We start from the raw sequence: 115,343 nt of genomic DNA on the forward strand, positions 1-115,343 counted from the left end.
CCATCTCCCGACCACACCGGCCGGTTGCCTGGAGGTCTCAGGCGCGGGGTCATCGCGGGGGCTCCGGTACGTGGGTCGAGCGGTCACACCGGGTGGACCGCCCCGGAATCTCGCCGACCCGCCACACCAGGCAGGCGGACCGCCCCGGAATCTCGCCGACCGGCCACACCAGTTGGGCCCTCTCGGAATCCCGCCGACCCGCCACACCAGACGGACCGTCCCGGAATCCTGCCGACCGGTCATACCGGGGCCGGACGTTCGGAGGGCCTGACCGAGCGGTCACACCGGGTGGGACGTCTGAAAGGCCAGGCGCTCCTCCGCTCCTTCTCCTACGGCCGTCAGCATGTCGTCGAGGGCCAGGAACTCCTCCCACGCCGTCCGGCCGCTCGCCTCGGCCAGCCTCCTGACCACCAGGTCCTCCAGTTCCGGCACCCGCTTGTTCTTCCAGATCTTGTCGGCGACGCTGACGAGCAGGTCTTCGAACCCGATGTCCGGGAGGGTCCAGGCCGCGTGCGTGGCGGCGAAGCGGGCGCGGTCGGGGGTGACGCCGTGGGCCAGGAGCAGTTCACGGCCGGACTCCTCGTGTGCGGAGCCGGGGCCGGAGAGTTCGCAGACGTGCGCGGACTTTCCCACGTCGTGCGTCGCGGCGCCGAACAGGACTGCTTCACGGTCCAGTTGGAGCCCGGGGTATCGCACCGCAAGCCACTCGACGAGCTCGTACGCCACATCGTGCACGAGTCTCAGGTGGGCTGCCAGGCGGGGTGGGGCGTCCAGCGTGCGCAGGAGCCTGGCGACCTCTTCGGGGAGGGAGCGGGGGCCGGGGGTGTGGAGGGCGCGATGCAGGGGGTCGGGGGTGGTCACTCGGTAAGGGTAGAGATGAGGGCGGGAGTTGGGGGTTCGCCGTCGGTCGTGCACCGTGCGCCGACCGACGCCGTGTCGGCAGGGGGCCGAACTGCCGCCTCCGACAACGAAATCCGCACCGCCGTGTGTTGCCCGAGCACGCGTACCTCGTTCCCGTGGGCCGGGTCCTCTTCGTCGCGCATGTGCGGGAGGCCGCAACCGCAGTCACCCCGGCCGTGATCCAGCCGTGGTACGTGAACACACCGCGATCCTGATGAGGCACCCGAGGCCTGGCCACGCAGGTCCCGGGTGCCTCACGAGGGCTCAGCGCTTGAGCGTGAAGGTGAAGTCGCCGGAGAGTCTGGCGTTCAGCCGGGCCACGGAGACCAGGTTCCCCTCCGTGATCAGCCTCTCGACCTCGGCCCGGGAGAGGCCGCACCCTTCGGCGATCAGCCGCACCGGACGGACGGGGATCCGCGCCGCGAAGCGGACCGAGACGTCGATCACCTCGCGGTCCAGGTGATCCGTTCCGCCGGTGTCGAGACGCCAGGCGTCGTTCCAGTCCAGGGCGACGCGGTTGCGGCGCCGCACGACCGGGTCCTGGAGCAACTCGGCTGCGAGGGACGGGTCGTTGTCGTGCAGCCGGTCCAGCAGTTCAGGTCGTACGGAACGCACATGCGTCCGCTCCAGGACCGTGAGCTTCGCCGTCTCCCCGCAAGCGGTGCAGAGCACGAGAAGCCAGATGTCCAGGAGCTTGTGGTTCGCGTTGACACGGAACTTGCCGTCGGCCCGGAAGCGATCCGACGCGCACGTGTGGCAACGGCGGAGGACGAGCGGAAGGCAGGTGGGCATGACCACCCAGTTGGTGAGCACGTGAGTACACCGGTTTCAGTGAGAAGTCCGCAGCAAAAAGCAGCGCGGCGCACAGCTGCGACGCGCGACCGATCAGCGCTTGGGGGGTCTCACAGGGTGTACAACGGCACGTCCTTGCCTCGGCGACTTGGTCCGGCAGCACGGTAACGACGACCGGCGGTGCTGATCCACTGGTTTTCGGCGAGGCGGGTGTGCGCCCCCACTCGAAGGACGCCCCCTGCCACGCACCCGGCCGCGTGCCCGTCGCCTTCAGGAAGAACAGGACTTCGCGGTGCGGCCGGTGACCTGTTGTGCCGCTCGTGACAGGGTCCAGGGGGAGTTACACCGATGCTCCGTTGCCGGACACCGCTCGCGCCTCCGCACCCCTCTCCACGGCCGCCGGAAGGTCGATCGTGAACTCGGTGCGCCCCGGGACGCTGTTCACCTGGATGTGGCCACCGTGTGCTGCCGAGATCGCCGCCGCGATGGCCAGACCCAGGCCCGATCCACCGGAGTTGGCGTCGGCGCGGGAGCGGGAGGTGTCTGCCCGGGTGAAGCGTTCGAAGATCGTGGGGAGGAGGGTCGGGGGGATGCCGGGGCCGTTGTCGCGGACGCGGATGACGCAGCGCCCGTCCGCGGACTCCACCGATGCCGTCACCCTCGTACCGGCCGGCGTGTGCATCCGCGCGTTGGACAGGAGCTTGGACACCACCTGGTGCAGCCGGGCCTCGTCGCCCGTCACCAACACCGGTATGTCCAGGCCCAGTTCGAGCTGCCAGTCGTGGCCGGTGCCCGCCGCCCGCGCGTCCCACAGCGCCTCCGCAACCAGGGCCGCGAGGTCCACCTCCGTGGCGTGCAGGGGGCAGCCCGCGTCGAGGCGGGCGAGCAGGAGCAGGTCCTCCACGAGGCCCGTCATCCGGGCCGACTCGGCCGAGACCCGGCGCCAGGCCAGCACCGGTTCGACGCGGTCGGTCCCGTGGTTCATCAGCTCGGCGTATCCGGCGATCGAGGCGAGCGGTGTACGCAGTTCGTGGCTGGCGTCGGCCAGGAAGCGCCGCATGCGTTCCTCGCTGCTACGCATCTGCTCCTCGCTGCTCCGCATCTGCTCCTCGCCGCGCTGCTGCTCGGCGAGGGAGGACTCCACATGGTCGAGGAGATGGCTGAGCGCGGCTCCGACCTGGCCGACCTCGCTGCCGGGGTCGGTGTCCCGTTCGGGCACCCGGGTCAAGGCGGTGACCTCGCCGTGTCCGAGCGGGGCGCGGGAGACCTCGGCGGCGGTGGCGGCGACCCGGCCGAGGGGGCGCAGTTGCCGTCGTATGACCACCGCGCAGACGCAGCCTGCCGCGGCGAGTCCGGCCACGGCGACGCCTGTCTCGATCAGCACCAGTCCGCTGATCATGTCCTGGACGGGGTCCATGGGCAGGCCGGCGAGGATTCGGACTTCTCCGCTCACGAGGACGGTGACCCGGTAGGTGCCGAGCCCGGGCACGGTGCGGGTGTGCATCGCACCGTCCGCCCGGATCCCGGCCAGGGCGGTGCGCTGGCCGGTGCCGAGATCGCGGGGCGGGGCGTCCTGGGCGACGACGGCCGCGGAAACGATGGCGCCGCCCTCGTCCAGCCGGGCGGAGAGCATTCCGGCGGGCTGCCCGGACTCCCTCAGGAAGGTCAGATCGCTCTCGCGATTCGGGTGCAACGAGGCTCCCGTCAGGGCCCGTTCGGCGGTGTCGAGTACGCGGTCGTCCAGCTTGCCCATCAGGTAGGCGTGCTGGAAGAGCGTCGTGGCCAGGCCCATCGCGACACAGACGACGACCAGCGTGGCGCTGACGAACACGAGCAGACGGGTACGGATGGACCGGATACGTATGGGCCGGATGCGGATGGGCCGGATACGGATAGAACGGGTGCGCATCCTCGCGCTCGGACGCAGGCTCATCTCCCGTCCTCCGCCTCGGTGACGGCGACGGGCAGCACTTCGTCGAGTGCGGGCTCGTCGTCGACGATGAGCGCTCGTACGCGGCCGGTTCGCGGCCCGGATGTGCCGGTCATGTACCGATCGTGTCCCCGCCCGCTGAGGGAACCCTGTGTTCCACCTGAGGGTGGGTGATGACCTGCGGTGACGGGGGTACGGCGAAGGGCCGCACCCCCGTCACGGGAGTGCGGCCCTCAGGCGCCCGAAGGGACTTGCGTACGGACGGACTTACTTGCGGATGAGGCTGCGCAGCACGTACTGCATGATGCCGCCGTTGCGGTAGTAGTCGGCCTCACCGGGGGTGTCGATGCGGACGACCGCGTCGAACTCGACGCCCGTGTCGGTGGTGACCTTGACCGTGCGCGGCGTGGTGCCGTTGTTCAGCTCCTCGACACCGGTGAAGGAGAAGGTCTCCTCGCCGGTCAGACCGAGGGTCGCGGCCGACTGGCCCTCCGGGAACTGGAGCGGCAGGACGCCCATGCCGATGAGGTTGGAGCGGTGGATGCGCTCGTACGACTCGGCGATGACGGCCTTGACGCCGAGGAGCGCGGTGCCCTTGGCGGCCCAGTCGCGGGACGAGCCGGAGCCGTACTCCTTGCCGGCCAGGATGGCCAGCGGGATGCCCTGCTCGATGTAGTTGCGGGAGGCGTCGTAGATGAACGACACCGGACCGCCGTCCTGGGTGAAGTCGCGGGTGTAGCCGCCCTCGGTGCCCGGCGCGATCTGGTTGCGCAGGCGGATGTTGGCGAACGTGCCGCGGATCATGACCTCGTGGTTACCACGGCGCGAGCCGTAGGAGTTGAAGTCGCGACGCTCCACACCGTGCTCGGTGAGGTACTTGCCGGCCGGGGTGTCGGCCTTGATGGCGCCGGCGGGCGAGATGTGGTCCGTCGTCACCGAGTCGCCCAGCTTGGCCAGGACCCGGGCGCCCGTGATGTCGGAGACCGGGGTGGTCTCCATCGTCATGCCCTCGAAGTACGGGGGCTTGCGGACGTACGTCGACTCGGCGTCCCACTCGAAGGTGTTGCCGGTCGGGATGGGCAGCGCCTGCCACTGGGCGTCGCCCGCGAAGACGTCCTGGTAGGACTTGTTGAACATGTCCTCGCCGATGGCGTTCGCGACGACGTCGTTGACCTCGGCCTCGGAGGGCCAGATGTCCTTCAGGTAGACCGGGTTGCCGTCCTGGTCGACACCGAGCGCGTCCTTGGTGATGTCCACCTTCATGGAGCCGGCGAGGGCGTACGCGACGACCAGCGGCGGGGACGCAAGGTAGTTCATCTTGACGTCGGGGTTGATACGGCCCTCGAAGTTCCGGTTACCGGAGAGGACCGAGGTGACCGCGAGGTCGTGGTCGTTGACGGCCTTGGAGACCTCCTCCGGCAGCGGGCCGGAGTTGCCGATGCAGGTGGTGCAGCCGTAGCCGACGAGGTTGAAGCCGACCTTGTCGAGGTACGGGGTCAGGCCCGCCTTGTCGAAGTAGTCGGTGACGACCTTCGAACCCGGGGCGAGGGTGGTCTTGACCCACGGCTTGCGGGTCAGGCCCTTCTCCACGGCCTTCTTCGCGACGAGCGCGGCGGCGACCATGACGTACGGGTTGGAGGTGTTGGTGCAGGAGGTGATGGCCGCGACCGTCACCGCGCCGTGGTCGATCTCGTACGTCGAACCGTCGGGGGCGGTCACGGTGACCGGGTTGGACGGGGCGCCGTTCGGGGCGACCGCCGGGGCGTCGGAGGCCGGGAAGGACTCCTTGCCGGACTCGTCGACGTCGTCGACGTAGTTGCGGACGTCCTGCTTGAACTGCTCGGCGGCGTTCGCGAGGACGATGCGGTCCTGCGGGCGCTTCGGGCCGGCGATGGAGGGGACGACCGTGGAGAGGTCGAGCTCCAGCTTCTCGGAGAAGTCCGGCTCGGCCTTCGGGTCCAGCCAGAGGCCCTGCTCCTTGGCGTACGCCTCGACGAGCGCGAGCTGCTGCTCGGAGCGGCCGGTGAGCTTGAGGTACTTGATGGTCTCGTCGTCGATCGGGAAGATCGCGGCGGTCGAGCCGAACTCCGGCGACATGTTGCCGATGGTGGCGCGGTTCGCGAGGGAGGTGGCGGCGACGCCTTCGCCGTAGAACTCGACGAACTTGCCGACCACGCCGTGCTTGCGGAGCATCTCGGTGATGGTCAGCACCAGGTCGGTGGCGGTGGTGCCGGGCTTGAGCTCACCGGTCAGCTTGAAGCCGACGACGCGCGGGATGAGCATGGAGACCGGCTGGCCGAGCATCGCGGCCTCGGCCTCGATGCCGCCGACGCCCCAGCCCAGCACACCGAGGCCGTTGACCATGGTGGTGTGGGAGTCGGTGCCGACCAGGGTGTCGGGGTACGCCTGGCCGTTGCGGACCATCACCGTGCGGGCCAGGTGCTCGATGTTCACCTGGTGGACGATGCCGGTGCCCGGCGGGACGACCTTGAAGTCGTCGAAGGCGGTCTGGCCCCAGCGCAGGAACTGGTAGCGCTCGCGGTTGCGGCCGTACTCCAGCTCGACGTTCTGCGCGAAGGCGTCGTTGGTGCCGAACTTGTCGGCGATGACGGAGTGGTCGATGACCAGCTCGGCCGGGGAGAGCGGGTTGACCTTCGCGGGGTCACCGCCGAGCTCCTTGACGGCCTCACGCATGGTGGCGAGGTCGACGACACAGGGCACGCCGGTGAAGTCCTGCATGATCACGCGGGCGGGCGTGAACTGGATCTCCTGCGACGGCTGGGCCTGGGAGTCCCAGCTGCCGAGGGCGCGGATGTGGTCGGCGGTGATGTTCGCGCCGTCCTCGGTACGGAGCAGGTTCTCCAGGAGAACCTTGAGGCTGTACGGCAGGCGGGCCGAGCCCTCCACCTTGTCCAGCCGGAAGATCTCGTACGACTCGTCGCCCACGCTCAGCGTGGCGCGGGCGTCGAAGCTGTTCGCCGACACGACAGTCTCCTTCATTTTTGTGCGCTTACCACCGCATCCTGCCGCCACGCCGTCTTGGCCGATCCGCTAAGGTAAGGCTAAGTTAGGTATGCCTTACTGTCAGACCCAGCGAAAGCGTGCGACTGCGGTACGCCTCGGCAGATATCTCGATGTCGAGATAACTCTAGTACATGAGGCCGGGATGGTCATGCCCGGCCTTGTCCCGATCTCCGGGTGCCCCGCGGATCCCGTGCGAGCCGGGGCGGCGGTTACATTCCGCGAGCGTCGCGGAGTGACCGACGCCCGCCGGTGACCTGGCACATTCCTGGGCGGACACGCGCATACCCCCGATCCTGACCGCACTGGGGGCGGCCGGCATCCCGTCCCGGACTTCGGGCTCCCGTCCCGAACGGCGACGGCGCGGCCCGGCTCGCGGCTGTGGGGGGCACCGGGCGCGGTCGGCGCGCCGGGCGCGGTCGACGCGCCATGCGCCGTCCGTCCGGTCGTCCGCTCACGGGGCCCTTGGGTCGCGATGGCCGCGGCCCGTTCCTGCCGGGACGCCGACCGTGATGGCTGATCGGTCTCTGCCAGGACGCCGGCTGCGATGCCCGCACCCGCCTCCACCAGGACACCGACCGCGATGCCCGGACCCGGTGTCACAGTCGGCCTGTCGATGGCGGTTGCGGGCCCGGGCCACCGTGAGCGCCGTCGCCCGCCGACCACGCCGCTCGCCGTCGGGTGACACTTCGATGCGGCGGTTCGCCTGGGCCCCAAGGAGGGCGGCGGCCGGATGCCGTCGCGTTGTCGGACCGGGCGTCGGCGGGTGGCGGGCACCCCAAAGGCCACGTCCCGCCCCAACTCGCCCCTCACAGCGGGGCGGTACGAACCTGGCACCCATCACTTCGCCGGGCCGGGGTATTCGAACGACGTCGAAAGCACGCGACCGACCTTCACAGGGAGGCCCCCATGGCGCTCACGTTCCGCAAGAGTTTCAGGATTCTTCCCGGGGTGCGGCTGAACATCAACCGGCACTCCTGGTCCATCACGACCGGTGGCGGAAGCCACGGACCGAAGCACACCCACAGCAGCACGGGACGTCGTACGACATCGGTTGATTTGCCCGGACCTTTCGGATGGCGCCGGACCCGTACCGCCAAGCGCCACTGAGACTCCCTCAGATCCGTCCGGGCCCCTCACCCGAACGGACCCCCTCGAAATGCGCCATCTCATATCTGAGATAGCCTCAACCCCATGGCAGACGACTACCTCGTACGTATCGGCAAGCTCATCCGTGACGCCCGACAGCACCGGGGCTGGACACAGTCGCAGCTTGCCGAGGCGCTCGGCACCAGTCAGAGCGCCGTCAATCGCATCGAGCGCGGCAACCAGAACATCAGCCTTGAGATGATCGCCCGTATCGGTGAAGCACTGGACAGCGAAATCGTCTCTCTGGGGTATGCGGGCCCGATGCATCTGCGCGTGGTCGGCGGTCGTCGGCTGTCCGGCGCGATCGACGTCAAGACGAGCAAGAACGCGTGTGTGGCCCTGCTGTGCGCCTCGCTCCTCAACAAGGGGCGCACGGTGCTGCGCAGGGTCGCCCGCATCGAGGAGGTCTACCGCCTTCTGGAGGTGCTGAGCTCCATCGGGGTGCGCACCCGCTGGATCAACGGCGGCGTCGACCTCGAACTCGTGCCGCCGGCCGAGCTGGACATGGGCGCCATCGACGCCGAGGCCGCCGTCCGCACCCGCTCGATCATCATGTTCCTCGGCCCGCTGCTGCACCGCATGGACAGCTTCCGGCTGCCCTACGCCGGCGGCTGCGACCTCGGCACCCGGACCATCGAGCCGCACATGATCGCGCTGCGCCGGTTCGGTCTGGACGTGGCGGCGACCGAGGGCCAGTACCACGCCCGGGTCGACCGGCAGGTCCGCCCCGACCGCCCGATCGTGCTGACCGAACGCGGCGACACCGTGACGGAGAACGCGCTGCTCGCGGCCGCCCGCCACGACGGTGTCACCGTCATCCGCAACGCCTCCTCCAACTACATGGTCCAGGACCTCTGCTTCTTCCTGGAGACCCTGGGAGTCAGGGTCGAGGGCATCGGCACCACCACCCTCACTGTGCACGGTGTGCCGCACATCGACGTGGACGTCGACTACTCCCCCTCCGAGGACCCGGTCGAGGCGATGAGCCTGCTGGCCGCGGCCGTGGTGACGGAGTCGGAGCTGACGGTGCGCCGGGTGCCGATCGAGTTCCTGGAGATCGAGCTCGCGGTCCTGGAGGAGATGGGGCTCGACCACGACCGTACGCCGGAGTACTTCGCCGACAACGGCCGCACCCGCCTGGTCGACCTCACGGTCCGCCCCTCCAAGCTGGAGGCGCCGATCGACAAGATCCACCCGATGCCGTTCCCCGGCCTGAACATCGACAACGTCCCCTTCTTCGCGGCCATCGCGGCGGTCGCGCAGGGCCAGACCCTCATCCACGACTGGGTCTACGACAACCGCGCGATCTACCTAACGGACCTCAACCGCCTGGGCGGACGCCTCCAACTCCTCGACCCGCACCGCGTGTTGGTGGAGGGCCCGACCCGCTGGCGCGCCGCCGAGATGATGTGCCCGCCGGCCCTGCGCCCCGCCGTGGTCGTCCTGCTGGCGATGATGGCGGCGGACGGCACGTCCGTGCTGCGCAACGTCTACGTCATCAACCGGGGTTACGAGGACCTGGCCGAGCGGCTCAACTCGGTGGGGGCGCAGATCGAGATCTTCCGGGACATCTGAAGGCCCTCAGAAAAGACGCCGTCACACCCCTTTGAACTGCCTGAACGCAAGGCAAGAGGGGGCGTGGCGGCGCTTTTGGGACAGTAGTAGTCGATGCCGACGCCGGCCAGTAGGGCGACCTCTTCGCGACGCAGGCCCGGGACACGCCGGTTGCCATCGGAGGCGGGCAGGCCCGCCTGCTGGGGGGGGTGATCTTCGCACGGCGGGTGGCGAGGAACTCGCGGATGTCGTGGGCGGCGTCCATGCCACCCGGCTGAGCACGCCTCGCCCGGCCTGGGGGGTCCTGTCAATGCCTGTACCGGCAGCACCTTCCGCACGCCTGCGCCCTGCGGTTTCCTCGATATCGACGTCGAGATCACCGACGACGTGCTCTTCGGCGACGTGTGGGAACGCCCCGGGCCCTCCCCCGCGATCGCAGCCTGGTCACGGTGAGCGTGCCGGCCGCGCTCTACCGGAGCGAGCAGCTCCCGTACCACCTGGGCAAGGCCCTGGAGAACGGGCTGAGCGTCGAGGAGCTCTCCGAGGCCATCACCCACCTGGCGTTCCACGCCGGATGACCCAACGCCATGACATCGACTCCTGGTTCGCCAGTCCGGCGGAAAGTCTCCGGGAAGTCCCCATTGGACCCCTCGATCATTGGCAGTGCGGAAACCGGAGCCGTCTTGGGGCCTGGCCTGCTTGGGGGCGGTGGAGGAAGGATCGGCTCTGGGCCGTAGGGCCTCTCGGAGGTTCGAGGTGGCGGGGTAGCTGTTCACGTACCTCGAACGAGCGGACCGGCACAGGTCGGAGCTTGATCGCTGCGGAATTCGCCAGCGGTAATCCTCCATGCGCCGAGGTCTGATTTCTCGTCACGTGAACCATAGCCGAGCTCAGAGCTAGAATTCGAGGAAACTCTGTGGGAATCCGCTCCCTCATGCCTGCGCTACCCAGGACACGGGCGCCCCGGGGCGAAGGCTCCGAAGCGCCCGCGAACAGCGCGGCCCGGCTGCTCGTGCCTCTGACACTGATCAACACATTCGGCAACGGTCTGTTCCGGGTGAACAGTGCGCTGTTCTTCACGCACGTCGGGGACATGACGGCGGCCCAGTTCGGCACGGGACTGGCTGCCGGCGGCGTTTGCGGCATCCTCGCGTCCGTGCCGTTCGGCCGGGCTTGCGACCGCTGGGGTGCTCGCCGTGTGCTGATGGTCCTCTGGTCCGCGGAGGCCGTGGGGATCTTGGGATATACGCAAGTTCATTCGTTCTGGCTGTTCCTCATACTGATCTGCCCGATCACCGCGGTGGATCGCGGGGCAGTGGTCGCGTACCGGGCACTGCTGGCGACAGCGCTGCCACGAGAAGGTGTGGTCAAGGCGCGGGCGAAGCTTCGAGCACTGGCGAATGTCGGGGTCGGGCTCGGCGCGGGCGTCGGCGGCCTTGCGCTCGCCGTGAACACGGCTGCCGTCTACTTTGCCGTCATCGTCGTTGACTGTCTGACCTTCGTCGTCGCAGCGGCCATGCTGGCCGCCCTTCCGATCGCCAGGGCGACCGCCGCCGCAGCCACCGGGCAAGATCCCCGACGCTCGGGCGTGCTACGAGATCGGCGTTACGTCCTCTTCACTGTGATATGCACGGTCCTGGCGCTTCAGTTCGGCATTTTCGAAGTCGGCCTGCCGCTGTGGGTGGTCCGCGAGACGAGCGCACCGCGGGCGATCGTGGCGGTGGCGCTCGTGATGAACACAGCCCTCGTCGCCTTGCTCCAGGTCCGCCTCAGCAGAGGCACCGAGGACAGTGCCGGCGCGATCCGGGTCGGGGAGCGCGCCGGATGGCTGTTGGCCCTGGGCTGCGCGGTCTTCGTCGTGTCACGATCCGGGTCGCCGACCACGGCGACGGTCTTGGTCCTGGGCGCGGCGCTGGTCATGACGATCGCCGAGGTGTACTTCGCGGCGTCGAGTACCACGCTGAGCTACGACCTCGCACCCGACAGCCAAGCCGGCGCCTACCAGGGCCTGTTCCAATCAGGGACATCCACAGCGACATCGCTTGCGCCGGTGGTGATGACAAGCGGCGTGCTGCAGTTCCCGGTATGGGGCTGGTTGACCCTCGGCGGGGTTTTCGCCATCGCCGGGACTTCGCTCCGCTGGATTCACCCGGGCAAGGCCGAGTAGGTGGCTGCGTGCAGCGCCGACGGTCGCGCGTACGCGGCCGACATCAGCCTGGCCGTCTCGGCGTCGCTGAACCAGAACGTCGGGACCCCGCCGGTAGCCACGCGGCAGCAGGCCTGCCGGCAGAAGCTCCCGCGGGCGTCGATGGCATGTGAGCAGCTTGCGAATCCGCGTGCGGCTCAGCCTCAGCCGATGCCGGTAGGGCCGCGCGCCCGGCGCGGTGACCCATCGCAGCGCATGCTCGACCGTGAGGGGCCCGGCGCCTTCCGCGTCCAGGCTGTCGGCAAACTGGATGCCGAGCTTGCCCGGCTCGTCCAGCTCGAACCCGAATGAGCGGCGCGGCGCCGGGTGGTCGCCGGCGGCCTGGCGCAACGAGGGCGCGGTAACTACGTTCCCGACAGGAGCCCGTGGGCCACGGCCGTGCCGCGCCGAGAACGCCGCCCGCAACCTCGGATCCACCCGGGCTCCCGCCTGCGAGCAGTTGACGCTTGGCCCCGCGCAATCAGCCGTCGACGACACCTCGGCGCATCGGACATGCCGCCGTTGTTCGCCCGCTCACACCGTTCTACTCACCTTCACCTCTGCCCCAGAGATAGCCCATCTGCATCCGGTTGTGCGCCTCGAGCTCTCGCTTCATGGTGGCGATGTGGCCCTGCAGCGACCGCTCACTGATGCCGAGCCGCCGGGCTATCTGCTTGTCCGGGTAGCCGTTGATCAGCAGGCGCTTGATCGAGTCACGCATTGCGGGCATGACTTCCTTTGCTGCCATCGCTGCATAATTCGGGACGAACGGGAAGGGCTTTGCTCGGTCCCACGACCTGTTGAACATGTCGCGGAGAAAGCCGACGACGGCCGGCTCGCTCACCGCGACCGCAGAGGTGCGGTCTGCGTTCGCCGCGATGAAGGCGACGTCATCGACGATGATCAGGCGGTCGAAGAACTCGTCGAGCGTCCGGACCGAAGCTCCGAGGCTTGTCGCCTTCTGGACATACTCTTTCGTCGCCTCATCGAAACGCGTCGTGTGTTGATAGAGAGTACGCATCACGACGCCGGCGGCTACGTGGCGCCGCACGCTTTCCAAGGCGTCGTCAAGCACTTCCCGCGGGCGAGGACCGTCCGGCTGCGCGGTAAGGATTTCCCGCCGTGAGCGGGACAGGGCGTCATCGATGGCCTGAGCGATGGTGGATAGGCCGTGAATTTCGCGGATATCCGAGTTCCTGTTGGCGGCTGCGTACGACACGTCGTGCAGCCGGCTGGCCTGCTCATCGACGAGTCGGCTTAAGTCCGTCAAGTGTTTGGCCATTCCCCGGACGAACTCTTCCGGCTTCGTCAGAGGGTTTGGCGGAACAGGGTGACGTAGGTGACTCTTGGCGTCTGCCTCGTTGCCCACAGTGTCTGAACTTGCCGTGAGCCTTTCCGATTTTTCCTTTTTGCCCATATTGTACCCCGTGAAGATCGGCAGTGCAGGAACCGGAGCCATCTTAGCGCCTGGCCTCCTCGGGGGTGATGCAGGAAGGATTGGGTGCAGGGCAGAGCTTGATTACTTCCGGGGTATTCGTGTACTGGATTGATGGAAACCAATGGAAAAGCCGGGCGAGGCGCGAATGTACTGTTCTGCCTCGACTGCGATCGCCAGCTTTACCGTAGGCCAGACGCGCAATTCACTCGAATAGGGTGCGTGAACAGCTACTGAGATAGCTGGGGCCAAGCCGACCTTCTACCTTGCGCCCAACGGGCTTCGGTGAATGGATAGATGTATCATGCATGTTCGTGCAATCTTTACTCGTATGACGCGCTCCGTACGCGTCGCATTCATCGGCGGCATCGCCGGTGTGGCAGTGGCGATAGCTATTGGGAGCGGCTCGTTGTCACCGTCCGTGACTGCGGCGCCTGCGGTCGACGAAATTGTGGTTCCAGCCGACGATGTCGGCTGGAACAGTGCAGTGCTCTCCGTATCCTGACCGCGCGGAGAGCGCGGCGGTTTCCGCTGCCCGATGCGCCGGAGCGAGAAGCCGCCGCTCCACCGAGCGGATTGTCGCCCATCGACTTCGTGGGACTTCTCGGAGTGCGCGTGCCGGTCTACTTTCAGTTCTCCGTCGGTGTTGGCCGTGAACGGCGGTAATCCTCAATGTGCTGAGGTCCGACTTCTCGTCACGTGAACCATAGCCGAGCTCACAGCTAGAACTCGAGGAAACCCTATGCCTTACCGCGTCCTGGTGGTGCAACCCGCGTTCTCCGCGAACGCTTATATCACTCATGCCCGTTCTCTCAATTGGGACGTCGTGGTGGCCTCCTATGAGGCCGAAGGCCGAAGGGTCGCCGAATCCGTGCGATCTGCCGCGACAGAGATGATTGTGGCGGATACCAACTCCGGGGATGCCCTGGAGGCTGCCGTCGTCCAAAGCCACCAGCGGAACGCCATTCATGCTGTTGTCGCCGGCGGCGAATACTACGTGCCGGCAGCCGCCCGGCTGTCCGCCCGGCTGGGGCTGCCCGGTCTGGCCGGCACGGCCGTGGACCAGGTCCGGCACAAGGCGAGGATGCTCGAGGCGGTGGCTGCGGCCGGCCTGTACGTACCGAGGTTCTCTGTGGTCCGTGAGCTGGGGGAACTCGATGCGGCATGCGCATATGTGGGCTTCCCCGCAGTCATCAAGCCGGTCGATTCCGGCGGGAGCGTTCACGTGTCGCGCGTCGACTCTCTCGAAGAAGCACGGCGGGCGATGTCCGCGATACACGCCGAGGAGGGGCTCGAGTTCGACCGGCCGCTGACCGCCGACGTGATGGTCGAACAGTACGTGGCTGGAACGGAGTACAGCGCCGACGGCCACGTCAGCAACGGTGAAGTCACCGTCGTGGCGGTGACGCGGAAGCTGCTCGGTCCCGAGCCGCGGTTCCTGGAGCTGGGGCATCTCACGCCCGCGCCGCTCGATGAGGCCGTCCGCCACGAACTCGCGTCGTACGCCGCGGATGTCGTCAAGGCGGTGGGGATCACGACGGGGCCATTCCACTGCGAACTGCGCCTCAGCGAGGGGCGCCCCGTACTCATCGAGGTGGCCGCGCGCCTGCCCGGCGGCAAGATCACCGAGCTCATGGAGATGGTCACCGGCCTCAGGCTGCCCGGAAAGGTCCTCGCGGACATCACCGGCGCGGATCCCCAAAGCGCGGCGGCACATGGCGAGCCGGTCGCCAAGGCGACGGGAATTCGTTTCCTGACCGCGGGCGGCGCAGGTTCGTACGCGCGGCTCGAAGGCTGGGACGAGCTGACGTCCGAGCCTTGGGTGGTGGGGGGCCACGTCCTCATCGAACCGGGCACCGGCATCAAGACCGATGAAACGGACTACAGCTGTCGGATCGCGGCCGTCGTCTTCACGGCGGACTCCCCGGAAGAGGCGCTCGAGCGCTGGTCCGAGATCGGTGACCGCGTACGCGTGGTCAGCACCTGACACGGAAGGGAAAAAACGAACATGAACCCCCTGCGCCTCCACTGGTGCTCGCCGCCCGACACGGGACAGGCGAAGCCCACGGATCCTTACAACATGGGCAAGCTCGACATGGGGGAAGTCATCGACTTCGTCCAGGAGGCCGATGCTCTCGGCGTCGACAGCCTGTTGTTCGGGATCTCCAAGCGACTTCCCGATCCGATCCCGGTGATCGGGGCGCTTTCGCAGGTCACTAATCGTGTCAGGTTCATGCTCGCCTATCGGCCGGGCCTGATGGCGCCGCCGCTCTTCGCGCAGGTCGTCAACACTCTCTCCTGGATGACGGACGGACGCATCGCCCTCAACATCGTGTCCGGCGCCTCTCCGGCGGAGCAGGCCGGATACGGCGACTTCCTCAGCCATGACGAGAGGTACGCGCGCTGCAACGAGTTCCTGGAGATCCTCCGGGGTCTCTGGGAGGGCGAGTCACCGCTGAGCTACGACGGGCAGCACTACACGCTCAAGGACGCGGAGCTCGGCCTCGGATACAGCGGCGGAGTGCGGCCGCAGATCTACCTCAGCGGGGCGTCGGCCGTGGCGCAGCAGACCGCGCTGGCCTGGGGGGACTGCTGGCTGCGCTACGGAGACACCCCTGAGGCGCTGGCACAGGCCAGCCGGCCGCTCGTCGAGGGCGGGTGCCGCGTGGGTACCCGCATGCACGTGCTGGCCCGTCCCACCCGCGAGGAGGCCGTGGCGGAGCTTGCCGAGCTCGTGCGCACCCCGAACGAGGACCACAAGGAGTGGGTCCGCCAGGCGCTCAGCACCACCGACTCCGAGGCGGTGACGTCCTCCTACAAGTTGGCGAGCTCCGCGGTCGACGAATGGCTCTCGCCCTATATCTGGACGGGTGCCGTGGCCTACCGCGGGGGTCCGGCCCTGTGCATCGTCGGGAGCTATGAAGAGGTGGCCCAGTACATCCACAGCTACAAGGCCGCGGGTATCAGTGAATTCATCTTCTCGGGGTGGCCGACCCGGGATGAGATGAGGAACTTCTTCACTCATGTCGCTCCGCTGATTCGCCGTCTTGAGGCAGAGGAGTCCTGAGCGAGCAGGGCGACCACCTGCGCGCGCTGCCCGGACCGTAGCCAGGCGGCCGTGCAATCTCGCGAAACGAAGCCCTGCGGTGCTCGCCGCGCATACGTGTGACGAACCGAAAGAAGCGAGCGAGTTCACCCCGCGGACGGTGCCGATCAAGTGGTGCCGCATTGACGGAGCAGCGTGGCTGTTCACGTACCTCACTCGACCGAACTGCGCGTGCGACCTGCGGCAAAGCCGGCGATCGCCTACGTGAACAGCTACGGAGGAGCAACCATGCACATTGTCGTCATCAACCGGTGGCCAAGGTTCCAGGAGGGCCCGCGCTGGGACTTCTCGATGGGCCGCTTCGAGGAGCTCATCGACCATGAGCGGCACCAGGTCAGTTACGTGGTCGACTCGGTCGGCGCAACCGGAGTCCTTGCCGATCCCGAGCAGATCGCCGACCTGGTCGAGGTCGAAGACCTCAAAGACTTCGAGGCAGTTCGCGGAGCGGTTCAGAAGATCACGGACCACGTCGGCCCGGTCGACCGGCTCATCGCCGTGTCGGAGGCCACGCTCGGTATCGCGGCCGAAGTTCGCGCGGCACTCGGCATCCCCGGTCCGCGGCCCGAGGACGTGGCGCTCTACCTGAACAAGCTGCGGATGAAGGAAGTCGTGGCGACGGCTGGTGTCCGCGTGCCTCGGTTCGCTTCCTGCGACAACGCCGAGTCCGCAGTGGACTTCGCGCGGGTGATCGGGTTCCCACTGATACTCAAGCCGCTGTCCGGCGCGGGGAGCAGGGGGGTGCACCGCATCGAGGACGAGACCACGCTCACGACGCTGCTGAGTCAGATCGACACCGGGGACTACGAACTCGAGGAGTTCATCGACGGGCCGATCTACCACGTGGACGGGTTTGTCGGCGAGGACTCGCAGGTCCCGTTCATGGCGGTGTCCCGCTACATCGGCGACTGCCTTGCCTTCGAGGCCGGCCGGCAGCCGCTCGGCTCGGTCGTCGTCCAGGACTCCCCGCTGCGCGACCGTGTGCACGAATTCGCCCGGCAGTGCGTGTCGGGTCTGGGCATGACCTCCATGCCGTTCCACCTCGAGCTCTTCGTCACGGCCGAGGGGGACCTGGTGTTCCTGGAGATCGCGGGCCGGATCGGCGGGGCCGAGGTGCCGTACCTCACGGACAAGCTCTTCGGGGTCAACCTCTTCGAGCTCTGGCTGGACGCCCTGTGTGAGGGCGGGGCGACGGTCCCGCCGCAGACGGGCGACCCGTCCGGCGGCTGGCTGATCATCCCGAAGCCCGCCGGACTGCCGGCCGAGGTCGTCTCGGTGACCTCCATGCGGGACCACTTCACCACGATCTGGCGGGAGTTGGTACCGACCCCCGGCGAGGTGATGCAGCCCGGCGGCAGCTACGACGCGGTGCACAGCGGGCGGTTCATCCTCATCGGCGACGAGTCGGCCGTGGCGGAGGACATCCGAAAGATCATCGCCGATTTCCGGATCGAAACCGCTCCGGTGCCGCAGTGAGGAATCCCGGACCGGGCCCCGCCCGCACAGCGGAAGCGACGATCGCCGCCCGGGAGGAGACGCTCGCGGGCGCGATCGCGGACCGACCGCTGCCGAGAAGCGGTGGGGGCCGCACCACACCATCACAGGCCGTCGGTTGCTTCGGCCTACCAGAAAACATTGACGAGCTGCTCCGCGGGGGAACTTGATGAACGTCGGTTCTGTACGCTTCAGCGAACTATTCGGCTCATTCCCGACTCCGATCGCCATCGTCACGGCAATGGACGGAGCGGGTGAGCCGTACGGCTTCACCAGCAACGCCGTCTGTTCGGTGTCGGCGGCGACCTCGACGCTGCTGGTCTCCGTCGGCAAGGGGTCCCGCACACTGCCGGCGATCGTATCGTCGCAGGCGTTCGCGGTGAACTTCCTCTCCTCGTCCGCGCGTGACGCCTCGCAGGTGTTCGCGAGCAAGGCCACGGACAAGTTCGCACATGTCGAATGGCGCCCCTCGGCCGTTGCCGGAGGCGCTCCGCTGCTCACTGAGATCGCACTCGGCGTTGCGGAATGCAGGGTTGATAATGCGATCGAGGTGAGTGACCATTGGCTTTTCGTAGGCCGGGTGGAAGGCGCTGAGACATTCCCCCGCGAGCCACTTCTCTACCGTCGGGGCGACTACGGTTCCTGGTCGCCGCTGAACGAGTTCTCCACTGCCTAGCGCGACGTTCGCACCCGAACTCCTGATTCGCCAGGCAGTCCCTTCCCAAAAACATATCGACATCTCGACTTCCTCCTGTCGACGATGGAAGCAGAAGGGTTTTACATGAATATCGGGGCCGTAGACCACGTCGAGTTCTACGTCGGAGATGCCCAGCAGTCCGCGTTCTACCTCTGCACCGCTTTCGGCTTCCGTATCTGTGGCCAAGCCGGCCCCGAGACCGGACAGGCCGACCACCGCTCGCTGCTGCTGCGCCAGGGCGGCATCGAGGTCGTCCTCACCTCCGCCCTCAACCCCACCCACCCGGCCGCGTCCTACGTGATGCAGCACGGTGACGGCGTCGCCAACATCGCGTTCGAGGTCGACGACGCCACCCGTGCCTTCGAGCTGGCAGTCGAGCGGGGCGCCGTCGCCGTCGAACAGCCCACCGTCCACAGCAAGGACGGCACCGAGGTGGTCACCGCCGCGGTCCTGGGCTTCGGCGACGTGGCCCACCGGTTCGTCCAGCGCAGCGGCGACCGCAAGCAATTCCTGCCCGGAGTAATGGACATCATCGTCGCGGACCCCGAGGCGGGCGAGGAGCTGCTCAGCACCGTGGACCACGCGGCGATCTGCCTGCCCGCGGGCCAACTGGGCCCAACGGTCGCGTTCTACGAGCATGTCTTCGGCTTTTCGCAGATCTTCGAGGAGTTCATCGAGGTCGGTTCCCAGGCTATGGACTCCAAGGTCGTCCAGAGCCCGTCCGGCAAGGTGACCTTCACCCTGATCGAGCCGGTCACCGACCGCCAGCCCGGTCAGATCGACACCTTCCTCGCCCGCCACGGCGGCGCCGGCGTCCAGCACTTGGCGCTGCTCTGCGACGACATCGTGGGCGCCGTGCAGACCCTGGAGCAGCGGGGCGTCACCTTCCTGCAGACGCCGGGCTCCTACTACGACCAGCTGAAGGAGCGCTTCGAGCGCTCCGAGCTCGCGATCGAGGACCTGCGCCGGACCAACGTCCTGATCGACGAGGACCACTGGGGCCAGGTGTTCCAGATCTTCACCCAGTCCCAGCACGTGCGGAAGACGTACTTCTGGGAGGTCATCGACCGGCACGGCGCCCGCACCTTCGGCAGCGGCAACATCAAGGCGCTCTACGAGGCGGTCGCCCGCGAGAAGGTCGTCTCCTGACCCGGCTCAGGGCGCCGTCCATCCACCGAACTACCGACCTGTAAGGAAGAACATGACCGCCGAGGCCATCCAGACCTTCGCCCTCACTGACGAGGAGCGCGCGCTGCTGCCGACCGACGAGGACGTCGCCTTCTACGCGGAGCACGGCTGGTACCTGTCAAAGAAGCTGTTCACCGACGAGGAGATCGAGCAGCTGGAGGCCGCCAGCGAGCGCTTCTACGCCGGCCACCGCGACCGCACCCTGCCGGCCCGCCCGCCCAAGCTGGCCTACTGGGAGCCGGAGAAGGGTGACGTCCAGCGGCACAACGACTACATCCACTACGAGGACAACACCATCGGCCGGATCCTGAGCAAGCCGCTGCTGGGCGCGGTCGCCGCGCGCCTCGCCCAGGCCGAGCAGATCCGGGTGTTCCAGTCGACGCTCATCTACAAGCCCCCGGCGGCGCAGGAGCAGTCGAACATCGTGCCCTGGCACTTCGACCGCCACTACTGGTCCACCTCGACCTCCGAGCGCATGCTGACTGCGTTCATCCCCTTCCACGACTGCGGCGAGGAGATGGGCACCATCACCATGGTCGACGGCAGCCACCTGTGGAAGGAGACCGCCGACAACGACGCCACCTCGCTGCACTTCGCCGAGCGGGACCGCTCCGAGCTGGACCAGATGCTGGAGGAGAACGCGGCGTTCAACGGCGTTGAGGTCATCAAGATCCCGGTCACGATCCCCAAGGGGCACGTCAACTTCCACCACTGCCGCACCTACCACGGCAGCGGTGCCAACGTCAGCGACCGTCCGCGCCGCGCGATCTCCTTCCACCTGCAGGACGGCGAGAACCGCTACCGCGAGTTCCTCCGCTCGGACGGCACCCGGGTCAGCTACAACCACGACATGCTGGTGCGCCGCACGGCCGAGGGCACTCCCGACTACAGCGACCCCGAGTACCTCCCGCTGCTGTGGAGCGACCACTGATGCGTAGTGCCGCGGTGGTCGGTACCGGATTGATCGGCACCTCGATCGCCCTGGCCCTGCGTGGCCGGGGCGTGACCACCTACCTGATCGACACCGACCCGGAGGCGGCGCGCACGGCCGCCGAACTCGGGGCCGGCATCGCGGGCAGTCCGCGTGAACCGGTCGACCTGGCGGTCATCGCGGTACCACCGCAGTACGTTGCGGCGGCCCTCGGAGAACACCAGCGACGGGCGCTTGCACATGACTTCACGGATGCGGCCAGCGTCAAGGAGCAGGTCCAGCAGGAGGCGGCCCGGACCGGCTGTGACCTGACCCGCTTCGTCGGAGGGCATCCCATGGGTGGCCGGGAGCAGTCGGGTCCGCTGGCCGCGCGCGCTGACCTCTTCCAAGGTCGTCCCTGGGTACTCACTCCGGCCCCGCAGACCCGGGCGCAGACGGTCGAACGCGCGCGGAACCTGGCTGAGCTGTGCGGGGCCAGGCCGGTCGTGATGACCCAAGCGGAGCACGACCAGGCGGTCGCGCTGGTCTCCCACACCCCGCATCTGGTGTCGAGCCTGCTCGCGGTGCGTCTGCTGCATGGAAGGCAGTCCCAGCTCGGGCTCGCGGGACAGGGACTCCGTGACGTGACCCGCCTCGCAGGAGGCTCCGTCGAACTGTGGACCGACATTCTGGGCACGAATGCCGCCGCCGTCGCCGACGTCCTTGCGGAGTTCTCCCACGACGTGGCGCTGATGGTCGAAACCTTGCGCACACTGGGCACCGCCCCGAAGCCGGAACAAGGCAGCGCCTCAAGGGATCGGCTCGCGTCGGTCCTGCTCCGCGGCGTGCAGGGAAGGGCTCGGATCCCCGTGTGCAGCACGGACGGAGTCAGCCCGAGCCGGACTTATGCGACCGTACCAGGAAGGGTGTGAGCGATGACTCAAGTGGGAGCACCACCAGATCAGGCCCTGTTGCTCGCCGACCTGCACGGCTCGCTCAGTGCCCCGGTCCTCGACGCGATGACCTTCCTCAATGAGGTCGTCGGCCGTTTCCCGGACGCGATTTCCTTCGCTCCAGGCCGGCCGACCGAGGGCGGCTTCGAACCCGAGGACCTCGCACGCCATCTACAGACCTACACCACGTACCTCGAGAAGGAACTCGGCTGGTCACGTGATCAGGTGCGGACCCAGTTGTTCCAGTACGGCCGTACCAGCGGCATCATCCGAGAACTGATTGCCAGGACGGTCGCCAACGACGAGGGAATCCAGGTCCCGCCGGAAGCGATCGTGGTGACGACGGGTTGTCAGGAGGCGTTGCTCCTCACCCTGAGAGCGCTCTTCGCCAGGCCCGAAGACACTCTGCTGGTCAGTTCACCTTGCTATGTGGGCGTTACCGGTGTGGCCGAGCTCTTGGGCATCCGAGTGCGCCCCGTGCCTGAAGGCCCCGCCGGACCCGATCCGGAAGCCTTGCTCGCGGCTGTCCACGCCAGCAGGCAGGCAGGCGAACGCCCCCGGGCCTTCTATGTGGTCCCGGATTTCGGTAACCCTTCGGGAGCGAGCATGAGTACGGCGGCGCGGAAGCGTCTGCTCGAGTTGGCCGCTGACGAAGACTTCCTTGTCCTGGAGGACGACCCGTACGGGTTCTTCGTCCGATCCGGATCAGCCCGCCCGACACTGAAGGCCCTCGACCACAGCCGCCGTGTGATTTTCCTGGGCTCCTTCGCCAAGACTGCGCTTCCTGGAGCCCGTGTGGGCTACATCATCGCCGACCAGGAGGTCATAGGCCCATCCGGCCGGCGCACGATGATCACGGACGAGCTGTCGAAGATCAAGAGCATGACCACGGTGAACACCTCGGCCGTCAGCCAGGCCGTCATCGGCGGGCTGCTGGTCGAAAGCGACTGTCGGCTCCGCACGGCGAACTCGCACGCTGTCGCCCACTACCGCACCAACATGGACACGCTGCTCGACGAATTGGAGCGGCACTTCCCCGCGGCGCGCCGGGCCGAGGTCGGAGTCCACTGGAATCGTCCCGACGGCGGCTTCTTCGTCGTCGTCGACGTCCCTTTCGTCGCCGACCACCGGGCTCTCGAGCTCTCCGCGCGGTGCTTCGGTGTGCTGTGGACCCCGATGTGCGACTTCCATCTGGACGGCGGCGGCACTCATCAGTTGCGTTTGTCGTGCAGCTCACAGAGCCCGCAAGAGATCACCGAGGGCGTCGCGAGGTTGGCCGACTTCATCACCGCGCAGACAACCGGCACAGCCGGCTAGTACTACAGCCGGACTTCGCCTCAACAGTGGCTGACGGCGTGCGCGACTCCGGCTGACGCATCGGCATCGAGCCAGGTGGACGGGGTGCGGGGGTTTCCAAAAACTGATGGAGCGTCAGCTATGCGGGTTTCTGGCGGCGTTATCCGACCTGCGGAACCACGGAAGTCCGGCTGTGGTACCAGGCCCAACGGCACATGCGCGCCAGCGACCCGCTCACCGGACGGAGAATGGAGAATACGAGGTGCCGAATCTGGACGCTTACGAGGCTGCGGCCAAGGAGCGGCTGCCGAAACCGGTCTGGGACTTCCTCGCAGGCGGCAGCGGCACCGAGTCGATGCTGACGGCGGGCCGGGAAGCCTTGGACCGGTTTCAGTTGCGGCCGCGCTGCCTCGTCGACGTCTCTCGCTGCGACTCCTCAACCGCCCTACTGGGTACCGAGTTGGCGGCTCCCTTGGGTATCGCCCCAATGGCCTACCATCGGCTCGCCCACCCTGAGGGCGAGGTGGCAACGGCGCGCGCCTCGGGCGCCGCGGGCGTGCTGTTCACGGTGAGTATGTTCGCCAGTCGGACTCTTGAGGACATCGCCGCCGCGGCCAGCGGCCCCTTGTGGCTCCAGCTCTACTGGCTCAAGGACCGCGGGGCGATGACGGATCTGATCCGCCGGGCCGAGTCCGCCGGCTATCGGGCGTTGGTGCTGACCGTCGACGCACCCAGAGTCGCGTTCCGCCCGCGCGATGCCCATAACGAGTTCGTGGTACCGCCTGATGTGCGAGCGGTCAACATCTCTCCGGAGGTCATGGCCGCTTCCCACCGGAGCCTGAACGGGCAATCGGCTGTCGCACGGCACTCGAGGGAGCAGTTCGACGCCTCGATCACCTGGGAGGACCTTGCCTGGCTGCGTGGAGTGACGTCTCTGCCGGTGGTGCTGAAGGGTGTGCTGACCGGCGAGGACGCCGAGTTGGCAGTCAAGAACGGCGTTTCGGGGCTGGTCGTCTCCAATCACGGCGGCCGACAGCTCGATTTCGCCAAGAGCGCTCCGGAGTGCCTCACCGAGGTGGTGGACGCTGCGGGAGGAGAATGCCAGGTCATCCTTGACGGGGGGATCCGGCACGGCGCAGACGTGGCCAAGGCCCTGTGCATGGGCGCGGACGCGGTCATGATCGGACGTCCGGTTCTGTGGGGGCTGTCGCATTCCGGTGCCGAGGGGGTCGCGGGCGTCCTACGACTGCTCATTGACGAGTTCGAGGAAGTCATGGCCTTGATGGGCGCGCCGTCCGTCGCCGATTTCGGACGGTCGGGAGTCTCCTACCGAGGCTGATGCACAGCCGACTGGCCGACCGACCAGAGGTGTTCGCCCAGGCTTGGCGGGAACACCGCCAGAGCTCGACAACAGCCTCTCCGATGTCTGGCACTGCAGGCGACCGCTGCGACCACACTCGGGTCATCGCTGTCGCGATCGACGAGGGACACGCATGACAGCTTCCGCGTCCGCGACCTTGAACTTCGTCGAGCGCGGCACCGGTGTTCCGGTGCTGTCGCTGCACGGCTGGATGCGCAGGGTCTATCCCAACCGGACAAGTAAGCGTTTTTTCCTCCCAGTTGGGGTGGAAGTCTTCCTTGTTGAAGCCCGGGAGTGCCCGTGACCGGCACCACACAGCCTGTCAAGACCACAGGTCACAAGACCCCGGTGGCGTAGTAACAGTAGTAACATCGGGGTCAACTTGCAGCAGTTGATCGTCGATGGCATGACTGAGGTGCCCTCCGACCGACCGCACAGCCGCCTCTTCGTCTGCCACAGCGTCCTGGGACTCGGCGGCAACTTGGCGTGGTTCACGGACCACGCGTCGGTCGGCCGATCAACACCTCGAGCCCTGACACGTCGTCGATGCCGCCATCAATGAGGAGGCCGTCCCATGGAACCCGTCACGTTGGTCACAGGTGGTTCGAGCGGAATCGGTGCGGCCGCTGCCCGCGCCTTGCTCAAGCAAGGTCACTTCGTGGCTATTACCGGCCGCAATGCCGATCGGCTGGCCGCATTCGCTGCCTCAGCCGGAGCGGGGGAGCGGCTATTGACCATTAGCGGCGATGCCAGTGACGAGAACCATGTCGCCTCCGCTGTGAGTCATGTCGCGGGCGTCTGGGGTCGGTTGGACACGGTGATCGCCAACGCCGGGTTCTCCCTGCCCGGCACCCTGGAGGACCACGACCCTCAGGCGATGCGTGCCATGGTTCTCACCAACGTCCTCGGCCCGGCTCTGCTCGTGCGTGAGGCACTGCCGCACCTCAGGGAGTCCAAGGGCCGGATCGTGATCGTCGGTTCGGTCGCGGGGACCAGGAACACGCCCGGCAACCTGTACTCCGTCACTAAGTGGGCCGCGCACGCCCTGGTCGAGAACGTCCGGCTCTTGGTGGCCAAAGACCGCGTCGGCGTCACCCTCATTGCCCCGGGGGTGGTGGACACGGCGTTCTGGGACGAACGTGGCGGCCGTCCCGAGGCAGCACCGGCACTGACCGCCGAACAGGTCGCCGAGACGATCCTCTTCGCCATCAATCAACCCGGAGGCGTGGACATCAACCAGCTCATCGTGCGTCCTGTCGGCCAGGTCAACTGATCTCGTCCGGCGGCACCGGCGAGATCTGGCGCCAGCTCGCCGCACCGTCATCCTCGCCGGGGGCGAGAAGGTCGGCTTCGACCACATGGTGGCCCCCGGCCCACTGGACCAGCTCGCCCCCATGACCGCCACCTGCCCGGCCTCCCTCCGGACGGCCGCCCGGAGCCTGCGCCACACCGCCGTGGCCATGGTCGGCCTGGGATACCGGACACCGGCCACCGGCAGCCGGTCCTGGCTGTACTTCCCGCAGCCCGACATCCCCTTCTACCGGGCCACGAACTTCAGCAAGTACGCGCCCGGCAACATCCCCGGCGCCGACACGGGGACCTACAGCACCTGGATGACCGAGACCTCCCTTTCCCTCGGCCAGGGCCGCGACCGCCATGCTCTGGTCCGCTCCTGCGACCAGGCGCTTCGCCGTCACGGCCTGGTGCCCGAGCAGGTGCTGCTCGCCAGCACTCATGTCGAGGTGATCCCGTACGCCCACCCGGTCCCCACCCTGGGGCGGGCTGTCGCGGCAAGTTGATGGTCGGCGAGGGCGCTGTGCGGGCTGTCTCGTACCCGTCCAGCAGGCCGGGGCCGAACCCGAGAGGATCGTCGGCGTTCAGAGTGCACCGGGCCGGCTCGCAGCAGAAGCGGGAGAGGATGGCGGGACAGGGAGTCCACGACGCCGAGAGCGACGTTGGATGTGGGGTGGAAGAAGACTCGGGCAAACGGCTCGGGGGATATTGGGCCTCGCCTCCGGCCGCACCGGAGGAGACCACTCCGCTACCTGCCCTCTCCTGCCGAGCGACAGCCATAATCTGCCACGCCGTCCGCGATAAGTACTTGCGATCACTATTTCGCCAAATCGTCTGGACGGGGTGACAGGAGGAGGGGTTGAGTACTGGAGTACCCGCTCGACCATGTCCGACTCGCTGTCCACGCACGTGACTGCATCACCCCCGGTGAGGCCCCTCATCGAACGATGCCCATGGCGGGCCCGCTCCTCGGTCGCACCCACGTGGAACACGTCATCGGCGTACGAAGAACCACAAGTTCCTCCGCAACTGCCGACAGCATGGCGATGGCCCGCATCACGCCGTCGAAGGGTGTCGCCCACAAGAGCCCAACGTGCGCTCGCGGCCAACCATGGCGAACTCCGAGCGCCGCGAAAGGAGTGAGAGGGATGATCGTCACGCCGACGCTTGCGGATGTGCCTGACGCCCCGCCCGCATACCTGTCGGTGTGCTTCTTCGGGCGGTTCACCACCTCGGTGGGCGGGGTACCGGTCGCGCGGTGGAGGGCCGGCAAGTCACGCAGTCTCTTCCAGTACCTGATGCTGCACCGGAACCGGGTGATGACCCGTGACCAGCTGCGGGATGCTCTCTGGCCGGAGGCCGAGTGGCGCGCCTCCTCCAGTTCGCTGAAGGTCGCGTGCTGTGGAGCGCGCAGCACGCTCGGCGCCGGCAAGCAACCGGAGGGCTCCGGATCGCCCATCCTGCTGCTGCACCGGGACGGCGGCTATCTGCTGGACGCCGCTGACACCTGGTGCGACATCGAGGAGTTCCGGGAATGTGTCCACGAGGGAATGCAGCACCGCTCCCACGGCCGCCCCGATCAGGCCACGCGGAGCCTGACACGGGCGTTAGCCCTCTACCAGGGTGACTTTCTCGCCGGTCAGGACGAGGACTGGATCGCCGAGACGCGGGAGTACTACCGGTCGCTGGCACTGGGCGCCCTCGATGTCCTGCGCGAGAACGCGATGAAGCGCGGCGACGCCGAGGCGGTCGTCGCGCTCGGTCAGCGCACGCTGCAGATAGACGCCCTCCACGAGCCCACCTACCAGGCCCTGATCGGCGTCGCGGGCCTGCTCGGCCAGCCGGAGCAGGCGCTGCGCTGGTATCAGTTGTGCGAGCGCCGGCTGCGTCGCCTCATCGGCGTCGAACCGTCCGTTCAGACCCGGCAGGCTCTCCAGCAGGCCCTGAACGGCCTCGGTCGGCCGTTCACGCAGGGCCCCCGTGATGCGTGGCCGGTGGAAGGAAGGGCCAGCGCATGACTGCGGCTTCTCCGACCACGACCCCGCCGGCCGTCGTCGCCCGTCTGCTCGGGCACCTGGACCGGCATGCCGCTGAGCGCCCCGGCGAGCCCGCAGTCCTGACGTCCGACGCCGCCCTCAGTTGGACCGAACTCGCCGCGTCCGTCGCCACGGCGACGCGAGTGCTGCGGGTGCACGGGATCGAGCGCGGCACCGCGGTGGCGCTCACCACCGGACGGGACCGGCACGCGGTCACCGCTCTCATGTCCGTATGGGCGCTCGGGGCGACCGCGGTGCTCCTCGACGAGCGCCATCCAGCGGCTCACATCAGCGAGATCGTCGTCAACTCCGGTGCCGAGTGGATCATCGCGGCCGAACTGACTTCCGCGGTACTCGGACATGGCATTCCCGTGCTGACGACCTCCGACCTGTTCGAGGAGCCCGGTGCGGCCGTCGACGCCCTCGCGGCGGATGCCGGGCCGGTCCGCCCCGATGATGTCGCCTACGTGATCCACACCTCCGGCAGCAGCGGTCGGCCGAAGGGAGTCGATGTCTCGTTCGCGAACCTGGAGGCGTTCCTCGACGCGATCGAGACCCTCGGGATGCCGCGTGGGGGCAACGGCATCAACGCGGTGTCGCCCGCGTTCGACGGCTGGCTGTGGTGCACCCTGCTGTACTTGGTGTTCGGCAACGCCCTCGGCATCGTGGACCTCGCGCGGTCGGCGGCCGACGGGCCCGCCGGCGCGATCGCCGCCCTCGCCCCCCGGGTGGTGTGCCTGACCCCGTCGTTGCTCGCCGCCTGCGAGGCCGGTGTGGACAGCGCCGAGGCGATCGTGGTGGCCGGCGAACCCTGCCCCCCGGACCTGACGAGGCGGCACGGGACCGGTCGCCGCATACTCAACGTCTACGGTCCGACCGAGGCCACCATCGCCGCCACCTGGGCGGACAGCGCCCGGGGCGACGACCTGGACACGATCGGCACGGCGATCCCCGGCTACACCGTCCATGTGCTCGGCCCCGAGGGCCGGCCGGTGCCCGACGGTACACAGGGCGAGCTGTACATCGGCGGCCCCGGGGTCGCCCTCGGCTACCGCAACGAACCCGAGCTGACGGCACGGCACTTCGTGACCGACCCCGAACTCGGGCGCGTCTACGGCACCGGGGACCTCGTCCGGCGCCGGAGCGACGGCCTGCTGGAGTTCTGCGGCCGGAACGACGCCCAGGTCAAGGTGCGCGGATTCCGCGTGGAACTCACCGAGATCGAGCGCCGGGCCATCGGCCCCGGCGTGGCACAGGCCGTCGCCTACCTGCTTCCGGGCGACCGGACCATCGGTCTCACGGTGGTGACCGCCGAGGGTTATCCGGGGGACGGCGCGCTGCGGGACCGGCTCGCCGCGGCACTCCCCGCGCACCAGGTGCCGAGCGGCATCCGGCGGCTGGAGAAACTGCCGCTGACCCCGAACGGCAAGACCGACCGGCCCGCGCTCGCCACGGCGCACGCGGCCGCGGACGGCGCCGGGCCGCACCCGCCGCAGATCACGGACACCCTGCTCGGCACCGTGATGAAGGTCTGGAACTCGGTCCTCGAGCAGTCGGTGACCGACGCGGACGCCAACTTCTTCGCCTCGGGCGGGCACTCCCTGCTGGCCGCCGAGATGATCACCACGCTGCGCCGGGAGACCGGCGTGTCCCTGTCGATGCGCGATCTGCTGGGCAACCCCACCATCCGGAGCTGCGCGGATCTCGTCCGCACCCGGCTGGAAGAATCCGCGGCGGCGTCATGACCTATCTGCGCACCTGGACGAATGACGTGCCGACGACCCGGCCCGTGGTGCTCTGCCTGCCGCAGGCCGGGGCCGGCGCCCTCCAGTTCCAGAACTGGCAGCTCCGGCTCGGCTCCCGAGCCACCGTGTGTGCCGTGCAGCTGCCCGGCCGGGAGGACCGGTGGGGCGATCCGGCGCCGTCCGACATCGCCGAGGTGGTCGAGACCGTGGTCGCGGAACTGACGGACATCGGACTCCTCGGCAGGCCGCTGGTCGTCTTCGGGGACAGTTTCGGCGGACTGCTCGCGTACGAGGTGGCCCGGGCCGTCAGCCCGGCCGCACTCGTGGTCTGCGTCTGCCGGGCGCCGGTCCACTGGACGCGGCAGGGCGGACTGGACGATGACGACGTCGAACAACTGGCGTCCGCGAGCGTCGAAGGCTCCTCCCTGCCGTCTGAGCTCCTCGCCGAGATGCGGGAGATCACCGCCGAGGTGCTGCGGCGCGACGCGGTGCTGTCGACGACCTTCCGGATCCCGCCGGACGCGGAGCCGCTGCGCTGTCCCGTGTACGCGTGGGGCGCCGTCCACGACGAGAAGGTCACCCCCGCGCAGCTCGATGACTGGCGCGAAGTGACCATCCGACCGCTGCGCCGCCACGACTTCGACGGCGGACACCGGATCAGCCGTGAGGACCCGCTCGCGCTGCTCGGACAGCTGTCCGAAGTCCTGACCGATCTCGCCGAGGAGGAGCCCTCGTGACCTCTCAGGCATCGCCGGTGATCGACCTGCTCGATCCCGGCCCCTTCGCGCGCGACGATTTCTGGGACACCCTGGCCTGGCTGCGCGCGCATGCACCGGTGTACCGGCACGAGGGCGGTGGCGCGCCGTTCTGGGTGCTCACGAAGCACCGTGACATCACCGACGTGTACGCGGACTCCACCCATTTCGGTTCCCGCTTCGGCATGCGGATAGGCAGCGACGTGGCCGCCGTGGCGGCGGTCGCCCAGCGCATGCTGATCGTCTCCGATCCGCCGCAGCACACCGCCGTCAAGCGGACGCTGATGGAGTGGTTCGGGCCTGCCCGGATGCCACGCGTCGAAAGGCTCGTACGGCAGGTGGTGGACGAACTGGTGACCGACGACATCCTCGACCGGCCACTGGACTTCATCGAGGTGGCCAAGCGGCTGCCGAATCACGTGGTGTGCGCCTTGATGGACCTGCCCCGGGCGGACTGGGACTGGGTCGGCGCGGTCACCACCGAGGCGTTCGACGACGCGTCGGGCAAGCAGGCCAACACTGAGATCTTCCTGTACTTCGCCGATCTCCTCGCGACGCGCAGGGCTCGGCCGGGCGACGACTTCGTGAGCTGGGTCGCGGCGCACGGCAGGGTGGAGAGCGACGGCGGCCGCCCGCTGACCGACGAGGAGATCATCTTCAACTGCAACGGGGTGCTCTCCGGCGCCAACGAGACCACCCGCTACGTCGCCGCCGGTGCACTCCTCGCCTTCGCGAAGTTCCCCGGGCAATGGGAGCGGCTGCGCGCTCTGGGCGCGTCCGGAGTCCCCGCGGCCGTCGAGGAGGCGCTGCGCTGGACCTCGCCGGGGGTGCACGCGATGCGCACCGTTCTGCGCCCGACGGAGGTGGCCGGGCAGCGGCTGCGGCCCGGAGAGCGGGTCACGCTGTGGAACGCGTCCGCCAACCGGGACGAGGAGGTCTTCGACGAGCCGGACCGGTTCCTCGTCGACCGGAGTCCCAACCGGCACCTGGCGTTCGGCCACGGCAGGCACCTGTGCCTGGGCGCGCGGATGGCGCGCTGTGAACTCGGCGCCCTGTTCGGCCGGCTGGCCGAGCTCGTCGGGCAGGTGGAACTGCTCGGCACGCCCTCGTTCACGCCGTCCAACTTCACCTGGGGAGTCAGCGCGCTCCCGCTCCGGCTCCACCGACGTGCGTAACCAACGGGTAATCGCCTACGCCGACGATGCCGCGAGGACAACCATCTGACGGAGGTCACCATGGGGGAGCCCATCCGCAACATCGTTATCCTGGGCGGCGGCACCGCCGGCTGGATGGCCGCTTCCTACCTTGGGAAGGCGCTGTCCGGCCAGGCGGCCATCAGCGTCGTCGAGGCACCTGCCATCCCGCGCATCGGCGTCGGTGAGGCGACGGTGCCCAACCTCCAGCGGGTCTTCTTCGACTACCTCGGACTGCCCGAAGAAGAGTGGATGAGCCAGTGCAACGCCGGTTTCAAGATGGCGGTCAAGTTCACCAACTGGCGCACGCCCGGACCGGGTGAACCGGTCAGCAGGCAGGACGCCAACGGGTCGGACCACTTCTACCATCCGTTCGGTCTGCTCCCCTCCCCCGACGGGGTACCGCTGTCGCACTACTGGACGCGCAAGCAACTGTCCGGCGCGACCAGTGAGCCCTTCGACTACGCGAGCTTCGTCGAACCGCCGCTGATGGACGCGAAGCGCTCGCCCCGGTTCCTCGACGGCACCCGCTGCACGAACTACGCCTGGCACTTCGACGCCGCCCTCGTGGCCGCCTTCCTCCGTGACTTCGCCACCGTCAAGCAGGGCGTGCGGCACATCGAAGGCACCGTCTCGGACGCCCAGGCCGACTCACGCGGGTACATCGAGTCGGTCACGCTGGAATCCGGCGAGGTGATCGGAGGCGACCTCTTCGTCGACTGCAGCGGCCTGCGCGGTCTGCTGATCAACAAGACGCTCGGCGAGCCCTTCATCGACATGAGCGACCACCTGCTGAACAACAGCGCGGTCGCCACCCAGGTACCGCACGACGACGAGGCGAACGGGATCGAGCCCTACACCTCCTCGATCGCGATGCCGGCCGGGTGGACGTGGAAGATCCCGATGCCGGGCCGGTTCGGGACCGGTTACGTGTACTGCGACAAGTTCGCGGACAAGGACGAGGCCGCCCGCGACCTGTGCGGGCTGTGGGGCCTGGACCCCGAGAAGGTCCCGCTCAACCACATCAAGTTCCGGGTCGGCCGCAACCGCCGTGCGTGGGTGGGCAACTGCGTCAGCATCGGCCTCTCCTCGTGCTTCGTCGAGCCGCTGGAGTCGACGGGCATCTACTTCATCACCGCTTCGCTGTACCAGCTGGTCAAGCACTTCCCCGAGCGCAACGTCGACCCGGTGCTGCGGGACCGGTTCAACCGCGAGATCGTCGACATGTTCGACGACACCCGGGACTTCCTCCAGGCGCACTTCTCGCTGTCCCCGCGTACCGACACGCCGTTCTGGCTGGCCACCAAGGAACTCACCCTGGCCGACCAGATCAAGGAGAAGATCGAGATGTACCGCTCAGGAGTGCCGGTCAATCCCCCGGTGACCGACGAGGGCACCTACTACGGCAATTTCGAGGCCGAGTTCCGCAACTTCTGGACCAACGGCAGCTACTACTCCGTCTTCGCCGGGCTCGGCGTCCGGCCGCGCTCCTCGCTGCCGATCCTCTCGTACCGGCCCGACTCGGTCGCCGCGGCCGAACAGGCCTTCACCGACGTGAAGACCCGCCAGCGCCAACTGCTGTCCGAACTGCCCTCCACCTACGAGTACTTGCGCTCTCTGCACCAGACGGACCAGCCGCGGCACGCCCCCGGGGAGACGCCACGGCGGCGGCAGGTGTGACCCGCACCCCGGCACCGCTCGTCGCGACGGAGGAGACGTTCCGCCGGGTCATGGGCTCGCTCCCGGCCGGAGTCACCGTGGTCACCGCGCCGGCGGACGACGGCCCCCGCGGAATGACCTGTTCCTCGCTGACCAGCGTGTGTCTCGAACCGCCGACGCTGGCGGTGTGCCTGCGCACCGCCAGTTCGACGCTGAGCGCCGCTCTGCGGCAGGGACGCTTCGCGGTGAACCTGCTGCACGGCGGGGCGGAACGTACGGCCCGAGTGTTCTCCACCGACGTCCCCGACCGGTTCGCGCTGGTCGGCTGGCACACATCCGGGACCGGAATGCCGTTGCTCACCGCGGACGTCTGCGCGTACACCGAGTGCGAGGTGAGCCGCGCGGTCGAGATCGGCGACCACACGATGGTCTTCGGCACGGTCACCGAGGCCGGCGTGGTGCCCGGGACGCCTCTCGTCTACGCGCACCGGTCGTTCCGGTCCTGGGACGCCCTGCCCACCACCCCCGAACGCCCGGAAGGCGACCGCTGATGCCCACTCCTGCCGTAGAACCGCTGCCGGCGCTGCTCGCGGACCGGCCGGCCGAGCCCCACGAGCCGCGCGAGCCGCATCGCCCCTGGCACGTCGCACCGGCCGGTGACGTCCTCGGCCGCGACCACCGGTGGTGGTCGGGCGTGTGGGCCGCCCTCCTCGCCCGGCAGAGCGGACACGACCGGGTGTGGCTGGTCGGCCGGGACGGCTGGTACGACATCCCGGTGGGCCAGGAAGCGCCGGTCGGTGACGTGGTCTCCGCCACGGCGAAGGCGCTCGACGGGCCCGCGTTCCAGCCGTCCCGGCCGCCGGCCGCCCCGGTGGCCCTGATCGCGGGCGGGCCGGGGGAACACCGCGGCGCCGGCGACCTCGCTGTGGAGATCGCGGACGGCGCCGTCGGCGTGGCCGGTGACGCCAGGCTGTGGGAGTTCGCGACGCTGCGACGGCTGGCCGGACAGTTGCGGCTGCTCGGCGCGCAGGCGGCGGCCGCCCCGGAAACGCCGCTGACCACGGTGGACCTGCTGACCGACACGGACCGGAAGCTCATCACCGAGGAGTGGAACCGCACCGCCGTCCCCTGGCCGTCGACCGGCTACCTCGACCTGATCGCGCAGCAGGTGCGTACCCGCCCGGACGCTCCGGCGGTCGAACAGGGCGAGCGCGTCGTCTCCTTCGCCGAACTGGACCGGCGCGGTGACCAGATCGCCGGTGAGCTGCGCCGGGCCGGGGTCGAGCCCGGGGACCACGTCGGGCTGTTCTGCCCGCGCGGCGCCGACTACGTGCTCGCCGTCCTCGGCGTCCTGAAGGCCGGCGCGGCGATCGTCCCCCTCGACCCGGTCAACCCGGACGCGCGGATCGCGTTCATGCTCCGAGACAGCGCGGCCACGGCGGTCCTCACGGGCGACGGGCTCGGCGACCGGCTTCCGCAGGGTCCGCCCGTCCTCGACATCGCGGCCACCGCGACCGCGCCCGCCGGGCCCCCGGACACCCCGGTGGCCGCGGACCCCTTCAGCCACCTCATCTACACCTCTGGCTCGACCGGGGAGCCGAAGGCGGTCCTGGAACGCCTGCACGCGATCGAGAACCTGGTGCACTGGACCGGCCGCGCCTACGGGGTGCGGCCCGGCGACCGGGCCTCCTGGCTGTCGGCGCCCGGGTTCGGCGTCCAGATCATGGAGTGGATGCCGCACCTCGCGCTCGGCGCCACGGTGTGCGTCCCCGCCGCGCGCCACGCGCTGTCCCCGGCGCAGCTGCGGGACTGGCTGGTCGCGGAGAAGATCACCCACACCATGCTGGTGGCCGCCCTCGCGGAACCGGCCTGGGCCCTCGACTGGCCCTCCGACGCCGCGCTGCGCATCATGGTCACCACCGCGGAGCGCGTGCACAGCTGGCCGCCCGTGGACACCCCGTTCCGCGTCGTCATGACCTATGGCACCACCGAGAGCACCAACGCGCTGACCTGCCTGGACCTGGGCGCGGGAATCGACCTGACCAGTCAGGCGACCTCCCCGCACGTCAAGGCCGCACATCCGGTGCCCGCGGGTCGGCCGATCGCCAATGTTCGCGCCTATGTGCTCGACGCGCTGGACCGTCCGGTGCCACCGGGACTGACCGGCCGGCTGCTGATCGGCGGGGCCGGCCTCTCCGCCGGGTACCACAACCGGCCCGAGCTGACCCGGAAGCTGTTCCGCCCGGACCCGGTGACCGGCGACGGACTCGTGTACGAGACCGGCGACCTCGCCCGGTACCGCGCGGACGGTGCGATCGAGATCCTCGGCAGAGCCGACGCCCAGGTGAAGATCCGGGGCTTCCGGGTCGAGCTCGGTGAGGTGGAGACGGCCCTGGTCAACTGCCCGGAGGTGGCCGAGGCAGTGGTCACCACCATCCAGACCGGCCAGGGCGGCCGGCAACTGGCCGCCTACGTCACCGCGGCCGACGTCGCCGGACTGGACGGCGCCGCGCTCAAGGCCAGGCTCAGTGAACGGCTGCCGTACTACATGGTCCCGGCGACGGTGACCACGCTGCCGGAGATCCCCCGGCTGCCGAACGGCAAGACGGACCTGCGCGCGCTGCCCGCCCCGGACGCGGCGGGGCAGAGCGACGACGACTTCGTCCCCGCCCGCAGCGAGACCGAGGCCGCCATGGCCGGCCTGTGGGCCGAGATCTTCGACGGCCGGACGATCTCGATGACCGACAACTTCTTCCATCTGGGCGGCCACTCGCTGCTGGCTTTCCGGCTCATCGACGAGCTGCGCGGCCGATTCGGCACCGAACTGTCCATGACGGAGCTGTACGCCAACCCGACCGCGGGCGAGCTGTCCGCGGCCGTGGAGGCGGGTCTGACGGGCTCGGCCGCCTTCGCCGACCTGCCGCCGGTCGAACCGGACCCTGCCGCGCGGTGCGAGCCGTTCCCGCTGAACGACGGACAGCAGGCGATGTGGATCGGCCGCGGCAGCCTGGTCGACCTCGGGAACGTCGGCTGCCACGGATACTTCGAATGGGAGTCGGACGACCTCGACCTCGGCGCGTTCGAGCGGGCCTGGCAGAGTCTGGTCGAGCGCCACGACGCGCTGCGCACCGTCGTACTGGCCGACGGCACCCAGCAAGTGCTGGCGAAGGTGCCCGACTTCGTGATCCGGCACCACGACCTGCGGAACGCAGCGGACCCCGAGCCGGAACTGCTGGCCCTGCGAGAAGTGTTGTCGCACACCATCCTCGACGCGGCAACATGGCCGCTGTTCGACCTGCGGCTGACCCTGCTCCCCGGCGGCAGGACCCGGATCCACCTGGTGCTCGACTTCCTGGTCGCCGACGCCTGGAGCTACTTCCAGGTGATCGTGCCCGAGCTGAGCGAGCTGTACGCGGGCCGGGGCGCGGGGCTCGAACCCCTGCGGCTGACGTTCCGCGACTACGTACTCGGTCTCGCGGCGAACCTGCCGGACAGCGACGTCTATCAGCGCTCCCAGTGGTACTGGCTCGACCGGCTCGAATCGCTTCCCGGCGCACCCCGACTGCCCGAACGCCCATCGCACCAGGCCGAGTTGCCGACACGGATCGAACGGCACAGCGGTACCCTCGCCGCCGAGGACTGGGCGGCGATCAGCGCCCTGGCCGGCGAGCACGGCGTGACCGGCTCCGGCGTGCTCGCCGCCGCCTACGCCGAGGTGCTGCGGTCCTGGTCCGCCGAACCCTCGTTCTGCCTCAACTTCCCGTTGTTCAGCCGACTGCCCCTGCACCCGCAGATCGGCAAGGTGATCGGTCACACGACCACGACGCTGCTCCTGGAGGCCACCGGCGCCGGGGAGACGTTCGCGGACCGCGCTCGGACACTGCAGCAGCGGCTCTGGGCCGATCTCGAACACCGCCACTTCACCGGTATGCAGGTCCTGCGCGCCCTGACCCGCCTGCGAGGAGCGCTCACCCCCGCGATGCCGGTGGTGATGACCAGCCTGGTCGGCTACCCGCCGGACCCGCGGGAGACCACGTTCGGCTCCGCGGTGTACGGCGTCTCCCAGACGCCCCAGGTCAGTCTGGACTTCCAGGTCTTCGAGACCGAGGACGGGGGTCTGCGGTTCAACTGGGACTACATCCAGGCGGTTTATCCCGACGGACTGATCGGCGAGATGTTCACCGCCTTCCTCGACCTGCTGGGCCGGCTCACCACACGCGAGGGCTGGGACGCCGCCGACCTCGGCTACGGGATCACCCGGCCCGCGGTGGCCTCGGCGGGTCCCTCGGCGGCCGTCGGCACGCAGCGCACCGGTGAGGCGTGGGAGCGGTACTGGGCGTCGGTGGACGCCACCGGCCGCGGCGGGGACGTGCTGTGGGACGCCGACGACGCCGAGGAGATGCGCTGGCTCCTGGACACCACGGCACGGCACCTGGACTCGGAGCTGCCGGTCATCGACCTGGGCTGCGGCAACGGCCGGTACGCCAGGGCGCTGGCCACCCGGTTCCGCACCGTGGTCGGGGTCGACGTGTCGCCCACCGCCATCGCCCGTGCGCGCGCGGAGAGTTCGGAGCACGGCGACCTGTCCTTCGACGTCCTCGACCCGGGCGACCTGAACGCGGTCGAGGCACTGGCCAAGCGGATCGGCCCCGCCAACGTCTTCATCCGCGCCGTCCTGCACATCCTGGGCGACGAGGAACGGGCCGCGACGGCCGCCGCGACGGCCGTGCTCACGGGTGGCCAGGGAGGTGTTCTCATGGTCGAACCCGACTACGCCGCCGACTCGTTCGGCTATCTCGGCCATGTGGGCGGTGCCCGCGGCCGGGCCGCCCACCTGGTCAGGCCTCTCGAGGCCGCGGGGGTGCGCCACTCGACCCGCTTCGGCCCGACGGACCTGGACCGTCACTTCCCCCAGGCCCGGTGGCGACGGCTGTCCACGGGACCCGCGCAGATGTACGCCGTCGACCCCGAGTCCGACGGCGGCACGATCCGCGTGCCCGGCTACCTCGCCGCGGTCCGATCCCGTACCGCCGGAAAGTGAGACAGGGCCCGGCGGACGGCGGAGTCGGCCGAACCCGACCGCCGGACCTCTCTTCCCTACTACAATCGGCGCGCTCTGCAAGGCTGTTGCCCACCACGGCGACGTGGGCGGACCCGTCGGCTCCGGCACGAAAGCAGGATGACCCCATGGCCTTCACCGGGATTCCGGACGAGGCGTTCGACTTCTACAAGGAGCTCGCCGAGGACAACTCGACCTCCTTCTGGCACCGCAACCGCGACAGATACGAGCAGGCGGTACGGGAGCCGATGGCGGACCTGGTCGCGGAGCTGTCCCCGGAGTTCGGTGAGATCCGCATGCTGCGGCCCCAGCGGGACACCCGGGCCTCCAACGACAAGTCGCCGTACAAGACGTACCAGGGGGCCCTGGTGGATCTCGAACCGGGCCTGGGCTACTGGCTCCACCTCGACGCCGACGGCCTGCGCGCCACCGGCCGGTACTACTCACGCGCCCCGCAGGAGATGGCCGCCCTCCGCGCGGTGGTGGCCGAGGAGAAGGGCGCGGAACTGCAGTCGCTCGTCGATGGCCTGGAGGGGCTCGGCCACACCGTGGGCGGGGTCGCGCTGCAGACCAGACCGCGCGGGGTATCGGCCGACCACCCGCGGGTGCGGCTGCTGCGCCACCGCACACTGGACATCGGCCGGAGCTGCGACCGGACCACCGCCGGCCGGTCGTCGGCCGCCGGGTGGGTGGCCGGGACCTGGCGCGAGCTGCGCCCGACGCTGGACTGGCTCGCGGTCAATGTCTGCCCGCGGGCACGCGAGTTGCGCGGCGCGGGCGCTTAGCGGCAGACGGAAGGGCCGGCCCGCGGCAACGGGCCGGCCCCTTCTCACGTCTCCGTGCGGCCGGACGGGACCGTCTCACCGGCGGCGGACACCGGGTCGCGGGGCGGGGCGAGGAGCGCCAGCAGCGGGCTGGTCGTGGCCGTCGTGATCAGGGCCACCAGCACCAGGACGGTGAACAGCCGACCGTGGATGATCCCGGCGCTCAGGCCGACGTTCAGCGCGATCAGCTCGGTGAGCCCACGGGTGTTCAGCAGGACCGCGACGGTGGCCGACTCGCGCCGCTCCAGCCGGTTGAGCCGGCTCACCAGATAGCCGGGCACCACCTTTCCGGCGACCGAGATCAGCAGGAGCAGGAGGAGCACGAGGGCACTGTTCCGGTCGAGCGTGCCGAGGTTCAGGGAGAGCCCGGTCACCACGAAGAACAGCGGCAGCAGCAGGTCGGTGGCTCCTTCCATCGCCCGCAGCACGTCGGCGTCGGGTGCCCCGTCGTGTCGCGGCATGAGCAGCCCGGCCAGGAAGCCGCCGAAGACCGCGTGCAGGCCCAGTTGGGAGGTGGCCCAGGCGCAGCTCGTCGCCAGGATGATCGCCACGGGCAGCTGGGAGGCGAACAGGCCGCCGGGCCGGTCCATCCACCGGCTCAGCAGCGGACGGACCACCAGGGCGCCGCCCAGCCCGAGGACGACGGTCAGCAGGACGGTCTTCGGGACCGACAGTCCGTGCGACTCGCCCGGCATCGCGGCGGCGAGCGCGGTCCACGCGCCGATGTCCATGAGACCGGCGGCGGACAGCGCGACGACGCCGGCCCGCGTCCCGGCGATCCCGGTGTCCCGGATGATCGCCGCCAGCACCGGCAGAGCGGTGATCGACACGGCGACGGCCATGAACAGCACGAAGGAGCGGGAGCCGACGGCGTGTTCTCCCACCGCGGAGAAGACGGACGGCAGGAACTCGACCATGCCCACGCCCAGGGTCATCGGCACGAGCAGGGCCACGGCCGCCACCGACAGGGTCGTCCTGCCGCTCGCGCGCAGGGACCGGAGGTTGAGCTCGTAGCCGACCACGAACATGAAGGTGACGATGGCGACCTGGGCGAGCACGGACAGATACGGCAGGGCGTCCGGCGGGAACAGCCGGCCGGTCGGATTCCCCGGGAGCCGGCCCAGCAGAGTCGGGCCGAGCACCACCCCGGTCAGGATCTGCCCGATGACCGCGGGCTGGCCGAGGCGTCTGGCCAGCCCGCTGAGCAGCGTGGAGACGAGCAGGATGACGGCGATGTCGCCCAGTACGGCGGTGGTGACGTCAGCGATGCTCAACGTGGGACTCCTGGTGGTCGGTCACGGCCATGGCGTCGGCGTCCGCGCGGTGAGGCTCGGGGGACGGCGGAGGCCCCGTCCTGTCAGGGGATGCGGGGTTTCCCGTACCCCGGGACGGGGTGCTCGGCGCAGATGCGGCGGACCTCGGCCTGGATCTTGGCGGTCGTGCTCGGGTGCACGGCCCCGGCGGTGCGCAGTTCCTCGACCACGTCCGCGACGAGCTCGGCGCACTGGGCGGCCGTCTCGGGCGAGACGCCGCGTGCGGCCAGCGTGTTGGTGCCGATCCTGATCCCGCCGGTGACCCGGGGCGGCGTGTCGTCGCCGGGCACCCGGTTCCGGTTGACCAGGATTCCGCAGGCCTCCAGGGCCTCCTCGGCGTCCGCGCCGCTGACGTGCTCGGGCCGGAGGTCGGCGAGGACCATATGGGTGTCGGTGCCCCCCGTGATCACACACAGGCCGCGCCGGTCGAGCTGCTCCGCGATGGCCGTGGCGGTGTCCAGTACCCGCGCCATCAGCGCGCGGAAGGCGGGCCGGGCGGCCGCGTGCAGGGCCCTCGCCTTGGCCGCCACGTTGCCGAGGTCCGGCGTGCCCTGGACGAGCGGGAACACCGCGCGGTCGGCCAGCTTGCGCAGCGGCAGCCGGCCGTCCGGTCCGGGCCCGTCCGCGTCCCTGCCGAGCAGGATCAGGCCACCCCGCGGCCCGTAGAGCTGCTTGTAGGTGCTCGTGGTGGTCAGATGCGCGTGGTCGACCGGGCTCGGGTGCAGTCCGGCGGCCACCAGGCCCGCGATGTGCGAGATGTCCGCGATCAGGTACGCGCCCACCGTGTCGGCGATCTCCCGGAACCGGGCGAAGTCGATCTGCCGGGGGTAGGCGCTGGCGCCGGCGATGATGACCTTCGGCCGGTGCTCGTCGGCCAGTCCGGCGATCTGTTCGTAGTCCAACAGGTCATCGGCGCCCGTGCGGTAGTGGACGGAGCGGAAGTAGCGTCCGGTGACCGAGGCGGCCGAGCCGTGCGACAAGTGGCCACCGCAGTCCAGGCCGAGGCCGAGAATGGTGTCGCCGGGCTCCAGCAGCCCTGTGAGGACGGCGAGGTTCGCGGAGGATCCCGAGTGCGGCTGGACGTTCGCGGCCCGGGCCCGGAAGAGCGCCCGGGCCCGGTCGAGGGCGAGGCGCTCGACCTCGTCCGCGATCTCGGCTCCCGCGTGGTAGCGGCGGCCCGGATACCCCTCCATGGTCAGGTTGGCCAGCGATGAGCCCGCGCAGGCCAGGACCGAGGGCGGCGCCACGCTGGAGGAGGCGACCAGCACCAGGGTGTCGTGCTGCCGGACGTCCTCGCGGGCGAGCAGGTCCGCGAGCACCGGGTCGTCCTCGGCGAGCGCGCTCGGAGGCCGCCCGGTGCCGGTGGCCGGTCGTGTGGGCGGCTCGGCGAGCGGACGCGGGACCGGTGCCGTGGCCGGCTCCTCGCGCGGACTCATGTCCGGCTCCCCGCGTCCGGCTCCCCGGCCGGTTCTGCGTCCGGCTTCTCGTCCGGCTTCTCGTCCGGCTCCTCCAGGGTGTGCAGCAGCCGGGCGACCCGGATCGCCTGCGGGCCGGCGGCCGGATCGCCGGCGATCACCGACGCGAGCTCGCCGAGAACTGGATTGGCGAACACGGTGCGGATCGGCACCGGGGCGCCGAGCAGGTCCTGCAGGCGGGAGGCCAGTCGGGTGCCGCTGAGCGAATCGCCGCCCAGCCGGAAGAAGTTGCCGTTCGTGGGGACCTCGTCGAGCCCGAGCAGCTCGGCCACGCAGGCGGCGACCAGCTCCGCCAGCAACCCGACGTCCGTTCGCGGCGCGTCGTCCGTCCCTGCCTCGGGCTCGGCCGCCTCTTCCGGGGTGGCCGCGAGCCGCGCGAGCGCCAGGCGGTCCACCTTTCCGTTGGCCGTGAGCGGCAGTTCGGGCAGCAGCCTGATCGCGGCGGGCACCATGGCGGCGGGCAGTTCCGCGGACAGGTGCTCGCGCAGCGCGTCCGCGCTCAGGCGTGCGCCCGTCTCCGGCACGACGAAGGCCTGCAGCCGAACCACGTCGGCGCTGCTGCGCGGCGCCGTCACGACCGCGGCCCGCACACCGTCGGCGCGGTGCAGCAGCGCCTCGATCTCGCCGAGTTCGATCCGTTGCCCGGCGACCTTGACCTGGAAGTCCTCCCGGCCCAGGATCTCGATCCCGCCGTCCGGCAGCAGGCGTCCGAAGTCACCGGTCAGATAAGCGCGTTCACCGGTCCCCGGCAACGTGACGAACTTGGCCGCGGTGCGCTCGGGGTCGTTCAGGTAACCGAGAGCCAGGCCCAGCGGGCTCGCCACGGCCATCTCGCCGCGTGCCCACGTCGGGCGCGGCCGCAGGTCCCGGTCCACTATGTAGTACCGCTGGTTGGCGATCGGCTTTCCGTAGGGGATGCTCGTCCACTGCGGGTCCACCGCGTCGATCGGGTGGAAGAGCGACCAGCAGATGGTTTCGGTGGGGCCGCCCGATCCGACGACGCGCAGCCGCGGCGCCTGGGCGCGGGCCCGGCCAGGCAGGTCGAGCGGAATCCAGTCGCCCGACACCACCGCGAGCCGGAGGGTTGCCAGCGGCCTGTCGTCGCGCGACTCGGCCTCGCCGACCAGCAGTTCCAGCAGCACCGGTACCGAGTTCCAGAACGTCACCCGCTCGTCCCGCACGAGTTCCGCCCAGACGTCCGGTTCGGCGCGCCGGAACGGCGGCGGGACGACGACGGTGGCCCCGCAGGCCAGCGGGCCGAACACGTCGTAGATCGACGCGTCGAAGTGCAGGCCGGAGAGCGCGAGGAGCCGGTCCGCCGGGGTGACCGCGAACCGTCGCCGTACGTCCCGTACGAGGTTCGCGACCCCGCGGTGCGCCACCACGACGCCCTTGGGTTCCCCGGTGGATCCCGAGGTGTAGATGACGTAGGCCGGGTCGTCGGGCCCCTGGACGGGGGTGAGCGGAGCGGTGGAGGCGGTCTCGAAGTCGGTGTCGGCCCGCAGCACGGTCGTCCCGGCCGGCAGGTCGAGCTCGTCCCTCAGGCGGGACTGGGTGAGGACGATGCCGGCACCGGCCGACTCCAGCAGCCGGGCGACACGTCCCCGCGGTGACGCCGCGTCGATCGGCAGGTAGGCACCGCCGGCGGCCAGGATGCCGTACACCGCGGCGTACTGCTCCCAGCCCTTCTCCATCACCACGCCGACCAGGTCCCCGGGTCGGACGCCCCGCTCACGCAGCGTGTTCCCGATGCGGTACGCGTGACGGGCCAGCTCGTCGTAGGTCAGCCGCAGACCGGACGCCACGACCGCCTCCGCGTCGGGGGTGCTCCGCGCCTGGGCGAAGAACCGCTCCTGGAGAAGCACGGCGGGCACCGGTTCGGCGGTGTCGTTGGTCTCGTTCCAGACCGCCCGGTCACGCCTGCTCCGCATGTCGGCGAACGGGGCGTCCCAGACGCCGTGGCCCGGCTCGTCCGCGAGCATCCGCCCCACCAGGTCCAGGAACGCCTCGAACGCGCCCTCGACGACGCCGGGCGCGAAGGCCCCGGACCGGTGGTCCCACACCAGCCGCAGCTCCCCGTCCTCCGGCCGGATCTGGAAGTCCAGCGACACTTGCGGGGTCTGCGTGATCGAGTGCACCTCGGTACCGAACTCGGTGATGGACCGGGCGGCGGACGGCAGTCCGAGGAGGCTGGTCACCACGACCGGCATGGCCGCGGCGGCGAGACCGCGGCGCCGGGCCAGCTCGCGCAGCACCTCCACGCCGTTCACGCTCGCGTGCCGGGTGTCGGCGCGCAGCCGCGCGGCCAGGGCGACGATCCGTTCGGCCACGGTCCGTCCCTCGGGCCGCGCTTCGAGCAGGATCGGGTTGGTGTAGTCGCCGATCACGTCCTCGATACCGGGGACGTCGAACCGCTGGAAGACCGGCACGTTGAGGGTGAAGGCGGGATCGGAGCTCCACCCGCGGAGCACCTCGGCGAACGCGCCGACGAGCAGTTCCGTCTCGGTGAGGCCGTGGGCGAGGGCACGCTCGCGCAGCAGCGCGAACTCCTCGGCGGGATAGCGGACCGTGCACCGTTCGAACTGCCCCGGCCCCTGCGCGCCGTACCGCGCCGCAGGCAGGTCGGGCGCGGGCGGAAGGCCGTCGAGGCGCTCCTGCCAGTACGCCCAGTCGGCCCGCCAGCGCGCTCCGCCGCGTACGTCCTCCTCCAGCCACCGGGCGAAGTCCCGGAAGGCGAGCATCTGGGTTGCCAGTGCCGCGTCCGGATCGTCGTAGAGCGTGACCAGGTCGGAGAAGAGGTTGAGGAAGAGGCTGCTCGCGTCCATGAGCTGGAGGTCGATGCCGAGCTGCACCCGGACCCGGCCGGACAGCAGCACCACCCGCAGGTCGAACATCGGCCAGGTCCCGGGGTCGAGAGCGCGGTGGCCGCGCTCGGCCCGGCTCTCCTCCAGCCGCCGTACCGCGTCCGCGTCCTCGCGCAGGTCCTCGACCGTGATCGGCACCGGTCCGGGGCGCTCCAGCACGTGCTGGGTGCCGTCCGGGCGCACCACGGTGCGCAGTCCGGGATGGTGGGCGACCAAACGCTCCCAGGCACGGCGGTACCGGGCCAGGTCCAGCTCGGGCCGCTCCCACTCGAAGTACCCGTAGCACCCGATGTCGCCCAGGTCGACGGCATCCGCGCGGCCCACCCACAGCGCCTGCTGCGTGGGCGTCAGCGGGAACGGTTCGCCGGCGTCGTCCGGTTCCGGCACCAGTGGTGGCAGCACGGCCGCCTCACCCCCGGTCGCGGCAGCGCCGTCCGGTGCGAGGAGCGTGCTGTCCCCCGGGACACTGATCGTCATCGCGACTCCTCGAACATGGCGGCGGACAACAAGGCCCGACTCTAGGAACCGCAGTTACCCGGGGGTTACGTCACCGGCTGATAACCGACGGGGCCGATGCTGCGCGCATGGAGAGTACGAGCGCAAGGATTCCCGCGGTGGCCCGTCGTTCACGCTCGGTCCAGTGGATCGACGGCGACTGGCGTGCCGCGCGGTCCGACGAAGTCGTCCCGGTCGTGGATCCGGCGACCGGTCTCACCCTCGCGGAGGTCCCCGCGGGCGGGAGGGAGGATGTGGACGCCGCCGTCGCGTCCGCCGCCCGGGCGTTCCCCGCCTGGTCCGACACGCCCCTGGAGGAACGCCTACGGCACCTCGACCGGCTCGCCGAGCTGCTCGAGAAGCACGCCGACACTGTGGCCGGCGTGCTGACCGCGGAGACCGGGATGCCGGTGACCCTGGCCCGGCACGCGCAGGTCCCCTTCGGCCTGGAGGCTCTCCGCTCCTCCACCGAGGCCGCCCGGGAGCACGTCTGGGAGCAGCGGATCGGCAACTCCCTGGTGCGCTCCGAGGCCGCCGGACCCGCCGGGTGCATCACCCCGTGGAACGCGCCGGTGGCGCTGAACCTGCAGAAGGTCCCCGCCGCGCTGGCGGCCGGCTGCACCGTGGTGCTCAAGCCCAGTGAACTGGCGCCGCTGAGCGCCTACCTGCTGACCGAGCTGCTCGCGGAGACCGACCTGCCGCCCGGGGTGTTCAACCTCGTCTGCGGGACGGGCCCGCAGGCCGGCGAGGCGCTGGCCGCCCACCCCCAGGTCGCCGTCGTGTCCCTGACCGGCTCGATCCGCTCCGGACGCCGGGTCAGCGAGCTGGCCGCGCCCCGAGCTGCCCGGGTCAACCTCGAACTGGGCGGCAAGAGCGCCTCGCTCGTGCTGCCCGACGCCGACCTTCCCGCCGCGGTGGCCGCGACCGTCGAGCAGGCGAACTTCAACACCGGCCAGGTCTGCTTCGCCTGGAGCCGCCTCCTGGTCCCGGCCGACCGGTACGACGAGGCCGTGGCGCTCGCGGCCGGCACGGCCGGGGCCCTGCGGGTCGGCGACCCCTGGGATCCGGCCACCCAGATCGGACCGCTGATCCACCCTCAGGCGGCCTCGCGGGTGCGCGGCATCCTGGACGAGGCGGTCGCCGGCGGCGCGACCCTGGTCACCGGCGGCGGCACCCCGGCCGGGGCGGCCGGCGGCGGCTGGCTGACCCCCGCCGTCCTCGCCGGCCTGCCGACGGGGGCGCGGGCGGTCGTCGAGGAGGTCTTCGGCCCGGTCGTCGTGGTGCTGCCCTACCGGGACGAGGACGACGCGGTCCGGATCGCCAACGACACCGGCTACGGCCTGTCGGGCGCCGTGTGGTCGGCCGACGTGGTGCATGCCACCGCGGTGGCCGGGCGGCTGCGCACGGGCCGGGTGGACGTCAACGGCGCCCCGTTCAACATGCGCGCGCCCTTCGGCGGGTACAAGAGCTCCGGCAACGGCCGCGAGCTCGGCACCTGGGGCCTGGCCGCCTTCAGCGAGACCAAGGCGATCCAGCTTCCGCCCACCGACGAGGACCCGGCCGGCCTCACGCTCAGCTCGACGGCGGGCTGAACATTGCCGCGCCGGGCCGAGCGGCCGTCAGATCCCGGACAGCAGCTCCGCCAGCTCCTTGGGCCGTGACAGCATCGGCCAGTGCCCGGTGGGCAGGTCTGCCATGGTCCAGCCCGGACCGGCCAGCATCGAGAAGGCCGGCAGTCCGGCCGCGACCATGGCCTCGACCTGCTCGGTCGTGAAGGTGGAGGCGATCAGTGTGCGGGGGGTGTTCGGGATCTCGGCGGGCCTGCGCGCGGGCTCCAGCAGCATCGCGGCGGGCTGCGCCGAGGCACGCCCGCGCATCAGCGCCAGGTCCCGCTCCGAGAGACCGGCCAGGGAGACCGGGTCACGCTGCTGGTCGTCCCCGTCGAAGGGCCGGGCCGGCAGCAGCCATCCCTGTCCCTCCGCCTCGATCTGCCGCCGCTGTTCCGCCTGCGCCTCTGGCGGGAGGAACTCGATCTGCGCCATACCGTCCGGGAACGGGGCGGTGTCCACGTAGACGATGTGCCGCAGCCGCTCGGGTACCCGGTCGGCGGCTGCGGTGCCCGCGATCGTCGCGCCGCTGTGCAGGACGAGCACCACGTCGTCCAGGTCGCCGATCGCGTCGGTGATGTCGGCGATGTGGGTGGTGATGCCCACGTCGGGCGTCGCCTCGCCGGCGCGCTCGCCCTGGCCTGTCAGCGACACCGTCCGCACCTCGTGGCCGGCGTCGCTCAGCAGCCTTCCGGTTTCCTCCCAGACCCAGGGACCGAAGAAGAACCCGGGAACCAGCACATACGTCGACATCCACGCTCTCCTTGCTTCGCCACATGCTCCGACCCTCCGACGGTAGACTCGTATCAGGACGAAATCGGTCCGGATACCCGTCGGGAGAAGAGGGGTTGTGCCGAAGGAGCGACCCACGGCGCGCGTCCTGGCGATGCTGGAGCTGCTGCAGGACCGGCCCGGAATCAGTGGCGCCGACCTCGCGCAGCGGCTCGGTGTGGGCGAGCGAACCGTCCGCCGTTACGCCGCCCACCTCGCCGATCTCGGCATCCCGGTCACCGCCGAGCGTGGACGCTACGGCGGCTACTGGCTGCCGCCCGCCTTCCGGCTGCCGCCCCTCGCGCTCACTGACGGGGAGGCGGCCGCGGTCGTCCTCGGGCTGCTGGCGGGCTCCCCGCACGGCCTGCCCGGCAGCGCCACCGAGAGCGCCCTCGCCAAGATCAACCGGGTGCTGCCCGAGTCCGTCGCGGACCAGGTCACCGCGCTGCGCGACACGTTCGCCCGTACCCGCCCCGACGGGCAGGCCACCGCGCCCGACTCCCGCATCGCTCTGGGTCTGGCCACCGCGGCACGCGATCGCCGCCGGGTCCGCATCACCTACCAGTCGTGGCACGGCGAGACATCGGCGCGTGACCTGGACCCGTACGGCCTGGTCCTGCACGGCGGCCGCTGGTACGTGACCGGGCTGGACTCGCTCCGCGCCGCGATCCGCGTGTTCCGTGTCGACCGCGTCCGCTCCCTGGAGCCCGCCGAGGATCCGCGCGCCGACCCGCCGCCTCCCGGGTACGACCCGGCCGCGCAGCTCACCGAGGCCCTCGGCGAAGTCGCCGGCCGGCACCGGGTCCGGGTGCTGCTGCACACCACCCTGGACCAGGTCACGCGCCGTGTGCCGCCGGCCGCGGCGACCCTTGTCCAGACCTCCGGGGGAGTACTGCTGGAGACGCGCGCCGAGCGGTTCGACACCATGGCCGGCTATCTGGCGGGGCTCGGCTGCCCCCTCACCGTCCAGGAGCCGGCGGAGCTCCGCGAGGCCCTTGCGGAGCTGTCCGACCGGCTCGCCTCCTGCGCGGCCCGCACCGGCGAACCATGATTCCCGGCGTGGGAGTTCAGTGTTTGACAGCCGTGATCATGGCATGCTCCATGGGCAGTCCCCCGACAGCACCGACCTGGTCGAAACCGGCCTTCCGCAGCATCCGCTCGTAGTCGGCGACCGGGTACGCCATCCCCTCGCCCGTGGCGATCACGTTCAGGAACAGGGAGAGCGAGGTGGCGATGACGCCACCCGCCTCGTCCGGCGCCGTGTTGCACGAGTAGATCAGCACTCGGCCGCCGGGACCGAGCGTGTCGTAGGCCTTGGCGAGCAGCGTCTCCACCCGCTGGGCGTCGAAGACATCGAGAACGCTGCTGAACAGGATCGCGTCCACGCCGGCCGGGAACGGGTCGATGAACATGTCTCCGGGCTGGAAGCGCACCCGGCCGTCCACCCCGGGCGGCAGTTCACGCGCGGCGAGCCGCGTCACCGACGGCAGATCGAACACCGTGACCTTGATCCCCGGGAAGTGCCCGGCTATGGCGGCCGCCTTGGCGCCGCTGCCCCCACCGACGTCGAGCAGGTGCCCGGTGCCCTCGAAGTCCGCGGTGTGCAGCAGGCCGTGCATCTCCTGGTGGGCGAAGGCGGCGATCGACTGGTGCAGGATCGCCTCGGTCTCCGGGTCGGCGCCGAGCCGTTCGTAGACCGAACCGCCCTCCCCCGCGTGCACCTTCAGCCCGTCGTTGGTGCCCGAGCGCAGCGCCTGCGTCGTGTGGGCCATACCGGCGTAGTCGGTGCGGTGGCGGGAGAGGAAGATGTTGCGCCAGCTCTCCGGGCCCCTCGGTGCGAGGAACCGCTCCGCGAGCGGCGCGTTGCTGTACCGGCCCTCCGTCCTGACCAGGAGGTCGATCGCGCATAGCGAGGCGAGCAGGACGCGCATCTTGTGCGGGGCGATGTCGGCCTGCTCCGCGAGTTCGTCGAGGGTGGCCCCCGGGTGCGCGGACAGGTGCCCGAACACGTCCAGCTCCAGGCCCGCCACGACGGCGTTGAACAGCGTGTGCCCGTGGGCGACGAGCAGGAACCGCTGGTACGCCTCGTCTTCGGAAGAGATCGCCATGGCGGTGTGTTCCTCCTGGTTCGGTTCGGTCTTGTCGAGTTCGTCCAGCAGCGCCGCCACTTCGTCGTCGCTCATCGCGTCGACCTGGCGTTCGAGTTCGTCGGTGACGTTCCCCTCGTCCACCAGCGCGGCCAGCGCTTCGACGGTCGGTGCGGCCAGGAAGGCGGCGAGGCCGACGGTGGCCCCCCTGCCGGTGGTCACCCGGTGCAGCATCTTGACCGCGAGCAGGGAGTGACCGCCGGCGCCGAAGAAGTCCTCGTGCACACCGACCCGTTCGCGCTCCAGCAGTTCGGCCCAGAGCTGCGCCAGCCACTCCTGCGTCGGGGTGGACGGCGGATCACCGGCGTCCTCGTCCTCGGCGAGAACGGTGTCCGCGAGGTCCAGCTCCGCCAGCGCGCGCCGGTCCACCTTGCCGCTGGAGTTGTGGGGGAACTCCGGCAGGGCGACGATCCGGGCCGGCACCATGTACGCGGGCAGCCAGGCACGCACCGCGTCCTTGAGTTCCGCCTCACCGGTCCGCGCGTCACCGGCGAGCCGCACGAACGCCACCAGCCGCAGGTCGCCGTCGCCGAACTCCCGGCCGAGAGCCACGGCCTCACGCACCCGGTCGTCACGCTCCAGCGCCTCGGCGACCTCGTCCGGCTCGATCCGGTGTCCGCGGATCTTGAGCTGGTGGTCCACGCGCCCGTGGCAGCTGAGCGATCCGTCGGCGTGACGCCGGAAGAGGTCGCCGGTGCGGTACAACCGCTCGCCGGTCACCGGATGCCGCACGAAGCGCTCGGCGGTCAGCTCCGGCTCATCGAGATATCCGCGGGCCAGTCCGGCGCCCCCGAGGAACAGTTCGCCCAGCACACCGGAGGGCACCGGTCGCAGGTCCTCGTCGAGGACGTGCGCGGTCGTGCCGGCGATCGGCGGGCCGATCAGCGGGGCGACGCCGTCCCATCGCCGGACCAGCGAGTAGACCGTGGTCTCCGCCGGGCCGTACAGGTTCCACAACGGACCGACGGCGGCGCGCAGCTCGCGGGCGAGTTCGACGGGCAGCGCCTCTCCCCCGGACAGCACGGAGCGCAGCCCGGACAGGTCGGCCCCGGCGTCGAGCAGCATCCGCCAGGTGGACGGCGTGCCGTGCTGCACGGTCACGCCCCGCAGCAGGGCCGCCAGCCGGTGCGCGTCCCGCGCGTCATCACGTCGGCACACGGTCACCGCCGCGCCGACGGCCGGGGGCAGGAACAGCTCGATCACCGAGCCGTCGAACGGCAGGCTGGCCAGCGCGAGGGTCACGTCGCCCGCGCGCATGACGTCGAGCTCGGCCATCGAGGCGAGGAAGTTCCCCAGGCTGCGGTGGGTGACCGCGACGCCCTTCGGACGCCCCGTCGAACCAGAGGTGTACATGACGTACGCCAGCCGGTCCGGATCCTCGGGCCCCGGGTCCCGGGTGAACGTACGGTGCGGCAGTGCGCGGACGTCCAGCGACGGAGGCGGTGACGGGAAGTCCGGCAGTGCGGCCCCCGCGGTCAGCAGCAGCCGCGCGCCGCTGTCGGTCAGCACGCGGGCGAGCCGCGCCGCCGGATACTCCAGCTCCAGCGGCAGGTACACGCCGCCGGCCTTCCAGACGCCGAGTACCGCCGGCAGCAGCTCGATCGAACGGCCCGTGCCGATGGCCACCACGGGTTCCGTGCCCGGGACACGCTCCCGGACCGCCGCGGCGACGGCGTCCGACGCCGCGTCCAGCTCGGCGAAGCTGAGGACGGCGCCGTCACAGCGCACGGCGGGCGCGTCGGGCCGCAGCGCGACCTGACGGGCGAACATCTCGCCGAACGTCGTCTCGTGTGCCGGCCTGCCCGGTACGGCGGCCGCCCGCAACGCCGCCAGGCGCGCGGCTTCGGACTCCAGCGGGTACCGGCCGATCGGCAGGTCGGGCTCGGCCGCGATGCCGGCCAGCAGGGCGGCGTACCGTTCGAGCAGCCGCTCGGCCGTCGCGGCCTCGTACAGGTCGCAGTTGTAGTCGAGCCGTCCGCCGAGGCCCTCGCCCGACTGCTCCACGGTCAGTTCGAGGTCCAGCCGCGCGGTGTTGTTGCAGAACGCCACCGGGCGCAGGCTCAGTTCGGGGGTGACGGCCACCTCCGCGTCCCCGAGCGGCAGGCTCCCCATGCTGAACAGCACCTGGTAGAGCGGATTCCGGGTGATGTCCCGCGCGCCGCCGAGCCGTTGGACGAGCGACCCGAACGGCAGGTCCTGGTCGGCCAGGACGGCCACGAGGGAGTCCTGGACCCGGTCGACGAGTTCGCCGAACCGCGGTCCGTCGGCTGAGTCGATCCGCATCGGCAACGTGTTGGCGAACGGGCCGATCAGCGCCTCGGTGCCCGGCCGAACGCGCCCGGACACCACGACCCCGGTCACCGCGTCGTCCAGCCCGCTGTACCGGGCGACGAGCACGTGCAGGGCCGCGAGCATGACCGGGAACAGCGTGACCCCGCGCTTCCTGGCCAGCTCACGCAGGTCCGTGGCGACGGCCCCGGGCAGCTGGAACGGAACGCTGCGCCCGTTGAAGGTCTGTACCGCGGGTCGGGCACGGTCCGTGGGGACGAACGCCGCCCCGGCTCCGGTCAGCCTGGCCCGGTAGGCCTCGATGCGGTCGTCGGCCTCGTCGAGGCGGCGCTGCTGCCAGGCGGCGAAGTCCGCGAAACGCGTGTTCAGCGGCGGGAGTTCGGGAGCCGTACCGGCCAGCCTGGCCCGGTAGGCCACGCTCAGCTCCTCGATGAGAACTCCGACAGACCAGCCGTCGGCGGCGATGTGGTGCACGATCCACAGCAGCAGGTGGTCCTGCGGCGCGAGCGGAATCAGCTCGCTGCGGACCACAGGGCCTTGCTCCAGGTCGAACCGGAGGCGGGCGCGCTCCTCGGCGTAGGCGAACGCCGCCCGCTCCCGCTCGGCCTCCGTCGCGTCCGGCACCGGCAGGGGCACGACGGACAGTTCGGGCGGCGGCCCGGGGACGGCCATCGCGGTTCCGTCCTCGAACCGGAAACGGCAGGAGAGCACCGGGTGCCGCTCGGTGACGTCCGCCAGGGCCAGCCGCAGCGCGGGAACCGACAGCGGACCGGTCAGCCGGAGGGCGAAGGGCACCACGTACGGGGCACCGTCACCCGTCCAGAGCCGGTCGAGAAAGAGCTGGTGGGCCTGGCCCGGCCCGGCGGGTGCGGCGGTCGGCTCGGGGGCCGGCCCGGCGGGTCCGGCGGACTCGGCCGATCGCGCGGCGGGCTCGGCGGCCGCCCCCGCGCGGCCGAGGAACGCGGCACGTTCCTCGGCCGTCATCCCGGCGAGCCGTTGGAGCGCGTGTCGCATGGGGAACTCCTCTCGTCGGGTTCCCCGGCCTCCGGCCGGGGAGGGGAAAGGCGCGTGACCGGGCGCGCCGGGCCCCGCCCGGGCCGTTCGGAACGCGCTCCCGGCCGGTGCCGGCCTGATGCGGAGGACGGGCCCTAGGCGGCGAGCGGCACGGTCGCCTCGTCGGCGGCCGCGGGCTTGATCGTGCGGTGGGTGATCAGGTAGCAGACGACCGCGCCCACCACGAGCACCGCACCGGCGATCACGAAGGAGAGGGACCGGCCCTCCTCCGCCGCCTTCGCGGCGCCGGTGCCCGAGACGCGCAGCGCGTGTGCGTGGCTCAGCCCGATGGTCATGATCACCGAGAGGCCCAGCGACTGGCTGATCTGCTGAAGCGACGTCAGCACACCGGAACCGAGGCCCGCGTTCTGCGGGGAGACGTCGTCGAGCGCGGAGAGCTGGAGTGCGGGTGCCGCGAGGCCGGAACCGAACGCGGCGAGCGCCATCCCCGGCAGCAGGCCGGTGACGAAGCCGCTGTCCCCGTCTAGCAGGCTGAAGAGGAAGATCCCGACCCCGATGACGAAGAGCCCCACCGAGAGCAGCAGACGCGATCCGAGCACCGGCATCAGCCGGGTGGAGAGCACCAGCCCGGGAGCGAACAGGACGGTGTACGGCAGCCAGGCCAGGCCGCTCTCCAGCGGCGAGTAGTGCGAGGTCTGCTGCATGAACAGCACCACGAGGAAGAACATCACCGAGGTGGAGACCGCCATGAACACCTGCCCCGCGTACCCGGTCAGCCGGATACGGCTGGTGAAGAACCCCAGCGGAATGAGCGGATTCGCGCTGCGCAGTTGCAGGAGGGTGAACACGCCGAGAGCGACGATGCCGCCGACCAGGGAAACGAGCACCGAGGCCGAGCTCCAGGGGTGGGTGATGCCGTTGAGCAGGCCGTGCACGACGGCGATCATGCCGCCGGTGAGCAGTACGGCGCCGAGCCAGGTCGTCCGCCCGCCGGCCGTCGCCGTCTCCTTGGTCTCCGGCACCAGCTTGAGGGTCATCACCAGCGAGATCACGCACGGCGGGACCCCGATGTAGAAGATCCAGTGCCAGCTCGCCAGGTCGGTGAGGATCCCGGACAGCAGTACGCCCGAGGCGGCGCCGAGGCCTGCCAGCCCTCCCCAGATACCCAGCGCCTTGGTCCTCTCCCGCTCGTCGGTGAAGAGCAGCGCCACCATGGACAGGGCGGTGGGAGCCGCGAGTGCTTCACCGATGCCCTGCGCGAACCGGCTCCCGATGAGCATGGCCGACGAGGTGGACAGCGCGGCCGTGAGCGAGGACACGGCCAGCAGCGCTGCGCCGGCGGTGAACACGCGGCGGCGTCCCACGAGGTCGCCGAGCCGGCCGCCGAGCAGCAGTAGACCGCCCGCGGCGATGAGGTAGGCGTTGACCACCCAGGTCAACTGGGACTGGCTCAAGTCCAGGTCGCGCTGGATCGACGGCAGCGCCACGTTCACGTTCGTCGCGTCCAAGAAGATGATGAACTGGACGAGAGCCAGCCCGATCAGAGCCTTCCAGCGAAGAGGATTCGGCGCTGGTACGGCCTCGGTGTCGCCAGCCATCTGTGCTCCTGGTTCGTCGTGCGCGGTCATGGGTCGTGGAACGCGCGGTACGGTACGAACGATCAGTTATGAGCCGGTTACGCAGGCCGGTTTCGCAGATGAGCGGTCAGTGCCCGCAGTGTCGCCGATTCGTAGACGTCACGGACAGCTGCCCGCGCGAGGCCCCGGGCGCGCAGCTCCGCGACGAACCTGCTGATGGTCACCGAGTCGGCGCCCCTGTCGAAGAGGTTGTCGTCGCCGCGGACTCGCAGCCCGGTGAGCTGCTCCCAGATCCCGGTCAGCAGGTCCTCGGACGCTTCCGGGACGCCGGACGCCGGGTCGGAGCCGGGCCGCGGCAGCCGTGCCCGGTCCAGCTTGCCGTTCGCCGTCAGCGGGAACGCGTCGAGCACGGTGATCGTGGCCGGGACCATGTACGGAGGCAGCAGCGCGCGCACCCGCTGACGTGTCGCCAGCGGGTCCACCCCGGCGGGCGTCACATAGGCGTCGAGACGCGGTGCGACCGGTGTACCGCCGACCACCACCGCCGCGGAGGTGACGCCGTCCGCGGCGAGCAGCGCGGCCCGCACCTCCCCGAGCTCGATGCGGTAGCCGCGGAGCTTGACCTGCTCGTCCAGCCGGCCGAGGCACTCGATCGTCCCGTCGGGCAGCATCCGGCCACGGTCCCCGCTCCGGTACACCCGGGTGCCGTCCGGATCCGTGACGAACCGTTCGGCGGTCAGGTCGTCCAGGCCGAGATAGCCGAGGGCCACCCCCGCTCCGCCCACGTGGATCTCCCCGGGCACACCCAGCGGAAGGAGCCGGCCGGCCCGGTCGCGGACCGACAGCGACTCCCCCGGCAGCGGCACCCCCACCGAGCGGGACGCCGTCTCGGCGATCCGCGGCGTCACCGTCGTCCAGGTGCTGTGCACCGTGGTCTCGGTGATGCCGTAGAGGTTGACCAGCCGGCACCGTTCCGGCGCGTACCGCCGGAACCAGGGCAGCAGCATCCGGGTGTCGAGCGGCTCCCCGCCGAAGGTGACCAGGCGGAGCGCCAGCCGGCGCGACGCGTCCTGGTCGGCGTCGATCAGCATGCCGAAGGCGGTGGGCGTCTGGTTCAGGACCGTCACCCCCTCCTCGGCGAGCAGCCGGTGCAGTTCGTCCGGGGCGCGGGTCACCGGCTGCGGCACCACGACGAGCCGGCCTCCCGTGGTCAGCGCGCCCCAGATCTCCCACACGGACATGTCGAACGCGACCGAGTGGAAGAGCGCCCAGACGTCGGAGGCGGCGAAGGCGAACTCGGTGCCGGTTCCGGCGATCAGCGCGGTGACGCTGCGGTGGGCGACGGCGACGGGCTTCGGCGCGCCGGTCGAGCCCGAGGTGCAGATGACATAGGCCGCGTCGCCCACGTCACCGCTGCGGGCCGGCGGTGTCGAAGGCCGACGTGCGGCGAGGGCGCCGAGCGACGCGGGCGACACGGTCCGGCAGGCGCCGGGTGGGAAGCCGGCCGACGCGGTCACCACGAGCCGGGGGGCGGCGGCCGCGACGATCCTGGCCAGCCGCTCCGTCGGGTGATCCGGCTCCATGGGCAGGTACGCCGCTCCGGCGCGCAGCACGCCGAGCAGTACCACCACCAGCTCCCAGCCCCGGGCCATGCAGACGCCGACTCGGTCGCCGTCCTCGACGCCGAGCTCGCGCAGCGCCCGGGCGACCCGGTTCGCGGCCTTGTCCAGGTTGTCGTACGTCAGTCTGCTGTTCCGGTCGGTGATCGCGGTGGCGTCCGGTGTCTCGGCGGCGCGGGCGGCGACGAGCTCGTCGATCCTCCGGTGCTCGGTGGGCGGTACGAGCCCGGTGCCCAGCCGCCGGACGCGTGATCTGCCGGCCTCGTCCAGCAGCTCGATCCGGTCCAGGCGGCCGTCCCCGGCAGCCAGTTGTCCGGCGACGTGAGCGACGGCGCTCGCGAACCGCTCCGCGGCTCCCTGGCCGATCCGATCGCCACTGACGGCCGCGGTGAGGCTGTGGCCCACTGTCAGTGTGAGCGGGAACTCGGTCTCCGCCTGCTCGTGGAACCGGATCTCGACGACCGGAGTGCCCTCGCCGAGCAACCTCGCCAGGAGGGGACCCCGGCGCGGCCATGTTCCCTTCAGCGCGTCCTCCGCGACGGCGAGCAGATCGGCGACCGGGGTCGCCTCGTCGGTCGGGAAGGCGACCAGAGCCGGGCGCTCGGCCTCCGCGCTCTCCCGCACCGCCAGAACGGTGACGGCCGAGCCGTGATACCTGCCCAGGACGACCGAGGCGGCCGCGAGCACACAGTGGCGTGGAAGGGCACGCAGTTCGTGCGTGCTTTGAGAGGCCGGTTCGGCGAGCTCCGGGAGCCCCCAGTCGGGGCTCGGGCTCGTCGCGGTGAGCAGCGCGTCGATCCGTTCCCCGACGCCGTCGGCCAGCCATGCGACCAGCTCCAGGACCGGGCCTGAGTCGTCCGCCAGGTACATGTGGCCGCCGGCGGTTTCGAGGGAACGCAACGGCAGGGTCGTCGCCTCCTGCCAGCGTGCCGCGTCGGCGGTGCTCACCAGAGTGTCGGCCTCGCCACGGAGCACGGTGACCGGCACGTCGAGAGGGGTGAGCGAGGTCCGTCGGTAGTCCTCATACATCTCCTGGTCGGCGCGGAGCACGGGAAGCAGCAGTGCGGCCATTTCCGGGTCGGCCAGCGCCGGGTGACGGTAACCGGCCAGTTCCTCCAGCCGTGTCAGGAACTCCCGGTCCGGCAGCCCGGTGGTCCGCCGGGGCCGGGGCACGGTGGGACCGGGCGTGCCGCTGATGATCAGGTGCCGGAGCCGTACGCCGTGTTCCAGGAGCAGCTCCGCCAGCTCGAAGGCGATGGTGCCCCCCAGGCAGTGGCCGAACAGCACGGCCTCGTCCCGGCCGTCCAGGGCCGCGAGCACCCGGGGCAGCAGGTCGGCGGCCGCCGCGGCCACCGTGCGGTGCGGCGGCTCGCCGAACCGCTTGTCGTGCCCGGCCAGATCGGGCGCGATGATCTCGAAGTCCCCGCCGGTCTGCCAGGGCCGGAAGAACGACGCGCCGGCGCCGGTGTGCGGAAGGCAGACGACCGGCAGCCGGGACGCCGTTACGGCGGGGGACGCCGCGCTGATGACCCGGGCCAGCTCAGCGGCGTGATCCCGGGCGAAGTAGTGACCGCCGCCCTCGACGAGTTCGAGCCGCACGGTGTCGGCGAACACCGACCAGCCGCGGTAGCCGCGCTCCGGATCCGGGGTGACCGGATCGGCGGTCCCGAGCACGCAGTACAGCGGGGCGCGCAGGCGTGGTTCCGGGGTTCTGTGCGCCGCGGCCTGGAACCTCGTCGCACCGGCCATGTCGTGCCGTACCGCGGCGAGCACCTGATGGCGATCGGCCTCGTCGAGGGCGCCGTCGAAGCCGCCGATGGCCTTGATGTAGGTGTAGAACTCCTCGCCCGAACTGTCGTTGACGCGGGCCAGGTTCGCCTCGGCTTCCGGGTCGGTCAGGCTGGCACCGACATGCACGGCTCGCAGGTCGACTTCTCGTGCCTCCAGCTCGCGTGCCACCGCCACCGCGAGGGACGCGCCCGCGCAGTGCCCGTACACCACCAGAGCGCCGGTCACGCGCTCCTGGATCTCGTCGGCCAGTCGCGAGACGGCCGCGCCGAACTCCAGAAAATCACGGTCGTCACCCTCGTGGCCGGGCAGACCCGCCGCCCACAGCCGGAACCGCGGGGGCAACGCGTCCGCGAGCGGCTGGTAGGCGATCGCGGCCCCGCCGGCGTAGGGGATCGCGATGACGGTGAGGTCGGCCTCGGAGTCGTCGCTCGTGAGCGGCCACAGCAGCTGGTCGGTCGGCGGCGGCGTCCCCTCGGCCAGATAGGCCGCGAGCGCGTCGGCGGTCCGGTGGCGGAACAGTTCGGCGAGAGGTACGTCACCCCCGAGCAGCCGGCGTACTTTGAGCATGGCGAAGGAGTTGCCGCCCAGGTCGAAGAAGTCGCTGTGCGCATGGACGTCCTCCGCATCCAACACCTCCCGCCAGACCTGGCGGACCCGCTCCAGCGTCTCCGACGTCGGCGGATCCTCCGGCGTCGCCTCGTCGACGGCCTCGGGCTCGGGAACACCGGCCGGAGCAGCGGCGGCGGCATCGCGGGGAAGGGGAGTTGAAGCCGGAGCGGCGGCCGATACGGCCGTGCTCACCCGTGCCGGGGGGCGCGGCGGTTCGGGCAGCAGCAGGTCCTCGATGCCCAGATCAGGGCTTTCCGCCACCGCCTCGGCCACCCGCGCGTAGAACGCGGCGAGCCGGTCGGCGGTCGCCGGGTCGAACAGATCCCGCGCGTAGACGAGGTCCAGCACCAGCGCTCCCCGGTCGGCGCGCACCATGAAGTTGAGGTCGAACTTGGCGGCCGTCAGCTCCGGGACGAGTCCCTCCGCGGTCAGTCCGTCGTACGCCGGCAGCCGTTGGTAAGCCGTGGACTCGCCGTCCCTCTCCTCGAACTGGACGTGTACCCGGATCAACGGTGTCCGGGTGCCCGACCGTTCCGTCCGCAGGGCGTCGACGAGCAGTCCGAACGGCAGCGCGCTGCCCGCGTAGTCGGTGATCAGCCCCTGGCGGGTGCGCGCGAGCAACTGCCGGAACGTCGGGTTTCCCGAGAGGTCGGCGCGGACCGGGAACACGTTGGTGAACAGCCCGATCAGGTGGCGCAGTTCGGGCTGCTCACGCTGGGCCGCGGTGGAGCCGAACAGCAGGTCCCGCTGCCCGGTGTAGCGGGCGAGCACCACGCCGAGCAACGCGGCGACGGTCATGAACCGGGACGCTCCCGCGCCCCGGGCGATCTGGTCGAGCCGGTCCACGGTGGGCCGGGGAACCGTGGACCGGCACAGCTCGCCCTCGGCCGCTCGCGCGGGATCGGCGGGGCGGTCGGTCGGCAGCGTCATCGACGCGCCGTCCAGCCGGGTACGCCAGTAGCCGACCAGTCGCCCCCGCTCCACCGCGTCGAGCCGGTCCCGTTGCCAGGCCGCGAAGTCCGCGTACTGGACGGGGAGCGGGGGGAGCCCCGAAGGGACGCCGCGCAGAGCCGAGTTGTAGGTGTCCGCCAGTTCGGCGTGCAGGAGCGGAACCGACCAGCCGTCGCAGGCGATGTGATGCACGGCGAGCACAAGCAGGTGCTCCCGCGGTCCGAGGCGGAGCAGCTCCGCGCGCAGGAGGGGACCGGCTGCGAGGTCGAACCGGGCCGCCTGCGCCTCGGCGAGGCGGCGGGAGATCTCGGCGGCGGTCGTGCCGGTCAGGTCGCGGACCGGCAGCGGCACCCGAGTGGCAGCACCGATGACCTGGTACAACTCGCCGTCTCGCTCGGTGAACGTGGTGCGCAGCGCCTCGTGCCGCCCGACCACGCGGCTCAGTGCCGCGCCCAGCGCGCCGGTGTCGAGGGAGCCTCGCAACGCCACGGGCAGCGGCACCGTGTACGCCGACGCGCCCTGTTCCAGCTCGGCGGCCATCCACAGGCCGGCCTGTGCGTACGAGGCGGGGACGAGCGGCCCGGCCAGGTGCCGACGCCGGATACCGGGCCGGGCCGACCGCCGCTCCGCGAGAGCCCTCAGCAGCCGAGCCCGTTCCGGTGATCGCGCGGATGACCCCGGGGAAGGGATAGTCGCCACCTGTTCTCCTTGGACTCGGCATATCTCCCGAGACCGTAGAAGGGGGCGGTTAGCCCGGGGTTACGCGGCCAGGAAGCGGGAGATGTCGCGGATCTCGGCGTCGAAGGCCTGCGCGTCGGGTGCCGCCGGGCCCGGGGTCTCCTCTGCGCCGGCGTCGTCCGGAGCGCCGTCGAACAGGTCCAGGGCGACGGCGCGCGTCCGGTCACGGCGCCATACTCCGCGGACCAGTCCGTCCACCACCGCGGTTGCGCTGATCTGACCGCCGCCCGGCCAGACCCTGCGGTCGTGTTCCGGCCGGACGGACAACCGGCGGTCGGTGAATCCCACCAGGTAGTTGTCGTAGGCCGGCAGCAACCGGACATCGCCGGTCGGCTCCAGACCGGACGGCGCACCGGCCGGCAGCACGTACCCGTCCTGCCCGTCGACGCGGCACGGTTCGGTCAGACCGGCAGCGAGCAGCTCCTTCCACGCCGAGCGGACGGCGGGCAGCCCGAGCCCCGACCAGGTGGCGAAGTCGGCCACCGTCGCCGGTCCGTGCGCCGTAAGGTATCTCCGCAGCAGCTCTTCGACCGCGTCCACGCCGGAGAGTCCGGCCGCGTCGGGCAGCCAGTCCTTGGCGAGCACATAGGTGGCGGAGCCGTCTTCCCTGACCGGACCGAAACAGGCGGTACCGAGCAGAGCGGACCGGCGGACGAGATGGAACGGGATCTGCCCGGAGGCGTGGAGGCCCGCCTCGGTCATCCGCGCCGCGAGCTCGTCCCGGGTGAGGGGGCCGTCGGCCAGGGCATCGGTGATCACTCGCTCCCCCAGGGCCAGCTCGGCCGGGCCGAGACCCAGCTCGCGGTACCGGCGTTCGCTGCGGCGCAACAGTTGCGGAGCGAGCAGTTCACGGAGCCAGCCCGCGTCACGGGCCGGGACGAGGTACAGCGTGCCCCGCATGAACCAGCCTCGCACCACGGTTCGCGCAGCGCCGAGCGCCAGGTGCACGTCCGCCTCGGTCAGCCCGGAGCCGCGCGCCCTGAGCCCGAGCGCCGCCGCCCTCAAATCCTGTGCCTGCACTGCCAGGCACCCCTCCAGAACGTCGGGCACCGACGTCGCGCGCCGCTCGCCCCCCACGCCCTGCGACCATGCGCGAAGCAGTCTTGCCTCAGACGGATCGAGCTCCCGCACGTTCCTCCCCCTGCCTCAGGCTGCTGCCGGTTCCCGAACTGTAGTTGGTCGCCGTCGCGCACGCGCGTTGTCACGATATGTGCGCCGGCAGCCCTCGTGGTCGGCCTCTCCACTCCCGCGCACGCGACCGGTGACGGCAGGTCAACCGCAGCATCGACGGTCACATTTCGAGATCCATTGGACGGAGAACAAGAGCCGACCGCCGGTGCTCTCTCCTTATGTCAGGCAGGCCTTGACCTCCGCGACAAGGTCGCTCACGTCCGCGCGGCCAGTGGCGTGCGAGGTCATGAGACGGGCCTCCCCGGTTGGCAAGAGGTGGAACGCCCAGCGCTCGCGCAAGGAGTCCGCCGCGGCGCGTGGCAGCTCGACGAAGACCGCGTTGGACTGCACCCGCTGGGTCAGACGCAGCCCCGGCAGCGGCTCCAGCTCCGCCGCGAGGCGGCCGGTCATGCCGTTCGCGTGCCGCGCGTTGTCCAGCCAGAGCCCTCCGTCGACCAGTGCGGTGACCTGGGCGGCGAGAAACCGCATCTTGGACGCCAGCTGCCCCTGCTGCCTGCGCAGGTAGGGCGCACGCTCGGCAGTGCCGGGTGTCATGAGGAGCAGCGCGTCGACGCCGAGTGCCCCGTTCTTGGTGAAGCCGAAGCTCAACGCGTCGGCGAAGCAGGCGATGTCGGCCACTTCGCAGTTCAGATGGGCCACGGCGTTGGCGAGCCGTGCCCCGTCCATGTAGATGCGCAGTCCTCTGCGGTCGCAGAATTCCCGTAGCTCCGCCAGTTCCGCCAGGCTGTAGCACGTGCCCAGCTCGGTGGCCTGCGTGAGCGCCACGGTGGACGGACGCGGGGTACGTACGTCCGTGCACCGCTCCAGCAGGGCTTCGATCGCCGTCGGGGTGAGCTTGCCGTCCGGTGCCGGGACCGGCAGGAGCTTCCTGCCCAGCATCGCCTCGACCGCACCGCACTCGTCCATGGCGAGATGGGAGTGCTCGGCACAGATGATCGCGTCCCCCGGGCCGAGCAGGACCGAGAGGCCGAGCACATTGGCGGCCGTGGCGTTGAAGACCAGCAGGGGGACCGCCGCCGGCCCGGCCAGGTCGCGAAGGCCCGCCTCGGCCGCAGCCGTCCAGCGGTCACCGCCGTAGGCGGGAGCCGGACCATGGGCGGCCGCCTGGAGTGCGGCGAGCACAGCGGGGTGGGCCTCCGCGTGGTTGTCGCTCGCGAAGTCCTCACGAGGGAATACGGACGATCCCTTCATCGTGCGACGAGCTCCAGGGGTTCACTGATGGACGCGGAGCCGGTCTCGGCGAACGGGTAGCCGTCCAGCGCTCGGCGGAAGGCCTTCTTCACGATCGCGTGCACACCTGAGGTCGTCGCTCCCGCGGGAAGCGCCATCATCATCGGGATGGGGCCCGGCGGGGAGGGGAGCCCGAGCTTCGCGGCCCGCGGCAGCCCCCACAAATCGTCGCCGTTGGCGACGAGGCAGGCCAGCCCCAGCCCGGCTTTGACCGCTGCGCGCAACCCGACGAATTCAGCTCCCTCGTACGAGATGCGCCAGGAGATGCCGGATGCGTCAAGGGCGTCGACCAGCCGGCCACGCAGGATGCAGGGCTCGGTGAACAGCGCCAGGGGCAGTCCGGCCTCCGTGCCGTGGACCGGCCTCCCGAACCACGCCATCCGGATACGACCGAGTTCTTCCTCTCCGGCGACCGCCTCCGGGGTTGGCCACCGGAACAACAGGGCTAAGTCAAGCTGGCCCGAGGTGACTTGACTGGAAAGCGCCGGGCTGGGCCCGGTTCGCACGCTTACCTGGGCCCCAGGCAGGCTTGCCGACAGCAGCCGCAGGAACTCCGGGAGCGCTTCGGCAAGTTGGTCCACCACGCCGATCGAAATTCTGGTCCGGTTGGTCCTCGGCATCAGGCGGTCGACGACCTCGTCGTTGAGGGCCACGACGCGGCGCGCGTAGCCGAGCAGCTCCTCGCCCCGCACGCTGAGCTGCAGGTTGTGCCCGGTGGACGTGAAGACAGGTCCCTGGATGAAGCTCTCCAGCTGACGGATCTGTTGGCTGACAGCAGACTGGGTGATGTGCAGGATGGCGGCAGCCCTCCGGAATCCACCGCATTCCACCACGGCCACCAGAGTTCGCAACCGAGTAACTTGCAGATCGTGGTACATTTCCCCCCGCTCATGATCACGACACGTTGACATCGCCGCTGCCCGCAGGCGGCGACGTCGGCACACAATTCCTTGAAGGACACCGCCTTCACAGTCGTTCGTGACGAATGAACACGACTTCCGGTGCTGGTCAGCCAGGACGGACCAGTGCACCTCTTCGGTAAAGCCCCACACGCACTGTCCGGGACCCGGCGCGGCCCCACGTTGCCATCAACGCTTATCCGGACGGCACTTGCGTGGTTTTACCCGGCAATTTCGGCACACTTATCGACGACACCCCATCGCGCACCATTTCTTTTGTCATTTCACCAAACACCTATCACCCTTGAGTGATCCGGAGGCGCCGGCTGTGGCGCAGGCTGCACCGGGCAGCACTGCATGAGCCGGGCGTCAGAGGTGAGCTGGGCCGGACGTCCGCGATCGTCGATGCCGCGTCGGTGCCGGGGAAAGAGGGGCTCGCCGATCGGGCCGAATCCGGTCGGTCGCGGCGAGAAGGGCAGCAGCACACCGCACATGCCGTCCGAGGCTCAGGGCCTGCCACCGGCAGTCGCGGTGTCCGGCGCGAACCTGCATGACGGCAAGGCTCTCGAGCCGTTGGTCCTCGGCGTACCCGCCATTCGCTCCCGGCGCGGACCGCGACGGAGACCGCCTACAGCCCTGACCTGCTACAAGAAGCCGGCAAACCTCACCACGTGAAACATCCCCTGAGCGTGGCATTCACCACTCCTCCCCCTTCGCCCCTCGGGAGCGACCCCGGACAAGGGTTACGCATACCGGGATGAACGTCAACGATATTCGAACACTTTGAGCAAGCATTACTGAGCTCGACCAGCGCGGGTCTTCGAATGTACTGGGGGCGCGGCGTCCGCCAACGCCTGTGCCGGTCAAGGTGCGTGATTGCCTGTCAGGTGGGGTGCGGGCGTCAAGGACGACGGTGCGGGCGGCAGTCCGGCGCATGTGATGACCGCTGACCCGGACGCGCGGGCCTGCCCACAAGTCACGCCGGCACTGCACCGAACTGGACGGTGCGCGAGACTCGTTCTGTGAACTGGGCCTTTCCTGGCCCATCGTCCAACGCTGCTTCGAGGCGTCCGCGGCAAGCCGGTCTGGAAACAGAACCCGGACACCGGCTCGAATCGGGCGTCCGCGATCACCTCCCACGGACTCGACCGAGACCGAGACCCGCGCCGGTACCGTTCACATCCCGGAGACGCGGGTCGCCTGCGCCGCATGACGTCGGGACGCCTATCTTGGCGCTCATGCAGTCCTACACGATCGGCCAGGCCGCACGGTTGCTCGGCGTCAGCCCCGACACCGCGCGGCGGTGGGCGGACGCCGGGCGGGTCCCCACGCACCGGGACGAGGGCGGGCGGCGCCTCATCGACGGCAAGGATCTGGCCGCCTTCTCCGTGGAGCTGGCCCAGGGCGAGGGCGGTGAGGAGGACGTCTCCCACACCTCCGTCCGCAACGCCTTCCCCGGCATCGTCACCGCCGTGAAACTCGGCGACGTCGCGGCCCAGGTGGAGATCCAGGCGGGCCCGCACCGGTTGGTGTCGCTGCTGACGCGGGAGGCCGTGGAGGAACTCGGACTGGAGGTCGGGGTGGAGGCCACCGCCCGGGTGAAGTCCACGAACGTGCACATCGACCGCACCTGAGCGGGGCCTCCGGCCTTCACTTGGTGAGCCTTCGCCTGGGCGTCCAGCAGCCTTGCCGCGCGTGTGGGTTCGTCGTCGTCCGCCATGGGCGCGAACGTAGGCCCCCGGCTCGGCTCCGGCAGCGCAATTACCCTGCGCCGCTCCGGCTCACGGCTCGCATTCCGTACGAACGCACATGCCAGCTCGCTAGGTCAGCTTTGCAGCTCATGCGATGCTACAGGGGACTTTTGCCTGGCATCTGCGTCAGTATGATCGACGTACGTGGCCCTGCCGAGGCCAGAGCCGGGACCATGTGGACCAGAGGGAGCGGACCTGTGATGACCCCTACCGCGCGCCGGCATCGCCGCGCTTTGCGGACGGCCGGTGCGGGTGCCGCAGCGCTGCTGGTCCTGAGCGCCTGCTCGTCGTCGGACTCGGACTCGCCGTCCTCGGGGTCGGCATCCGCCTCGGGTGAGCTCTCCGGAACGGTGACCGTGTTCGCCGCCGCCTCCCTCAAAGAGAGCTTCACGACACTGGGCAAGCAGTTCGAGCAGGCCCACCCCGGGACGAAGGTCACCTTCAGCTTCGGCGGCAGCGACTCGCTGGCCGCGAGCATCACCGGCGGGGCCCCGGCGGACGTGTTCGCCTCGGCCAGCCCCAAGACGATGAAGATCGTCACCGACGCGGGGGACGCCTCCGGTACGCCCGTCACCTTCGCGCGCAACCAGCTGGAGATCGCCACCCTGCCCGGCAACCCGGACAAGGTCGGGTCGCTGAAGGACCTCACGAACAAAGACCTGAAGGTCGTGCTGTGCGCGGCGGAGGTGCCCTGCGGTGCCGCCGCGCAGAAGGCCCTCGCCGCGAGCAGGCTGAAGCTCACCCCGGTCTCCTACGAGCAGGATGTCAAGGCCGCGCTGACCAAGGTCGAGCTGAAGGAGGCCGACGCGGCCGTCGTCTACAAGACCGATGTGCACGCGGCGGGTGACAAGGTGGGGGGCGTGGAGTTCCCCGAGTCCGCCGACGCCGTCAACGACTACCCGATCACCGTGCTCAAGGGCACGCAGCACACGGCCGCCGCGAAGGCGTTCATCGCGCTCGTGCGGTCCGCCGAGGGCCAGAAGGTCCTGACCGGGGCAGGGTTCTTGAAGCCGTGAGTCCGACCGGCAAGGCCGCTGCCGCGTCCGAGACCCTCCGGGGCGGGCCGCGGCGCCGCCGTGTCCGGACGCCCGGCGGTGGCCGCGGTGTGCCCCTGCCGCTGCTCGTGCCCGCGCTGATCGGTGTGGCGTTCCTGACCGTGCCGCTGGTCGCCCTGCTCGTACGGGCGCCCTGGCGCGGCATGCCCGAGCAGCTGACCGGCGCTGCGGTCTGGCAGGCGCTCCAGCTGTCCCTGGTCTGCGCCACGGCCGCGACCGCGGTGAGCCTGGTGCTCGGGGTCCCCCTGGCCTGGCTGCTGGCCCGTGTCGAGTTCCCCGGCCGAGGCCTGGTCCGCGCCCTGGTGACGCTGCCGCTGGTCCTCCCGCCGGTCGTCGGCGGTGTCGCGCTGCTCATGGCACTGGGGCGCAACGGGGTCGTGGGGAAGTGGCTGGACGCCTGGTTCGGGATCACGCTGCCCTTCACCACCGCCGGGGTCGTGGTCGCCGAGGCCTTCGTCGCGATGCCCTTCCTCGTCATCAGCGTGGAGGGCACGCTGCGGGCCGCCGACCCGCGGTACGAGGAGGCGGCGACGACTTTGGGCGCCTCGCGCTTCACCGCGTTCCGGCGGGTCACGCTGCCGCTGATCGCGCCGGGGGTCGCGGCGGGCGCCGTACTGGCCTGGGCGCGGGCGCTGGGCGAGTTCGGCGCGACGATCACCTTCGCCGGCAACTTCCCCGGCCGCACGCAGACCATGCCGTTGGCGGTCTATCTCGCCCTCCAGAGCGACCCGGAGGCCGCCATCGCCCTCAGCCTGGTCCTGTTGGCCGTGTCGGTAGCGGTGCTGGCGGGCCTGCGCGACCGTTGGATGGCGACGGGATGACTGGCGAGGGCGGTGGCGGAAAGGCCGGGGACGGAAGGGCCGAGGACAGGACGGCCATGGGCGGAACGGTCGGTGGCGGGTCGAGCGGCGACGCTGACCAGGCCACGCGCGACCCCGTTGACACCGAGACAAGCGAAGCCGCGGACAACCGAACGCCCCGGACCGAACCCGATCCGGCGACCGCGACCGACCTCGACGGCGACCACGCGACGCACGACCATGCGACCCGCGCTCCCGTTGCGGGCCGGACGGCCCCGACGACCGACGCACCGACGACGAACCCCGGCAGTCGTGCGGACGGCACCGGGGAAGGTCGGACGGTCCGGGCCGTCGGCGTCGGCGCCGACACGAACGGGACGAGTGACCGCGCGGTGACCAGGCAGACCCCGCTCACCGCCTCCGACACCACCCCAGCCACCGCCTCCGACGCCGTCCCGGACGGCCTCGACGCCCGCCTGGTGGTGGACCGCGGTGCCTTCCGCCTCGACGTGTCCCTGTCCGTCGCCCCCGGCGAGGTTGTCGCCCTGCTGGGCCCGAACGGCGCCGGAAAGACCACCGCCCTGCGCGCCCTCGCCGGTCTCACCCCGCTCACGGACGGCCATCTACGGCTGGACGGCGCCGAGTTGGAGCGTACGGCGCCGGAGTCCCGTCCCGTCGGCGTCGTCTTCCAGGACTATCTGCTCTTCCCGCACCTCACCGCCCTCGACAACGTCGCGTTCGGCCCGCGCTGCCGGGGCGCGTCCAAGGCGGAGGCGCGTGCGCAGGCCGCCGAGTGGCTGGACCGGATGGGTCTCGCGGCCCACACGGGCACCAAGCCCCGCAAGTTGTCGGGCGGTCAGGCCCAACGCGTCGCCCTGGCACGCGCGTTGGCGACCCACCCCCGGCTCCTGCTCCTCGACGAACCGCTGGCCGCCCTCGACGCCCGCACCCGCCTGGAGGTACGCGCCCAACTCCGGCGCCACCTGGCCGAGTTCGAGGCCGTCGCCGTACTCGTCACGCACGACCCACTGGACGCCATGGTCCTCGCCGACCGCCTCGTGGTCGTAGAACACGGCGAGGTCGTCCAGGAGGGCGCCCCCGCCCACATCGCACGGCATCCGCGCACCGACTACATCGCCCAGCTGGTCGGACTGAACCTCTACCGGGGCGAGGCCGACGGCCACACGGTCCGCCTCGCATCCGGGCCCACGCTCACGACCACGGACGATCTGACGGGGCCCGTGTTCGTGGCTTTCCCCCCGAGCGCCGTGACCCTCCACCGCGAACCCCCCGCCGGGTCCAGTGCCCGTAACCACTGGCGTTGCGAGGTGGCCGGCCTGGAGACCCACGGCGACCAGATCCGCGCCGACCTCACGGGCGAGCTCCCTCTCGCGGCAGACCTCACGACGGTGGCCGCGGCCGAACTGGACCTGCATCCGGGTGCGGAGGTCTGGGCGGCGATGAAGGCGGCGCAGACGCACGCGTATCCCGTCTGAGGCAGGGGCCTCCGGGCCGGGCCGACGCCTCACAGGTCCTGGGAGGACTCTCCGAATTCACCCGTATGGCCGTCAGGACAGGCTGCGCGGGCCGCCCGTTCCTAGCGTGAAGGCATACGGGGTGCACCCGTCCAGCCCCTCACCCGGCCGCAGGATCGCCAAATTGCCAAATCGCCGGACTCAGGACCGCGGGACCGCCGGACCTCAGGACCGCAGGAGCGGCGGACCGCCGGATCGCCTGACCACGGGAGGAGGAGACCATGACCCTGGCCACCCTCGAACACATCTCCGAAGCGAAGGCGGGCGTCCGGTGACGGCCGCGGACCCCACACCCGCACTGCGGTGCGCGAGCCGGCACTCCGGCCCACGGGACGGGGAGGAGTGCGGGGCTCGCGCCCGCTTCGAGATCGCCTGCCACGCCAGGCCACCGCTGATCGTCTGCCCCCAACACCTGGGCCCCGCTCTGCTGTTGGCCGACGGCGTGCTGTGGCCTCCGGAGATCACACTCGTGCGATGACCGCCCGGTGGTGAGGGGGCCCACAGGCGCGCGCGTGGCCTGCGCTCAGCCCTTCGTCAGCGTGATGTCCCGCTGCTCGGCCGCGTGGAAGCGGGGCAGCGGCAGGCCCGCCTCGAGGCTGAGTTCCATGAGGGTGGCCTCGACGTGGGCCGCACCCGGTTCAAGGGTCTCCATGGAGGGCTTGCCCGTGTTCTCCCAGCTGTGCTCCACGCCGTCGCACACCGCGCGGGTCCCGCCGATGGCGTGCCGGACCACCGAGGAGAGCCCGCTCACGGAGGAGCTCACGAACACCGGGCCGGATGCGCCGGTGCAGCGGTAGGTGCCGGACAGAGTCACGGTGCCGTCTTCGGCGACACGACCGGTGGGGTCGACGGTGACGGTCTCGTTCGGGGCGGCGCTCGCGGGCGGCGCGGCGGCGGCGATCAGGAACAGCACGGCACCGGCTGCGGCGGCGAGAGCGGGGCGAACAGGCATGGGGGTACCTTCCCGGATGAGTGGAACGCTGGCCTCCACTGCTACCGGGAACACGCCCTGACAGCCGTGATCGTCACTCCTTCGGTGGCGAGTCCGCACCGAGCGTCGTGGAACCGTCCGAGAGTTGTCCGCGTGTTGTCACGCTTCACGTCGGGCCGTTCCGATGAGTTCGCGACGGGAGCATGGTCTACCCATACGGATACGGGCCCCATAGGGACGGTCCAACAAATATGGAGGTGCGCCATGTGTTCTCACCGGTCTTCGTGCGCTTCGTCCGACAGCGCCACCCCGCACATCGTGGCCGCCCACCCCGAGCAGGGCTGGAACCTGCTGTGCAACGGCGCGATCGTCTTCGACGACACGGGCGAGCTGCTGCCGGACGGCCGCATCGTCGCGCCGCACCGGGTGCCGACCGGACAGCTGGCCGTCGCCGCCTGACCCCCTCGCCGCGACGCGCTCACACGACGCGCGGTGGCGGAGCGCGGTAGCCGCGCCGCACCGGCCCCTGGACGATGGTGTCGACCGGGCGGCGAGCGTTGGCGGTGGCCGGACCGCAGCCGCCTGCCGAGACCCTGTGCGGCAGCTTCAACCCCAGGGCTCGCGTCCGCCGGTGGACGGCGCACGACCGCCCCGCCCCGCTAGGGCAGCACCGCGAAGCCGTCGAGTTCCACCGCGGCCTGGTCGTCCCACAGCCGTACGACCTCGACGACGGCCATCGCGGGATAGTCACGGCCCGCCAACTCCCGCCAGATTCGGCCGAGTTCGCGGGCGTGGGTGCGGTAGGCGGCGATGTCGGTGGCGTAGACGGTGACACGGGCGAGGTCGGACGGGGTACCGCCGGCCGCCGCGAGGGCGGTGAGGAGGTTGGTGAGAGCCTTCTCGAACTGCTCCGGCAGGGAGTCGCCCACCACCTTGCCGTCGGCGTCCAGGGCCGTCTGCCCCGCCAGGAAGACGACCCGTGAGCCGGTGGCGACGACCGCGTGCGAGAACCCGGTGGGCGGGGACAGTTCGGGCGGGTTGATGCGCTCGGCGCTCACGAGACCTCCAGTTCGGCGTACAACTCCTTGGCGATGATGCCCCGTTGGACCTCGCTGGCCCCTTCGTAGATACGCGGGGCGCGCACCTCCCGGTACAGGTGCTCCAGCAGGTGCCCGCGTCGCAGGGCGCGCGCGCCGTGGAGTTGGACCGCGGTGTCGACGACGTACTGCGCGGTCTCGGTGGCGAGCAGTTTCGCCATCGCCGCGCGCTTGGGCACGTCCGGGGCGCCTTCGTCGTACGCCGTCGCCGCCGCGTACACCATGAGGCGGGCCGCGTCCGTGCGCAGGGCCATCTCGGCGACCGCGTGGGCCACACTCTGCAGGTCCCGCAGCTTGCCGCCGAAGGCGTCCCGTCGGGAGGTGTGGGCGAGGGTGGCGTCCAGCGCCGCCTGCGCCATGCCGAGCGCGAAGGCGCCGACGCTGGGCCGGAAGAGGTTGAGGGTGCCCATGGCGACCCGGAAGCCTCGGTCGACCTCGCCGAGAACGTCGTCGGCGCTCACCGGTACGGCGTCGAGGGCGAGGGCGCCGATGGGGTGCGGGGAGAGCATGTCGAGGGCGGTGCCGGTGAGTCCGGGGCGGTCGGCGGGCACAAGGAACGCGGTCACTCCGCGGGCTCCGGCGCCGGGGGTGGTCCGGGCGAAGACGGTGTAGAAGTCGGCCTCGGGGGCGTTGGAGATCCAGCACTTCTCCCCGGTGAGCCGCCAGCGGGAGGGGCCGTCGGGCTCGGCGGACAGGGACAGGGCCGCCGCGTCCGAGCCCGCCCCCGGCTCACTCAGCGCGAACGCGGCCACCGCGCTGCCCTCGCCGACAGCCGGCAGCCAGCGCTCCCGCTGGGCCGGGGTGCCATAGGCGTGCACGGAGTGGGCGCCGAGGCCCTGGAGGGCGAGGGCCGTCTCGGCCTCCGTGCAGGCGTACGCGAGGGACTCCCGCATCAGGCAGAGGTCCAGGGCGCCGGAGGTGAACAGCCGCTCCAGCAGGCCCAGTCGGCCGAGCTCGGCGACCATCGGACGGTTCACACGGCCCGGCTCGCCCTTCTCCGCGAGCGGGCGCAGCCGTTCCGCGGCGAGGGTGCGCAGCTGAGCACATCGGGCGGTCTGTGACGGTTCGAGCGAGAATGCGGGCATTGCCGGTCCCCTCTCGTCCTCAGGACCCTACGACAGTATCGCGCGCCGTTGACTGTCGTCACCAACACGATACGCTCCTTGTGCGAGCCCACCATCGACGCCCACAAGGCGGCCCACGCGGCCCACAAGGCAAGGGGGCGACCCGCCATGAACGCCTCGGCCCACGTCGACACCTTCGCGCGCGACCACCTCCCGCCCCCCGACGAGTGGCCGCAGCTCCGCTTCGACCTTCCGGAGCTGCAATACCCCGATCGGCTGAACTGTGCCGCCGAACTGCTGACGGGGCCGCCCGACGACCGCCCGGCGTTCCACACCCCTGCCGGGGACACATGGACGTACGCCACACTCCGCGCCCGTGTCGACCGGCTCGCGCATCTCCTCACCGGTGACCTCGGAGTCGTCCCGGGCAACCGGGTGCTGCTGCGCGGCCCGACCACCCCCTGGCTCGCGGCCTGCTGGCTCGCGGTGCTGAAGGCGGGCGCGGTCGCCGTGACGGTGCTGGCCCAGCAGCGCCCGCAGGAGCTGGCCACGATGTGCGAGATCGCGCGCATAGAGCACGCCCTGTGCGACATACGCGCCGTGGACGATCTCGCCAAGGCCGAGATACCGGGCCTCAGGATCACGACGTACGGCGGCGACGCCCCCGACGACCTGCTGAACCGCGAGGCGCCCGGGACGCCGTACCCCGCCGTTGCGACCGCGGCCGACGACGTGGCGCTGATCGCCTTCACCTCCGGCACCACCGGACGCCCCAAGGGCTGTATGCACTTCCACCGGGATGTGCTCACGATAGCCGACACCTTCTCCAAACATGTGCTGCGACCCCATGTGGACGACGTGTTCACCGGCAGTCCCCCACTCGGCTTCACCTTCGGTCTCGGCGGTCTGGTGATCTTCCCGATGCGCGCGGGCGCCAGCTCCCTCCTCCTCGAACAGGCCCACCCGAAGCAGCTGCTGCCGGCGATCGCCGAGCACCGCGTCTCCGTCCTGTTCACCGCCCCCACCGCCTACCGCGCCATGCTCGACGAGCTCGACGCGTACGACATCTCGTCCCTGCGCCGCTGTGTCTCCGCCGGTGAGAACCTGCCCGCGGGCACCTGGCGGGCCTGGCAGGAGCGGACCGGGCTGCGGATCGTCAACGGCATCGGCGCCACCGAGCTGCTGCACATCTTCATCTCCGCGGCCGACGAGCACATCCGGCCCGGCACGACCGGGCTGCCCGTACCCGGCTGGCACGCGCGCGTGGTCGACGGGACAGGTCGCGAACTGCCCGACGGCGAGCCCGGACTGCTCGCCGTACGCGGACCCGTCGGCTGCCGCTACCTCGCCGATCCGCGCCAGCGCGAGTACGTGCGGCACGGCTGGAACATCACCGGCGACACATACATCCGCGAGAACGACGGTTACTTCCGCTATGTGGCCCGCGCGGACGACATGATCATCTCCGCGGGGTACAACATCGCCGGACCCGAGGTCGAGGACGCCCTGCTGCGCCACCCGGACGTGGTGGAGGCGGCGGTCGTGGGGCGGCCCGACGAGGCGCGCGGTCAGGTCGTCGTCGCCTTCGCCGTCCTCAGGGAGGGCGCCGAGCGTGACGCCGAGGCGCTGCGCACCTTCGTCAAGGCCGAACTGGCGCCCTACAAATGCCCGCGCGAGATCGTCTTCCTGGACGCGCTGCCGCGCACGGCGACCGGCAAACTCCAGCGGTTCAGGTTGCGCACCGATGGTGACCAGCAGTGATCCACACGACCTAAGATGATCAACGTGTCCGACCAGCATGCACCACGGTCTCTCATCGTCACGCTCTACGGAGCCTACGGCCGCTTCATGCCGGGCCCCGTGCCCGTCGCCGAGCTGATCCGGCTGCTGGCCGCGGTCGGCGTGGACGCCCCCTCCGTACGCTCGTCGGTGTCCCGCCTCAAGCGGCGCGGGCTGCTGCTGCCGGCCCGCACGGAGCGGGGCGCCGCCGGGTACGAACTGTCCCCGGACGCCCGCCAGTTGCTCGACGACGGCGACCGGCGCATCTACGCGGTGACCCCGCCCGAGGACGAGGGCTGGGTGCTCGCCGTGTTCTCCGTGCCCGAGTCCGAGCGGCAGAAGCGGCACGTGCTGCGCTCCCGACTGGCCGGACTCGGCTTCGGCACGGCGGCCCCCGGGGTGTGGATCGCCCCCGCGCGGCTGTACGAGGAGGCCCGGCACACCCTCCAGCGGCTGCGGCTCGACCCGTACGTGGACTTCTTCCGCGGCGAGCATCTCGGTTTCGCGGCGACCGCGGAGGCGGTGGCCCGCTGGTGGGACCTGGCGGCGATCGCCAAGGAGCACGAGGCGTTCCTGGACCGCCACGCGCGCGTGCTGCGCGACTGGGAGGACCGGGCCGACACGCCACCGGAGGAGGCCTACCGGGACTACCTCCTCGCCCTCGACTCCTGGCGCCATCTCCCCTACGCCGACCCCGGCCTGCCCGCCGCCCTGCTCCCGGAGGACTGGCCGGGCGAGCGGGCGGCGACGGTGTTCCGGGGCCTGCACGAGCGGCTGCGGGACGCGGGAGCGACGTTCGCCGGCCTGTGAATCCGGACGACCGGATCATGGTCGAACTCACCTGAGGTGGTCCCTCTCAAGTCCCCAGCGTGAGCCGGGGCTTGGGAGCGTCCGTGCGGCCGGTCCGGGGCCGGCGGCTGCCCGCGCGGTACGGGTCCGGCCAGACGACGCCGGGACCGTCGTACCCCTGCTCGGCGGCCGCGTGCAGGGTCCAGTGCGGGTCGTAGAGATGCGGTCGGGCCAGCGCGCACAGGTCCGTACGCCCGGCCAGGATCAGGGAGTTGACGTCGTCCCAGGAGGAGATGGCGCCGACCGCGATCACCGGGACGCCGGTCTCGTGGCGGATCCGGTCGGCGTACGGCGTCTGGTACGAGCGCCCGTACTCCGGGTGTTCCTCGGCCACGACCTGCCCGGTCGACACGTCGATCGCGTCGGCGCCGTGCGCGGCGAAGGCGCGGGCGATCTCGACGGCGTCCTCGGCCGTGTTTCCGCCCTCGGCCCAGTCGGTGGCGGAGATACGGACGGTCATGGGCCGTTCCTGCGGCCACACTCCCCTGACGGCGTCGAAGACTTCGAGCGGGAAGCGCAGACGCTTGGCGAGCGAGCCGCCGTAGGCGTCCGTGCGCCGGTTGGTCAGCGGGGAGAGGAAGCCGGAGAGCAGGTAGCCGTGGGCGCAGTGCAGTTCGAGGAGGTCGAAGCCGGCCCGGGCGGCACGCCAGGCGGCCGCGGTGAACTGCTCGCGCAGGTCGGTCAGTTGGGCGCGGCTGAGCTCGCGCGGGGTCTGGTTGAAGGGCTTGTACGGGATCGGGGACGGCGCCACGAGAGGCCAGTTGCCCTCCGGAAGCGGCTCGTCGATGCCCTCCCACATCAGCTTGGTCGAGCCCTTGCGGCCGCTGTGGCCGAGCTGAAGGCCGATCGCGGTGCCCGGTGACTGCGCGTGCACGAAGTTCGTGATCCGCTTCCAGGCCTCGGCCTGCCTGCCGTTGTAGAGGCCGGTGCAGCCGGGTGTGATGCGTCCCTCGGGCGAGACGCACACCATCTCGGTCATCACCAGCCCGGCGCCGCCGAGGGCCCGGGCGCCCAGGTGGACGAGGTGGAAGTCGCCGGGGACGCCGTCGGTGGCGGAGTACATGTCCATCGGCGAGACCACGACCCGGTTGCGCAGGGTCAGACCGCGCAGCCGGAACGGGGTGAACATCGGGGGTGTGCCGGGCGGGCAGCCGAACTCACGCTCCACGGCGCCGGTGAAGCGCGGGTCGCGCAGCCGCAGGTTGTCGTGGGTGACCCGGCGGCTGCGGGTGAGCAGGTTGAAGGCGAACTGGCGGGGCGGCTGGTCGAGGTACAGGCCGAGGTTCTCGAACCACTCCAGGCTGGCGCGGGCGGCGCGTTGCGTGGAGGTGACGACGGGTTTGCGCTCCTCCTCGTAGGCCGCCAACGCTCCTTCCAGTGAAGGCTGTTCCTCCAGGCAGGCGGCCAGGGCGAGGGCGTCCTCCACGGCGAGCTTGGTGCCGGAGCCGATGGAGAAGTGGGCGGTGTGGGCCGCGTCGCCGAGCAGCACGGTGTTGCCGTGCGACCAGTGTTCGTTGACCACCGTGCGAAAGGTGGTCCACGTGGAGTTGTTGGAGCGCAGGGGGCGGCCGCGCAGTGCCTCCGGGAAGATCTTGGCGCAGCTCTCCGTCGACTCCCGCGGGGTGACCTCGTCGAAGCCGGCGGCCCTCCAGACCTCCTCGCGCATCTCGATGATCACGGTGGAGGCGTCGGGGGCATAGGGGTAGCCGTGGAGTTGCATCACGCCGTGTCCGGTCTCGGCGATCTCGAACCGGAAGGCGTCGAAGGCGAAGTCGGCGGCGAGCCAGATGTAGCGGCAGTGGTGCGGGGTCACATGGGGGCGGAACACATGGGCGTGGGCCCCGCGTGTGGTGCTGTTGACTCCGTCGGCGGCGATGACGAGGTCATGCGTCTCTTCGAGGCCGGCCGGGGCCTCCGTACGGAAGCGGAGGTCCACGCCGAGAGTACGGCAGCGGTCGTGCAGGATCTCGAGGAGTCGTCTGCGGCCGAGGGCGGCGAAGCCGTGGCCTCCGGAGGTGTGGCGTACGCCCCGGCGCACGACGTCGATGTCGTCCCAGCGGACGAAGTCGGACTGCATCGCCTGGTAGACCACCGGGTCCGCGTGCTCGATGCCGCCGAGGGTCTCGTCGGAGAGGACCACGCCGAAGCCGAAGGTGTCGTCGGGGGCGTTGCGTTCCCAGACGGTGATCTCGCGGGCCGGGTCGAGACGTTTCAGCAGGGCGGCCGCGTAGAGTCCGCCCGGACCACCGCCGATGACCGCCACGCGGAGGGGGTTCACCGTCCGCTCCACTTCGGCGGCCTCTTCTCCGTGAACGCCGCGTGGAACTCCCGGTAGTCCTCGCCGTTCATCAGCAGCGCCTGGGTCGAGGCGTCCAGTTCCACCGAAGCCGCCAGCGGCATGTCCAGCTCGGCCGTCAGCAGTGCCTTCGTCTGGGCGTACGCCAGTGCCGGGCCGGTTGCCAGGCGGTGGGCCAGCGCTCGGGCGGCCTCGTCGGCGCCGCCCTCCTCGGTCAGTTCGCTGATCAGGCCGATGCGCTCGGCCTCGGGTGCGCGGACCGGTTCGCCGAGCATGAGCAGGCGGGTGGCGTGGCCGAGGCCGACCACGCGAGGCAGCAGATAGGCCGCGCCCATGTCACCGCCGGACAGGCCGACCCTGGTGAACAGGAACGCGAACCGGGCCGACGGGTCGGCCACCCGGAAGTCGGCGGCCAGGGCCAGTACGGCTCCCGCGCCCGCAGCCACCCCGTGCACGGCCGCGATCACCGGGAACGGGCACTCCCGTACGGCCCGCACCACCTGGCCCGTCATCCGGTTGAAGTCGAGGAGCTGGGCCGTGTCCATGGCGAGGGTCGCGCCGATGATCTCGTCGACGTCTCCGCCGGAGCAGAAACCGCGACCCTCGCCGGCCAGGACCAGGGCCCGGACGGAACGCTCGCGGGACAGTTCGGCGAGCAGGTCGCGCAGGTCGGCGTAGGCGCCGAAGGTGAGCGCGTTGAGTTTGTCGGGGCGGGCGATGGTGACCGTGGCGACCCCGTCGGCGAGGTCGACGCGCAGGTGCTGCCAGTCGGGGGTGCGGGCGGCGGAGCCGGTGAAGGGGCTCATGTCCGTGCGGCCTCCTCGTGCTCGGGCTGGGTGCGAGGTTCGAGGTGCGCTCTGCCCTTCGAAGTTATCACCCATCTTTGACTACCGTCACGAGTGCGCGATACAGACGTCCGAATGCGTCCTCGGCACGTCCGGATGTGACCTGGGCCCGTCACATCCGTCACGGCTCGTCGACAGAGGGGCAACGGCGGGATCAGCGGTGAGAGGCAAGCCGTTGCTACGGGTAAGCCGCCTGCCAACGGGGCCGAAGGTCCCGTACGGTCCCGCCGGTCGCCTCTGCCGACGGCGCCGTACCATTCATCAGGTTGAAAGCAGGACAGCCTGCTCATGAACGGAACCGCCTTGCAAGATCGCCCTCCGGCCTCCGCCTCCTGGCGCATCGCACTGCCGCATTCCGCCGCGGCCGTGCCCGTGGCGCGCGCTCTGGTCCGCACCGCGCTGGCCGAGCTGGAGCACGGGGCGGACTGCGACACCGTGGAGCTGCTGACGGCCGAGCTGGTGGCGAACGCCGTGGAGCACACGGCCGGCGACAGCCCGATAGAGCTGGTCGTGGAGCTGCTGCCGACCGGCTGCCAGGTGGAGGTGCACGACCCGGACCCGGCACCCCCGGGGCACCTCACCCAGCCGGACACCAGGGACCCGGACCCCTGGCAGGAGCACGGCCGGGGACTGCTCCTGATCAGGGCGCTCAGTTCGTCGTGCGGTCACCGCCCGACCGAGACCGGCAAGGCGGTGTGGTTCCGTCTGTCGGTGGTGCCGCCTCAGTGGCACCCGGCGTGACGCTCAGGCCAGCGTCGCGACCAGCACCGCCTTGATCGTGTGCAGACGGTTCTCCGCCTCGTCGAACACGACCGAGTACGCCGACTCGAACACCTCGTCCGTGACCTCCAGGGACTCCAGGCCGTGGGTCTCGAAGATCTCCTGCCCCACCTTCGTACCCAGGTCGTGGAAGGCGGGCAGGCAGTGCAGGAACTTGACGTCCGCGTTCCCCGTGGCCCGCAGCACGTCCATGGTCACGGCGTACGGCGAGAGCGCGGCGATCCGCTCGTCCCACACGTCCTTCGGCTCCCCCATGGAGACCCAGACGTCGGTGGCGACGAAGTCCGCCCCCCGCACCCCCTCGTCCAGCGACTCGGTGAGGGTGATCCGCGCCCCGCTGTCCACGGCGAGCGCCCGCGCCCGCTCGACGACCTCCTGCGCGGGCCAGTAGCTCTTGGGCGCGACGATCCGCACATCCATGCCGAGCAGCGCACCGGTGATCAGATACGAGTTGCCCATGTTGAACCGCGCGTCGCCGAGGTAGGCGAAGGCGATCTCCCGGACCGGCTTCGCGGTGTTCTCGGTCATCGTCAGCACGTCGGCCAGCATCTGTGTGGGGTGCCAGTCGTCGGTGAGCCCGTTGTACACCGGAACCCCGGCGTACGCGGCCAGCTCCTCCACCTTCTGCTGGCTGTCCCCGCGGTACTCGATCCCGTCGTACATACGGCCGAGCACGCGCGCGGTGTCGCGCACGGACTCCTTGTGCCCGATCTGCGAGCCGGACGGGTCGAGGTAAGTCGTCGAGGCGCCCTGGTCCGCCGCGGCGACCTCGAACGCGCAGCGGGTGCGGGTCGAGGTCTTCTCGAAGATCAGCGCGATGTTCTTCCCGCTCAGGTGCCGCGTCTCGGACCCCGCCTTCTTGGCGGCCTTCAGCTCGGCCGCCAGCTCGACCATGTCGAGGAACTCCTCGGCCGTGAAGTCGAGCTCCTTGAGGAAATGGCGCCCGGCGAGGGCGGTGGGAACAGTCGCCATGGGGGCGCTCCAGAGGGACGGGAACAGGGACACTGGAAGTCTATACGATATTCAGCATTTCTATACAGCCTCCCTCTCCACCGGGCAGCTCATGCAGCGCGGTCCGCCTCTCCCCCGCCCCAGCTCGCTGCCCGGGATCTCGATGACCTCGATGCCCTGCTTGCGCAGATGCGTGTTGGTGGTGGCGTTGCGCTCGTAGGCGACGACGACACCCGGCTCGACAGCGAGGACGTTGCAGCCGTCGTCCCACTGCTCGCGCTCGGCCGCGTGCACGTCCTGGGTGGCGGTCAGGACCCGGATCTCGCTGAGCCCGAGCGCGGCGGCGATCGCGCGGTGCATGTGCTCCGGCGGGTGGTCGGTCACCTTGAGCTCCTTGTCGCCGGCGCCCGGTTCGATGGTGTACGACCGGAGCATGCCGAGCCCGGCGTACTGGGTGAAGGTGTCGCCGTCGACCATCGTCATCACGGTGTCGAGATGCATGAAGGCCCGCCGCTTCGGCATGTCGAGGGCCACGATCGACTGCGCGGAGCCCTCGGCGAACAGCTTGTGCGCGAGCATCTCGACGGCCTGGGGCGTGGTCCGCTCGCTCATGCCGATGAGGACGGCGCCGTTGCCGATGACAAGGACGTCGCCGCCCTCGATGGTGGACGGGTAGTCGGCCTGACCCTCCGACCAGAGGTGGAACGTCTCGTCACGGAAGAGCGGGTGGTGGCGGTAGATCGCCTCGAAGTGGACCGTCTCGCGCTGCCGGGCGGGCCACTTCATGGCATTGACGGAGACCCCGTCGTATATCCAGGCGGAGGTGTCGCGGGTGAAGAGGTGGTTGGGCAGCGGGGCGAGGAGGAAGTCGTCGAGGTCCATGACATGGAAGCGCACGGAGGTCGGCTCCGGGTGCGCGTCCAGGAACTCCCGCTTGGTCATGCCGCCGACAAGGGCCTCGGCGAGTTCCCCGGCGGGCAGCGCCTCGAAGGAGGACCTGAGGTGGTCGGTGGCCAGCGGGCCGTACTCCTTCTCGTCGAAGACCCGGTCGAGGACGAGCGAACGGGCCGCCGGGATCTCCAGGGCCTCGGTGAGCAGGTCGCCGAAGAGGTGCACGGCGACACCGCGGTCACGCAGCACGTCGGCGAACCCGTCGTGCTCGGCGCGCGCCCGGCGCACCCACAGCACGTCGTCGAAGAGCAGTGCGTCCTTGTTGCTGGGGGTGAGCCTTTTGAGCTCGAGATCCGGCCGGTGCAGGATGACGCGGCTGAGCCGCCCGGCTTCGGAGTCGACATGGAATCCCATGCCTCCATCCTGACCACCCGGGGGCCTCTTGACCCCTCCGTCCGCCTGGCTTTCTTGTTCTCGTCCTCTTGACGACAAGTGCACACCCTGGTTATCGTCTCACAGACGAAAAGAGGGAGTTCGATGGCCGACATCACCCGGCGCCTCGGCTGGCGCCATCTGCGCGGCGCGCCCACGGCGCACATCCGGCACCACCGCGGCGGCGAGTTGCTGCACGACGGTCCGGGGCTCAGCTTCTGGTTCCGCGCACTGACGGCCGCGCTCTCCGAAGTCCCCGTGGACGACCGTGAGTTGGCCATGACCTTCCATGCCCGTACGTCCGACTTCCAGGACGTGGCGGTGCAGGCGACCGTGACCTACCGGATCGGTGACCCGGCCCTCGCCGCCGCCCGCCTGGACTTCTCGATCGACCCGGACACCGGAGTGTGGCGGGGCGCGCCCCTGGAGCAGCTGGGCACACTGCTCACGGAGACGGCCCAGCAGCACGCGCTGGACGTGCTGACCCGGACCTCCCTGTCCTCCGCACTGGTGGACGGAGTCTCGGCGGTGCGCGAGCGGATCGCGGCGGGCCTCGGCGCCGAGCCACGGTTGCCGGCCACCGGCATCGAGGTGGTCGCCGTACGCGTGATGGCGCTGCGCCCCGAACCGGAGGTGGAACGGGCCCTGCGCACCCCGGCCCGTGAACAGATCCAGCAGGAGGCCGACAGGGCGACCTACGAACGGCGGGCCGTCGCCGTGGAGCGCGAGCGGGCCATCGCCGAGAACGAACTGGCCAGTCAGATCGAACTCGCTCGCCGCGAGGAGCAGTTGGTGGAGCAGCGGGGCACCAACGCACGCCGGGAGGCGGAGGAACACGCGGCGGCGGACGCGGTACGGGCCGAGGCGGAGGCGACGCGTTCGGTACGGCTCGCCCGCGCGGAGGCCGAGGGAGTGCGCGCGGTCGGCGACGCGAAGGCGCAGGCGCAGGCCGCCTGGCTGAAGGTGCACGAGGACGTCGAGGTCGCCACCCTGCACGCCCTGACCGGAACCCGGCTCGCGGAGAACCTGCCGCACATCGACAGCCTGACGATCTCCCCGGACGTGCTGACCGGGCTCCTGGCCAAACTGGGCGCGCGGGAGCCGGAGTGAGTCTCGCGCCGCGGGCCGTCCTGGTCCATCGCACCACGGAGTACGAGGAGTTGGTGGCCCACCACGGCACCCACGGCCAGGCCGCCTTCTTCCTCGCCTCCCGGGGCCGGGACATCGAGGAGGTCGCCGAACGCCATGAGCGCACCCGCCGGGCACTCGCCGAGGTGACCTCCGCGATTCCGCTGACCTGGCGTCAGGCCCGGGTGGAACGGGCCGACCTGGACCGTTTCCTGTTCGCTCCCGAGGACGTCGTGATCGTGGTCGGCCAGGACGGGCTGGTGGCGAACGTGGCCAAGTACCTGTCCGGCCAGCCGGTGCTGGGCATCGACACCGAGCCCGGCCGCAACCCCGGTGTCCTGGTACGGCACCGCCCGCGGGACACGGCGAAGTTGCTGACGGCGACCGGTGCGGGCGTCGATGAGCTGACGATGGTCGAGGCCGTCGCGGACGACACCCAGCGGCTCGTCGCACTGAACGAGATCTACCTGGGCGCCGCCGGTCATCAGACCGCCAGATACCGCCTGGGCCTGGAGGGCGACGGGGGTGTCGTCGAGGCCCAGGCTTCGTCCGGGGTGCTGGTGGGGACGGGGACCGGAGCCACGGGCTGGCTCCGGTCCGTGTGGCAGGAGCGGGGCGGTGCCCTGCGGCTGCCGGCGCCGACGGAGACCCGCCTGGTCTGGTTCGTCCGCGAGGCCTGGCCCTCCCCGGCCACCGGCACCTCCCTGACCGCGGGCGAACTCCCCGCCCCGGCCCGCCTCCGCCTCACCGTCGAGTCCGAACGTCTGATCGCCTTCGGGGACGGGATGGAGGGCGACTCGCTGGAGCTGACGTGGGGACAGACCGTGGAGGTGGGGGTGTGCGGGGAGCGGTTGCGGTTGGTGGGGTGAGGGGTGACGACAGGTCACCCCTCACCCCTCGAACCTCGGCTCACAGCCGTGGGTCGACCGGCTCCGACTCCAGCGCCAGCACCCCGAACACCGCCTCGTGCACCCGCCACAGCGGCTCGCCCTCCGCCAGCCGGTCCAGGGCCTCCAGACCCAGGGCGTACTCGCGGATCGCGAGGGAGCGCTTGTGGTTCAGGAACCTCTTGCGCAGGCGGTCGAGGTTCTCCGGGCGGGTGTACTCGGGGCCGTAGATGATCCGCAGGTACTCCCGGCCGCGGCACTTGATGCCGGGCTGGACCAGCCGGCCCTCCGTGCTGCGGACCACCGCGCCGAGCGGCTTCACGACCATGCCCTCGCCGCCGCGGCCGGTCATCTCCAGCCACCAGTCCACGCCCGCCCGCACCGACTCCGGGTCGCCGGTGTCGACGTAGAGGCGCCGGGTGGTCTGGAGCAGGCCCGTGCTGTCGTGCTCCACCAGGCGGTCCAGCAGGGCCAGCTGCTCGTCGTGCCGCAGCCCCGCGAGACTGCGGCCCTGGACCGCGAGGATCTGGAACGGTGCCAGGCGGACGCCGTCCAGGCCGTCGGTGGTCCAGCAGTAGCGGCGGTACGCCTCGGTGAACGCGCTTGCCGCGTCGGCCCGTTCGCGCTGGCGGGCCAGCAGGTCCGTCACGTCCACACCCCGGTCCGCGGCACCCTTCAGCACGGCCAGCACGCCCGGGAACACCGCGCCGGACGCGGCGCCGACGGCCGCGTACTGAGACCGCAGCAGGCCCGCGGCCTTCAGCGACCACGGCATCAGCTCTGCGTCCAACAGCAGCCAGTCCGTGTCGAGTTCCGCCCACAGACCCGCCTCGGCGATCGCCGTCCGCAGCCGGTCGAGGATCGTCTCGGTCACCGACTCGTCGTCGAAGAACGGGCGGCCGGTGCGGGTGTAGAGCGAGCCCGTCGGGCCGTCCACGCCGAAGCGCCTGCGGGCCGTCTCCGCGTCCCGGCAGACCAGAGCGACCGCCCGTGAGCCCATGTGCTTCTCCTCGCACACGACCCGCTCGACCCCGTCCTCGGCGTACTGCGCGAACGCCTCCGCCGGGTGCTCCAGGTAGCCCTCGACATGGCTGGTCGCCGTGGGGGCCATGGTCGGCGGCAGGTACGGCAGCAGCCGCGGGTCCACCGCGAAGCGGCTCATGACCTCCAGGGCCGCGGCCGCGTTCTCCTCGCGGACGGCGACCCGGCCCGAGTGCCTGGTCTCGACGGCCCTGCGGCCGTGCACGTCGGCCAGGTCGAGCGGCCGGCCGTCCTGGCCGCCGGGCGCCTCCGACTTCAGCGGCTTCGTCGGCTCGTACCAGACCCGCTCCGCCGGTACGTCGACGAGCTCGCGCTCCGGCCAGCGCAGCGCCGTGAGCTTGCCGCCGAAGACCGCGCCGGTGTCCAGGCAGATGGTGTTGTTGAGCCAGGTCGCCTCCGGGACCGGGGTGTGGCCGTAGACCACGGCCGCCCGGCCGCGGTAGTCCTCCGCCCACGGGTAGCGCACCGGCAGCCCGAACTCGTCGGTCTCGCCGGTGGTGTCGCCGTACAGCGCGTGCGAGCGGACGCGGCCGGAGGTGCGGCCGTGGTACTTCTCCGGCAGACCGGCGTGACAGACGACCAGTCGGCCGCCGTCGAGGACGTAGTGGCTGACGAGGCCGTCGATGAACTCCCGCACCTCGGCCCGGAACTCGTCCGACACCGCCTCCATCTGCTCGATGGTCTCCGCGAGGCCGTGGGTGTGCTGGACCTTGCGGCCCTTGAGGTAACGGCCGTACTTGTTCTCGTGGTTGCCCGGCACGCACAGCGCGTTGCCCGACTTGACCATCGACATCACGCGCCGCAGCACACCGGGGCTGTCCGGGCCGCGGTCGACGAGGTCACCGACGAAGACCGCGGTACGGCCCTCGGGGTGGACGCCGTCGAGGTAGCCCAACTTGCCGAGCAGCGACTCCAGTTCCGAGGCGCAGCCGTGGATGTCGCCGACGATGTCGAAGGGACCGGTCAGGTGGGTCAGGTCGTTGAAGCGCTTCTCGGTGACGACGGTGGCGTGCTCGACCTCCGCCACCCCGCGCAGGACGTGCACCTTGCGGAAGCCCTCGCGCTCCAGGTGGCGGATGGAGCGGCGCAGTTCGCGGATGTGGCGCTTGATGACCCGGACCGGCATGTCGGCCCGGTCGCTGCGGCCCGCGTTGCGCTCGGCGCACACCTCCTCGGGCACGTCCAGGACGATGGCGATGGGCAGCACGTCGTACTGCTTGGCCAGGTCGATGAGCTGCCGTCGGGAGTCGGACTGCACGCTGGTCGCGTCGACGACCGTGCGGCGGCCGGCTGCCAGACGCTTGCCCGCGATGTAGTGCAGGACGTCGAAGGCGTCCTTCGTGGCGCCCTGGTCGTTCTCGTCGTCGGAGACCAGGCCGCGGCAGAAGTCGGAGGAGATCACCTCGGTCGGCTTGAAGTGGCGCCGGGCGAAGGTGGACTTGCCGGAGCCGGAGGCACCGACGAGGACGACGAGGGAGAGGTCGGTGACGGGGAGCACCCGTCCCGCGGTCTGTGTCTCGCTCATGCGGCCTTCGCCTCCTTCTCGGTCCTGATCACAAATGCGGCCATCTGCGTGGGCGGTCCCACTTCCGGGTCGTCCGGGCCCACAGGCACGAACTCCACGCCGTAGCCGTGCCGTTCGGCCACCGACGACGCCCAGGTGCGGAACTCCTCCCGCGTCCACTCGAAGCGGTGGTCGCCGTGCCGGACGTGTCCGGCCGGGAGCGACTCCCAGCGGACGTTGTACTCGACGTTCGGGGTCGTCACGAGGACGGTCCGCGGGCGGGCCGCACCGAACACCGCGTACTCCAGGGCGGGCAGCCGGGGCAGGTCGAGGTGCTCGATCACCTCGCTGAGCACGGCGGCGTCGTACCCCTTGAGCCGCTTGTCGGTGTACGCCAGCGAGCCCTGGAAGAGCTGGACGCGGGAGGCCATCCGCTCCCCCATGCGGTCCAGCTTCAGCCGCCGGGAGGCGATGGTGAGCGCCCGCACCGACACGTCGACGCCGACGATCTCGGTGAACTTCGGGTCCTTGAGCAGCGCCTGTACCAACTGGCCCTGTCCGCAGCCGAGATCGAGGACGCGGGCGGCACCGGCGGCGCGCAGCGCCTCCATGATGGCCTCGCGGCGCTGCACGGCGAGCGGGGTCGGCTTCTCCTCGGTCTCGGTCTCCGCCTCGACGGCGTTGTCGATGTCCTCGACCTCGCTGTCGTCGGCCTCGGCGAGCCGCACCAGTTCCAGGCGTTCCATCGCCTCGCGCGTCAGCGACCAGCGGCGGGACAGGTAGCGGCTGGTGATCAGCTTCTGCTCCGGGTGCTCGGGCAGCCAGCCCTCACCGGCCCGGAGCAGCTTGTCGACCTCGTCGGGGGCCACCCAGTAGTGCTTGGCGTCGTCGAGGACGGGGAGAAGGACGTACAGGTGGCGCAGGGCCTCGGCGACGGTGAGCCGTGTGGACTCCAGTTCGAGGCGGACGTAGCGCGAGTCGCCCCACTCCGGGAACTCGGTGTCCAGGGCCACCGGTTCGACGGTCACGGTCCAGCCGAGCGGCTCGAAGAGCGCCCGTACGAGACCCGGGCCACCGCGGGCCGGGAGGGCGGGCACCTCGATCCGCAACGGCCTCGGCTGCTGCGGGAGTTCGGGCCTGGCCTGGCACACCCCGCGCATCGCGCTGGAGAAGACCGCGCTCAGCGCCACCGCGAGCAGCGAAGAGGCCGCGTAGGGGCGGTCGTTGACGTACTGCGCGAGCGCCGAGTCCGGGGCGCCGCCGCGTCCCTTGCCCTTGCCGCGCCTGACCAGCGCCACCGCGTCGACCTCCAGCAACAGCGCCGCCGTGCAGCGCTGATCGTCCGCCTCGGGGTACAGGACATGCGCCCTGCCGTAGGAGGTGGAGAACGCCTGCGCTTTCTCGGGATGCTTGTGCAGCAGGAAGCCGAGGTCGGTGGCGGGGCGCTCGGGAGTGCCGGTGGTACTGATCGTCAGAAACATGTGAGTGGCCTCTCCGGCCGGTGGACGGTACGGGATGCCGTGCGCGCGAAAGCCCCCGAGACGGTGATCCCGGGGGCTCGGCAGGACGACCTCCTCAGCTTGGCACAGTCGGTCCCACCTGCGCCTTCGATTAACCCGGAGAGGCCGGACCGGCTACGACAGCTGCGACTGGACCTGCGCGGAGATCAGCTCCAGGTGGTCCAGGTCGTCGAGGTCGAGGACCTGGAGGTAGATCCGGCGGGAGCCCGCGGCGGCGTAGCGGCCGATCCTGTCGACGACCTCGGCGGGGGTGCCGGCCAGGCCGTTGGTCTTGAGCTCCTCGACCTCACGGCCGATGGCCGCGGCACGACGGGCGACCTCCTGGTCGTCCTTGCCGACACAGACGACGAGGGCGTTGGAGAAGGTGATCGCGTCGGCCGCGCGGCCCGCCTCCTGGGCGGCGGCACGGACCCGGCCGAACTGCGCCTCGCTGTCCTCGGGCGAGGCGAACGGCATGTTGAACTCGTCGGCGTAACGGGCGGCGAGGCGCGGGGTACGGGTCGCGCCGTGGCCGCCGATCAGCACGGGGATCTTGTGCTGGGCGGGCTTGGGGAGCGCGGGTGACTTCGTGAGCTGGTAGTGCTCGCCGTGGAAGTCGAAGGTCTCGCCGGGTTCGGTGGCCCACAGACCGGTGACGATCTCCAGCTGCTCCTCCAGGCGGGGGAACTTCTCCTTCGGGAACGGGATGCCGTACGCCTTGTGCTCCTCCTCGAACCAGCCCGCGCCCAGGCCCAGTTCGACGCGGCCGCCGGACATCTGGTCGACCTGGGCGACCTGGATGGCGAGAACGCCGGGGAGCCGGAAGGTGGCGGCGGTCATGAGGGTGCCGAGGCGGATCCGCTTGGTCTCGCGGGCGAGGCCGGCGAGGGTGATCCAGGCGTCGGTGGGGCCGGGGAGGCCGTCGCCGTCGCCCATCTTCAGGTAGTGGTCGGAGCGGAAGAACGCGTCGAAGCCCAGGTCCTCGGTGGCCTTGGCGACGGTGAGGAGGGTGTCGTAGCTTGCGCCCTGCTGGGGCTCGGTGAAGATGCGGAGGTCCATGACTCCATCCTGCACGCAGGGGCTCGCCGGGGCCCCATCGGTCCCCGGGGCCTCACCCGTCCCCGGGCAGGGTGAAAATACGTCAACGGTGTGCCCGAGGGCCGAACGTGCCAGTGACCGGGCCCTTTGGTGATCGTTGGCTCGGGCGGAGCCGGCTTGTCGTCGCCGGTGCGTGATCCGTTACCCGCGTCGGTCCCTTCGCCGGGGTCCTTGGGCCGAGGAGGCCGTCATGTCCGAAGAATCCGTGCCGCTGGCCGCGGGGGCTGGGCAGCCGAAGGGGTTGCTGCAGCAGATGGAGGAGCTGATGGCGGCGCTGAACGCGGATCTGTCGGCGTTGGACAAGGATCTTCAGGGGGCCCGGGGTTCGGGGCGGGGGGTCGGCGAGGAGGGGGCCGACTGAGGGTTGTCCGGCGGGTGCGGGCCGGTGGGGGCTGTCGCGCAGTTCCCCGCGCCCCTGAGTGGGTGCAGTCGAAGCAGGCCCAGCTGTACCCGGCCAGGGCGGGGAACTGCGCGACCAGCCACGACGGATCCGCAGCCGAAGAACTCACCCCGCCTCCGGCAACTCGTCCCCCCGGTCCGCCAGTCTTCGCAGCATCTGCAGCACCCGGTCCCGCGACTCGTCCGCCGCGTCGATCGCCTCCATGCACTGCCAGTACGTCGTCTCGTCGTCGGCCGCGCAGGCCAGGCCGACCAGGGCTATGCCCACTTCGCCGAGGAGACCGCCGAGGTAGAGGAGGGCCTGGCGGGCGTCACCGAGCTCGGTGAGCTGCGCGGCACGCAACTCCGCCAGAGCGATGTCGGGACGCTCCAGGACCCCGCAGCCCCGCCCCGCCAGTTCGGTCAACCCCAGCGCCTCGCCCCGCAGTTCGGGCGGGCCGGCGACCGCGAGGCGGCTCCCTATCGCCTGGGCCAGGGCCTGCGCCTGCCACACCTCCGCCATGACCTGAGGCGCCTCTCCGCCCCCGGCCAGGGCACGCCTGCTCGTCACGATGAGCCGCACCGCGTCCATCGGCTGCCCCCGTCTGTCGCGACGTACCCCCGGGCACGTCCGCCCGAACTCCCTTGTCCACTACCCAGAGTGAGCTCGCTCGGAACGAAAAACTAGAGGTAGACGGAAATCTGTGGACAACAAATCGATTTCGAAGCAGCTTTTCGTCACAGAGAGTGAAAGAGGACTGAATCCTTCCTTACGGCGCGGGAAACCTCCGCTCGTTCCGGTCGATCTTCGCGTCAAGGGCGGCCAGCGGATCGACGCCGAGCACCTCGCACAGCTGGAGCAGATACGCGAGCACGTCGGCGATCTCGTCCGTGACGCGGTGCGCCGTGTCGGGGTCGTCCATGACCCGGTTCGACTCCTCGGGCGTCAACCACTGGAAGATCTCGACCAGTTCGGAGGCCTCCACGCTGAGCGCGGCGACGAGGTTCTTGGGGGTGTGGTACGGCTGCCAGTCGCGGGCCGCCGCGAAGTCGGCCAGCCTGCGCTGTAGTTTCGCCACGTCGAGAGGTTCGGTCACGCCTCCAGGTGTACCACCGTGACCCCGTCCACCCCGGCGGCCCACGAAGCGTCGCTCACGGCCCCCACGAGCCGGATGTGGCCGCGCTCGCACATCCGCACGGCCAGCCGCAGCAGCTCGGTCCGCTGCCGCGGGTCCAGGCTCCGGTCGAGGTTGTCGGCGAGCACGGTCAGTGTCTGCATCGCCGCGGGCACCTCACCGGCCGGGTCGACCTCCAGCACCCCGGGCCCGGTGAGCAGGACCAGCGCGAGGGCGAGGTAGCGCAACTCGCCGTCGCCCAGCCGCCCGAGCTCCGTACGGCCGCCGTCCGCGCGGTCGAGCAGGGCCCGGACCCTCCCGGCGGGCAGGGGCTCGGCGAGGACGTCGGCGACGGGGCCCGCGCATCCGGCGCGCACGGCGGCGACGAGTTGGGCGTGCCGTCGGCCGCACTCCGCGCGGGTGCGCCACAGGACGTCGGCGAGGTTGTCGCAGCCGCCGAGCAGCCGTCCGGAACCGGTCGGGACGGGCAGGCGCATGCGGCCGGGCCGTGGGTCGCAGCCGAAGACGGAGCGCAGGGCGACGACCATCTGTTCGGCGGCGGCGAGGACGCGCCGCTGTCCGTCCGTCTTGCCGGCCACGCGCAGCGGCAGCAGTGCGGTGCCGAGCTGGTCGTCCGGGAGCGGGGCGCGGGTGACCGGTGCGTTCCCGGCGGTGTGCCAGGCGGCCTGCACGGCTCGGCGGGAGGGGTCGCGCAGGGCGGTCTCCAGCAGGACGAGCCCGCCGGAGGTCAACCGCTCCCCCACGACGCGCAGTTCGGGCTCGGCCTGGACGGCGATGTCGAGCCGGACCGGACCCTCGGGCCCGTCGGCCGTGCAGCCGATGCGGAAGCCGCGGCGGCGCTGTGCGTCGGGGCGGGCCCGGTCGGGGACACAGGCGACGGGTCGGGGGAACACCTGGTCGAGGCTCGCGCCGCCGCCGAGCCGCGCGAGTGCCTCGTACGCCCTGAGCGCGGTCGTCTTGCCGCTCCCACTGGGCCCGGCGAACAGGGTCAGCGGCCCGAGCGGCAGCGCTGCCCGCCGGTGCACGGCGTACGCGGAGAGCCGCAGCTCGGTGAGGCAGGGCCGGTCGGGGCGGCGCTCGGCGCCCTGCGGCAGCTCCGCGGGCGGAGAGGCCGACTGAGCCGGCACTACGGAGGAGGTGGGGGACACACGCATATCCGGACCGTAGGACTCCGCCACCGGGCGAACCGTTCCTCCGCGGCGGCCTTCCTACGAACGAGCGAACCTCCCCGAAGGTCAGGCCCCCGGCATCCCCGCGCTCTCCATCAGGCCCGTCACCTCGGTCCCGGCCGGGGTGAGCAGGAACACGTTCCGGTCCACCCGGTGCATCCCGCTGGCCAGCCCGAACACGACCCCGGTGCTGAAGTCGAGGACCCGCTTGGCGACCTCCGTCTCCGCGCTGGTGAGGTCGAGCAGGACGGGGATGCCCGCCATCAGGGTCTCGGCGACCTCGCGGGCGTCCGCGAAGATGTTGATCCGCAGCACGACGAAACGGCGCCGGGCCTCGGTCTCCGCCTCCGGCATGGCCCGGTGTCCGACCGCGGACGGCCACGCGTCCCGCCCGCGCAACGGAACGACCTGGGCGAGCCCCTCCCACTGTTCATCGGTGACGTCGTACCTGTTCACCGGCTCCCCCCGATCCGACTCGCCTTCGATGCCTGCACCAGCCAATTCTTACGCCAAGTCACCCGTTCGGCCCAACAACGACACGGTCCGCGACCGACTCGGCGGTCACATCACACCCCGTCCGCCGCGGACGAAAGGGTCTTACCCGCCTCACACCGGACTCTTGGCCTCCGACGGAGGGCCCCTCACCAGTCCCGATTAGCGTCCGCTGTCGTGCTCTTGGCAGATACTCAGCTGTCGGCACCCGGCCGGCCGACCCAGCCGGCGGTGTCCACAGCCCCGGAACCGCCCACGCAGTGGCATCGCGTCCTGACGCTGCTCGCGGACGTCAGCCTTTTCATCGGCACGCGCGACGTGTGGACACAGGCGGCCGTCCACCGGCCGGCCGTGGCCGCGGTCATCTCGGTCTGCTACGTCTCGATCCTCGTCTGCGGCGTCCTGGCCCTGGTCGTGCGCGGGCGGCGCTCCCTCGCGCGCGTGGACCTGTGCGTGCTGGTGACCGGTCTCACGCTCGCCCTGTGCGCGTTCGTCCTGCTGCACCGCGGCACCGACGAGTCCGTCCTCACCGCCCAGGCGGCCCGCGACCTGGTCGCCGGGCACGGCGTCTACGGGCGTCCCTGGCCCTGGCTCTTCGGCGGCAACGGCATTGCGCTCACCCCGACCGTCACGGGCGGCTACGACTACACGTACGGCTACCCGCCGCTCGCCCCGCTGCTGACCGCGCCCCTGCTGTGGCTCGGCCACGGCGGGCTGCCGGCCATCGCGCTGAGCACGGGCGCACTGCTCGTCGGCACGGTCGTGCTGTGGTGGCTGCTGCCCGCGCCGTGGCGGCCGGCGGCGACCATGACGTGCCTGGGCTTCTCGATGATCACCATGTACGGCCGACTCGGATACCCGGCGATCCTGGCGCTGGCCCTGCTGGTGCCGGTGGTGGTGCGCTGGCCCCGGATCGGCCGGGGCGGACGGCTGGGTTCGGCCGGCATGGCGCAGGCGGCCTGTCTGGGCGCGGCGTGCGCGGCGCAGCAACTGCCGTGGTTCCTCACGCCGTTCCTGCTCGCGGGGATCTACGCGGTACGCCGCGGGGAGCTCGGTGCGCGGGCGGCGGGCCTGGTGGTACTGCGGCTCGCCGGGGTCGCCGCCACCGTATGGCTGCTGATCAACGTGTACTTCGTCGTGAGCCAGCCGGCCCAATGGCTGAAGGGGATCGCGCTGCCGCTGATCCAGGGCGCGGTGCTGCACGGTCAGGGCCTGGTGGACGTGCCCCTGTATCTCACCGCCGGCAGCGACCGGCTCGACTGGTACGGGTACGCGAGTCTGCTGCTGCTCGCCGGTCTGCTGGCGCTGTTCGTGCTGTTCGTGCGCCGCCTCGGACCGGCGGCGACCGTGCTGCCGTGGCTGGCCTTCTGGCTGGCGACGCGTTCGCAGGACGGCTACTACCTGATGATGACCCCGCTGTGGCTGGCGGCGGCGGTCACCGCGCCCGCGGCGGAGTTCGCCGGGGCATGGCAGCCGTTCACGCGCCGGCTCGCAGGCCCGCACCGGCGTCCGGCGCGGATCGCCGCGGCCGTCGTGCTGCTGGGCCCGGCGCTGGCGAGCGCGGCGCTGGCGGCCACCGGCTCACCGCCCCTGCGCATGGAGGTCACCTCGGTGCGTCACGACGTCCGCGCGCTCTCCCGGCTGACCGTGCGCGTCACCAACACGGACGACGGCGCGCTCACCCCGCACTTCACGCTCACCCGGGGCCAGGGAATGTACCCGTACTTCTCGGTGCTGCGCGGGCCGAAGACCCTGCCCGCGCACACGACGGCGACGTACGAGCTGCGACCGCCGGGAGGGACGTACGCCCTGCCGAAGCCGGGGCAGCGGATCCGGCTGCGGGTGTTCACGTCCTCGCCGCAGACGCTGTCGAACACCTACGTCACGCTGCCGACCGCTTGAAGCGGAGCGAGGCGGTGACCGTGGTCAGGCCGCGGATCATGCCCAGTTGGTTCCAGCCCAGGCCGAAGTGATCGCGGTCCACCGAGAACTCGGCGTCCAGCGTGACCGCGTCGGCGCTCGCGTCGGAGAGCCGCGCGGTGAAGGACTGGGGGCGGCTGATGCCGCGCGCGGTGAGCTGGCCGATCACATGCACCTGGTCGCCGTCGCGCAGTTCGGCGCTGCGCACCGCGAAGGTGATCTCGGGGTGGTTCTCGACGTCGAAGAAGTCGGAGCCGCGCAGGTGTTCGTCGCGCTTGGCGTTCTTGGTGTCGAGGGAGGCGGCGTCGAGGGTCACGGTGCCGACGGCGGACCCGTCGGCCCGCACCTCACCCTGACCGTCCACGGTGGCGAAGGCGCCCTTCACGGTCACCAGGCCCCACATCGTCTTGTGCTTCAGGGCGACGGTGGTGGCGGTCCGGTCGAGCTGCCAGGTTCCGGTTTCGACGGCGACGGTCATGATCCCTCACTTCTATAGTCCAAATTTGGATGACAGCACGCTAGCTCATACTCCAAATTTGAACAACAGTTACACTCGACCGCATGGCCGATCCGTCCGAATGTCCCGCCGCGTCCGGTGGACTCCTGCCCCCTGAGCTGCACGCATGGATGCTGATGCTGGCCGCCACGGGAGCCGTCGAGCAGGAGCTGCGCGCTGTCGTCAAGGAGCGGCTGGACGTCTCGCACGACGAGTTCCTGGTCCTGTCCCTGCTCGCCGCGCACCCCGGTCAGGCCCTGCGCATGACGCAGATCGCCGAACTGCTGGGCCGCCCCAAGACCCGTCTCACCTACCAGATCGCCTGCCTTCAGCACGCCGGTCTGGTCACCCGCAGGTCGGTCTGCGGCGACAAGCGGGGCATCGAGGTCGCCCTCACCGAGAAGGCCGGGAAACTGCTCGGCGACGCCTCCGAGGCAATCGCCGAGACGGTCAAGGAGGCGTTCGGACGCTTCATGGGCCCCGCACAGCGCCAGGCCCTCTGCGCGCTGATGCCCGACTTCGCCGCGGAGACGGCAGCGGAGTAGCACCGGTGCGGGCGGGGGTACCGGCCGGTGCCCGCGCCGACACCGAAGAGGCTTTCGGCGGCGCGGGGAACCGCGCGACCGGTCACCGCGAGGCCGCGGTCGCCCGCGGGCCTCAGCCCACCAGCTCCATCAGCGCCCCCCTGGCCCGCGCCACCCGAGACCGCACCGTCCCCACGGGACACCCGCTCACCACGGCAGCCTCCTCGTACGACAGCCCCAGCAGCTGCGTGAGCACGAACGCCTCCCGCCGCTCGCCCGGCAACGCGCCCAACAGATCAAGCAGCGCTATCCCGTCCTCGAACCCCGGCAGACCCTGGGGCTGGGCGCGCTCCACCGCCGCCTGCCAGTCCGAACCGTCGTACCGGCGGGGCCGGGCCGCCGCGTGCCGGAACCCGTCGATCACCGCACGGCGAGCGATGGACAGCAGCCAGGTCCGCGCCGAGGACCGCCCCTCGAACCGGTGCAGACTGCCGAGCGCCCGCAGGAAGGTGTCCTGGGCCAGGTCGTCCACGGCCTGGGGGTCGGCGCAGAGGTAGGAGACGTAGCGCAGGACGTCACGGTGCAGCGCGCGTACGAAACGGTCGACGGCGTCGGTGTCACCGGCGCGGGCGGCGAGTGCCCAGGCGGTGGCGGAGGCGTCGGCGGACTCCTGTCGAGCGTGGAGGTCGGCCGGGGCGGGCAGGGCGGAAGTGATCACCAGGTGTCCTTCTCGGGTCAGCCGTGATCCGGACCGCCGCCTGTCCACACGAGGGTGCGGGGCGGTCCGGTGCGGGGATCCGGCCGTACTGCGCCGACGTGGACGTGAAGGTGTACACGTGGGCGTACGGCCGAGGCCCGAGGCGCACAGGGGCGGCTCGGGCACTGGCTGTCGTCAGGCGACAGCGGTCCCCGGGGGTGGCCCCCGATGGGTGATCGCGTGACCGAGAAGGAGGTGCCGTGGTCCCCGCTCCGAGCGGGCCCGGCGCGCCCGCAGACGCGGGCGGTGCGGGGTCGCGGGCAGGGCGAGCAGCAGCCGCAGCGGGGCGACCAGCCGTGCCGCGACCGCCCGCAGGATGCGGAACGCGGCCCGCTCGCCGTACGCCAGCCAGAGCCCGGTCAGGAGTGCGGCGAGCAGGTGGGCGGCGTACATCCCGAACGGCACGAGGAACGAGAAGGCGTCGACACCCGACGAGGTCCCCATAGGGGCCGCACCGAGGGAGTCCATGCCGCTCATGTGCATGGACTCCATGTGCATCGCGCCCACGTCCGGCGCCGCCGCTGTCGGCTGCGTGAGGGTGAACGCCGCGTGGAGGGCCGTCTGGGCCACGACCACGACGGCCACGATCAGCGGCAGCCCGCGTTCACGGCCGGCCAGACACCAGCCCGCGCACCCGGTCACGGCCAGGCTCGCGGCCAGTGTCCGGCCCGGTACCTGGGCGCCGGACATGAGGACATGGCCCAGGGCGGCGAGCAGCACACAGACGGCCGCGAACACCGCGGCCCGTACTGTGCGCGAACCCCACCCTGCTGTCATGGCGCCTCATCCTCCCATCCGGCACCCGTCCTCACCTGTGCGTACGGAAACCCACAGGTTCCGGCTCACCGAGCGCGGCGACTCCGTACGACGGCGAAGGCGCCGGCCGCCAGGCCCAGGACGCCCACGACCAGCCCGGAGACCCCGAGACCGCGGGCGGTGGAGTCGCTCGCGGAGGTCTTGGCCGCCTCGCCCGCGTCGGGGGAGATCTTCGACGGGGAGGCCGATGTGGCCGTGGCCGCCGTCAGCTTGAGGACCGGCGCCGGGTTCTCCGGCTCCTCGTCGCCCTGGGCGGCCTCCTCGATCCAGCGGACGACCTTCCCGTCGGAGTAGGTTTGGAGGGTCTTGAAGGCCAGCTGGGCGGTGTCGTCGGGCAGTTGACCGAAGGCGACGTCGAAGTCCTCGTACCGGCCGGGAGCGATCTTCCCGCCGGTCCAGGTGATCTCGGAGACCGCGTCGGTGATCGTGCCGTCGTCCGTCTTCACCGGCGTCTTGAGCTTGGTGTCGGTGACCTTGGCGGTCCAGCCGTCGTGCGGGGAGACGAGCACGCCGAGCAGGGGGTGGTCGGTGGGCAGGAACAGCTGGACCTCGGTGGTGCTCGCGGTGTCGCTCTCGTCGGGGACGCGGAAGGTCAGGGCGCCGTCGGTGGCGCCCTTGGCGTAAGTGTCGGGGTGGACGGTGACATGTGCGGAGGCGACGCCCGCGGCAGTGAGGACGGCGGAGGCGGCGAGGGCGGTGCCGAGGCCGACGCGGCGCAGGGCGGTGCGTGCTGAGGACATGGGTGAGGGATCTCCGTACTGACGGGAAGGGGTGAGGGGTCAGATCGGGTACGGGATCGTCGTGGGCGGGCCGCGCCGGTGGACCGTGTGGCGGAGCAGGAGGGGGCGAGGTGTGCGCGGGCCGTCGGCGGGCGGACCCGCCGGGTCCGGGGCGACCGGTTCGCCGTACCCCTGCCACCAGGCCGCGAGACCGGGGACGAGGGCGACGGCCCGGCGCAGGAGCGACCACAGTGCCGCCTCGCCGCGCCGTAGCCACCAGGTCAGCAGGAGGGCGGCCGAGATGTGGGCCGCGGTGGCGTGCGGAGTGAGGGCGTGGATGTGCGGGTGGGTCATGCGCATGCCGTGCATGACCATCACGGTGTGCGGACGCGCCGCCCCGAAGGCCGCATGCAGTGCGCCCTGCGAGGTGAGGGTCGCCGCGCCGATGGCCCCGAGCGACCGTTCCCGGCCGCCGAGCAGCCACCCCGCCACGAACACCGGTACGAACCCGGCTGCCTGCGTCCACACCGGTGGCGCCATGCCCGTCGCCAGGGTGTGTCCCCCGGCGGCCAGCAGCACGCACAGCGCGGCGAACACCGCCGCGCGCAGGCTCCGGACCGCAGGAGACGCCCTCATGACGACCGATACTTCCACGTGTGGTCCAAGCCCCGCCCACGGGTTCGGTCAGTAGATGTCACGCACATAGCGCTTGTCGGTGGCGAGTTGCTTCACATAGGCCGCCGCGCCCGCCTCGTCCAGGCCGCCGTGCAGGACCGCGATGTCCCGGAGCGCCTGGTCGACGTCCTTCGCCATACGGGAGGCGTCGCCGCACACATAGAAGTGGGCCCCGTCCTGGAGCCACGACCACAGCAGTGGACCGTGTTCGCGCATCCGGTCCTGGACGTAGACCTTGGCGCGCTGGTCGCGGGAGAAGGCGGTGTCCAGGCGGGTGAGGGTGCCGTCCGCCAGAAGGCCGGTCAGCTCGTCCTCGTAGTAGAAGTCGGTCGCCCTGTGCTGTTCGCCGAAGAACAGCCAGTTCGGGCCCTGGTGGCCGAGAGCCCGACGCTGCTCCAGGAAGCCGACGAAGGGCGCGACACCGGTGCCGGGGCCGACCATGACCATGGGCGTGCCGGAGTCGGCAGGCGGGCGGAAGTGCGGGGAGCGCTGGACGTGGACGGGCACCGGGGTGTCCGCGGCGGCGTCGGCGAGGAAGGGTGAGCAGACGCCCTGGCGGATCCTGCCGTGCAGGTTCTCGTAGCGCACCACGGACACGGTCAGCGAGACGAGGTGCGGGTCGGTCAGCGGGCTGGACGATATGGAGTACAGGCGCGGCTGGAGGCGCCCGAGGATCCGCGCCCACTCCTGCGGGCCGGCCGTCACGGCGTATTCCGTGATCACGTCCACGGCCTGCCTGCCCCAGCCCCACTTGGCGAGCTCGTCCTTGTTGTCCGGGCGCAGGAGTTTCTTCAACTCCCTTGGGTCGCGGGTGCGTTCGGCGACGAACCGGAGCAGTCCCGGGGTGATCCTGGTGATGTCGAGGTGGCGCAAAAACGCCTCACCGACCGCGACCTCGCCCACGCCGTTCACGTCCACCGCGGCCCCGGCGTCCAGGCCGGTGACCGCGAGCCACTCCTCCACCAGGTCGGCCGAGTTGAGCGGCCGGATGCCGAGGGCGTCGCCCGCCTCGTACAGCAGCGGGCTCTCGCTGTCCCGGGTGTCGAAGGTGAACCTGCGGACCTCCTTGCCGGCGCCGGGCAGGCTCAGGAGGCGGTTGCCGGTGAGGCGGGCGAGGACCGGGATGGGTTTCCTCGAGCGGGGCGCGGTGACCGGGAGGGCCGGCTGGACCCCGGGGGCCGGTTGGACCGCGGGGGAGACCGACCGCACCACGGTCGGCGGGACCGCGGTCCGCTGGGCCGCGTTCGGCCGGTCCACGACGGGAGCCGACTCCCCCGCGTCCGGCGCCGGGGTGTCGGACAACGCCGTCAGAACCTGGTCCAGCCACCCGTGCGCCGCGTTCTCGAAGTCCGGCTCGCAGTCCGTGCGCGGGGCGAGGCGCAGCGCGCCCAGTTCGCCGAGGCGCTGGTCGAGACGTCGGCCGTGTCCGCAGAAGTCGTCGTACGACGAGTCGCCGAAGGCGAGCACCGCGTACCGCCGTCCCTCCAGGCGGGGAGTGCCGGGATCGGCCAGGGTCTCCCAGAAGCCGCTGCCGTTGTCGGGGGCGTCGCCGTCGCCGAAGGTGCTGGTGATCAGCAACAGGTCGGCGCCGGGCGGCAGTTCGCCGAGGTCGGCCTGGTCCATGCCGAGCAGGGACGTGCGGTGGCCCACCGTGGTGAGCCGCTCGGCGGTGGCGGCGGCGAACTCCTCGGCGTTGCCCGTCTGCGAGGCCCACAGGATGACGACCTCGCGGCGCAGAACGGTGGTCGTGGACTGTGTTGTCGAGGACTGTGTTGTCGAGGACTGTGTGCCCGTCGCCCGTGAGTACATCCCGGCGAGTGTGCCGTTCACCCACAGGGCGTGCTCGGGGCTGAAGGGCGCCTCGGGCGGCAGCACCGGCACCCCGGGCGCACCGGCGGGAATCCCGGCGAGGAACCCGACCAGGTACTGCCGTTCCTGGGCGGTGAGGACGGGCGGCGGGGCCGGGTCGAGGCCGAAGACGGACGCGGCCGTGGACGCGGCGGGAGCGATCTCGGCGTCCTCCGGCGCTGCCGTAACCGGAGCCACCGCGGCTCCCGGAGTCCGCAGGGTCACCGGCGTGGGCACCTTGGTCAGCGACACCGCGCACACCTTGAACTCCGGCTGGAACGACAGCGGATCGACGGCGTCGTTCGTCACCGCGTTGACGCTCAGGTACTCCCCGAACAGGTCGTTCCAGTGGAAGGGCGCGAAGCAGCACCCCGGCCGCACCCGGTCCGTCACCACGGCGGGGAGCACCGCCCGCCCGCGCCGGGAGGCCACCTCGACGGAGTCGCCGTCGGCCACACCCAGGGCCGACGCGTCATCAGGGTGCAGCTCCACGAACGGCTCTGGGTTCAGCTTGTTCAGCTTCGCCACCTTCGCCGTCTTGGTGAGCGTGTGCCACTGGTGCTGGAGCCTCCCGGTGTTCAGGACGAAGGGGTAGTCGTCGTCCGGCATCTCGGCCGGCGGGATGTGCGGCCGGGCGTAGAAGACGCCCCGCCCGCTCGGCGTGGGGAAGCGGAGCGTGCCGTCCTGCCCCACGTACCGGATGGGGTTGCGGTCCGGGCCGTCCTCGCTCGCCGCGGGCCACTGCACCGGCGTCGACCGGAGCCGCTCGTAGGAGACCCCGCGCAGGTCCCAGCCCGTCTTCGGGTTCCAGGCCTGCTTGATCTCCTCGAAGACGTCCTCGGCGCTGTCGTACGAGAACCCCTTCTCGTACCCCATCTCGCAGGCGACGGCGGCGATGATCCGCCAGTCGGCCATCGCCTCGCCGGGCGGGTCGGCCACGGCCGGTGTCAGCGTGAGGTTGCGCTCGCTGTTGACGAAGACGCCCTCGCCCTCCGTCCACAGCGCGCCCGGGACCACGACGTCGGCGTACGCGTTGGTCTCGGTGTCGGCGAAGACGTCCTGGGTGACGACGAACTCGGCGGCCTCCAGGCCCTCGATGACCGTACGGCGGTTGGCGACGGAGGCGACCGGGTTGGTGCAGATGATCCAGCAGGCCTTGATCTCGCCCTCGGCCATCTTCTGGAACATCTCGACCGTGCCCTTGCCGACGCCGTCGGCGCGCAGGGTGTCCGGGGGCAGCTCCCAGAGTTCCTCGATGAAGGCCCGCTCGTCGTCGACGAGGACGGACCGCTGGCCGGGCAGGCCCGGTCCCATGTAGCCCATCTCCCGGCCGCCCATGGCGTTGGGCTGGCCGGTGAGGGAGAAGGGGCCGCTGCCGGGGCGGCAGATGGCGCCCGTGGCGAGGTGGAGGTTGACCAGGGCGTTGGTGTTCCAGGTGCCGTGGGTGGACTGGTTGAGCCCCATGGTCCACAGGCTCATCCACTCGCCGGCCTCTCCGATCAGCCGCGCCGCCTCCCGGATGTCCTCCTCGGCGAGCCCCGTCATCTCGGCCACCGCGGCGGGCGGGTAGTCGGCGAGGAACTCCGGCATCGCCTCCCAGCCCTCGGTGTGGGCGGCGATGAAGTCGGGGTCGGTGTCGCCGTTCTCGTGCAGCAGGTGCAGCAGGCCGTTCAGCAGCGCGAGGTCGGCACCCGGCTTGATCTGGAGGAAGAGGTCCGCCTTCGCGGCGGTGGCGGTGCGCCGCGGATCCACGACGATCACCTTGGCGCCCGCCGACTTGACCCGCTCCATCATGCGCAGGAAGAGAATCGGGTGGCAGTCGGCCATGTTGGAGCCGATGACGAAGAACAGGTCGGCGTTCTCGAAGTCCTGGTACGAGCCGGGCGGGCCGTCCGCCCCGAGCGACAGCTTGTAGCCGGTGCCGGCACTGGCCATGCACAGCCGGGAGTTCGACTCGATCTGGTTGGTGCGCAGGAATCCCTTGGCGAGTTTGTTCGCCAGGTATTGCGCCTCCAGGCTCATCTGGCCGGACACATAGAGCGAGACCGCGTCGGGACCGTGCTCGTCGATGATCTCCCGCAGCCGCCGGGCCGTCTCGGTGATCGCCACGCCGACGGCTTCCGGCACCGGCTCCTCGCCCCGCTCGGGCCGTACCAGGGCCGTGGTCAGCCGTCCGGGCGCGGCGAGCAGGTCGGCGGTGGTCGCGCCCTTGGTGCAGAGCTTGCCGAAGTTGGCGGGGTGCTCCTTGTCGCCGGACGCCTTCAGGACCGTACGCCGTCCGTCCGGGCCCATGCCGATGTCGAGGACCAGGCCACAGCCCACACCGCAGTACGAGCAGACCGTCCGCACCACGGGCACGCCTCCTGAGCTCAACCGAATCGATCTCAACCGACCGTACGAAACACCCATTACGCAGATGTCTCCCGAGCCGTTCATCAGGAGTTACACCGCCCGCACACCTGACCGGCGACTGTTGTGAGCGTCGTCGCGCACCGGTGGCGGCGCCGCTCCGACGCGCCACAGACTTGGAACGGTTCCATTTCTTGAACCATTCGTGTTTGTGGGGGTAGGTTGGTCCCATGACCGCCCCCCAGCTTCCGAACACCGCCGCTGAGCTGCGCGGTGCCGGCCTGCGGGTGACGGCCGCGCGCGTCGCACTGCTCGAGACCGTCCGGGCCGGTGACCACCTCGCGGCCGACGCGATCGCCACGGGAGTGCGCGACCGTCTCGGCCACATATCGCTCCAGGCCGTCTACGAGGCCCTGCACTCGCTCACCGCGGCGGGGCTCGTGCGGCGCATCGAGCCGCCGGGCAGCCCGGCCCGGTTCGAGGGGCGGGTCGGGGACAACCACCATCACCTGGTCTGCCGGTCGTGCGGGGCCGTCGTCGACGTCGACTGTGCCGTCGGTCACGCGCCCTGCCTGACAGCTTCCGACGACCGCGGCTTCTCGATCGACGAGGCCGAGGTCATCTACTGGGGCCTCTGCCCCGACTGCTCCCCCCAAAGGCTTACTTCAGCTCCGTGATCCACCCCGTTCGGAAGGACCCCCATGTCTGAGAACCCCGACGCAATCGTCACCGACGCCAAGACCGACGGCTCCGGTGGCTGCCCGGTCGCGCACGGGCGCGCCGCGCACCCGACCCAGGGCGGCGGCAACCGCCAGTGGTGGCCGGAGCGCCTGAACCTCAAGATCCTCGCCAAGGACCCGGTCGTGGCGAACCCGCTCGGTGCGGACTTCGACTATGCCGAGGCCTTCCAGGCCCTCGACCTGGACGCCGTGAAACGCGACATCGCCGAGGTGCTCACCACCTCGCAGGACTGGTGGCCCGCGGACTTCGGCAACTACGGCCCGCTGATGGTCCGCATGGCCTGGCACAGCGCCGGCACCTACCGCATCAGCGACGGCCGCGGCGGTGGCGGCCGTGGCCAGCAGCGCTTCGCGCCGCTGAACAGCTGGCCGGACAACGGCAACCTGGACAAGGCCCGCCGTCTGCTGTGGCCCGTGAAGAAGAAGTACGGCCAGTCCATCTCCTGGGCCGACCTCATGATCCTCACCGGCAACGTCGCCCTGGAGACCATGGGCTTCGAAACCTTCGGCTTCGGCGGCGGCCGCGCCGACGTCTGGGAGGCCGACGAGGACGTCTACTGGGGTCCCGAGACCACCTGGCTCGACGACCAGCGCTACACCGGCGACCGCGAGCTGGAGAACCCGCTCGGCGCGGTCCAGATGGGTCTCATCTACGTCAACCCCGAGGGCCCCAACGGCAACCCGGACCCGCTGGCCGCGGCCCGCGACATCCGTGAGACCTTCCGCCGGATGGCGATGAACGACGAGGAGACCGTCGCCCTCATCGCCGGTGGCCACACCTTCGGCAAGACCCACGGCGCCGGCCCGGCCGACGCGGTCGGCAACGACCCCGAGGCCGCCGACATGGCGGACCAGGGCCTCGGCTGGAAGTCCACCCACGGCACCGGCAAGGGCGGCGACGCCATCACCTCCGGCCTCGAGGTGACCTGGACCACCAAGCCGACCCAGTGGAGCAACGACTTCTTCGACATCCTCTTCGGCTACGAGTGGGAGCTCACCCAGAGCCCCGCCGGCGCCAACCAGTGGGTGGCCAAGGACGCTCAGGCGATCATCCCCGACGCCCACAGCGACTCCAAGAAGCTGCCCACCATGCTCACCACGGACCTCTCGCTGCGTTTCGACCCGATCTACGGTGAGATCTCCAAGCGCTTCCACGAGAACCCGGACCAGTTCGCGGAGGCCTTCGCCCGCGCCTGGTACAAGCTGACCCACCGTGACCTGGGCCCGAAGTCCCTGTACCTCGGCCCGGAGGTCCCGTCGGAGACCCTGCTGTGGCAGGACCCGCTGCCGCAGGCCGAGGGCGTGGCCATCGACGCCGCCGACATCGCGGCCCTGAAGGCCAAGGTCCTGGAGACGGGTCTGACCGTCTCGCAGCTGGTGTCGACCGCGTGGGCCTCGGCGTCCACCTTCCGCGGCAGCGACAAGCGCGGCGGTGCCAACGGCGCCCGTATCCGCCTGGAGCCGCAGCGCGGCTGGGAGGTCAACGACCCCGAGCAGCTCGCCCAGGTGCTGCGCGTCCTGGAGGGTGTCCAGGCCGAGTTCAACACCGGCGCCAAGAAGGTCTCCCTGGCCGACCTGATCGTCCTCGCGGGTGCCGCGGCGGTCGAGAAGGCCGCCAAGGACGCCGGCGTCGCGGTGGAGGTCCCCTTCACGCCGGGCCGTGTGGACGCCACCGAGGAGCACACCGACGTCGAGTCCTTCGCAGCGCTGGAGCCGGTCGCGGACGGCTTCCGCAACTACCTCGGCAAGGGCAACCGCCTGCCGGCCGAGTACCTGCTGCTCGACAGGGCGAACCTGCTCACCCTGAGCGCCCCCGAGATGACCGTCCTCGTCGGTGGTCTGCGTGTTCTCGGCGCCAACCAGGGCGCCACGGCGCACGGCGTCTTCACCGACCGTCCGGGCGTCCTGAGCAACGACTTCTTCGTCAACCTGCTCGACCTGGGCACGACGTGGAAGTCCACCTCCGAGGACCAGACGGCGTTCGAGGGCCGTGACGCGGAGACGGGCAAGCTGAAGTGGACCGGCACCCGTGCCGACCTGGTCTTCGGCTCCAACTCCGAGCTGCGCGCCCTCGCCGAGGTCTACGCGAGCGACGACGCGAAGGAGAAGTTCGTGAAGGACTTCGTCGACGCGTGGGTCAAGGTCTCGAACCTGGACCGCTTCGACCTGGTCTGAGCGACTGAACGACACAGGGGCCGGTCCGTGAGGATCGGCCCCTGTGCCATGTCTAAGCCAGCGCGGCCACGAACTTCCCGAGCCGCGCGATCCCCTCACGCAGTTCCTCGGCCGAGGCCGCGTAGGACAGCCGTACGTGGGTGTCGGCGGTGCCCACCCCGAAGTCCCGCCCCGGTGTGAGCGCGACATGGGCCTCCTGGAGCGCCCGGCCGCAGAACTCCCACGAGGTGAGCCCCGTGCCGCTGACGTCGAAGTAGACGTAGAACGCCCCGTCGGGCGGCACCGGCACGGGCAGCCCGATCTGCGCGAGCCCGTCGAGGACGAGGGCCCGCCGCCGCCCGAACTCGGCCCGCCGCTCCTCGCACACGGCGAGCGACTCGGGCGTGAAGCACGCGAGCGCGGCGTACTGGGCGGGCGTGGAGGCACAGATCATGTAGTTCTGGGCGAGCCGCTCCAGCGCGGGCACCAGCGCCTCGGGCACCACACACCAGCCCAGCCGCCAGCCGGTCATCCCGAAGTACTTCGAGAAGCTGTTGATGACCACGGCTTCCGGGTCGTACGACAGCACACTGCGCGGCGGCCGCCCGTGCTCGTCGTGATCGCCGAGGTCGAGGTAGATCTCGTCGACGATCCGCCAGGCGTCCCGCTCCCGGGCGAGCTCGCAGATGGCCGCCAGCTCGTCGGCCGGGACGGAGGTCCCGATCGGGTTGGAGGGACTCGCGACCATGATCCCGCGCGTGCGCTCCGTCCAGTACGACCGCACGGAGTCCGTGTCCAACTGGTACCGCGACCGGGCGCTGGTGGGCACGAGCGTGACCTGTGCCCCGAAGCTCTCGGCGATCTGCCGGTTGCAGGGGTACGAGGGGTCGGCGATGAGCACCTCGTCCCCGGGATCCACGAGCGCGGCGGCGCCCAGCACCAGCGCGGCGGACGCCCCGGCGGTCACGACGACCCGGCCCGGATCGATCTCGACGCCGTGTTGATCGCCGTAGAACCGCGCTATCGCCTGCCGAAGTTCGGGCAGCCCGAGCGCCCCCGTGTAACTCATGGGCCTGCTGCCGACGACGTCCCGCATCGCGTCGAGCACGGCCGGCGGCGCCCCGAAGTCCGGTTCGCCCAGGCTGAGTTTGACGACGCGGTGCCCCTCGGCCTCCAGCGCCGCCGCGTGCTTGCCGAACTCCATCGCGTAGAACGGCGAGACGGACTGGGCGCGCTGCGAGATCCTCATGCTGCGGGCCTCCTGAGGGTCATGGGGTCGAGGGCTCCAGAGGGGCCACGTTCTCGTGCGGTGCGTCAGCGACATCGTGCCGCAGGAACCGAGGGCCGGGGTAATCGTGTGCCGCGGCGCCGACCGGGAAGGCGGTTGTTCCGGGCTCGCTCGGCAGCCCGTGACGTACCCGCTTCGCGACCCGTTCGGAGATTTGGCGTGACACTCGGTGGCAGACCCGCACCTCCCGCACATGACACCGCTCCCGACGTGGTGGCGCGCAAGCAGCGTCTGCGCCGGCGCCTGGAACGGCTGATCGGCGTGGCCGCCACCGAGGGCAACGACCTGGTGCCCTTGCGCAACGGCGATCGGATCTTCCCGGCGATGCTCGGGGCGATCCGGTCGGCCCGGCACACCATCGACATGATGACGTTCGTGTACTGGCGGGGTCAGATAGCCCACGACTTCGCCACCGCGCTGGCCGAACGCGCCCGCGCGGGGGTACGGGTTCGCCTGTTGCTCGACGGCTTCGGCGCCAAGGAGATCGAGCGGGGGTTGCTGGACCTCATGAGCGCCGCGGGCGTGCAGGTGGCCTGGTTCCGCAAGCCCGCGTGGCTGTCGCCGTTCAAGCAGAATCACCGCTGCCACCGCAAGGCCCTCATCGTCGACGAGGACACCGCCTTCACCGGCGGCGTCGGCATCGCGGAGGAATGGTGCGGCGACGCGCGCAACCCTGCCGAATGGCGGGACACCCACGTCCAGGTGCGCGGCCCGGCCGTCGACGGCATCGCGGCCGCGTTCGCGCAGAACTGGGCGGAGTGCCACTCCGAACTCTTCGACACCCGTGACCGCTTCACGGAACACCCGCAGGCGGGCTCGTCGGTGGTGCAGGTCGTGCGGGGCTCCGCGAGCATCGGCTGGCAGGACATGCAGACCCTCATCCGGATCATGCTCAGCTCCGCCGAGGAACGCTTCCGGCTGGCCACCGCCTACTTCGCTCCGGACGCCTACTTCGTCGACCTGCTGTGCGAGACCGCTCGTCGCGGCGTGCGTGTCGAGATCCTGCTTCCCGGTCCCCACACCGACCAGCGCGCCTGTCTGCTGGCCGGCCAGCACCACTACACACGTCTGCTGCGGGCCGGTGTGCGCATCCGCCAGTACCAGCCGACGATGATGCACGCCAAGATCATCACGGTGGACTCGGTGGCCTCCCTCATCGGTTCCACCAATTTCAACCGCCGGTCCATGGACCACGACGAAGAGGTGATGCTCGCCGTCCTGGACGAGGAGTTCACCGCGTCCCTCGACCGGGACTACGAGGCGGATCTCGAGCGCAGTGAGGAGATCGACCTCCATCGGTGGAGGCGGCGGTCCGTGCTGCGCCGCGTCGAGGAGGCCGCGGTCATCCCGATCCGACGCTTCCTGTGAACGACCCTGTTACGGACCGGACCGCGGCGTTGCCCCATAGGGGGGTGCCGGTCCGCAGATGAAGCGACGCCGCGGTGGTGGCACGGCCGGGGAGAGCCGTGCCACCACCGCGAGGGACGGAAGGGATTTCTAGGACACCGGGGCGCGGTCCGGCGTCTGCGTCCCGTTCCGGACCGCCCTGCGCTGGCGTACCACCGCGAAGACCACCACGGCCAGCGCCACCAGGGTGGACAGGACGACCTGGTCGCGGCCGCCGCCGTCGGCCGTGTCGGTGAGCATGTAGCCCAGCACGAAGGTGATCAGGGCGATGGTGGCCCAGGTCAGGTAGGGGTACAGCCACATCCGGACGACCAGCTTCTCCGGCGACTCCCGCTGGATGATCCTGCGCATCCGCAGCTGGGAGAAGCAGATCACCAGCCAGACGAACAGGGCGATCGCGCCGGAGGAGTTGAGCAGGAACTGGAAGACGGTGTCGGGCCACAGGTAGTTGAAGGCGACCGCGACGAAGCCGAAGACCACCGAGGCGAGGATGGCCGACTGCGGCACCCCGCGACCGGTGGTCCGCCCGAACGCGGCCGGGGCGTCGCTGCGGCGGCCGAGCGAGAAGGCCATGCGCGAGGCCGTGTACAGGCCGGAGTTGAGGCAGGAGAGCACCGAGGTCAGCACGATGGCGTTCATGATCTGGCTTGCGTGCGGGATGCCGATGGAGCTCAGGGCGGCGACGTAGGAGCCGTCCTTGAGGATGGCCGGGTCGTCCCAGCGCAGCAGCGAGACCACGATCAGGATCGAGCCCAGGTAGAACACCGCGATCCGCCAGATCACGCTGTTGGTGGCCTTGGTGACGGCGGCGCGGGGGTCGGCGGTCTCGCCGGCGGCGAGGGTGACGATCTCGCTGCCCATGAAGGAGAAGACGACCATCAGGACGCCGGTGAGGATCGCTCCGGGGCCGTTGGGCAGGAAGCCGCCGTGCGCGGTGAGGTTGGAGAAGCCGGATGCCGGGTGGTCCGAGCCGGGCAGCAGCCCGAAGATCGCGAGACCGCCGACCACGATGAACGCGCCGATCGCGACGACCTTGATGCCGGCGAACCAGAACTCGAACTCGCCGTAGGAGCTGACCGAGACCAGGTTGGTGGCGGTGAGGACGACCATCACGATCAGGGCCCAGCCCCACTGCGGTACCGCGGGTATCCACCCTTCGAGGATCTTGGCCCCGGCGGTCGCCTCGACGGCGAGCACCACGACCCAGAAGAACCAGTACAGCCAGCCGATGGTGAAGCCGGCCCAGCGGCCGAGCGCGCGGTCCGCGTAGGCGGAGAACGAGCCCGAGGTGGGGTTGGCCGCGGCCATCTCGCCGAGCATGCGCATCACGAGGACGACCAGGACGCCGACGAGGGCGTACGAGACCAGGATGCCGGGTCCCGCGGCGGCGATGCCGGAGCCGGAGCCGACGAACAGGCCGGCGCCGATGACACCTCCGATCGCGATCATCGACAGGTGGCGGTTCTTGAGCCCGGCCTGCAGGCCACCGGACTCCGCGGGAGGGGTTTCGGGGAGGGTTGCAGTCATGGACCGGGAAATTAGTTCAGCACGATCAGAAAAAACAGTCTTGTTTAACTGTTCATGTTGCTCTATTTTCCGTACATGCAGAGCACGCCGTGCCACCGTCCCCCGTAATCTCGCCCCATCAGGCCGTTAGGGTGGCGTCGTGGTGAACGCAGCGGGCAAGTTCGGGCCCTACAACCAGGCGGCGCCCGCGCAGGCCGGCGGGGTGTGGGACACCCGCGTCCTGGCCGGCCGGGGCCCCACGGGAACCGAACTCGTCCGGTCCAGGATCGCCCTGAGCATCCGGCTGAGGTCCGTCGCGCCGGGCGACCGGCTGCCGGACGCGGGCGTCCTCGCCGAGGAACTGGGCATCAGCGAGATCACCGTGCGCCGGGCGCTCGAGGCCATGTGCCAGGACGGTCTGCTCGACCGCCGTCGTGGCCGGGCGGGCGGGACCTTCGTCGCGGCCGACTGGGACACCGTCGTCGCCGTGACGCACAACGCCGACGAGACGGCCTCACTGGACTCCTTCCACCTGCTGCTCGAATGCGGTCTCGTGGCGCACGGCACGGGCGAGGTCCCGGAGGGCCGGCTCGACGGACTGCGGACCCTGGTCGAGGAGATGGACCTGTCCGAGGACCCGGCGCGACTGATCGAACTGGAGACCCGCTTCCACCTCGACCTCGCCGAGGCGCTCGGCGGCGTAGGGATCCGTGAGTTCGCCGCCGACCTGCTCGGCCGCCAGTGCCTGCTGGGGCCCGCGCCCGCCCCTTCGGTGGTACGGGCCCGCAACCGCTGCCACGCCGACCTGCTGGACGAACTCACCCGCGGCGCGATGGACCCGGCGGTGGCCGCCGTGAAGGCACACCGCCACGCCGGCCTGAACTGATCCCCTCCCCCTACTCCCCCTCTTCCGTGCCGCAGACCCGCTGAAGGAGCTGTCTCCATGCCGGTACCCGGACCTGTCGGCCCCTCGTCGACGTCGGGCCCCGCCGCCGACACGCCGCAGCGGCTGCGCGGCGGTGCCCTCGGCATGGCGGACATCGCCGCCGCCACGATGGCCAACGTCGGCCCCGCGATGAGTTTCTTCTTCGGCTTCGCCTTCCTGGCCACCACCGCGGGGGTCGCGTCCCCGCTGACCATCGTGGCGGCCGGGGTGGCGGTCGCGCTGCTCGGCAACACGCTGGCCGAGTTCTCCCGGGCGCACCCCTCGGCGGGCAGCTTCACGACCTTCGTCGGCAGGACCTTCGGGCCGGTCAGCGCGGTGACGACAGCCCTGCTGGCCGGGCTCGGCTACATCATCGCGATGGCCTCGGTGATCGCGATCTCGGGCGGCTTCGTGCAGATCACCCTCCAGCACTACACGGGCGTGGACCTGCCGTGGATCATCTGGACACTGCTGCTGACCGGCCTCTCGGTGGTGCTGATGCTGCGCGGGATCGTGGTCTCCACCAAATGGGCCGGCTACTTCTTCGGGGTGGAGATGCTGGTGCTCGTCGTGGTCTCGGTCGCGGCGATCGTCGAACACCGCGGCAACCTCTCCGCCGCCCCCTTCCTGCCCGGCCATCTCACCCACGGCCTCAAGGGGCTCGCGGCCGGATTCCCGCTGGCGGTGTACCTGTTCATCGGCTGGGAGAACTCGGCGGCGCTCGCCGAGGAGACGGAGAACCCACGGCGCAACGTCGGACGCGCCGTGTTCTCCTCGGTCGCGATCATGACGGTGAGCTACATCCTCTTCTCCTACGCCACGGTGACCGGCTTCGGCTACGACGTGGACCGGCTCGGCGCCTCCCGCATCCCCTTCATCGACGTCGCCCAGCACACCCTCGGCGCGCTGGCGTTCCTCGCCTACGTCGGCGGCCTGACCTCGACCCTCGGTGTGCTGATCGCGGGCATCAACTCCCAGGCCCGCCTGGTCTTCAACGCGGGGCGCGAGGGACTGCTGCCGTCCTTCTTCGGATACGTCCACCCCACGCGCCGTACGCCGAACAACGCGATCGTCACCTTCGCCGTCACCGCGCTGCTGATCATCGGCGGCTGGGGCCTGGGCCATCTGTTCGGCTCCGGCGGCGGCCCGATGAACCCGGTGGTGTTCTTCACGGAGTCCTCCAGCCTGGGCGCCATCCTGATCCTGCTGGTCTATCTGGCGTCCAACATCGCCCTGCCCCTGTACTACCGCCGCTACCGCCCGCAGGAGTTCCGGACCGTGCGGCACCTCGTGCTGCCCGCGCTCGGCGCCCTCGCCATCCTGGTCCCCCTCTACTACCTCGCCAAGCCCGGCCAGCCCGCCCCGTACAGCTGGTTCCCGTACGCGGCCCTGGCCACTCTGCTCGCGGCCGTCGGCTACGCGGCTCTCCTGGTACGCCGGGATCCCGGTCTGGCGGAGCGGGTGGGCTCGGTGGTCGCGGACGCGGAATAGCCGGATCGGGTGGGCTCGATGGTCGCGGACGCGGAATAGCCGGATCGGGTGGGCTCGATGGTCGCGGACGCGGAATAGCCGGAGCGGGTGGGCTCGATGGTCGCGGACGCGGAGTAGCCGCGGTGGTGCCGTCGCCGCCGGCCCCGGTGCACCCTGTCAGACCAGGCGCCTGATCTCCCCGCGCACCCGGTAGAAGCCGCCCGCGGAGGAGTGCAGCGCGTCCACCACATAGCGTGCGCCGGGCTGGCGTATCGTACGCGGGAACTGCACGTTCCAACTGGGCTCGTAGCCCTCGGAGACCACATGCACCCGCACTCGGCCTCCCTGTTCGACGCACTCCACGACCACGCCGCTGCCCGCCGCGGGAACCGCGCTGATGGTGGCGACGGAGGCGGCGGTGGTCAGCGGCGCGTACGTCGGCAGGGCGGCCGCCAGCTTGACGTCCGCGGCGACCGGGACGGTGCCCGACTGAGCGGCGTTGATCGCGCTCTCACTCGCGTCGATGCAGGCGAGTGAGCCGTCGGTGGAGACGAGGTAGAGCCGCTCGTCGTGGTACTGCATGGACAACGCCGAGCCGCCCCCGGTGCCGAGCTTCCACAGGCGGGTGCCGTCGGCGGTGAAGCAGTAGACGGAGGAAGCGGAGTCGCCCGCGAAGACGTACCGCCCGCCGGGGGACGTGGCACACGAGTACACCGCGGCGTCGCACTGGTAGGAGGCCTCGACGAGCCCGGAGGACTTGGCGAGCCGCTGGACGACCCGCCGTCCCGTGCCGGCGTAGACCGCGTCCTCCTCCTGCCATCCGAAGAGCACGTTGCCGCTGGTCCGGGTGTGCCAGAGCTGGCTGGTGCCGTCGGCCGCGTAGGCCGTCACACCGTCACTGTGCCCGTGGAACACGGCGCGTTCGTCGGCTCGCACCATCCATCCGTGTTCTCCGGAGGAGTTGCGCGACCACTGGAGCTCGTCCTCGTGGTCGATGACCGTCAGGCCGCCGTTGCGGTCGGAGACGTTCAGCACGCCCGCGTGGATGTCCAGCCAGAAGATGTCCACCTCCGCCGCGATCTCGTAGGCGGCGAACGGCACCTTCGACGAGAGGTCGTACACCCGGCCGTCGTCACAGCCCGCGTAGATCCAGAAGTCGTCGGCCACCAGGCACTTCACACCGTCGGGCAGGGAGTAGTGGGCCAGCACCTCGCCGTCGTGGCTCAGGTTGTAGACGCTGCCCTGCTGGTTGCCGACCCAGCAGCGGTCCGCGTCCACATGGATGCCGAACGCCGAGGCGCCCGTACGGAACCGCCACAGCACCGGGGCGGTCGCCCGCGCCGTGGACGGGGCGGACGACACCTGACGGCGCGTCACGGGCCGGGCGGCGCGCTGCCCCTGAACCGCGGGCGCGTATCCCTTGCGCACCTTCTCGGCGATCTTCTTCGCCGCGGCCGCCTTCGCCTTCTCGGCGGTCGGGAAGGTGGAGGTCTGACGCTGCCCGTCCACACCGATGCGTCCGTACCGCACGGAGACCGTCGTCCCCTCGACGATCACCTCGTAGAACTTGTGGGCACCGCCGCTTTCCTGAGACAGCTCCAGATACGTGACGCTCTCCGACTGTCGTGCCTGTGCAGCGGACACAGCACACCCCTCCCCAAGGCCCCGGTCGACCGCGACGGCCGATCCCCAGTGACTCCAAGCTACTGGTCACCACTGACATCGACGCCCGAGCCCGATCCGGGGCCCCACCCCGGCCCCGCGAACCCCGGGGCTCCGGGTCAGGAGGCCTTAGCGACGGGTTCGAGGATCGCGACGCACTCCATGTGATGGGTCATCGGGAACAGGTCGAACACCCGAAGCGTCCGCACCCGGTACCCCCCGTCCCGGAAGTACCCCAGGTCCCGCGCCAGCGCGGCCGGGTCGCAGGCGACGTAAGCGATGCGCCGCGCTCCCAGGGACGCCATGTGCTCCACCGTCTTGCGACCCGCCCCCGCGCGCGGCGGGTCGAGGACGATCAGGTCGACCTCGGTGATCCCGGTGCGCGGCAGCACCGACTCCACCTTGCCCTGCTCGATGCGGACCCGGTCGAAGGCGGCGAGGTTGTGCCGGGCGTCCTCGACCGCGCGCTTGCCGGACTCGATGCCGAGGACCGCGCCCTTGTCGCCGAGGCGGTCGGCCAGCGCGCCCGCGAACAATCCGACACCGCAGTACAGGTCGAGTGCCATGTCGCCCTTGCGCGGCAGCAGGCCCTGCATGACCGCCTTCACGAGGGTGTCGGCCGCCTGCGGGTGGACCTGCCAGAAGCCGCCGCTGCCCACCCGGTGGGTGCGGCCGTCGGCCCGCTCGCGCACGAAGGCACGGCCGTGGACGCGGTGGATGCCGCCGTCATTCTCCTCGACGCGCATCACGGAGACCGGCTTGTCGAGTTCGACGAGGGGCAGGCGCGCGCCCGGCTTCGGCTCCAGGATGACCATGCGGTCCTGGGAGCCGGTCGCCGCGATCGCCTCGACCGACGCCATCCCGGACCAGTCGCGCTCCTCGACACCCAGCTCGCTGACGCCCGGCGCCGCGATCATGCAGTGCTCGATCGGCTCGACCTCGTGCGAACGGTGGCGGCGCAGACCGGCGTTGCCGTCGGCGTCCACCGCGTACTGCACGCGGGTACGCCAGGCGGGCACCTCGCCGGCCGGCAGCTTGTCGCCCTCGGCCGGCATCACCGTGCCGTCCCAGCCGGCCTCCTCGGGGGTGAGACCGGCGAGCCGCTTCAGCTGCTCGGCGACGACCTCGCCCTTGAGGCGCCGCTGTGCGCCCGGCTTGGCGTGCTGCCAGTCACAGCCGCCGCAGCGGCCGGGACCGGCATAGGGGCAGGGCGCCTCGATGCGGTCCTTGGACGCCTCCAGCACCGACACCGCGTCGGCGCGCAGGAACCGCGCGCCCTCCTCGCCCTCGGTGACCCGGGCCACGACGCGCTCACCGGGCAGCGTGTGCCGGACGAACAGCACCTGGCCGTCGTCCGTGCGGGCGATGCAGTGCCCGCCGTGGGCGACGGGGCCGACCTCGACTTCGAACTCCAGCCCCACCAGCGATTTCTTCGGTTCTGCCTGCATGGCGGGGTGACTCCACAACGTCAAGGGAAGAGGCGGGACGACAGCCCGCCAGGACAACAGCCCACCAGTCTACTTCGGCGCCGACGGCTCCTTCGCCCGCTCGGCCGGACCGCGCCGCACCGAACCCGGCGCGTTCCACTCCTGGCGCCTGCGGGCCCGCAGCTTCGCCGCCTCCGAGGACTGGAGCTGGTACGGCACCGAGGTCACCATGACCCCCGGCGTGAACAGCAGCCGGCCCTTGAGCCTGAGCGCGCTCTGGTTGTGCAGCAGGTGCTCGTACCAGTGGCCGACCACGTACTCGGGGATGATCACGGACACCGCGTCGCGCGGCGACTCCTTCCTGAGCCCCTTGACGTAGTCGATGATCGGCCGTGTGATCTCGCGGTACGGCGAGTCCAGCACCTTCAGCGGTACGTCGATCCCGCGCCGCTCCCACTCGGCGCGCAGTGCCTTGGTCTCGGCCGGGTCGACGTTGACGCTCAGGGCCTCCAGAGAGTCCGAGCGCATCAGCTTGGCGTAGGCCAGGGCGCGCAGCGCCGGGCGGTGGATCTTGGAGATCAGGACGACCGAGTGGACGCGGGACGGGCGCAGGCTGTCGTCGCTGGGGCCCTCGGGGGCGGCGATCTCCTCGGAGACCCGGTCGTAGTGCTTACGGATCGCGGTCATCGTCGCGTAGAAGATGCACATCCCGAGCAGCGCCACCCAGGCGCCGTGGGTGAACTTGGTGACCAGGACGACGACCAGGACGAGCCCGGTGAAGAAGGCGCCGAAGGCGTTGATCGCGCGGGAGCGGACCATGTGGCTGCGCTTGGCGGCGTCCTTCTCGGTGGCCAGATGGCGGTTCCAGTGCCGGACCATGCCGGTCTGGCTGAGCGTGAAGGACACGAACACGCCCACGATGTAGAGCTGGATCAGCCGGGTCGAGTCGGCGCCGTAGATCCACACCAGGAGGCCGGCCGCACCGGCCAACAGCACGATGCCGTTGGAGAAGGCGAGCCGGTCGCCGCGGGTGTGCAGCTGGCGCGGCAGGTAACGGTCCTGGGCGAGGATCGAGCCGAGCAGCGGGAAGCCGTTGTACGCGGTGTTCGCGGCGAGGAACAGCACCAGCGCGGTGGCCGCGGCCAGCACGATGAACAGGAAGCTGCCCTTGCCGAAGACGGCCTCGGCGACCTGCGAGATCACCGGGTTCTGGACGTAACCGGAGCCGAGGGCGACGCCGTTGTGGATCAGGTCGGTGGCCGGGTTCTCGGCCATGCGGACCTTGGTGACCATGGCCAGCGCGATGATCCCGCAGAACATGGTGACGGCCAGCAGGCCCATCGCCGCGAGGGTGGTCGCTGCGTTCTTCGACTTGGGCTTGCGGAAGGCCGGGACGCCGTTGGAGATCGCCTCGACACCGGTGAGCGCGGCACAGCCGGAGGAGAAGGCGCGCAGCATCAGGAAGACCAGGGCGAATCCGGCCAGGCCCTGGTGTTCGGCCTGGATGTGGTAGTCCGCGGTCGGCGCCCGCATGGTGTCACCGAGCACCAGGCCTCGGAACGATCCCCACGCGATCATGATGAAGACGCCCGCGACGAAGACGTAGGTCGGGATCGCGAAGAGCGAGCCGGACTCCTTGACCCCGCGCAGGTTCATCAGGGTCAGCAGGATGATCACGGCGATCGCGCACAACACCTTGTGCTGCACGACGAAGGGGATCGCGGAGCCGAGGTTCTCGATGCCGGAGGCGATGGAGACGGCGACCGTGAGGACGTAGTCGACGAGAAGGGCGCTGGCGACCGTGAGGCCGGCCTTGGGGCCGAGGTTGGTGGTGGCGACCTCGTAGTCGCCGCCGCCGCTCGGGTACGCGTGCACGTTCTGCCGGTAGGAGGCGACCACCGTGAACATCAGCACGACGACCGCCACGGCGATCCAGGGGCTGAAGTGGTAGGCCGACACACCCGCGATGGACAGGACCAGCAGCACCTCGCCGGGCGCGTACGCCACGGAGGACAGCGGGTCGGAGGCGAACACCGGCAGGGCGATGCGCTTCGGCAGGAGCGTTTCCCCGAGGCGGTCACTGCGCAGTGCGCGCCCGATCAGGATCCGTTTGGGCACGTCGGTCAGTTTGGACACAACAGTGAAGCGTAAGCGTTCGAAC

85 protein-coding genes and 3 pseudogenes are annotated in these 115,343 nt (G+C 70.7%); 47 read left to right on the top strand and 41 right to left on the bottom strand.

The annotated features are described in order from the left end of the window. Positions 1-279: 279 nt before the first annotated feature. The 4 genes from ABZT93_RS17385 to acnA all read right to left on the bottom strand — a co-directional run bounded on the left by ABZT93_RS17385 (position 280) and on the right by acnA (position 6,607). The gene (locus ABZT93_RS17385) at positions 280-861 is read right to left on the bottom strand and encodes an HD domain-containing protein (protein ID WP_356105126.1); all 582 of its coding nucleotides are present in this window, start codon (positions 859-861) and stop codon (positions 280-282) included. A 303-nt stretch (positions 862-1,164) separates the two neighbouring features. Next, positions 1,165-1,713, bottom strand: a complete 549-nt coding sequence (locus ABZT93_RS17390; protein WP_356105128.1) for a DUF1062 domain-containing protein — start codon at positions 1,711-1,713, stop codon at positions 1,165-1,167. A gap of 319 nt (positions 1,714-2,032) precedes the next feature. Beyond that, a complete protein-coding gene (locus tag ABZT93_RS17395; RefSeq protein WP_356105130.1) occupies positions 2,033-3,625 on the bottom strand; it encodes an ATP-binding protein in 1,593 nt (530 codons plus the stop codon). A gap of 264 nt (positions 3,626-3,889) precedes the next feature. Further along, positions 3,890-6,607, bottom strand: coding sequence for an aconitate hydratase AcnA (acnA, locus tag ABZT93_RS17400; protein ID WP_356105132.1), 2,718 nt, complete (start codon positions 6,605-6,607; stop codon positions 3,890-3,892). Between the two features lie 945 nt (positions 6,608-7,552). Here acnA and ABZT93_RS17405 point away from each other — a divergent pair. Together ABZT93_RS17405 and ABZT93_RS17410 are read left to right on the top strand one after the other, a co-directional pair. Next, positions 7,553-7,753, top strand: a complete 201-nt coding sequence (locus ABZT93_RS17405; protein WP_356105134.1) for a DUF4236 domain-containing protein — start codon at positions 7,553-7,555, stop codon at positions 7,751-7,753. A gap of 84 nt (positions 7,754-7,837) precedes the next feature. Beyond that, a complete protein-coding gene (locus tag ABZT93_RS17410; protein ID WP_356105136.1) occupies positions 7,838-9,367 on the top strand; it encodes a UDP-N-acetylglucosamine 1-carboxyvinyltransferase in 1,530 nt (509 codons plus the stop codon). An 83-nt stretch (positions 9,368-9,450) separates the two neighbouring features. Here ABZT93_RS17410 and ABZT93_RS17415 read toward each other — a convergent pair. Beyond that, a pseudogene (locus ABZT93_RS17415) lies at positions 9,451-9,611 on the bottom strand (transcriptional regulator); the annotation flags it as partial. 98 nt (positions 9,612-9,709) lie between these two features. Between ABZT93_RS17415 and ABZT93_RS17420 the strand changes: the two are divergent. The 3 genes and pseudogenes from ABZT93_RS17420 (at position 9,710) to ABZT93_RS17430 (ending at position 11,843) form a co-directional block, all read left to right on the top strand. Further along, positions 9,710-9,924 (top strand): annotated as a pseudogene (locus ABZT93_RS17420) (carboxymuconolactone decarboxylase family protein). Between the two features lie 338 nt (positions 9,925-10,262). After that, on the top strand, positions 10,263-11,513 hold the full coding sequence (locus ABZT93_RS17425; RefSeq protein WP_356105138.1) for an MFS transporter: 1,251 nt from the start codon (positions 10,263-10,265) through the stop codon (positions 11,511-11,513). Positions 11,514-11,702: 189 nt separating this feature from the next. Next, positions 11,703-11,843, top strand: coding sequence for a hypothetical protein (locus ABZT93_RS17430; RefSeq protein WP_356105140.1), 141 nt, complete (start codon positions 11,703-11,705; stop codon positions 11,841-11,843). 232 nt (positions 11,844-12,075) lie between these two features. Here the strand turns inward: ABZT93_RS17430 and ABZT93_RS17435 are convergent, their stop codons facing one another. Next, on the bottom strand, positions 12,076-12,990 hold the full coding sequence (locus ABZT93_RS17435) for a LuxR C-terminal-related transcriptional regulator (RefSeq protein ID WP_356105142.1): 915 nt from the start codon (positions 12,988-12,990) through the stop codon (positions 12,076-12,078). A 718-nt stretch (positions 12,991-13,708) separates the two neighbouring features. Here ABZT93_RS17435 and ABZT93_RS17440 point away from each other — a divergent pair. The 21 genes and pseudogenes from ABZT93_RS17440 to ABZT93_RS17540 all read left to right on the top strand — a co-directional run bounded on the left by ABZT93_RS17440 (position 13,709) and on the right by ABZT93_RS17540 (position 38,492). Next, on the top strand, positions 13,709-14,953 hold the full coding sequence (locus tag ABZT93_RS17440; RefSeq protein WP_356105144.1) for an ATP-grasp domain-containing protein: 1,245 nt from the start codon (positions 13,709-13,711) through the stop codon (positions 14,951-14,953). A gap of 21 nt (positions 14,954-14,974) precedes the next feature. Beyond that, the gene (locus tag ABZT93_RS17445) at positions 14,975-16,033 is read left to right on the top strand and encodes an LLM class flavin-dependent oxidoreductase (RefSeq protein ID WP_356105145.1); all 1,059 of its coding nucleotides are present in this window, start codon (positions 14,975-14,977) and stop codon (positions 16,031-16,033) included. Positions 16,034-16,300: 267 nt separating this feature from the next. Then, complete coding sequence (locus ABZT93_RS17450; RefSeq protein WP_356105148.1) at positions 16,301-17,545, top strand: ATP-grasp domain-containing protein; 1,245 nt, start codon at positions 16,301-16,303, stop codon at positions 17,543-17,545. Between the two features lie 187 nt (positions 17,546-17,732). Continuing rightward, positions 17,733-18,239: a flavin reductase family protein gene (locus ABZT93_RS17455; protein ID WP_356105150.1), complete on the top strand. Its 507-nt coding sequence runs from the start codon at positions 17,733-17,735 to the stop codon at positions 18,237-18,239. Between the two features lie 105 nt (positions 18,240-18,344). Next, a complete protein-coding gene (gene hppD / locus ABZT93_RS17460) occupies positions 18,345-19,409 on the top strand; it encodes a 4-hydroxyphenylpyruvate dioxygenase (protein ID WP_356105152.1) in 1,065 nt (354 codons plus the stop codon). A 52-nt stretch (positions 19,410-19,461) separates the two neighbouring features. After that, on the top strand, positions 19,462-20,379 hold the full coding sequence (locus tag ABZT93_RS17465; RefSeq protein WP_356105154.1) for a phytanoyl-CoA dioxygenase family protein: 918 nt from the start codon (positions 19,462-19,464) through the stop codon (positions 20,377-20,379). After that, positions 20,379-21,290 carry a prephenate dehydrogenase gene (locus tag ABZT93_RS17470; RefSeq protein ID WP_356105156.1) on the top strand — a complete coding sequence of 304 codons (912 nt, stop codon included), beginning with the start codon at positions 20,379-20,381 and terminating at the stop codon, positions 21,288-21,290. Before ABZT93_RS17465 ends, ABZT93_RS17470 begins: the two co-directional genes overlap by 1 nt. A 3-nt stretch (positions 21,291-21,293) precedes the next feature. Beyond that, positions 21,294-22,628 (top strand): PLP-dependent aminotransferase family protein, encoded by a 1,335-nt coding sequence (locus ABZT93_RS17475; RefSeq protein ID WP_356105159.1) that lies wholly within the window; start codon positions 21,294-21,296, stop codon positions 22,626-22,628. 241 nt (positions 22,629-22,869) lie between these two features. After that, positions 22,870-23,946 (top strand): alpha-hydroxy acid oxidase, encoded by a 1,077-nt coding sequence (locus ABZT93_RS17480; protein ID WP_356105162.1) that lies wholly within the window; start codon positions 22,870-22,872, stop codon positions 23,944-23,946. 154 nt (positions 23,947-24,100) lie between these two features. Next, positions 24,101-24,271: a hypothetical protein gene (locus tag ABZT93_RS17485; protein WP_356105165.1), complete on the top strand. Its 171-nt coding sequence runs from the start codon at positions 24,101-24,103 to the stop codon at positions 24,269-24,271. A gap of 270 nt (positions 24,272-24,541) precedes the next feature. After that, the gene (locus tag ABZT93_RS17490) at positions 24,542-25,240 is read left to right on the top strand and encodes an SDR family NAD(P)-dependent oxidoreductase (protein ID WP_356105167.1); all 699 of its coding nucleotides are present in this window, start codon (positions 24,542-24,544) and stop codon (positions 25,238-25,240) included. 85 nt (positions 25,241-25,325) lie between these two features. Further along, on the top strand, positions 25,326-25,766 hold the full coding sequence (locus tag ABZT93_RS17495) for a hypothetical protein (protein WP_356105170.1): 441 nt from the start codon (positions 25,326-25,328) through the stop codon (positions 25,764-25,766). A gap of 477 nt (positions 25,767-26,243) precedes the next feature. After that, a pseudogene (locus tag ABZT93_RS17500) lies at positions 26,244-26,329 on the top strand (IS5/IS1182 family transposase); the annotation flags it as partial. 79 nt (positions 26,330-26,408) lie between these two features. Beyond that, a complete protein-coding gene (locus ABZT93_RS17505) occupies positions 26,409-27,278 on the top strand; it encodes a BTAD domain-containing putative transcriptional regulator (RefSeq protein WP_356105173.1) in 870 nt (289 codons plus the stop codon). Next, on the top strand, positions 27,275-29,041 hold the full coding sequence (locus ABZT93_RS17510; RefSeq protein ID WP_356105176.1) for a non-ribosomal peptide synthetase: 1,767 nt from the start codon (positions 27,275-27,277) through the stop codon (positions 29,039-29,041). Before ABZT93_RS17505 ends, ABZT93_RS17510 begins: the two co-directional genes overlap by 4 nt. Continuing rightward, on the top strand, positions 29,038-29,778 hold the full coding sequence (locus ABZT93_RS17515; protein ID WP_356105179.1) for an alpha/beta fold hydrolase: 741 nt from the start codon (positions 29,038-29,040) through the stop codon (positions 29,776-29,778). Before ABZT93_RS17510 ends, ABZT93_RS17515 begins: the two co-directional genes overlap by 4 nt. After that, entirely contained in the window at positions 29,775-30,971 is a 1,197-nt protein-coding gene (locus tag ABZT93_RS17520; protein WP_356105182.1) for a cytochrome P450, read from the top strand. Before ABZT93_RS17515 ends, ABZT93_RS17520 begins: the two co-directional genes overlap by 4 nt. A 60-nt stretch (positions 30,972-31,031) precedes the next feature. Next, the gene (locus ABZT93_RS17525) at positions 31,032-32,669 is read left to right on the top strand and encodes a tryptophan halogenase family protein (RefSeq protein ID WP_356105185.1); all 1,638 of its coding nucleotides are present in this window, start codon (positions 31,032-31,034) and stop codon (positions 32,667-32,669) included. Next, positions 32,666-33,199 (top strand): flavin reductase family protein, encoded by a 534-nt coding sequence (locus tag ABZT93_RS17530; protein WP_356105188.1) that lies wholly within the window; start codon positions 32,666-32,668, stop codon positions 33,197-33,199. The genes ABZT93_RS17525 and ABZT93_RS17530 overlap by 4 nt, the downstream gene beginning before the upstream one ends. Continuing rightward, positions 33,199-37,689, top strand: a complete 4,491-nt coding sequence (locus tag ABZT93_RS17535) for an amino acid adenylation domain-containing protein (RefSeq protein WP_356105191.1) — start codon at positions 33,199-33,201, stop codon at positions 37,687-37,689. The genes ABZT93_RS17530 and ABZT93_RS17535 overlap by 1 nt, the downstream gene beginning before the upstream one ends. A 146-nt stretch (positions 37,690-37,835) precedes the next feature. After that, positions 37,836-38,492 carry a DUF2461 domain-containing protein gene (locus tag ABZT93_RS17540; RefSeq protein ID WP_356105194.1) on the top strand — a complete coding sequence of 219 codons (657 nt, stop codon included), beginning with the start codon at positions 37,836-37,838 and terminating at the stop codon, positions 38,490-38,492. A gap of 44 nt (positions 38,493-38,536) precedes the next feature. Here the strand turns inward: ABZT93_RS17540 and ABZT93_RS17545 are convergent, their stop codons facing one another. The 3 genes from ABZT93_RS17545 to ABZT93_RS17555 form a co-directional block, all read right to left on the bottom strand. Beyond that, positions 38,537-39,805 carry a cation:proton antiporter gene (locus ABZT93_RS17545; protein WP_356105197.1) on the bottom strand — a complete coding sequence of 423 codons (1,269 nt, stop codon included), beginning with the start codon at positions 39,803-39,805 and terminating at the stop codon, positions 38,537-38,539. Between the two features lie 83 nt (positions 39,806-39,888). Then, the gene (locus ABZT93_RS17550; protein WP_356105200.1) at positions 39,889-41,280 is read right to left on the bottom strand and encodes a serine hydroxymethyltransferase; all 1,392 of its coding nucleotides are present in this window, start codon (positions 41,278-41,280) and stop codon (positions 39,889-39,891) included. After that, positions 41,277-44,660: an amino acid adenylation domain-containing protein gene (locus ABZT93_RS17555; protein ID WP_356105203.1), complete on the bottom strand. Its 3,384-nt coding sequence runs from the start codon at positions 44,658-44,660 to the stop codon at positions 41,277-41,279. Before ABZT93_RS17555 ends, ABZT93_RS17550 begins: the two co-directional genes overlap by 4 nt. A 107-nt stretch (positions 44,661-44,767) precedes the next feature. Here ABZT93_RS17555 and ABZT93_RS17560 point away from each other — a divergent pair, with 107 nt between their 5' ends. Further along, on the top strand, positions 44,768-46,270 hold the full coding sequence (locus ABZT93_RS17560; protein WP_356105205.1) for an aldehyde dehydrogenase family protein: 1,503 nt from the start codon (positions 44,768-44,770) through the stop codon (positions 46,268-46,270). 27 nt (positions 46,271-46,297) lie between these two features. Here the strand turns inward: ABZT93_RS17560 and ABZT93_RS17565 are convergent, their stop codons facing one another. Continuing rightward, positions 46,298-47,038, bottom strand: a complete 741-nt coding sequence (locus ABZT93_RS17565; RefSeq protein ID WP_356105208.1) for an alpha/beta hydrolase — start codon at positions 47,036-47,038, stop codon at positions 46,298-46,300. Positions 47,039-47,135: 97 nt separating this feature from the next. On the opposite strand from ABZT93_RS17565, the gene ABZT93_RS17570 reads away from it, so the two are divergent. Continuing rightward, positions 47,136-48,107 carry a YafY family protein gene (locus tag ABZT93_RS17570; RefSeq protein ID WP_356105210.1) on the top strand — a complete coding sequence of 324 codons (972 nt, stop codon included), beginning with the start codon at positions 47,136-47,138 and terminating at the stop codon, positions 48,105-48,107. Positions 48,108-48,123: 16 nt separating this feature from the next. Here ABZT93_RS17570 and ABZT93_RS17575 read toward each other — a convergent pair whose 3' ends face one another. From ABZT93_RS17575 to ABZT93_RS17600, 6 genes are all read right to left on the bottom strand, one after another. Continuing rightward, on the bottom strand, positions 48,124-52,506 hold the full coding sequence (locus tag ABZT93_RS17575) for an amino acid adenylation domain-containing protein (RefSeq protein WP_356105213.1): 4,383 nt from the start codon (positions 52,504-52,506) through the stop codon (positions 48,124-48,126). A gap of 134 nt (positions 52,507-52,640) precedes the next feature. After that, positions 52,641-54,104, bottom strand: coding sequence for an MFS transporter (locus tag ABZT93_RS17580; protein WP_356105216.1), 1,464 nt, complete (start codon positions 54,102-54,104; stop codon positions 52,641-52,643). 77 nt (positions 54,105-54,181) lie between these two features. Then, entirely contained in the window at positions 54,182-59,752 is a 5,571-nt protein-coding gene (locus tag ABZT93_RS17585) for an amino acid adenylation domain-containing protein (RefSeq protein WP_356105219.1), read from the bottom strand. A gap of 60 nt (positions 59,753-59,812) precedes the next feature. Further along, positions 59,813-60,922 (bottom strand): winged helix DNA-binding domain-containing protein, encoded by a 1,110-nt coding sequence (locus ABZT93_RS17590; protein ID WP_356105221.1) that lies wholly within the window; start codon positions 60,920-60,922, stop codon positions 59,813-59,815. 216 nt (positions 60,923-61,138) lie between these two features. Beyond that, the gene (locus ABZT93_RS17595; protein ID WP_356105228.1) at positions 61,139-62,173 is read right to left on the bottom strand and encodes a beta-eliminating lyase-related protein; all 1,035 of its coding nucleotides are present in this window, start codon (positions 62,171-62,173) and stop codon (positions 61,139-61,141) included. Beyond that, positions 62,170-63,090: a LysR substrate-binding domain-containing protein gene (locus ABZT93_RS17600; protein ID WP_356105231.1), complete on the bottom strand. Its 921-nt coding sequence runs from the start codon at positions 63,088-63,090 to the stop codon at positions 62,170-62,172. Before ABZT93_RS17600 ends, ABZT93_RS17595 begins: the two co-directional genes overlap by 4 nt. A gap of 1,259 nt (positions 63,091-64,349) precedes the next feature. On the opposite strand from ABZT93_RS17600, the gene ABZT93_RS17605 reads away from it, so the two are divergent. The 5 genes from ABZT93_RS17605 to ABZT93_RS17625 all read left to right on the top strand — a co-directional run bounded on the left by ABZT93_RS17605 (position 64,350) and on the right by ABZT93_RS17625 (position 68,730). Continuing rightward, positions 64,350-64,745 (top strand): helix-turn-helix transcriptional regulator, encoded by a 396-nt coding sequence (locus tag ABZT93_RS17605; protein WP_356105234.1) that lies wholly within the window; start codon positions 64,350-64,352, stop codon positions 64,743-64,745. Positions 64,746-65,062: 317 nt separating this feature from the next. After that, positions 65,063-65,878 (top strand): molybdate ABC transporter substrate-binding protein, encoded by an 816-nt coding sequence (modA, locus tag ABZT93_RS17610; RefSeq protein ID WP_356105237.1) that lies wholly within the window; start codon positions 65,063-65,065, stop codon positions 65,876-65,878. Continuing rightward, the gene (modB, locus tag ABZT93_RS17615) at positions 65,875-66,738 is read left to right on the top strand and encodes a molybdate ABC transporter permease subunit (protein WP_356105240.1); all 864 of its coding nucleotides are present in this window, start codon (positions 65,875-65,877) and stop codon (positions 66,736-66,738) included. The genes modA and modB overlap by 4 nt, the downstream gene beginning before the upstream one ends. Before the next feature lie 455 nt (positions 66,739-67,193). Further along, the gene (locus ABZT93_RS17620) at positions 67,194-68,213 is read left to right on the top strand and encodes an ABC transporter ATP-binding protein (protein WP_356105370.1); all 1,020 of its coding nucleotides are present in this window, start codon (positions 67,194-67,196) and stop codon (positions 68,211-68,213) included. A 310-nt stretch (positions 68,214-68,523) separates the two neighbouring features. Beyond that, on the top strand, positions 68,524-68,730 hold the full coding sequence (locus tag ABZT93_RS17625) for a hypothetical protein (protein ID WP_356105243.1): 207 nt from the start codon (positions 68,524-68,526) through the stop codon (positions 68,728-68,730). 45 nt (positions 68,731-68,775) lie between these two features. Here ABZT93_RS17625 and ABZT93_RS17630 read toward each other — a convergent pair whose 3' ends face one another. Continuing rightward, positions 68,776-69,204 carry a DUF6299 family protein gene (locus ABZT93_RS17630; protein ID WP_356105245.1) on the bottom strand — a complete coding sequence of 143 codons (429 nt, stop codon included), beginning with the start codon at positions 69,202-69,204 and terminating at the stop codon, positions 68,776-68,778. A gap of 243 nt (positions 69,205-69,447) precedes the next feature. On the opposite strand from ABZT93_RS17630, the gene ABZT93_RS17635 reads away from it, so the two are divergent. Further along, entirely contained in the window at positions 69,448-69,642 is a 195-nt protein-coding gene (locus tag ABZT93_RS17635) for a DUF5999 family protein (RefSeq protein WP_356105248.1), read from the top strand. A 200-nt stretch (positions 69,643-69,842) separates the two neighbouring features. On the opposite strand, the gene ABZT93_RS17640 is transcribed toward ABZT93_RS17635, so the two are convergent. After that, a complete protein-coding gene (locus ABZT93_RS17640) occupies positions 69,843-70,241 on the bottom strand; it encodes a RidA family protein (protein ID WP_356105250.1) in 399 nt (132 codons plus the stop codon). Further along, a complete protein-coding gene (locus ABZT93_RS17645; protein WP_356105253.1) occupies positions 70,238-71,365 on the bottom strand; it encodes an acyl-CoA dehydrogenase in 1,128 nt (375 codons plus the stop codon). Before ABZT93_RS17645 ends, ABZT93_RS17640 begins: the two co-directional genes overlap by 4 nt. Positions 71,366-71,512: 147 nt before the next feature. On the opposite strand from ABZT93_RS17645, the gene ABZT93_RS17650 reads away from it, so the two are divergent. After that, entirely contained in the window at positions 71,513-73,105 is a 1,593-nt protein-coding gene (locus ABZT93_RS17650) for an AMP-binding protein (protein ID WP_356105373.1), read from the top strand. A 15-nt stretch (positions 73,106-73,120) separates the two neighbouring features. Then, on the top strand, positions 73,121-73,933 hold the full coding sequence (locus tag ABZT93_RS17655) for a PaaX family transcriptional regulator C-terminal domain-containing protein (RefSeq protein WP_356105256.1): 813 nt from the start codon (positions 73,121-73,123) through the stop codon (positions 73,931-73,933). Between the two features lie 46 nt (positions 73,934-73,979). Here ABZT93_RS17655 and ABZT93_RS17660 read toward each other — a convergent pair whose 3' ends face one another. Then, positions 73,980-76,250, bottom strand: a complete 2,271-nt coding sequence (locus ABZT93_RS17660) for a bifunctional salicylyl-CoA 5-hydroxylase/oxidoreductase (protein WP_356105258.1) — start codon at positions 76,248-76,250, stop codon at positions 73,980-73,982. Next, positions 76,247-77,074 (bottom strand): enoyl-CoA hydratase family protein, encoded by an 828-nt coding sequence (locus ABZT93_RS17665; RefSeq protein WP_356105261.1) that lies wholly within the window; start codon positions 77,072-77,074, stop codon positions 76,247-76,249. The genes ABZT93_RS17660 and ABZT93_RS17665 overlap by 4 nt, the downstream gene beginning before the upstream one ends. A gap of 327 nt (positions 77,075-77,401) precedes the next feature. Between ABZT93_RS17665 and ABZT93_RS17670 the strand changes: the two genes are divergently transcribed. After that, entirely contained in the window at positions 77,402-77,854 is a 453-nt protein-coding gene (locus ABZT93_RS17670; RefSeq protein ID WP_356105264.1) for an ATP-binding protein, read from the top strand. Positions 77,855-77,857: 3 nt separating this feature from the next. On the opposite strand, the gene argF is transcribed toward ABZT93_RS17670, so the two are convergent. Together argF and ABZT93_RS17680 are read right to left on the bottom strand one after the other, a co-directional pair. Further along, on the bottom strand, positions 77,858-78,865 hold the full coding sequence (gene argF, locus ABZT93_RS17675; RefSeq protein WP_356105266.1) for an ornithine carbamoyltransferase: 1,008 nt from the start codon (positions 78,863-78,865) through the stop codon (positions 77,858-77,860). A gap of 60 nt (positions 78,866-78,925) precedes the next feature. Then, complete coding sequence (locus ABZT93_RS17680) at positions 78,926-80,149, bottom strand: arginine deiminase (protein ID WP_356105269.1); 1,224 nt, start codon at positions 80,147-80,149, stop codon at positions 78,926-78,928. A gap of 123 nt (positions 80,150-80,272) precedes the next feature. On the opposite strand from ABZT93_RS17680, the gene ABZT93_RS17685 reads away from it, so the two are divergent. After that, positions 80,273-81,277, top strand: a complete 1,005-nt coding sequence (locus ABZT93_RS17685) for an SPFH domain-containing protein (RefSeq protein ID WP_356105271.1) — start codon at positions 80,273-80,275, stop codon at positions 81,275-81,277. Continuing rightward, complete coding sequence (locus tag ABZT93_RS17690; protein WP_356105274.1) at positions 81,274-82,164, top strand: hypothetical protein; 891 nt, start codon at positions 81,274-81,276, stop codon at positions 82,162-82,164. Before ABZT93_RS17685 ends, ABZT93_RS17690 begins: the two co-directional genes overlap by 4 nt. Before the next feature lie 40 nt (positions 82,165-82,204). Here the strand turns inward: ABZT93_RS17690 and ABZT93_RS17695 are convergent, their stop codons facing one another. From ABZT93_RS17695 to ABZT93_RS17705, 3 genes are all read right to left on the bottom strand, one after another. Continuing rightward, positions 82,205-84,748 carry a polynucleotide kinase-phosphatase gene (locus ABZT93_RS17695; protein ID WP_356105277.1) on the bottom strand — a complete coding sequence of 848 codons (2,544 nt, stop codon included), beginning with the start codon at positions 84,746-84,748 and terminating at the stop codon, positions 82,205-82,207. Further along, on the bottom strand, positions 84,745-86,208 hold the full coding sequence (locus ABZT93_RS17700; protein WP_356105280.1) for a 3' terminal RNA ribose 2'-O-methyltransferase Hen1: 1,464 nt from the start codon (positions 86,206-86,208) through the stop codon (positions 84,745-84,747). Before ABZT93_RS17700 ends, ABZT93_RS17695 begins: the two co-directional genes overlap by 4 nt. A 153-nt stretch (positions 86,209-86,361) precedes the next feature. Further along, positions 86,362-87,285 carry an LLM class F420-dependent oxidoreductase gene (locus ABZT93_RS17705; protein ID WP_356105283.1) on the bottom strand — a complete coding sequence of 308 codons (924 nt, stop codon included), beginning with the start codon at positions 87,283-87,285 and terminating at the stop codon, positions 86,362-86,364. 229 nt (positions 87,286-87,514) lie between these two features. On the opposite strand from ABZT93_RS17705, the gene ABZT93_RS17710 reads away from it, so the two are divergent. Next, positions 87,515-87,685: a hypothetical protein gene (locus tag ABZT93_RS17710; RefSeq protein WP_356105286.1), complete on the top strand. Its 171-nt coding sequence runs from the start codon at positions 87,515-87,517 to the stop codon at positions 87,683-87,685. A 144-nt stretch (positions 87,686-87,829) separates the two neighbouring features. Here ABZT93_RS17710 and ABZT93_RS17715 read toward each other — a convergent pair whose 3' ends face one another. From ABZT93_RS17715 to ABZT93_RS17730, 4 genes are all read right to left on the bottom strand, one after another. Then, a complete protein-coding gene (locus tag ABZT93_RS17715; RefSeq protein ID WP_020122472.1) occupies positions 87,830-88,294 on the bottom strand; it encodes a DUF6099 family protein in 465 nt (154 codons plus the stop codon). 178 nt (positions 88,295-88,472) lie between these two features. Further along, positions 88,473-88,799 (bottom strand): nucleotide pyrophosphohydrolase, encoded by a 327-nt coding sequence (locus ABZT93_RS17720; RefSeq protein ID WP_356105289.1) that lies wholly within the window; start codon positions 88,797-88,799, stop codon positions 88,473-88,475. Further along, positions 88,796-89,992: an ATP-binding protein gene (locus ABZT93_RS17725; protein ID WP_356105292.1), complete on the bottom strand. Its 1,197-nt coding sequence runs from the start codon at positions 89,990-89,992 to the stop codon at positions 88,796-88,798. Before ABZT93_RS17725 ends, ABZT93_RS17720 begins: the two co-directional genes overlap by 4 nt. A gap of 81 nt (positions 89,993-90,073) precedes the next feature. Further along, positions 90,074-90,463: a cell division protein SepF gene (locus ABZT93_RS17730; protein WP_356105295.1), complete on the bottom strand. Its 390-nt coding sequence runs from the start codon at positions 90,461-90,463 to the stop codon at positions 90,074-90,076. A 267-nt stretch (positions 90,464-90,730) separates the two neighbouring features. Here ABZT93_RS17730 and ABZT93_RS17735 point away from each other — a divergent pair, with 267 nt between their 5' ends. Continuing rightward, a complete protein-coding gene (locus ABZT93_RS17735) occupies positions 90,731-92,401 on the top strand; it encodes a hypothetical protein (RefSeq protein ID WP_356105298.1) in 1,671 nt (556 codons plus the stop codon). Here ABZT93_RS17735 and ABZT93_RS17740 read toward each other — a convergent pair. Further along, complete coding sequence (locus tag ABZT93_RS17740; RefSeq protein ID WP_356105301.1) at positions 92,382-92,897, bottom strand: YceI family protein; 516 nt, start codon at positions 92,895-92,897, stop codon at positions 92,382-92,384. The genes ABZT93_RS17735 and ABZT93_RS17740 overlap by 20 nt on opposite strands. A gap of 83 nt (positions 92,898-92,980) precedes the next feature. On the opposite strand from ABZT93_RS17740, the gene ABZT93_RS17745 reads away from it, so the two are divergent. Further along, positions 92,981-93,460 (top strand): MarR family transcriptional regulator, encoded by a 480-nt coding sequence (locus ABZT93_RS17745; protein ID WP_356105303.1) that lies wholly within the window; start codon positions 92,981-92,983, stop codon positions 93,458-93,460. A gap of 112 nt (positions 93,461-93,572) precedes the next feature. Here ABZT93_RS17745 and ABZT93_RS17750 read toward each other — a convergent pair whose 3' ends face one another. The 5 genes from ABZT93_RS17750 to ABZT93_RS17770 all read right to left on the bottom strand — a co-directional run bounded on the left by ABZT93_RS17750 (position 93,573) and on the right by ABZT93_RS17770 (position 100,606). Continuing rightward, on the bottom strand, positions 93,573-94,157 hold the full coding sequence (locus tag ABZT93_RS17750; protein WP_356105307.1) for a sigma-70 family RNA polymerase sigma factor: 585 nt from the start codon (positions 94,155-94,157) through the stop codon (positions 93,573-93,575). Positions 94,158-94,331: 174 nt separating this feature from the next. Next, the gene (locus tag ABZT93_RS17755) at positions 94,332-94,973 is read right to left on the bottom strand and encodes a hypothetical protein (RefSeq protein WP_356105309.1); all 642 of its coding nucleotides are present in this window, start codon (positions 94,971-94,973) and stop codon (positions 94,332-94,334) included. A 65-nt stretch (positions 94,974-95,038) separates the two neighbouring features. Beyond that, positions 95,039-95,752, bottom strand: coding sequence for a YcnI family protein (locus ABZT93_RS17760; protein WP_356105311.1), 714 nt, complete (start codon positions 95,750-95,752; stop codon positions 95,039-95,041). A 39-nt stretch (positions 95,753-95,791) separates the two neighbouring features. Continuing rightward, positions 95,792-96,367 carry a hypothetical protein gene (locus ABZT93_RS17765; RefSeq protein ID WP_356105314.1) on the bottom strand — a complete coding sequence of 192 codons (576 nt, stop codon included), beginning with the start codon at positions 96,365-96,367 and terminating at the stop codon, positions 95,792-95,794. A gap of 48 nt (positions 96,368-96,415) precedes the next feature. After that, positions 96,416-100,606 (bottom strand): molybdopterin-dependent oxidoreductase, encoded by a 4,191-nt coding sequence (locus ABZT93_RS17770; protein WP_356105376.1) that lies wholly within the window; start codon positions 100,604-100,606, stop codon positions 96,416-96,418. A gap of 227 nt (positions 100,607-100,833) precedes the next feature. Between ABZT93_RS17770 and ABZT93_RS17775 the strand changes: the two genes are divergently transcribed. Then, a complete protein-coding gene (locus ABZT93_RS17775) occupies positions 100,834-101,280 on the top strand; it encodes a Fur family transcriptional regulator (protein ID WP_356105317.1) in 447 nt (148 codons plus the stop codon). A gap of 24 nt (positions 101,281-101,304) precedes the next feature. After that, the gene (gene katG / locus ABZT93_RS17780; RefSeq protein ID WP_356105320.1) at positions 101,305-103,518 is read left to right on the top strand and encodes a catalase/peroxidase HPI; all 2,214 of its coding nucleotides are present in this window, start codon (positions 101,305-101,307) and stop codon (positions 103,516-103,518) included. A 52-nt stretch (positions 103,519-103,570) separates the two neighbouring features. On the opposite strand, the gene ABZT93_RS17785 is transcribed toward katG, so the two are convergent. Next, complete coding sequence (locus tag ABZT93_RS17785) at positions 103,571-104,746, bottom strand: pyridoxal phosphate-dependent aminotransferase (protein ID WP_356105323.1); 1,176 nt, start codon at positions 104,744-104,746, stop codon at positions 103,571-103,573. Between the two features lie 249 nt (positions 104,747-104,995). Here ABZT93_RS17785 and ABZT93_RS17790 point away from each other — a divergent pair, with 249 nt between their 5' ends. Next, a complete protein-coding gene (locus tag ABZT93_RS17790) occupies positions 104,996-106,153 on the top strand; it encodes a phospholipase D-like domain-containing protein (protein WP_356105326.1) in 1,158 nt (385 codons plus the stop codon). Positions 106,154-106,282: 129 nt separating this feature from the next. Here the strand turns inward: ABZT93_RS17790 and ABZT93_RS17795 are convergent, their stop codons facing one another. Further along, positions 106,283-107,719 carry an amino acid permease gene (locus tag ABZT93_RS17795; RefSeq protein WP_356105329.1) on the bottom strand — a complete coding sequence of 479 codons (1,437 nt, stop codon included), beginning with the start codon at positions 107,717-107,719 and terminating at the stop codon, positions 106,283-106,285. Between the two features lie 139 nt (positions 107,720-107,858). Between ABZT93_RS17795 and ABZT93_RS17800 the strand changes: the two genes are divergently transcribed. Next, the gene (locus ABZT93_RS17800) at positions 107,859-108,584 is read left to right on the top strand and encodes a GntR family transcriptional regulator (protein WP_356105332.1); all 726 of its coding nucleotides are present in this window, start codon (positions 107,859-107,861) and stop codon (positions 108,582-108,584) included. A 57-nt stretch (positions 108,585-108,641) separates the two neighbouring features. Next, positions 108,642-110,114 (top strand): APC family permease, encoded by a 1,473-nt coding sequence (locus tag ABZT93_RS17805; protein ID WP_356105335.1) that lies wholly within the window; start codon positions 108,642-108,644, stop codon positions 110,112-110,114. A 156-nt stretch (positions 110,115-110,270) separates the two neighbouring features. Here ABZT93_RS17805 and ABZT93_RS17810 read toward each other — a convergent pair whose 3' ends face one another. The 3 genes from ABZT93_RS17810 to ABZT93_RS17820 form a co-directional block, all read right to left on the bottom strand. Further along, a complete protein-coding gene (locus ABZT93_RS17810; protein ID WP_356105338.1) occupies positions 110,271-111,737 on the bottom strand; it encodes a WGR domain-containing protein in 1,467 nt (488 codons plus the stop codon). A gap of 137 nt (positions 111,738-111,874) precedes the next feature. Beyond that, positions 111,875-113,203 (bottom strand): class I SAM-dependent RNA methyltransferase, encoded by a 1,329-nt coding sequence (locus tag ABZT93_RS17815; RefSeq protein WP_356105341.1) that lies wholly within the window; start codon positions 113,201-113,203, stop codon positions 111,875-111,877. 69 nt (positions 113,204-113,272) lie between these two features. Further along, positions 113,273-115,318, bottom strand: coding sequence for an APC family permease (locus tag ABZT93_RS17820; protein ID WP_356105344.1), 2,046 nt, complete (start codon positions 115,316-115,318; stop codon positions 113,273-113,275). Between the last annotated feature and the right edge of the window lie 25 nt (positions 115,319-115,343).

It is taken from the genome of Streptomyces sp. NPDC005303, assembly GCF_040607335.1.
GTDB lineage: Bacteria > Actinomycetota > Actinomycetes > Streptomycetales > Streptomycetaceae > Streptomyces.

Bases quoted from the DNA above. Each gene is read 5' to 3' on its own strand.
- ABZT93_RS17515 (WP_356105179.1), top strand. From the start codon at position 29,038: ATGACCTATCTGCGCACCTGGACGAATGACGTGCCGACGACCCGGCCC.
- ABZT93_RS17795 (WP_356105329.1), bottom strand. From the start codon at position 107,719: ATGACTGCAACCCTCCCCGAAACCCCTCCCGCGGAGTCCGGTGGCCTG.
- argF (WP_356105266.1), bottom strand. From the start codon at position 78,865: ATGGCGACTGTTCCCACCGCCCTCGCCGGGCGCCATTTCCTCAAGGAG.
- ABZT93_RS17665 (WP_356105261.1), bottom strand. From the start codon at position 77,074: ATGAGCCCCTTCACCGGCTCCGCCGCCCGCACCCCCGACTGGCAGCAC.
- ABZT93_RS17670 (WP_356105264.1), top strand. From the start codon at position 77,402: ATGAACGGAACCGCCTTGCAAGATCGCCCTCCGGCCTCCGCCTCCTGG.
- ABZT93_RS17745 (WP_356105303.1), top strand. From the start codon at position 92,981: ATGGCCGATCCGTCCGAATGTCCCGCCGCGTCCGGTGGACTCCTGCCC.
- ABZT93_RS17475 (WP_356105159.1), top strand. From the start codon at position 21,294: ATGACTCAAGTGGGAGCACCACCAGATCAGGCCCTGTTGCTCGCCGAC.
- ABZT93_RS17695 (WP_356105277.1), bottom strand. From the start codon at position 84,748: ATGAGCGAGACACAGACCGCGGGACGGGTGCTCCCCGTCACCGACCTC.
- ABZT93_RS17775 (WP_356105317.1), top strand. From the start codon at position 100,834: ATGACCGCCCCCCAGCTTCCGAACACCGCCGCTGAGCTGCGCGGTGCC.
- ABZT93_RS17455 (WP_356105150.1), top strand. From the start codon at position 17,733: ATGAACGTCGGTTCTGTACGCTTCAGCGAACTATTCGGCTCATTCCCG.
- ABZT93_RS17550 (WP_356105200.1), bottom strand. From the start codon at position 41,280: ATGAGTCCGCGCGAGGAGCCGGCCACGGCACCGGTCCCGCGTCCGCTC.
- ABZT93_RS17740 (WP_356105301.1), bottom strand. From the start codon at position 92,897: ATGACCGTCGCCGTCGAAACCGGAACCTGGCAGCTCGACCGGACCGCC.
- ABZT93_RS17435 (WP_356105142.1), bottom strand. From the start codon at position 12,990: ATGGCTCCGGTTCCTGCACTGCCGATCTTCACGGGGTACAATATGGGC.
- ABZT93_RS17565 (WP_356105208.1), bottom strand. From the start codon at position 47,038: ATGTCGACGTATGTGCTGGTTCCCGGGTTCTTCTTCGGTCCCTGGGTC.
- ABZT93_RS17555 (WP_356105203.1), bottom strand. From the start codon at position 44,660: ATGACGATCAGTGTCCCGGGGGACAGCACGCTCCTCGCACCGGACGGC.
- ABZT93_RS17635 (WP_356105248.1), top strand. From the start codon at position 69,448: ATGTGTTCTCACCGGTCTTCGTGCGCTTCGTCCGACAGCGCCACCCCG.
- ABZT93_RS17540 (WP_356105194.1), top strand. From the start codon at position 37,836: ATGGCCTTCACCGGGATTCCGGACGAGGCGTTCGACTTCTACAAGGAG.
- ABZT93_RS17510 (WP_356105176.1), top strand. From the start codon at position 27,275: ATGACTGCGGCTTCTCCGACCACGACCCCGCCGGCCGTCGTCGCCCGT.
- ABZT93_RS17815 (WP_356105341.1), bottom strand. From the start codon at position 113,203: ATGCAGGCAGAACCGAAGAAATCGCTGGTGGGGCTGGAGTTCGAAGTC.
- ABZT93_RS17580 (WP_356105216.1), bottom strand. From the start codon at position 54,104: ATGGCTGGCGACACCGAGGCCGTACCAGCGCCGAATCCTCTTCGCTGG.
- ABZT93_RS17710 (WP_356105286.1), top strand. From the start codon at position 87,515: ATGTCCGAAGAATCCGTGCCGCTGGCCGCGGGGGCTGGGCAGCCGAAG.
- ABZT93_RS17445 (WP_356105145.1), top strand. From the start codon at position 14,975: ATGAACCCCCTGCGCCTCCACTGGTGCTCGCCGCCCGACACGGGACAG.
- ABZT93_RS17705 (WP_356105283.1), bottom strand. From the start codon at position 87,285: ATGGACCTCCGCATCTTCACCGAGCCCCAGCAGGGCGCAAGCTACGAC.
- ABZT93_RS17700 (WP_356105280.1), bottom strand. From the start codon at position 86,208: ATGTTTCTGACGATCAGTACCACCGGCACTCCCGAGCGCCCCGCCACC.
- ABZT93_RS17765 (WP_356105314.1), bottom strand. From the start codon at position 96,367: ATGAGGGCGTCTCCTGCGGTCCGGAGCCTGCGCGCGGCGGTGTTCGCC.
- ABZT93_RS17715 (WP_020122472.1), bottom strand. From the start codon at position 88,294: ATGGACGCGGTGCGGCTCATCGTGACGAGCAGGCGTGCCCTGGCCGGG.
- ABZT93_RS17405 (WP_356105134.1), top strand. From the start codon at position 7,553: ATGGCGCTCACGTTCCGCAAGAGTTTCAGGATTCTTCCCGGGGTGCGG.
- ABZT93_RS17495 (WP_356105170.1), top strand. From the start codon at position 25,326: ATGGTGGCCCCCGGCCCACTGGACCAGCTCGCCCCCATGACCGCCACC.
- ABZT93_RS17430 (WP_356105140.1), top strand. From the start codon at position 11,703: ATGCCGGTAGGGCCGCGCGCCCGGCGCGGTGACCCATCGCAGCGCATG.
- ABZT93_RS17465 (WP_356105154.1), top strand. From the start codon at position 19,462: ATGACCGCCGAGGCCATCCAGACCTTCGCCCTCACTGACGAGGAGCGC.
- ABZT93_RS17785 (WP_356105323.1), bottom strand. From the start codon at position 104,746: ATGAGGATCTCGCAGCGCGCCCAGTCCGTCTCGCCGTTCTACGCGATG.
- ABZT93_RS17600 (WP_356105231.1), bottom strand. From the start codon at position 63,090: ATGTACCACGATCTGCAAGTTACTCGGTTGCGAACTCTGGTGGCCGTG.
- modA (WP_356105237.1), top strand. From the start codon at position 65,063: ATGACCCCTACCGCGCGCCGGCATCGCCGCGCTTTGCGGACGGCCGGT.
- ABZT93_RS17805 (WP_356105335.1), top strand. From the start codon at position 108,642: ATGCCGGTACCCGGACCTGTCGGCCCCTCGTCGACGTCGGGCCCCGCC.
- ABZT93_RS17440 (WP_356105144.1), top strand. From the start codon at position 13,709: ATGCCTTACCGCGTCCTGGTGGTGCAACCCGCGTTCTCCGCGAACGCT.
- ABZT93_RS17470 (WP_356105156.1), top strand. From the start codon at position 20,379: ATGCGTAGTGCCGCGGTGGTCGGTACCGGATTGATCGGCACCTCGATC.
- ABZT93_RS17725 (WP_356105292.1), bottom strand. From the start codon at position 89,992: ATGCGTGTGTCCCCCACCTCCTCCGTAGTGCCGGCTCAGTCGGCCTCT.
- ABZT93_RS17560 (WP_356105205.1), top strand. From the start codon at position 44,768: ATGGAGAGTACGAGCGCAAGGATTCCCGCGGTGGCCCGTCGTTCACGC.
- ABZT93_RS17485 (WP_356105165.1), top strand. From the start codon at position 24,101: ATGACAGCTTCCGCGTCCGCGACCTTGAACTTCGTCGAGCGCGGCACC.
- ABZT93_RS17655 (WP_356105256.1), top strand. From the start codon at position 73,121: ATGATCAACGTGTCCGACCAGCATGCACCACGGTCTCTCATCGTCACG.
- ABZT93_RS17505 (WP_356105173.1), top strand. From the start codon at position 26,409: ATGATCGTCACGCCGACGCTTGCGGATGTGCCTGACGCCCCGCCCGCA.
- ABZT93_RS17395 (WP_356105130.1), bottom strand. From the start codon at position 3,625: ATGAGCCTGCGTCCGAGCGCGAGGATGCGCACCCGTTCTATCCGTATC.
- ABZT93_RS17575 (WP_356105213.1), bottom strand. From the start codon at position 52,506: ATGCGACACGCGCTCCAACGGCTCGCCGGGATGACGGCCGAGGAACGT.
- ABZT93_RS17595 (WP_356105228.1), bottom strand. From the start codon at position 62,173: ATGAAGGGATCGTCCGTATTCCCTCGTGAGGACTTCGCGAGCGACAAC.
- ABZT93_RS17450 (WP_356105148.1), top strand. From the start codon at position 16,301: ATGCACATTGTCGTCATCAACCGGTGGCCAAGGTTCCAGGAGGGCCCG.
- ABZT93_RS17410 (WP_356105136.1), top strand. From the start codon at position 7,838: ATGGCAGACGACTACCTCGTACGTATCGGCAAGCTCATCCGTGACGCC.
- katG (WP_356105320.1), top strand. From the start codon at position 101,305: ATGTCTGAGAACCCCGACGCAATCGTCACCGACGCCAAGACCGACGGC.
- ABZT93_RS17605 (WP_356105234.1), top strand. From the start codon at position 64,350: ATGCAGTCCTACACGATCGGCCAGGCCGCACGGTTGCTCGGCGTCAGC.
- ABZT93_RS17535 (WP_356105191.1), top strand. From the start codon at position 33,199: ATGCCCACTCCTGCCGTAGAACCGCTGCCGGCGCTGCTCGCGGACCGG.
- ABZT93_RS17630 (WP_356105245.1), bottom strand. From the start codon at position 69,204: ATGCCTGTTCGCCCCGCTCTCGCCGCCGCAGCCGGTGCCGTGCTGTTC.
- ABZT93_RS17645 (WP_356105253.1), bottom strand. From the start codon at position 71,365: ATGCCCGCATTCTCGCTCGAACCGTCACAGACCGCCCGATGTGCTCAG.
- ABZT93_RS17685 (WP_356105271.1), top strand. From the start codon at position 80,273: ATGGCCGACATCACCCGGCGCCTCGGCTGGCGCCATCTGCGCGGCGCG.
- ABZT93_RS17755 (WP_356105309.1), bottom strand. From the start codon at position 94,973: ATGACAGCAGGGTGGGGTTCGCGCACAGTACGGGCCGCGGTGTTCGCG.
- hppD (WP_356105152.1), top strand. From the start codon at position 18,345: ATGAATATCGGGGCCGTAGACCACGTCGAGTTCTACGTCGGAGATGCC.
- ABZT93_RS17650 (WP_356105373.1), top strand. From the start codon at position 71,513: ATGAACGCCTCGGCCCACGTCGACACCTTCGCGCGCGACCACCTCCCG.
- ABZT93_RS17490 (WP_356105167.1), top strand. From the start codon at position 24,542: ATGGAACCCGTCACGTTGGTCACAGGTGGTTCGAGCGGAATCGGTGCG.
- ABZT93_RS17680 (WP_356105269.1), bottom strand. From the start codon at position 80,149: ATGGGATTCCATGTCGACTCCGAAGCCGGGCGGCTCAGCCGCGTCATC.
- ABZT93_RS17760 (WP_356105311.1), bottom strand. From the start codon at position 95,752: ATGTCCTCAGCACGCACCGCCCTGCGCCGCGTCGGCCTCGGCACCGCC.
- ABZT93_RS17525 (WP_356105185.1), top strand. From the start codon at position 31,032: ATGGGGGAGCCCATCCGCAACATCGTTATCCTGGGCGGCGGCACCGCC.